Raw genomic sequence first — 115,343 nt, 5'->3', positions numbered from 1 at the left:
TTGTAATTGCTGATTTTGAGATTTCGAGATTTTGGGATTTGCCCGGATTTGAAATTTTCGATAAATCGCAAAAATCTCTAAATACCGAAATCTCTAAATATCCCGCTTTCTGCCTCTTGCCTGTCACCCCTACAACCACGAACAATACCCGGTAATTGTTTGTATTATTATTAGATGCTTTAAAATAAAAATACCTGCGTTAGAATAATTTAACGTACCGGTGAACATAATAATCCTTGTTTTTCAACGCGAATAAAGTATCTTTGCGACCACATTTGAGTGATAACGCACATGGTAAGTGAACGATATATCTCGCTACGCATTTCTGCTAATAGTTGTTAGTCTTCCTTTACTCCCTGCTTTACCTCAGATCCATTAATAATTTTTAAATTTTAGTTAGTAGTATGAACATTTATGTTTCAAATTTAAGTTTCAATGTAACTGATGATGATTTGGAAGGTTTCTTCGCTGAGTATGGTGAAGTTTCTTCTGCCCGTGTAATCACTGACAAATTCACTGGCAAAAGCCGTGGATTTGGATTTGTTGAAATGGCTGATGATGAAGCTGCCAGAAAGGCAATTGCTGAACTGGATGGTGGCAGAGTAGAAGGCAGAGAGATCAAAGTTGCTGAAGCTCGTCCTCGTGAAGAGCGTGGCAGCAATGGCGGCGGTGGTGGCGAAAAACGTTCATTTAGCCGCAACAACAGCTACAATAATCGTTATTAATCCTTCTGGATTTACAATACAAACCCTTCCTGATATTTCGGGAAGGGTTTTTTTATTAACCGGAATTGAGCTGAAAAAAATTGAATGTGTTTACGTGAAAAACTTTTAGCAAACGGTTTGAACCGGTGTTGCCATAGAAAACGTAAGCGTAGTACCCTCGTTGTGCTGATTGTAGATACTGATATTGCCGCCTAATTGCCGGGCAGCCTGCACCACGTGCGAAAATCCGTTTGATACAGTACTGTAGAAATAAGTGCCATTATTACGAACACGGATCTGCACCCCTTCCTTAGTACAAACAGCCTCAACCCTGATGCATACATTTTCAGTACCATTAATTGCACCGCTTAACAGGTTGCCCAGCACATAGGCCAGCAAATTCTCATCGGCCTGCAGGTGAAATGTTTGGTCGATGTCATTAATAACAAAACTCTTTTTACCGGTAACAAGCGGTAAAAGGCCTACCATTAATTGATCGATCAGCCGGTGGAGAGGAACAGGTTCAGTTACGGTTTGAGTAGCTATTACGGGGTGAGTGAATTGAATCAGGCTTTTCATACAACGGGATTTTCATTGAACGTAAAAATGATCCATAGGGTACAATTAAAATCTAAATAACAGTACGGATTGTAAATATTCAGAACCTTAACCAGGACTTGTATAAAAATTGCGTAGCAAATTAACGAACTTAAAATGTTAAAAAGACAATTGAGGATATCTTCTTGTTAATTTCTTAGCATAAATCAAGAGTGGCCAATACATGGTTTCATGTAATGCATGATTTTCATTATTTATAATTCATTACATAGGATACTTCAGGATCACTACATGCATATTCCGGCAATCATAAAATTTTATTACGTTATCAGTTGTTGTACAAAGCGGGCATTTTGAATGGCGGCAGTTTGTGCGGTGTTATTAAAGTAGAGAAAAGCCTGTTTGGTTTGTTTAGCATTTTTTATAGCAGTGACGACCTGTTGTAAAAAAGTTTCATCGTATGAAGAATAATATAACTGCGGTACGCCATGAAAGCGATAATAAATGGTATCGGTATTACTGATCACTTCATTTGGTAATTGCGGATGACTGATGCTGCAAAAGCAAATATGATGTTTTGACAATGTTTCATATACCTCCGGTTGCCACCAGCTGCTGTGCCTGAACTCGACCACATTGGTAAAAGCGGGGTCCAATTGCTGTACGATCTTTTGTAACAATGCCGGTGTACATGTTAACTGCGCCGGCAACTGAAATAATACACAGGCTAATTTTTCCTGCAGTCCTTTTTGAATAGTATCATAGAAATCGATCAGCAATGGTTCGCAGGCATCGAATTTTTTGTAGTGGGTAACCAGGCGGGGTGCTTTAACGGCAAATGAAAAATCGCCAGGCGTTTTTTGATACCAGTTTTGCAAAAAAGACAATTGTGGGAACCGGTAAAAGGTAACGTTCAGTTCAAGCGTATTAAAATGCCTGGTGTAATGTTGAAGCCACAGCCGTTGCGGCAATCCTTTGGGATAGAATACTTCTTTCCACTCTTTATAATGAAAACCCGAACATCCGATATGCCATTGCAGGGTGCTCATTTATAAGGGTTGTTTTAATTACATATACTTAAATAATTATACCACCTTAGTTAAAAAAAGCCTGTTACTTTGCAGCAACTTTTATGAGTATGAAAATTGGCCGTTCTGCTGCATTGAAATTTATATTCGTTACCATACTGGTAGATGTAATTGGCTGGGGATTGATCATACCTGTAATGCCAAGCCTCATCTCAGGACTCAAACATATACCTATAAACGAGACCAGCAAATATGGTGGATGGTTATTAACTGTTTATGCCATTATGCAATTTGCAATGGCACCTGTTCTGGGCGCGTTAAGCGATCAGTATGGCCGCAGGTCTGTATTATTGTTTTCCTTGTTTGGTTTTGGTATCGATTATTTGTTTATGGCCTTTGCACCAACCTACGAATGGTTATTTGTTGGCCGCATTATTTCGGGCATAACAGGCGCCAGCTTTACAACAGCCTCTGCCTATGTTGCCGATATCAGTGATAGCGAAAACAGGGCAAAGAATTTTGGGATGATAGGCGCCGCATTTGGGCTTGGTTTTATTATTGGTCCGGCCATTGGAGGTCAATTGGGCCGTTGGGGTGTACAGGCTCCATTTATTGCAGCAGCCATTTTGTGTTTGTTGAACTGGTTGTATGGATATTTTATTTTGCCTGAATCACTCGATAAAAAACACCGCCGGGTATTTGAATGGAAACGTGCGAATCCCTTTGGTTCGCTGGTGCAGTTGAAAAAATATCCGGCTATCAGTGGATTGATCCTTTCAATGGTGCTTATTTATATTGCAGCGCATGCGGTGCAAAGTAACTGGAGCTATTTTACAAAGTACCGGTTCAAATGGACTGATAACATGATCGGTTATTCGCTCAGCCTCGTGGGAGCACTGGTTGCTTTTGTACAGGCGGGGTTAATACGTAAAGTGCATCCCCTGTTAGGGAACGAAAGAAGCATATATATTGGATTGGTTTTCTATTCACTGGGTATGTTCCTGTTTGCTTTTGCCTCCGAAACCTGGATGATGTTTGTATTTCTTGTTCCTTATTGTTTGGGTGGCATTGCAGGCCCGGCATTGCAAGCCACTATATCGAGCCATGTGCCGCCCAATGCACAAGGTGAATTACAGGGTATACTTACCAGTTTGATGAGCCTGACCTCAATTATTGGACCTTTGCTAATGACCAATCTTTTTTATTATTTTACAAAAGAATCGGCTCCGGTTCATTTTCCCGGTGCGCCTTTTTTTCTGGGAGCTGTGTTGATGTTGTTGAGCGCGGTTTTCGCGTACCGCACCTTATATAAAGAAAAACATTCAATTTAAGTAGCAGCATGAATTTTCTCGGTAATATCATCTGGTTGCTTTTTGGCGGTTTTGTCGCCGCAATGGGATACATAATCGGTGGTTTTATGTTATGCATTACCATAGTTGGCATACCCTGGGGTTTGCAATGCTTTAAACTGGCCGGCGTGGTGTTATGGCCTTTTGGAAAAACAATTGTTCCCAAAGAAGGGGGAACAGGTTGTTTGTCGTTTTTGTGCAATATCATCTGGCTGTTAACCGGCGGATTATATACTTCTCTGATCCACCTGGTTTTTGGCGCCCTGTTCTTTATCACCATTATCGGTATCCCGTTTGCCCGCCAGCATTTTAAATTAATGGAACTTTCCCTGCTGCCTTTCAGCAGGAATGTGGTAGGTTAAAACAGCAACTTCAATGTTAATTCATTTCTAAAAAACGGAAATGAATAAATAAGCTACTGCCCGAGCCGTTCTTTTATTATATTGAGGTAAGAACGATATGTGCCGGAGGGGTATTACCGTATTTTTACGATTCTAATCAACAGCCTGCCAAATATAGCGGTAGGGCATATATCATGCTTAATTTGCGACTGTAACTGCCTGACTTTAAAATGAAACAAAAAAGTCATATGTCAAAACCACGCCGGGCATTGTTTTTGCGCTAACATGCCGCTTGACAAAACCGGCATTTAAACATATATGTTTACACACAGGGATTGGGGCATTGCTTTTTCACTTATGGCCATACTGATCGTGGCGGTAATTGTATTGAGTAGCCTGAACCTTTCTTTGCCGGGCGAAAAAGCACCCCAGGCAAAAAGAGATTCAGCTGTTATTGTAGTTCCGCGCCGGTTCGGGCTGGCCCTCGATTCATTTAACGTTACAGAAAGCGTTATTCAAAGAAATGAGCTGCTGAATTCCATTCTGGAATTATATAATGTCGACAGCAATACTATTTCCAAACTGCAATCAAAATCGAAATACGTTTACGATGTGCGTAAAATGAAGGCCGGTGCACAATACACCGTTTTTGCTTCAAAAGATACCACGCACAAGGTTTGTTATTTTGTTTACCAGCCTAACGCTGTTGATTATGTACTGTATGACCTGCGCGATTCGGTGACCGTGTTAACCGGCAAGCGGCAGGTTACTGCCCGGCTCGAAACGGCTTCGGGCATCATCAACGGATCGCTGTATGAAACATTTCAAAAATCAGGGATCGATCCGGCGCTGGCTATGAAGCTGGCCGATCTGTACGCATATACAGTAGATTTTTACAGCATTCACGATGGTGATTATTTCAAGATCTTATACGAACAACGGTATATAAAAGATGAACCGGTTGAAACAGGCGCCATTCAATCGGCCGTGTTTTCACATGTTGGTGAAAAATTTTATGCCTTTTATTATAAACCCGACACAACCGAAGCAGGTGACTATTATGATGAAAAAGGTAAAAGTTTGCGTAAGTCCTTTTTGAAGGCGCCGCTTAAATTCAGCCATATTACTTCGGGTTATTCATTAAGACGTTTTCATCCGGTACAAAAGAGATGGAAAACACACCTGGGCACCGATTATGCAGCGCCTGAGGGAACGCCCATTATTGCCACAGGTGATGGGGTAGTGATTGAATCGGAATTCACCAGCAACAATGGTAATTATGTTAAGATAAAACATGATGATACCTATACCACCCAATACCTGCATATGACCAAACAGGCTGTGCGGGCGGGGCAAAGCGTACGCCAGGGCCAGGTAATAGGTTATGTGGGAAGCACCGGGTTAGCTACTGGTCCGCATGTGTGCTATCGTTTCTGGAAGAATGGTAAACAGGTTAATCCGTTGCAACAAACATTTCCCCCCGAGGTACCATTACCTGATTCTGTAATGACCCGGTATGCTGAATATGTTTTGAAACAACAGCAGCAACTGAACACAGTCAATATGGGTGTTGTACAAACCCTTTCAATGAACTAATAGATCTTGAGCAGCCCCGGCAGAACATCGGGGTTGCTGCTTTTTGGCCCCTCTCATAGTACGTGCAATTCTTCAGCCACCATTTTATCTTTTTTATGGAATTGATTAACAAGCTTGTTACATATTAACCTGTAATCTGGCATAAGCTTTGAAAATTAGGAGGTCAATAAACACCTTCAAACATGAAAAAGTATGTTTTAGCCCTTTCTTTGATTTGTATAGTTGCAGTAAGTGCACGGGCACAAAAAATAACACCAGGTATAAAAGGCGGTCTTAATATTGCTGACGTTAGTGGTATAAACGGTGATAACCGGTTGAGCGGTCATGTAGGATTGTTTTTACATAGCCGCATTGATCCCCGGTGGGCCATTCAGCCCGAATTGCTGTATTCGGGCCAGGGACAGCAATACATGGTGTTAAACCATGAGTATACATTGGCGCTTAGTTATATTCAGGTGCCTGTCATGTTCCAGTTTTATCCGGTAAAACAATTTTACCTGGAGTTTGGCCCACAAATAGGCTTTTTATTATCAGCGAATGTGAAGGATGATAATGATAAAGTGGAAGTTGATGAAGATTATAAAAAAGTAGATGCAGGTATTGCCCTTGGCGCCGGCTTTCAGGTTACCCGCATGTTAGGCTTTTATGCACGTTACAATGCCGGCCTTTCTGATATTACAAAACATGATAACAGGGATTATTTTAACCGCGTTGGCCAGATAGGCGTTTCAATTAAGTTGAAATAAATTCATTAATAAAAATGCAGCATTATGACAGGTACATAATGCTGCATTTTTATTTTATAAGAGAAGGGCCTACTTATTATTGAATAAAGCCGGCACATCAACTGCCATGGTATGTTCTTCTTTTAATGCTACCTGTTTATTGAAGGCTTCCGCTTCGGCGTAATCGAACATAACTACCTCTACTTTTTTAGCGATCTCTTTATCGCGGGTTTTTTCATAAATGACCTGTTTAACGAACGGTACGGGCACCCAGTCCTTGTGGGTTAAAGGAACACCAAATTCATCGCGGTAATAATGCACATGAAATTTATCCTCGTAAAAATTCTCAGGTGGCCGCAGAAAGTAAACTTTATTAATACCCGGGGAATATTGTTTCTCCACATTCGCCCGCACCAGCTGGTATTCTTCCAAAATGGGTTTAAAGAAGTTGAAACGGAAATTATAAAAGCCCACGCCAACAAATATCAACATGGCTGCTACAGCAAAGCGATCTTTCCAGGAAGGAGCTTTGATCCATTCAAAGATCATATTCAACAGCATTAATGCCACTGCCATGTTTAATGGAAGCATGGTACGGTACGAAGAGAAATTTTCGGCAATTACCAATACCGGAATGTATATCAGCATTTGCAGTATAAACACTACTGCAAGGTATATGATCTTATTGGCAACCGGTTTATTGCGTTGCGTAGCGAACGTGTAAATAACCCATACAGCAATGGCTACAATATAAAAAGCCTGTGAAATGATGCTGTGTAAATTAAACAGGAAGTTAAAGCTGAATGCCTGTGCGGTAGGCACCCCAAAGAAAAATGAGAGCTTGCCCAGGATGTCGATGTGTAAATGCACCCGGTCCGATTCTCCTTCCCCCAGGATGTTTAAAAGTAATTTAAAGGAGCCGTAGTATACTGCTATAATTACAAAGAATGCGATAACACCGGTAATTAAAAAACGGTCGGGTTTTTCATATTTCTTACTGGTAAAATGCAGGAAGAAAGGGATCAGGAAAAAACCGATACCCATTTGGTAGGTAAATAAGGAGATGAGCCCTAATACCAGTACCAGCAATTGCATGGGTATGGGAACCGCCTGAATTTTATTGTGTTTTTTCAGCTGTGCATATAAAATATGTCCGCTTAACAACCCGGCTATAACTGTAAAAAAGATCTCAAAGCAGGTGCCGCCCCATCCGTTGGCGATGGCAACAGTAAGGTTACAGGCAAGGTATACTGCACTGATCAATACCAGCCGGTTATCGATTAAATTAAAGCGCGCCCATTGCATGGCCACTTTCACATAAATACAAATGGCCACTACCCAGCCTAACACAGAGATGATCCTGGTTAACCTTACCGCGTCAATAGTATTTATTGAAGTAAATACTTTTTCCATAAAGAGGCCGCCGATGAATCTTCCATGTATTAGCCAGATGTTCCAGGTGGCGCCTTTTTCATTATACCATAATTGGTGAAAGTCGTCGAGGTACGCAAAATTAGCCTGGAACAAAGGGTAAAAGATAACCAGTAATACCAAAACAGGTAAGCCGTAAAGTAGTAGCTTGTTATTCACTAGGTGCTGTATTTATTAAGCAATATGCATTTTATTTGATCCATCTTTCAAAAAATTCCCAGGTACGCAACATTTGGTCAATACGTTGCCGGTTATCGCCACTACGGGTAAGTTCATGGGTACCATTAGGGTGCCGTACGTATTCAACAGGGCGGCCCAGTACTTTCAGGCTGCGGTACAGCATTTCACTTTCAACAAAACCGGTGCGCCGGTCATTATCGCCATGAAAGATAATATAAGGTGTTGTAATATCCTGAACGTAGGTCATAGGCGATTCGCGTTCGAGGGTGGCTTTGGCAGCAGCTTCCCAGGGATAGCCGCCAAAATAATTGGGCACCAGCCGCCAGGCGTTGCCTTCGCCAAAAAATGTGCTTAAATCGTATACTCCCCGTTGTGAGCAGGCTGCTTTGAACCGGTGATCGTGGGCAATGATCCAGGCTACCAGGTAGCCTGCATAAGACCCGCCGGTAACCATCAGTTTCGAAGTATCGGCCCATCCTTCGGCAACGGTTTTATCGAGGGCGGTTAATACATCACTGGTTGGGCCTTTGCCCCAGTTGTTGATATTGGCCCGCAAAAAGTTTTCGCCATAACCGCCACTGCCACGGGGATTGCAGTAAACAACACCATAGCCCTTATTGCAAAAGAACTGGTATTCGTGCCACATGCTGCTTTCGCCGGGGCCCCACATCGCGGAAGGACCGCCATGAATCTCCAGCAGCAACGGATATTTTTTGCCGGGCTCATAATTGGCCGGTTTCATTACCCAGTATTCAATCGTCATTCCCTGTTCATTGGTAAAGGTCTTCTTTTCAGGGAATGATAGTTGTTTGTTCTGAACCCAATCGTAATTAAAGCTGCTGATACGTTTGGCATTCTTTGCATTGGCATCGGCCAGGTACAGTTCAAAGGGATTGGCCACTTCAGTCTTTACGTATACCAGTTTATTATTCGCAACATCAAAGCTGCCGATACCGGCATTGTAGTCAGTTAACTGTTCAACCTGTTTGGTTTTCATATTCACCTGGTAAAGTGGAATACCTCCATTGCTGGTTGAAGAGAAGTAAAGGTATTTTTCATCCCTGCTCCACACCAGGTTACCCTTCGACCGGTCGAACGGAATGAGGATCATATCTTTTACCGAACCATTTAATGGCATAATGGCCAGTTGCGGGATCTTTACGAACGACACATCGCTAAACTGAAAAGCCAGCCATTTGCCCAAAGGGGAAACGACTGGTGAGAAATATACTTTTTCTTCTTCACCCAGCACCTTATGAAACTGGCTTCCATCGGTATTGGCAATAAAGATCTCATTTTCCAGCGAGCGGTTGGGGTGCTCCAGTGAATCTACATCGCCCGAAAGAACAAGCTGTTTGCCATCGGGCGTGAAGTCGGCCGAATTAAAATTGTAAAACCCGTGGGTTACAGCTACAGGTATTTCGCCCGCTTTGGCGGTAGTTATAAAGAAATGAGTGAAGCTGAGATCGCTGTTGATGTTTTGCTCATCCTGGAAATTCAATTTAGTGATCACCCGGGCCTTTTTATCGGCAATATTGTTGTCGAGGTACGCCCTTACTTCATCGAGGGTGCCATCGGGATTGGCTTTTGCCGTAGCGGGTTTCAATTGTTCGTTCTTTTCAAAACCCGGTTTTTCAATTGGCCAGGTGGGAACTTTTTTGTCGGGGTTTAATATGGAATCTTTTATAAGGTCGGCCAGGGGAATATTGGCGGCAAACAGCAACTGTTTTCCATCGGGGCTCCATTTGGGTGTGCTGGCGCCATATTTATATTTTGTCAGCTGCATGGCTTCGCCGCCATCGAGGGAAAGCAGGAAGATCTGTGATTTTCCATCAACGCCGCGCACAAAGGCCAATTGCCGGCCGTCGGGGCTCCAGGCAGGTTGAACGGAATTTTCTTTGGTGGTCAGTTGCCGGGGAGCCGAACTGCCATCAGTTAAAACCATCCAGATCTGGGTCACATATTTATAATCCCATTTATTTTCTGCATCATTTTCAATGGCCGTTACCGTAAATGCGGCTTTGCTGCCATCGGGCGAAAGGGTAACATTGCCGATGGATCTTATTTTAAGCATATCTGTAACGGTCACAGATTGTTTGTTTTGTGCTGCAACTGAGATAGTTAGGAACAGGCAAATAGAAAATACAAACCTTTGCATGCGTCGGTTTTTTAGGCGTTGAAAATACGAATTCAGCAACATTTGGCAACCCCGCCTGCGTATTAACAGTTCGCTCCATTAATTATCCTTGTTCATTGTTGGTTATTCCGATAATTTTGCATTAATTCTATATCTATGAGTGAAAATACAGCTCCTGTCCTCACCCCAAAAGATTTTGCCACCGATCAGGAGGTGCGCTGGTGCCCCGGTTGTGGCGACTATTCCATTTTGGCGCAAGTGCAAAAGATTATGCCGGGTTTGGGAATTCCAAAAGAGAACATTGTTATTATTTCGGGTATCGGTTGCAGCAGCCGTTTCCCTTATTATATGAATACTTATGGTATGCATTCGATCCACGGCCGGGCTACCGCTATTGCCAGTGGACTGAAAGCTTCCCGCCCCGAACTGAGTGTATGGATCGTGACCGGCGATGGCGATTCGTTGAGTATTGGCGGCAACCATACCATTCATTTATTACGCCGCAATTTTGATGTGAATATTATGCTTTTTAATAACCAGATCTACGGGTTAACAAAAGGCCAGTATTCGCCAACATCAGAAGAGAACAAGGTGACAAAGTCAACCCCGTATGGCAGTATCGATCATCCCTTTAACCCGCTGGCACTGGCCATGGGCGCCGATGCTACTTTTATTGCCCGCACTATGGATCGTGATCCCAAGCACCTGCAGGAATCATTGATCAGAAGCCATAAACATAAAGGCGCTTCTTTCCTCGAGATCTATCAAAACTGCAACATCTTTAATGATGGCGCATTTGAGGTGTTTACCGAGAAGGCAAGCAAACCCGATAACACCCTTTTCCTGGAGCATGGCAAGCCGCTTGTATTTGGCGCCAAACAGGATAAAGGCATCAAACTCGATGGGTTTAAACCGGTGGTTGTTGACCTCAACAATGGCACATCAACCGACGACTTGTGGGTACATGATGAGCGGGATTTTTATAAAGCACAGATCCTTGTGCGCATGTTTGATGATCCGCGCGCGCCTGAACACCTGCCACGTCCATTTGGGGTGTTCTATGAAACCGACCGGGCCTGTTATGAAGATGTGATGCAAATGCAAATTGATGACGTAGTGGCCAAAGGCAAAGGAAACCTTGACAAACTGTTAAGGGGCAAAGAAACCTGGACCATTGCCTGATCAACAGAAGACACCTAATTACCGGCGTGAGCATTTCAAAATCGACAGCACTGCATTCTTTTACCAAAAAGAACGATTCCAATATTGAATCCATCCAGATCATGCGGGGCATTGCTGCCCTGCTGGTGGTATTGTTGCATATATCTATTAAAGGCGGGCAATATGGTAATGGCGCATTAAGCGGCTTTTCAATTGGCGGGGCGGGGGTCGACCTGTTCTTTATTATTTCAGGTTATATCATGTGTGTGTCAACCATTGGCCGCCATTTGAACTTTCGCGAGTTCATGCTTCACCGCATACGAAGGATCATTCCGCTTTACTGGATCACCACCACTGTAGGGTTGATCATCTTTTTTTTGTGGCCTGAAATTGTAAATACATCAGGCGGCGAAACCACCATCTGGGCTTCCTATACTTTATTTCCCAACGGTAAACGATATCTTAATTCAAACGGGTGGACGCTCAGCTATGAGTTCCTCTTTTATATTCTGTTTGGCATACTTATTCACAAGGGAACTTACAAAGCCATACAATTATCTTCGGTTATACTAATAGTACTGGTTGCTGCCGGTGTGTTATTCTCTTACCAGGGGATAGCCTTTAATTTTCTGACCAGTAATTTGTATATAGAATTTATATACGGAATGGCTTGCTTTTATTTGTTCGACAGAAAGATCCTGAGGTCAAATACGGCACTGGGTGTAAGCCTTTGCATATTGGGAGCAGCGTTGCTTGCAGCAGAAGCGGTTTTTAATATGCCCAACCAGGAAGAAGGCCGGGGCTGGCTATGGGGCGTTCCCATGCTATTGGTATTTGCGGGTTTTTTATGTCTCGAAGGATTTATAAAAGGAAGTACATCCCGCCTGAAAAGATTGGCGTTCGAAGCGGGTAATTCATCTTATTCGTTATACCTGTTTCACCCATTTACCCTGAGTGCAACGGCCATTTGCCTGAGATGGCTGCAAATAGATAGCAATCCCTACCTGTTCACGGCCGTACTGTTTACGGTAACTGTAGCGGCAGGATACCTGGTTTATTTGTACGTAGAAAGGCCATTGGTGACAGTGAGTAAGAAGTTCTTTGCAAAGAAGCGGAGCGTTTGAAGAAATCATTATTTTTTTTAGATACAGCAGGCTTCAGCAATGAAGCCTTTATTATTTGTGATAGTTACAGACCTGTATAAAAAAAAGATGCCAGCGATGGATATCGCCGGCCTGTGCTTACCTCTGAAACCACAAAAAGAAAGAAGTTAAGCTATATGTTTAAATAAATTATTTAATGGAAGCTGGGGTTCAATGGATGATGGACAGACTGGATATATTTGGTAGAGAAGGTGACATCAGTGCATGCTGGCTGGAATGCCTTTCGCATATACGGGACAATCCCCTTCTACGGTTAGTAAATTAAAAGTTGGCTGCCAATACAGGAGTAAGAGCAGTTAGTTTCAGTTACTGGTACAATCTTTTTTTTGCAGTTTCTAGGCACAAAGGATCACCAACACGGTAAACAGAGATAATTAAAAAGGGTGGCGGACAATTTATGGTACGAACAAATGAATATCCGTACTTAAATAAAAACGTGTTTTATGATTTAAATGGAAATTGGAGGGTTAACGGAAATTGGATGGTTGGAAATCGGGAGATTGGATTAGTGTTTTGTGCGCTGCTGGGTGAGAATGTTAATTCAGCACATAGCCCGGTAAAAATAAAGACAGTTTTCTTAAAAATCAATATTTTTTTAAAATAATTTTAATGTCTGGTCCATAACTGTAAATTCTTAAGTTGGATCAAACTGTAATTAAAAAATCCATCATTTAGTGCAGGTCGGCTGCCACCAGTTCTTTTTCGGCGGCCTTTAAAAGACTTGTTTTTTTATACTCATACCACCATTTGGGAGCTGTTTTTTTCATCAGGGTATCAATATTCCGCATACCGAAGAGGTTCCAGGCACCTCGCAGCTTACCACTGATAGATGATTGTAACGCCCTCAGGCTCATAGCAAAACCACTGTCAAGATACTCCATATGATGCCAGTAACCCGCCGGCATGAACAGGGTATCGCCAGGGTTTAGGATCATTTCGTAACCCCGGGCCAGCTTTAATGCGGGGAACTGGGTATAATCGGGCCTGTCTTTTTGGTCATAATTCGAAAAATCGGCCAGGCTCAATACCTCAAAGGGCTTCCGGTACAGCTTATGTTGTTCTGTGAAGGGAAACAATAGTACTTTTTTGCGGCCGGCAAACTGGGTATGCAGAATGTGCGACATGTCTATGTCGAAGTGCATATGGGTTATGCTGGTGGCGCCGCCCACAAACAACATGGGATATTTTTTTACAAACCCTTTCATCAGGTGATCGGGCCAGGTGAAATCCTGTGTTAACTGGGGAGCATGATCAAAAATGTTGAAGAGAAAAATGCGCCAGCCTGCGGGTCCCCGGCTGATCATATCAATATACTCACCAAAAGTTTTGTAATCATCGGCCGTGTTAATGGGGGTATAGGCGTCGCTTTTTACGTTATTGTACAGGCCAACTCTTTTATTACCTACTATTTCTTTAAAATATGCCCAGTTCCATTTGGCATAGGCAGGCCAGTTATGGGCCAGGTTCGTAATAATAACTGGTTTCAATGGCAGATAGTAACACTGCTGAAACGCTGATGCGCTGATCTTTTCAACGCGGTCAACAGGTTGTAATTGCATGAAAGTAGTTTGCACAAATTTAATATTAAAATCATGCCCACTTCATAAAGGAGTAACGAATACATAAACGGCTTTAACATTTTTATAAATAAATACATGTGTGTCCCGGGCGCACATTTTGCCGTAATGGCTATGAGGCTACCATTAAAAAGTATAATTTGCCGTTATGTTGTTACATCTTCATCCTGAAAATCCACAACCGCGGAACATTTCAACCATTGTAAATGTTTTGTCGAAAGGCGGAATTATTATTTATCCTACCGATACTATTTATGGGTTAGGGTGCGATATCTTTCAACATAAGGCCATTGAACGTATTTGCCGCATTAAGAATATTGATCCGCAAAAAGCGCAGCTTTCGTTCGTTTGTTACGATTTGAGTGACCTAAGTCGTTATACAAAAAGCATCAGCACCCCATTATACCGCATGCTGAAGCATTATTTGCCGGGTCCCTATACTTTTATCTTGCCAGCCAGTAAGGAAGTCCCAAAAATATTGCAGAGCAAAAAAAATACGATCGGATTGCGTATTCCCGATAATAATATTGCCCGCACCATTGTAAAAGAACTGGGGCATCCCATTTTAAGTACTACTTTGCCGGGTACCATGGTTGAAGAATTTACCGACCCCGAGCTCATGCACGACAATTTTGAAAAGTTGGTTGATGTAGTGGCCGACGGCGGTATTGGCGGCATGGTTCCTTCAACCGTTATCGATTGCACGGGCGATGAACCGGTGCTGGTGCGCCAGGGATTGGGCGAATGGGCCATGGTTTGAAATGCCAGATGAAACATTTTATGAAAAAAGCTAGCTTGCATAAACATGAAGACCGATTACCAAAGATTCTTCCCCGATAATTTTACGCTGGAAACGCCAAGGGTTTTGCTACGGTTAATGACCCCCCAGGATTATGAGGTGTTTTTACCGCTTACCAAAGACAGGGAAACCTGGAAGTATTTTACAAAAGACCTTAGCGACGAACAGGAGCTCAAAGACTGGATGCAGCAAATGTTGAGTGAAAGGGAGCAGGGGCTAAGAATGCCATTTACCGTTATTGATAAACATACCCATGAAGTGTGCGGCAGTACCAGTTACCTCAATTTTTCTTTTTACGACAAACGTCTTGAAATAGGCAGTACCTGGCTGGGCCCTTCATTTATTGGAACCGGCATAAACCGCCCGGCAAAATTCGCTTTGCTGTCTTTTGCCTTTGAGGTCATGAAAATGGAGCGGGTTGAAATAAAGACCGATAACCTGAACGAACGTGCCAAAGCAGCCCTGTTAAAAGTAGGAATGATCCCCGAAGGAATTTTTCGTAGTCATATGCTGATGCATGGCGGCAGACGAAGGGATTCCATTTATTACAGCATTATCAGAAGTGAATGGGAAGAAAGGAAAGAGCATTTTTTCACGGAGATGATATAGGGGCATAAAAAAATTGATCCCATCCTGGTTTAGCCGGGACGAGATCAATTATCATCACATTTTACAAAATCATCTGTTAACTGTTAGTCTGCTATATACAAAAAGCGGAAGGCTGTAATAAGTAGACAATCAGCCCGCTGAAAGGTTTAAATACCCATAAAAAATGGAAGAAAAAGTCAGGTGCAGCTATTACATATCCAGTTCCAGCTGGTTGCTGGTGCAACTGAAGGAGCGGCGATGGTAGGGAGTTAAACCAAATTCCTCAATGGCTTTGCGGTGTTCGGCGGTTCCATACCCTTTATTGGTGATCCATTTATACTGCGGAAAATCGGGGTGCAGCTTCCGCATGAAATCGTCGCGGTAGGTTTTGGCCAGTATGCTGGCGGCGGCAATGGAAGCGTACTCGCCATCACCCTGTATAATGCATTTGTGCGGAACGCGTTTGTATTTGGTGAACCGGTTCCCGTCAATGATCAGGAACTTCGCTTTTGTCGTTAATTTTTCAATGGCCAGGTGCATAGCCTTGAAAGAAGCATTCAAAATATTGATACGGTCAATTTCTTCGTGATCTACCATGGCAACCTGGTAGCAAACCGCATTTTTTTCAATAAAACCTCTTAATTCGTACCGGTCTTCTTCGGAAACCTGCTTGGAATCGTTCAGTTTTTCGTGGTAAAACCCTTCGGGTAAAATAACCGCCGCTGCAAAAACCGGTCCTGCCAAACAACCGCGGCCTGCTTCATCGCAGCCGGCTTCAACGAGTTCAGTTTGGTAGAAGAGTTTAAGCAATTGGTTTTATTTGGCCCAAAAATAATGCATGCCCGTATTTAAATATTATTTATCAACTTTGTTTTTATACACACATATATTCCCATTATGGAATTAAGCACAATACCCCAGCTGTTTCCCGCTTTTGAAAAGGAGCTGCAACGTGAAATACAGGAACAGGGCGAGATCCGGTCGTTCAAATCGGAAGAACAGCTGATGCGTACCGGCCAGTATTTCAGGTCGACCATGCTTATTTTGAACGGACTGGTAAAAATATACCGGGAAGACGAGGAGGGGAACGAATTCTTTATGTACTACCTGCAACCAGGCCAGGCATGCGCCTTATCGATGGTTTGTGCGGCAGAACATAAACGCAGCGCCATAATGGCAAAGGCGGTGAAAGACACGGAAATTATCGCCATACCATTACAGTATATGGAAGAATGGATGGGAAAATATAAGAGTTGGAATCATTTCGTAATAAGTACATACCGCTCACGCTTTGAGGAGTTATTGACCACCATCGATCATATTGCATTTCGTGGCATGGATGAGCGGCTGGAGTTCTATTTAAAAAAGCACCAGGAAACCATGGGCGCCAACCTCATTACCATCAATCACCAGGAAATTGCCAACGAACTGAATTCATCGCGCGAGGTTATTTCGCGGCTGTTGAAGAAAATGGAGCAATTCGGAAAGGTGAAACTGCACCGGAATGCCATTGAAATTATTCAATTATAACCGGAATGTATTAAAGGCTGTTGAATGATCCCACTCATTGTTTTAATACAGCCTAATTTCTAACTTTAAGTGTTAGAAATCATTTTTTTGATGCCTTGTTTACAATAAACCATTTTTGACCAATATCGTCCTTATTGTGACCTTCGTCACCTATTGAATTTTTTATTTCCCGCACCTTCACCTAATGATTGCATGATGCAGTATGCCATTACCCGGTTAACTGTTACATGATCATTAAAACCTGTCTGTGTTTGTTTTACCGAATTATTTATTTACATGGAAATAGCCGGTTACTTAGCAGCCGTATTAATTGGCGTATCGTTAGGTTTAATAGGAGGGGGAGGGTCTATACTTACCGTGCCGGTATTTGTATACCTGCTTCATGTGCAGCCGGTACTGGCCACTACCTATTCACTATTTGTAGTAGGCAGTTGCAGTTTGGTGGGCGGCGCCCGGGCCTATTCTAAACAGCTGGTCAATTTTCATGTGGTGCTGTATTTCGGCCTGCCTTCCCTGTTATCGGTTTTTGCAGTTCGCCGTTTTTTGCTGCCCGTAATTCCTGATCATATAATTACGATAGGGGATCTGGAAATTACCAAGGGTGTTTTCTTAATGATATTGTTTGCCCTGTTGATGCTGGCCGCCTCCGTGTCTATGATACGGTCGAATAGAAAAACACCCACCCCGGCTATTCAAAAAGAACGCACCGGCGCACTTGTTGTGCAGGGCATGTTGATTGGCGCCATTACCGGTTTATTGGGTGCAGGGGGCGGATTTTTGATCATCCCCGCATTGGTGCTCATAAGCAGGTTGCCCATGAAAATAGCAGTGGGATCGTCATTGACCATTATGGCCATAAGTTCCTTCTTTGGTTTTTTCAGCACCCTGTCGCATTATACCATCAACTGGTTACAACTGCTCACATTTACAACGATCGCCGTATTGGGAATTTTTGCCGGAACCACTTTATCTGAAAAAATACCCGGACAGGCTTTAAAGAAAGGGTTTGGCTGGTTTGTAATGGCAACAGGTTTGTTTATCCTGGTGCGCGAGTTGTTTTTCCCGGGGTAGTTCCGGTTTGCCGTTAGTTTGCTTTGTGATAAAAGTCATACTCTGTTAAAACCATTATATAGAAATTGCGTTGATTATTTAAACAGCATAGTTATGAAGATAGAACAAATATATACCGGTTGCCTGGCTCAGGGTGCATACTATATCGAAAGCGAAGGAGAAGCCGTGGTCATTGATCCACTGCGTGAAATAGATTCATATGTTCAAAAAGCTGCACGTCATGGCGCCACTATAAAATATGTTTTTGAAACCCATTTTCATGCTGATTTTGTATCGGGGCACCTCGACCTGGCAAAAGCCACCGGCGCTACCATTGTGTATGGCCCCACCGCCACACCTTCTTTTGCTGCACATATCGCAAAAGACGGGGAAGTATTCAAATTGGGTAAGGTAAGTTTTACCGTATTGCATACACCGGGGCATACTATGGAAAGCAGCTGTTACCTGCTGAAAGATGAACAGGGAAAAGAAGTGGGTTTGTTCAGCGGTGATACCTTATTTATTGGTGATGTTGGCCGCCCCGATCTGGCGCAAAAAGCCGCTCATTTAACGCAGGAAGATCTGGCTGGTTTATTATTTGATTCCCTGCGGAATAAGATCATGCCATTACCCGATACGCTCACTGTTTATCCGGCCCACGGCGCCGGCAGTGCCTGTGGCAAGAACATGAGTAAGGAAACAACCGATACGTTAGGTCATCAGAAAGCAACGAATTACGCCTTGCGTGCCGATATGACTAAAGAAGAATTTATAAAGGAAGTAACTACCGGGTTAACAGCGCCGCCACAATATTTTCCATTGAACGTGCAATTGAACAAACAGGGTTATGAAAGCATCAATGAAGTGCTAAAAAAAGGAACGCATCCGTTGAGTGTAGAAGCTTTTGAAGTTGCTGCCAACGAAACCAATGCGCTTATTCTTGATACCCGCGACCCGCAGGTTTTTGCAAAAGGATTTATTCCCAATTCGATCAATATAGGTATTGATGGAAATTTTGCACCCTGGGTGGGCGCGCTTATTCCGGATATCAAGCAAGCCATCTTAATTGTGGCCGAGGAAGACCGCCAGGAAGAAGTGGTTACCCGCCTGGCCCGTGTTGGTTATGATAATGCAATTGGTTTTTTACAGGGCGGGTTGGCAGCCTGGAAAAAAGCAGGGAAGGAAGTTGATACCATAACTTCCATTTCTGTTGGGGAGCTTGCGGCCGCTTATGAAGCAAACCCCGGAATAAACGTACTGGATGTACGCAAACAAAGCGAATATGATTCAGAGCATATGAAAGGCGCAGTGAATGCCAGCCTTGATTTCGTAAATGAAAGTATGCAGCAGGTTGATAAAAACAAGACCGCGTACGTGCATTGCGCCGGCGGTTACCGGTCAATGATCTTTATCTCTATTCTGAAAGCAAGGGGTTTCGATAATTTGATAGATATAAAAGGCGGGTTTAAAGCGATCAAGGACTCAGGGAAATTCCCAATAACCGATTATGTATGCCCGACTACAATGCTATAATAATAATTGTCTGCTGATTTAATAGACTACATCGAAAATATTCACTAAATTATAGCTGTGTGATTTATGTCGCACAGCTTTTTTTATGAAACCTTCATTTTTACAAAAAACTTATATAGCATGCAAATCTGGGAATGGATCAAGCAACCCTGGCCCTGGTATGTAGCCGGTCCATTGATCGGGCTAACCGTACCCCTGTTGCTGATAATGGGAAATAAATCATTCGGCGTTTCTTCTTCGTTACGGCATATTTGCGCTGCCTGTATACCGGCCAATATACCTTTTTTCAAATACAACTGGCGAAAAGAAACCTGGAACCTGTTTTTTGTAGCAGGCATTTTAGTGGGCGCTATAATCGCAACAAATTGGTTAAGCACTGGTGAGCCTGTAGCGGTTAACCCAAAACTGGTGCATGACCTGCAACAGTATAAGATCCATAATTATAGTTCCATAGTTCCGGTTGATCTTTTTAACTGGCCTTCCCTGTTCACGGTGCGGGGTTTTATATTGATGATTGGCGGCGGCTTCCTGGTTGGCTTTGGAACGCGGTATGCCGGGGGTTGTACTTCGGGGCATGCCATTATGGGCCTTTCAAACCTGCAATGGCCTTCACTGGTAGCCACCTGTTGTTTTATGATCGGCGGTTTTATTACTGCCAACCTCATCCTTCCTGTTGTATTAAACATGTAAAGCATTGACTATGGAAACAAAGAATATAATAACAAAGCCTTCCATTATAAAAGAGACCAATACCGATTTTGAAGTTCGTTCATTGGATACCATCTGCATTAATGAATCAAATATTCAGCATCCCTGGTGGTATTCGATAAAATACGGGGTAGCCGGTTTGTTGTTTGGTATACTGTTGGTTAAAGCTGAAGTGATCTCCTGGTTCCGCATTCAGGAAATGTTTCGCCTGCAAAGTTTTCACATGTACGGAGTTATTGGCACTGCAGTGGTAACGGGCATTATATCGGTATGGCTCCTCAAAAAATTCAAAGTGAAAACAATATATGGCGAACCTATTGAATTGCATCCCAAGCAATTCAACAAAGGGCAGGTTTATGGCGGACTGTTATTTGGGGCCGGCTGGGCGCTCACCGGTGCATGCCCGGGGCCGCTGTATGCATTGATTGGAACCGGCGCCACCGTAATTATTGCCACCTTATTAGCAGCTATTGCAGGAACCTGGGTGTATGGCCTGCTGCGTGAAAAATTGCCACATTAATTTGGTGGCTAATTTTAAGAATAAGTATCTTTAATCTGGATTTAATTTAATGTGAATGCTTAACCAGACCTGTGGAGCGGGAGATTTCTTTCTTTTTTAATGTTGTGTAATTAATTCCTTTAGAACCCAGCCGTGTGTGTCTCCAACCTTCTGAATAACCACTATAGAGGTTTAGTAATTATGTTTTAGGGATTTCTGTTTGTACCACCACTAAGGAATGATGCATTATGCTTACTCCATGAAAAGGAGTCCATACCCGCATGCTGGTATAAAACCAGCCATTACTCCATTTTCTAAAACTAAAATTGGCTGTATATGCAAAACAACAACTTGAATCCCTCTTCGCGCCGCGATTTTTTAGGTAAACTGGCCGCAGGCGCAACCGCGCTGGGTACCGTTTCTCTTGCTCCCTTTCAGGCACAGGCAGAATCTTTATTGTCTGACAATGGATCAGTTGATCCTGAAGCGTGGTTTAATAAAATAAAGGGGAAGCACCGTATTGTATTCGATGCAACACAACCGCATGAATTAATGCCATTTGCCTGGCCAAAGGTCTTTTTGCTAACAAATGCCGCTACCGGAACTCCTGAAAAAGATTGCAGCGTGGTGGTAGTGCTGCGTCACGACGCTATTCCGTATGCATTGAATAGCGATTTGTGGGAAAAATACAAACTGGGCGAACTGTTTAAAGCCAATGACCCTTTAACAAAGCAACCTGCCACCCGCAATCCATTCTGGAAACCCAAGGATGGCGATTTTAAAGTACCAGGTATAGGTAACGTACCCATAGGCATTAACCAATTGCAGGATAGCGGTGTTATGTTCTGCGCCTGCAATATGGCAATAACTGTTTACAGTGCCGTGGCTGCCGATATGCTGAAAATGGATGCTGAAACAGTGAAGAAAGAATGGCTGGCTGGTGTATTGCCAAACATTCAGGTGGTGCCTTCGGGTGTATGGGCATTGGGCCGGGCACAGGAAAAGGGCTGCACCTATTGCTTTGCCGGATAAGTTGAACGGTGTTGATTTGAGTATTTCTGATTTTTAACTCCTTCTAATTATACAAGTTCCATGTTGCCTGCCGGGCATGCCCGGCAGGCAACATAAACTGTACACGATTTGCTTTCTACAACATGAACCGAAAACTGATAATTGGATTATTAGTAGTAATTGCAGTGCCTTTTGCCGTTTGGCTTAATATTAAACTGCGCCAACCCCCTGTTTTAAAACAAACGGCAAGTTTGTCGTTAACCAATGAACCGGAAATGCCCTGGCAGGCGCCTGATTACAACGCCATTCCACATACAGAAGCAGGTGATCAGATACGTTATGGCCGCGATTTGATCGCCCGCACCGCTTATTACCTGGGCCCCAAAGGGAAAGTGGCACATATTTCAAACGGAATGAACTGCCAGAATTGTCACCTGGCGGCAGGTACCAAACCCTGGGGAAATAATTATAGTGCGGTAGCTTCTACCTATCCCAAATATCGCGACCGCAGCGGTTCCATTGAATCTATTGAAAAAAGAGTGAATGACTGCCTCGAAAGAAGCCTCAACGGAAAAGCACTTGACAGCAACAGCCGCGAAATGCGGGCCGTTGTAGCCTATATGCATTGGCTGGGAACCGATGTGCCAAAGGGGAAGAAGCCTGTGGGCTCAGGTATTACTACCCTTAAAAATCTTGACCGGCCAGCCGACCCTGAAAAAGGTAAAATAGTTTTTATTGAAAAATGCCAGCTTTGTCATGGCGCCAATGGCGCCGGTAAACCCGATTCGGCTACCGGTACCGGCTATTTGTATCCGCCGTTGTGGGGGCCTGCAAGTTATAATATTGGCGCCGGGTTATACCGGTTATCACGAATGGCCGGTTATGTTAAAGACAATATGCCTTTTGGCGCTTCTCACGGTAATTCGCAATTGACCGATGAACAGGCCTGGGATGTTGCTGCATATATAAATGTGCAATCACGTCCACATAAAGATCTGTCGAAAGACTGGCCGCAGAAAAACTCCAAGCCGGTTGATTATCCTTTCGGTCCGTTTACAGATACCTTTTCGGAACAGCAACATAAGTTCGGCCCATACGATCCTATTCAACAGGCAAAACCACCCGGAAAGAAATAGCTTTCATTATTTGATCTTTAAAACCAACTATATGCGTAAGAATAATATGTTGATCGTTGTGTTGGTGCTTTTACCGGTGCTAACGATGGCGCAATCTGCTGCATACAAAGTGATCTTCGATATTACCACAGCCGATACAGCTGCGCAAAAAGCGGTGATCAGGCAAATACGCGGTATTTCACAGGCGCGGCCCGAAGCTCAGCTGGAAGTGGCCATATACAGTGAAGCCCTGCCCATGGTGATGAAAGACAAATCGATCATTGCAGATGCCATTCAGGAGTTGACCGCGAGCAAAAAAGCCAGTTTTAAGGTATGCGGCATGACCATGAAACGGAACAACGTAGATAAATCACAGTTAGTGGCCGGGGTTGATGTGGTGCCAGACGCCATTTATGAAATAATTTCCAAACAGCACGAAGGCTGGGGGTATATCAAGGTGGCGCAATAGGGAGCCGTGAACCGGCATTCGGATGGCGGCAGGAACCGGAAACCGGAAACTGGTAGCTGGTAACCGGTTCCGCCTTACCTTTGCGCCGCAATGAATACCATATCTCTTGAACAACGTGCCAACCGGGCAGTATCGAACTGGATATTTTTAGGGGTGATCATGTTATTGGTGCAAGTGGTATTGGGCGGCGTCACCCGCCTCACCGGTTCGGGCCTTTCCATCACTGAATGGAACGTAGTGACCGGCGCTTTTCCGCCGCTGAACGACCAACAATGGCAGGCAGAATTCTATAAATACCAGCAAACACCGCAATACCGGTTACTGAATACCGACTTCACGCTGGCCGATTTCAAAAATATTTTTTTCTGGGAATGGTTTCACCGGCTGTGGGCGCGGCTGATCGCCGTGGCATTTTTGGTAGGTTTTGTGTACCTGGTTGCCAAAAAGTACATAAAAAAGGAAATGGTAAATCCCCTGCTGACCCTGTTCGTGCTGGGCGCGCTGCAGGGAGCCATTGGCTGGATCATGGTGGCCAGCGGGCTCACCGGCGATGCCATATACGTTCGCCCCACCAGGCTTGCCATGCACTTTGTTTTTGCCCTGGGGTTGATCTGTTATGCCTTCTGGCTGGGAATGCAAATAAAGCTCCCGCCAAAAAGCAGGATCAACCACCCTTCACTCCACCGCTGGGCATGGATACTGATCGGTATTTTGTTTGTGCAATTGATCTTCGGGGCCCTCATGGCCGGTCATAAAGCAGCCACTGCGGCGCATACCTGGCCAACCATCAATGGCAGCTGGGTGCCCGATGGTTTGTTAAAAGAAAGGCCGTTAGCGCTTAATTTTTTTGAAAACAAGATCACCATACATTTTGTACACCGGGGACTGGCATATGCGTTATTAATAATGATAATTATTTATTCGGTAAAAGTTTTTCGAATACAACCGGCCTCAAAAATATTCAGCCAGGCCCGCCGCATACCGCTCATCCTGGTAACAGTACAGGTATTATTGGGAATTCTGTCAGTATTAACCAGTACCCAAATTGTTCCCAATCGCTGGGGAACATTTGAATGGATGGCACAGCTGCACCAGATCACCGGTATGTTGCTGCTGCTGAGCCTGGTGGCCATGTTATTTCTCACCCGGTCATTATCTTTTAAGCAACCTTCATAATCTTGGCACTGTCTTTTCGTTTTAGTAGTAAATTGAGGCAGAAGCCAGGTTAGTATGAAACTTTTTTTGCAAGGATTATATCATTCATTTCCAGTTCAGCTGGTTATGCTGCACTTTAAGAAATTTCAGGTGCTGCTGATCTTCTGGTTTGTATTATTCAGCACGGTGAATGGTAGTTTTATGAAGACCTTCGGCGCCGATTCCCTGTACCTGGCGCCCGAATACCTGGGTAATGTGAGTATGCTGAGTACCCTGTTTGTGGGTATGGCCATTGGTGTGTTCATTATGAGCTGGAACATTACCACCTTTATTTTGTTCAGCCGCCATTTCCGGTTTTTGGCCACTACTTCCAACCCCTTTTTAAAATATTGCATCAACAATGTGGGAATTCCCCTGGTGTTCCTGATCTTTTATTTTATCAAGGCTGTGGCGTTCGACTGCAACAAGGAGTTGATGTCATATGGCGAAATTGCCTTGCTGGTGCTGGGTTTTTTAAGCGGCCTGATCCTGATCGTTGTATTTTCCCTCTTTTATTTTTTCAGGGCCGATAAGAATATTATCAGGCGGTTAACCCCGGTGATCAGTAATCCACAATTGTTTAAGGCACAGTTTAAAAAAGACGAAACAAGGCTCAATCAAAGCCGGTTGATACGGGTTGAATGGTATTTGAACGCCATGTTCAAGGTCAAAAAAGTGCGCGATGTGTCGCACTATAGCCGGGAATTCATTGAAACCATCTTCAGTCGCCATCACTTTGCGGCGGTGGTTTCCATTTTCATTGCATTTATTGGGCTGATACTATTGGGTTTCTGGCTCGATAATCCATTGTTCCAGCTGCCTGCGGCTGCCGGTATCACCCTGTTCTTCGCCATTTTGATCGCTGTATCCGGCGCGTTTTCCTATTTTCTTCAAAGCTGGAGCATTCCCTTCCTGATCGTATTGTTCATTATAACAAACGTGTTATACCGTTACGAGATCATTGATCCCAGCAACAAAGCATATGGGTTGAATTATAAGAACAGGGATCAGCGGCCTTTATATAATTCCGAAACACTGCTGTCGTTGTGCGCGCCCGAAAAAATTGAGAACGACAAAAAAAATATGATCTCCATTCTGGAGAACTGGAAAAAGAAACAAACCGAAGCAAAGCCGCTGATGTTTTTAATCACCACCAGCGGTGGCGGTAACCGCAGCGCAACCTTTACCATGAATGTGCTGCAACACCTCGATAGCATGACCCACGGCGAATTGATGAACAAAACCGTGCTTATTACCGGTGCTTCGGGTGGTATGCTGGGTGCTTCCTATTTCCGTGAGCTGAGCAGGGCCCGGGCGGCAGGCATGCCCATCAATGTACAGGATAAAAAGTACATGAACGATATTTCGAACGACCTGCTGAACCCGTTATTCACTTCGTTTGTAGCCCGCGATCTGGCGGCACCGGCCCAACGGTTTAAAGTAGGTGAATATGAGTATATAAAAGACCGGGGTTATGCGTTTGAACAAAAGCTGAATGCCAATACCCGTGGTATGCTGAACAAGCAGCTGAAAGACTGGTACAATGATGAAAAGAATGCGCGCATACCCCTTATGTTGTTTAATTCGGTTGTTACCCGCGATGGCCGCAAAATGATCGTGAGCACCCAGCCAATGAGCTTTTTGATGCGGCCGGCTTACGACAGCAGTCATATAATGGATGCTGCCGACCCCGATGCGGTAGATTACCAGGCATTGTTTGCCAAACAGGACCCGCTGAACCTTCGTATGCTCACAGCGCTGCGGATGAATGCGACATTTCCGTACGTATTGCCCAATGTATGGCTGCCCAGCGATCCGGTGATAGATGTTATGGATGCCGGCATCCGCGATAATTACGGCCAGGAAACGGCGCTTCGTTTTATTCAGGTATTTCAGCAATGGATACGGGAAAACACTTCGGGCGTGGTTTTGCTGCACATCCGCGACCGCAAGACCGGTGGCTGGGAACATCCATACGAATCATCCAATATTACTGAAATAGCTACCAAGCCCATGTTATTGCTCGAATACAACTGGTATAAAATGCAGGAGTACAGCCAGAATGACCTTATGGGGCTGGCGCAGTCAATGATGGGGAATTATTTTTACAATATTTGTTTCCAGTACATTCCCGAAAAGAATGATGCCCGGGCTGCATTGAACTTTCATCTTACCAAAAGCGAGAAAAAAGATATTGCCGGCGCCTTGGGCAGCAGTAGTAACCAACAGGCATTTTCCATGTTTCAGAATTTAATCAAGAACACGCATTCCCTTACGGTACGTTAGCGTGTATCAATTTAAAATAGCGCGGTAAAACTTTGATGTGCAATTGCCGCTGGCATTCCCATGGCTCCCCGTCAATATGGATGGGCGCTTCACCGGGGTTGCTGATAAATAATTCATCGGTTTGAAAATAGATGACCGGCGAATTCATGGAGTTCTCGATGCGCCTGATGCGGCCGGCCAGTACCTGGCGCATTACGGTTAACAGCAGGAGGGGTTTGGCTATTTTTTTTACGATCACCACATCGAGCAGGCCATCGCTGAGAACCGCCTGGGGTGCAATGGTGAAATTATTTCCAAACTGGTTGCTGTTGGCTATGCTGAGGAAAAACGCTTCTGTACTGAATTCCAGCTTATTGGCATTCACCCTGAAAGGGTAGGGCCGGGCACTGAAAAAATGCCGCGTGGTAAGGGAGGCATACGTGCCCAACCCTCTTTTGGGCTGATCGGCAAACTGATGGGCTACCTGCGCATCGAAACCCAATCCGCACAGCATACAGGCAAAATGGTTATTCACCATAAAGCCATCGGTTAAAATGGCCTTGCCGGTAAATACTACCTCCAGGGCCTTTGCGCTGGCCCTGGGAATACCGGCGGCCAGGGCCAGTCCATTACCCGATCCCATTGGAATAATGCCAAACTGAACCTCCGTTGACGCCAGGGCTTTTACCACCTGGTTCACCGTTCCATCGCCACCGCAGATCACCACATCTGTTATCTTATCCGTCTCTATTTTATGTTTAATAAAACCATAATCGCCGTCGGCGGAAGTAGGCAGTATTTCAAAGGGTATCTGACGTTTACGGGTTTCCCTGATGATCAACTCCTTCAGGGAAGATTTTCCTTTGGTACCGGAAATAGGGTTTATGAGATATATGATCTTTCGCTGCATGTTATCAGATTACAAACCGCAAAGATAATAGTGCAAATGTTCATGACAGGTTATCTTATGGATTCTTTTCCTGATGGCCCCATTTTCGACAAACAACCATTTTGCCAGCCAAACGCCATAATTGCCTTTTTTGATGCGGTTGCCGAAAAGCCGGTGGGTTCATCTAATTTAAAAAAACAGGTAACCTGAAATTGAGTTGCTTTGGCATTAAGAACGCGGTTCATAAACTAAAAAGTATAGCCATGAAAAATGTAATTCTAACATGTATTGCCTCATTGGTTGTGGTTGCACAGCTAAGCGCGCAACAAACCGGCAGGCCGGTGATTACCGATAATTTGCAGTCAATGCAAATGAATGCGCTGCCGGTCAGTAAAATTCACGTAAAGGCCATGCGTGATTTTTTAAAGCGCGATAAACCGGCTGCCAATGCCGAATGGATGATCGTTGAAAACGGTTTTGTGGTAAAGTATACCGATAAAAACAACAGCCATTGCCGGTCGGTATATAACAGCAGGGGGCAGTTTTCTTACACCATAAAACAGTATTACGAAAGCAATATGCCGCGCGATGTACGGGGAATGGTAAAAAGCCAGTATTACGATTTTACCATTACGCTGGTTGAAGAAATTATAACGCCATTGAGACCGCTTGTTTATGTCGTGCACCTCGAAGATGCCAATACCCTTAAGAATATCAGGATAAGCGATCGCGAGATGGAGGTAAAGGATGAGTATAAAAGGAACTGGCCTAAATAATTTTCAGAAAGGGTAGTACCATCAGACAGCCACAGGCTGCAAGCCTAAAATTTCAGGCTTGCAGCCTGTGGCTTTTTATTTTTCCATTCTTACAAAATTTTTACTCCCTGGCAAATCCTACGGCTAAAAGCGGCCACAACTCCCGGGCCGGGCGCCAGGTGGTGCTTTTACCGTTAAATTGTAAGGCTGAAAGTGCGCGTCCCTGGGGCAATTGCCGGGAGGAATAAACGAGGTTTAAACCGTTTTGCGAATAATTCTTCTCCAGCTGTAACAATTCACTCACAGGTATCGTCATACCCCTGTCAGCACCAGTAGCGTCAGCAAATTTCCATTCTTTAATGGTATTGCCTTTGTCATCTTTAATGGCAATCATTCTGCTTTTGCCGATAGCCCCGCAATGGTTGTAAAAAATGACCAGCTGATCGTTTTTGTTTGCTTTGTTAAGTTGAAGGCTTTGCAAAGTGAATCCCTGGGTTACTGCTTGCCGTAATATCAGTTTATTGTTAAGGTAGATCTCAAAGACATCTGTTCCTGCCTTTGCAGTAAATGCCTGTACACATATAAGAGCAACTATAAGAACAACTGCCCATGTGAAATTCAAAGTTCTTTGAATCATACAATGAAGTTTTACGTTAAAAAATAATTGTGTAATGCCGGTACAAATGAAAACAATGTGAACCGGCAGGCAGAATTTGTTTGACGAGGCGGGTGAAATCCTTGATATAGTGTATGTTTTGGCGCTTGCTTAAGGCGATTGGGGTACGAACCCGGCCCGAAAAATAAAACCGGAGCTTACCTCAATATAATTTTTCAGTATGCGTTTGTGACCGGGGTTTAAAATAAGCGTTAGTGGTACATATTATAATCAGTGTTGTATGTTTTCCATAACTCCTAATTAACATAACCTTAACCGCGAATACGTAACCCGGTGAAACATTTTGCAAATACTGTACAGGAGCGGAGTAGCCGTTTAAAAATGAAGAATAATAATAGTCAACTATTCAAGGGCTTAACCAATGCTTATCATGACACGGGCAGCAATACCATTTTAAAATAAATACATCTGTAAGCAAATAAATTGCGACGGATTGTTTAACCCAAATAAGTATAGCAATGAAAAAATTAATTATCGCCACCGGTATATCTTTCGTGGTATTATCGGGTTGTGCTTACTCTCAACAAAGTGGAAGTTCGCTGGCTACAGCTAACGTTAAAATAGCAAGGCCGAAAAACCAGTATCTGAATGATGTAAATGTGCGGGCCATGCGTGATTTTGTAGGTCGCTATGGCGATGTGGCAGATGCCGTATGGCATCAAACCAATACCAACTATGTGGCGGTGTTTACACGTGATAGTGTACAGTACCGCGTTATATACACCAATCGTGGTGATCTAAGTTATACAATGAAGTATTATGAGGAGAAAAAAATGGCCCGTAATATACGTGCCCAGGTAAAAAGTACTTACTACGATTACAAGATCTTTATAGTACAGGAAATAGAAATGCCCGATCGTCCTACTATATATATCATCAATTTACAGGGTGATACAGACTGGAAAAAAGTAAGGTTGTGTCAGGGTGAAATGGAGGTGATGGAAGAATTTAAGAAAGGAAAATAAACGCGTGGATCTGCTAAAGTGTTGTTAACGCCTGATAGTATAAAGGTGGGTAGCTCTTTAACATACCGTTTGTAAACGGCATAAGCTGTTTCCAATCTATTACTGTATAAAAACAATGGAGGAAACAGTTTATGAAAAAGATTTTTACACTCGCAGCCATATTTTTCAGCATTACAACTTTTGCCGCCGAACATCCCCGCCCCGATAGTAAAGTAGCCATTCGCAGTAACAGCGATGCTTTTATACAGGTGTTTATCGATGGTAGACAATACAACGTGAACTGCAATGGTTTTGTAATGGATGACATCAGATCGGGCCGCCACCGCATTGAAGTGTACAGGGTAGATAATGGCGGATGGAGGAGAAGGTCACAAATGGTTTATTGCAGCGATATGGTAGTTAGACCGTGGGAATCATTGAACATTAACATCAACCGGTTTGAAAGAGTATTTGTAGACACCCGTTTTGACCGCGATGAACACCGGGGTGGATATGACAGGGATTATGGCCGTGACAGGAACTATAGCAATGGCCCGGATTACAACAACCGCCCCGATTACAACAATCGCGATTACAGCAACCGTCCCGATTATAACAATGATCGCGATGATCGTTACAACAGACACTAAACGCTATAACCACTTAAAGATGGCCCTTCCACCAGTTGGCGGAGGGGCTTTTTCTTTTGGTTCCACCCAAATAAATAACAGTAAACCCCTTTAACACGCCCTTAGTAAACGACCTGTTTTAAAAAGCATCTATTACTTTATAAAAACAATGGAGGAAACAGTTTATGAAAAAGATCTTTACACTTATCGCTATAATGTTCAGTATTACCGCTTTTGCGGCTCCTGGTCCCAAAACATCCAGGATCGCTATCTCAAATAATGACCGGTCAATGATGCAGGTGAAAATTGATGGTGCTATGTATAATCTTGGCAGCTCATTGGTATTGGAAAATATCCGTTCAGGAAACCACTCCATCACTATTTTTAAAACCGAAAGTTTTGGTTTTAGAAAAAGAACACAGATGATCTATAACAGCAGTATGTTTATTTCACCTGCCCAGCTCATCAATATCGATATCAACCGTACTGGTAAAATTGTGGTGAGAACATCATCGGATAAATTCAACGGTTACGACCGGAATAATGGTTACGGAAGAGATAACAACGACCGGTATAACAATGGACGCGACGACCGGAACAGGGATTATGACAATCGTTACGAAAGACACTAGTAGTTTTGATAGGAAGTATAAGAGAAAGGGCTGTCCACCGCGGACAGCCCTTACCTATTTTGATACAAACTATTAGCACATTTTATAACGGCTTAATGCCTAACACATCTGTCATAAACCGCTCCGTTTCCCTTTCAACACCCGGTAAATCGTTCGACCGCACCCACGAACCAATTACATGGTCCCCTGCCTTGGGCATGGCTACTTCCCGTTTTTTATCGGCCGGTGTTCCCAGTTGGGCAAACATTTCTTTAATGGCGCTTACTTTCACCGTGCTATCCTGGTGAACATTATCTCTGTAATAATACATGGTGAGGGTAGGCTGTTTAACTTTTGCAAAGGTTTCTTTGTTCATGCTTGTTTCAAGCAATTCTTCGAGGTTAACCGCCGCTTCAATACGGTAATGGTACGTCCAGTATTTGCGATAAGCTTCGCGCTTATCCTTTGAATCGAGGTATTTTGAACCGGTTACCATACGGGCTACCTGTAACCCCCAGGGATTGTTAAGTATCCAGGCGGTAGGATCATTGATTTCAATATTGGGCGACATTAATACCAACGCATATACATCGGGGTATTCAGCAGCCAGTTTCAGGGCCAGGGTACCGCCGGTTGAAGTGCCAACCAGAATTACCTTGTTGCCGATCTGTTTGCCAATGGCCAGGGCCTGCTTGGCAGTTTCCCATAAATTATCGGGTGTTAAGTTGACCATGGGCTCGGTAGTATCGATGCCATGTTCGGCCAGCCGCGATAAATATAAATTACAACCGAATTTTTTGGCCATGTCGCGATGAACGGGATCGCCTTCTCCCTGCGAAGCGGTAAAGCCATGCAGGTACACCAGGGCATATTCGGTTTTGTTTTTCAGTGAATCGTTGGCCCAAACGATCCGCGCCTCGTTATCGGGCTTAACTTTATGGGCAGCTTCCTGCTGATTGATATAACTTACAAGAGCGGTTGGTTCGGCCGGAACTGCCGGCATGGCGGTAGAATATACCGGGGTAGAAGGGTTTGGCCCCATCAGGTAAACAAGAAATATGATTGCCAGGATGATAAGGATCCATTTTATTTTTCCCATACCGTAAATTTGGTGCTGAAATTAACAGCTTTTTATTATTCGCAAAAGGATGGAGTGACAATTAAAATGATTTTTTTATGAATTCCGATACCGGCAAATACATTATGCTCATCGGGGGGGCTGTGGTGATAATAGGGCTTCTCATCTATTTCTTTCATGATAAACTCCACTGGATCGGTCACCTGCCCGGTGATATCCGCATCGAAAAAGAGAACTTCCGCTTTTATTTTCCCATCACCACCATGGTGCTGTTTAGTGTTCTGGTAACAGTGATCATAAACATTATTCGCCGGTTTCTGTAAGCCGATCGGCTAATCTTTTTTTACCAGGCCAATGCGTTTACCGTCAACCGGTATAGTGTTACGCGTTTGTTAAGGAGTTAGCCGTTCCAACTAAATCTGGCGAAACTACGTATATATTCAACAAATATTTAATTTCTTTGCAATCCCTTAATGCCGTTAAAGGGAAAACAAACCGAATTGGTGACCAATTTTTAACTGTGCGTATGAACCTGAACCCCAGCTACCGGTACGTTGCATTAGATGTGTTTCGTGGCCTCACTATTTGTTTAATGATCCTTGTAAATGCACAGGGTGATCACCAGTATACCTATGCTTTACTCAGGCATGCCGACTGGAACGGTTTTACACCTGCCGATTGGGTATTCCCTTCTTTTTTATTTGCTGTAGGTAATGCCTTATGTTTTGCTGTAAAAAAATGGGAAACCATGCCCCAGCCCCAGGTGCTGGCAAAGATCTTTAAACGGTCGGGCTTGCTTTTTTTGCTGGGCTTTCTGTTGTATTGGTTTCCATTTGTTACTTTCTGGTCCGGTGGGCATATTGCTTTAAAACCATTCAGTGAAACAAGGGTAATGGGCGTGTTGCAGCGGATCGCTTTATGTTATTGCCTGGCTGCATTGCTGGTTTATTATCTCAAAGACAAAGGCGCTTTCATCGTTTCTGCCATAATACTGATTGCCTATCATTTTATACTGCTATGGTTTGGTGAACCAGGCAATGAACTGAGTATGACGGGGAATGCAGGCACCCGGCTCGACCTTTGGCTACTTGGCGCTAACCATATGAGCCATGGAGAAGTGGTTCCGTTTGAACCCGAAGGATTGTTGAGTACCTTACCCGCCATTGCCAATGTGGTGGCGGGATACCTGGTGGGCCGGTATATTCAGCAGGCAGGAAAAACGGTTAAAATGCTGGTACGCCTGCTTATGACAGGCGGCGGGCTAATAGTGCTGGCGCTTTGCTGGAATATCAGCTTTCCCATAAACAGGAACCTTTGGAGCAGCTCATTTGTGTTGCTGACCGTAGGGCTCGATCTTATTATTCTGGCTGCGATCATTTATGTGATTGACTTCCGGCGCATAACCCGCTTCTCTTACTTCTTCGAAGTGTTTGGGAAGAATGCGCTGTTTATATACCTATTGTCGGAAATGGCGGCCATTTTAATGCGTGGCGTGCATATATATGGCTTTATCTACGATCATATATTCAAATTTACCGGTATGTATTTCGGCTCCCTGCTTTTCTCCGGTTGGTTTATGTTCATGTGCTGGCTGGCCGGCTGGTGGCTCAATAAAAGAAAAATTTATATCCGGGTTTAGCCCGCCAGGCGTATATTACAGTAGCTTTCGATTCTTGCCCCAAAAGGTTGCGCCGGCTGTTACATGTTGTAATCGCGTGACTGCTATTTGTTTAGCTTGCTGCTACCATAATTTTCTTCATTTTATCAGGGTTTACTGATGTTAAACGGCCATAAAAACCCGTATAAATGGGGATTAATAATCTATAAAGTTTCTGCTTTTGCTTGCCCCGCCCATTGATTTAGCGTACCTTTGCGCCTCGTTTGCCATTGCTGCAAATAACGCATTCAAAGGCATTCATTATTAAGAATTTAAAAAACAATTACCGTCAGGAAAAAGGAATTTATGGATATTAGAAATATCGCCATTATTGCCCACGTAGACCACGGAAAAACTACCCTGGTAGACAAAATTTTACACGCTACCAAAGTGTTTCGTGATAACCAGGAAACTGGTGAGTTGATCATGGACAGTAATGACCTGGAAAGAGAGCGGGGGATCACCATATTCAGTAAGAACGCTGCGGTAACATACAAAGATGTAAAAATTAATGTGATCGATACCCCTGGCCACGCCGACTTTGGTGGTGAAGTAGAACGCGTGTTGAAAATGGCCGATGGCGTTTGTTTGCTGGTTGATGCCTTTGAAGGCCCCATGCCGCAAACCCGCTTCGTATTACAAAAGGCGCTGCAATTAAACCTGCGCCCGATTGTGATCATCAACAAGGTTGATAAACCCAACTGCCGTCCCGATGAAGTGCACGATGCAGTATTTGAATTATTCTTCAACCTCGACGCTACTGAAGAGCAGCTCAATTTCCCTACCTACTATGGTAGCGGTAAGAACGGCTGGTTCAACGATTCATTGACTCCCTGCGAAGATATTACCCCGTTGCTCGATGGTATCATTAAACATGTACCACCGCCAGCAGTAAGTGAAGGTACTCTTCAAATGCAGATCACTTCCCTGGATTATTCATCTTTCCTGGGTCGTATTGCCATTGGTAGAGTATCACGTGGCACTATAAAAGAAAACCAGCCCATTACATTGGTACAGGGCGATGGAAGCATAAAAAAGACCCGTGTAAAGGAACTGTATGTATTTGAAGGCATGGGTAAGAAAAAGGTAGCAGAAGTAGTGGCCGGTGACCTGTGTGCTGTTGTAGGGATCGACGGATTTAACATTGGCGATACCATTGCCGATTTTGAAAATCCCGAAGCATTACCAGTTATCAGTGTTGATGAACCTACCATGAACATGACGTTCTCCATCAACAACTCACCTTTCTATGGTAAAGATGGAAAATTCGTTACCAGCCGTCACCTGCGCGACCGCTTAATGAAAGAAACTGAAAAGAACCTGGCATTAAGAGTGGTAGATAGCGAGGGTGGTGATGCCTTCCTGGTATATGGCCGTGGTATCCTGCACCTGGGTGTATTGATCGAGACCATGCGTCGTGAAGGCTACGAGTTAACAGTAGGTCAGCCCCAGGTTATCGTAAAAGAGATCGATGGTAAAAAATGTGAACCATATGAGGTGCTGGTGGTAGACGTGCCCCAGGAATTTGCTTCAAAAGTAATTGACCTGGTAACCCGCCGTAAAGGAGAAATGCATGTGATGGAAACCAAAGGTGACATGCAACACCTGGAGTTTGAAATTCCTTCACGTGGGTTGATCGGTTTGCGTACACAAATGCTGACCAACACGCAAGGTGAAGCAGTAATGGCCCACCGCTTCAGTGAATATAAACCCTGGAAAGGCCCAATCCCCGGCCGTAACAACGGTGTGTTGCTGGCCAAAGAGAATGGCTCTTCAACCGGTTACTCACTCGATAAACTGCAGGATAGAGGTTCATTCTTTATTGACCCGGGTGAAGAAATATATGCCGGTCAAATAATTGGTGAGCATATTAAACCAGGCGACCTGGTGGTGCAGATCACTGAAGGAAAAAAACTCACCAACATGCGCGCCAGTGGTAGCGATGCTGCAACCAACATTGCACCTAAAATTCTGCTTACCCTTGAAGAGTGTATGGAATATATTCAACATGACGAGTGTATTGAGGTAACGCCTAACTTCATTCGCATGCGTAAGACCATACTCAATGAAGAAGAAAGAAAGAAACAGGCAAAGTCAATGAAGGCTGAAGCCTAATCATACTTTTCAATTTATAACAAAAGGAATTATCCGCCAGCCGGGTAGTTCCTTTTTTGTTTGATGAAGAGGCGCCCGTTGATGAATAAGAGCCCTCACTGCATATTTTCCTATATTGCAACAAAAGCGTATTTCTTTTGAAGATCAATCGCATAACTATTGATTGTATGCCGGCCACTACGCCGGTCTCGGGTTTATACCAGGTTTGTTTGAACCTGGGAAATGCCTTATTAAAGCAGGCCGATGCTGCCCGGGAGCAGTTTACATTTTATGTTCCTCATGAGCAGCCAACGCTTTTTGGAAATGATCAACGGTATATTCTGCAAAAAGCATCGCATCGTTTTTTTCAGGGGTCCCTGCAAGCCTGTGATCTATGGCACAGCACAATACAGGATGCGCCTATTAAGCCGCGTAACCGCCGTATAAAACTGGTGCTTACCATTCACGATCTCAATTTTCTTATACAACGTAAAGGACAACCGGGAAAAATAAAGAAATACCTTGGCCGCGTGCAGGCAGGTATTAACCGGGCAGATCACATAGTTTGTATTTCAGATTTCACGCGGAAAACTGTGTTGGAACATTTGCAAACACACGGTAAACCGGTTGACCGTATTTACAACGGGTGTACTATAAATGAGTTTCCTGCTTTTGATACGCCTGTTTACCGTCCGGCTAAACGATTCATTTTTGCGCTTGGCGCCCTGGTGTCAAAAAAGAATTTTCATGTGCTTCCCTGTTTGCTGCAGCATAACGATTACGAGCTGGTGATTGCCGGTACCCGCCACAGCGATTATGAGCGGCTCATCATGGATCAGGCTGCTTTATTTGGGGCAACCAACAGGGTACATCTTACCGGTGAAATAAGCGAGGAAGACAAATCCTGGTACTATAAACATTGTTCAGCCTTTGCATTTCCCTCGCTTGCCGAAGGGTTTGGACTCCCCCTTGTAGAGGCCATGTATTATGGCAAACCTGCCTTTATTGCCGCTACCACCAGCTTGCCCGAAATTGGCGGCGACCTGGCGTATTGTTTCAACCATTTTGAACCGCAATACATGCAGCAGGTTTTTACTAAAGGTATGCAGGAGTATGAAACAACAAAACCGGCCCAGGCCATCCGCGCAAGGGCCTTGCAATTCAGTTGGGACCAGGCAGCCAGGGAGTATTTGGCTGTTTACCGAAAATTAGTTCAGTAAGCAATTATTGCCGGTTCGTTTACCGGTTTTTGGCTGGAACGCCCGCCTTAAAGCGAAATCAAAATTTCTGTGTAATTTGCAGTGTAATTGAATAATTATGGGACGAGGAAGTTTGATCCTGATCGCATTATTACTCCTGTTTTTTATGGCGCCGGCCGATCTGCTGGCGCAATGCTCTATCTGCACAAAAACGGCCGCCCAATTAGGCGAGAAGCCCGCCAAAGCCCTGAATACGGGCATTATTTACCTGGGCCTCACCCCCTTTATGATTATGGGTTATATAGGTTATCGCTGGTGGAAGAATAATAAGATAGAAGAATAGCCAGCCGCCTGATATTATAATTAAATCTGATTACTTATTCCGCTTCAGGTATTGTTCATTTCTCGGCGGGAACATTTTGTCAACACGCCGGTGCAGTTTTTCAGCCGTACTTCTTCTTTTGATGTAAACGGGTATCTGCCCCAGATCTAATTGAGCAATGCCGGCGATCATTTCATCTATACTTTTACCCCTGAACTGTTGCTCGGCCACCCATGATAAAATGAACTGGTTCCAATCGGGTTTGTTGCTCCAGTAATGGGCGATCCAGGGTGTTGAATCACCAATGGCATTATAAACATGTGGCAATGTGGCTGCAAAGGAAAACTGTTCGCACAGGTAAAGGGGGCTGCTGTTTGCACAGATGGCATCGCATATTTGCAGCACCATCTCAATATCTTTTCCGTTTTGCAAATTAGGAGTGGCAATCACCCCTGCATTGCGCATATGATCGGTAGCCTTGAATTGAAGCCCGGCATATGTTTTCCCTTGTACTGCCTTCCAAACCCGTTGGCTGTTTTTGGCAGGGCGCGTTGCTATTTCCCCTTCATCTTCGTGCATGTAAGGTTTGCCTTTCAGCAGATCGGCTTTTAATTCAGTGATATTGCTGTATAAGAAAGTATCTGTGTCACAATACATGACCGGGCTGCCCGCATACATTTCAGCTACATGTTGAATGGCTTTTATTTTAACCCGGAAGAAATAATCGTGCGGGCCTTTCCATTCTTTTATTTTTTCGGGATTTACTGTAATAAGATTTACATGACCCTTTAAATGATTATAAAACGCGGGCGTATCGGTAATTATGTTTATAGAATCAATTTCATTACGTTGCTGCAGGAACGACATGGCCGAGAATGCAGCCTGCAAATGATGATGAAAATGGTTCCCAAAAGTGCAATACAGTAAATGCATAACTATTAAAGGGTTTTAATAGAACCGGGTTATAAACGAATACACGTTGGTTATATTCTCTTTTTGAATGGCTGCCAGCAGGTCGTCTTTTCTAATATCTTTCATGCGATGTTTTTGCAACAGATGCCAGGCTTTTTCGGCCAGCAGCCTGTATTTCTTTTCTGTTGTTTGGGCCTCACTGAACCTGCCGTTGATGGCATCGAATAATTCAACGATGCCCTTTTTTTGTGAAGCCACCGTTTTTATTACCGGGATCTCAAGGGCTGTTTTATGAAAGGCCGGCTGTAACATACTTTTCAGGTTCCGGTAAAAAGTATCGGCATCGGGCCGGTCGGCTTTATTCACCACGAAGATATCGGCTATTTCCATTAGTCCGGCCTTCATGGTTTGCACTTCATCACCCGCTTCGGGTACCAGCACCACCACGGTTACATCGGCCAGCGCAACAATTTCCACTTCGCTTTGTCCAACCCCCACCGTTTCAACCAGGATATAATCGAACGGCGCTGTTTTCAGCAATTCGGTTATTTCAATGATTTGCGGGTGCAGTCCCCCCAGCGAGCCCCTGGTAGCCAGGGAACGGATGTACACATCGGGATGGTTATACCATTCGCTCATGCGTATACGATCGCCCAAAAGGGCGCCCAGGTTAAATGGGGAAGAGGGGTCAACACATAATACTGCCACTTTTTTATGGTTCTTAACCAGCTCACCGATAAGCGCATCCGTTAATGTGCTTTTACCTGCTCCGGGAGGCCCGGTTATACCAATCACGGGTGTTGCGGATGCCGGTAATGCCTGTAGCAATGCTTCATACCCCGGCACTTCATTTTCAACATAAGAAATGCCTCTGGCAATGCTTTTGGTATTGCCTTGTTGAATGGTGGTTAGTAATTGCTGCCAGTTCATGTAAACGGGTTTTATACAAAATATGCAGGCTACGGTTTATTGTTGTTTGGCTTTTTTTAGCTCATACTTTTTGATCAGCGTTTCCTGCAGCCAGGCTGCGGGAATATCATTAATGCATTGACAGGCACTCTTATTGTCTCTGCATGCTTCGCATTGTTTATTCAGTACAAATACGGTGGCATTAGGCCCCAGCGGCGCCCAACGGCCCGGGTGAACAGGTCGCATGGGCGGGTAAATGCCCAATGCATCTTTACCCAATGCGGCTGCAATATGCAATGGCCCGGTGCTATTGGCCACCAGCCCATCGCATTGTTGTATAAATGCCATAAACTCGGTGAGCGACATTTTACCGGTTATATCGGAAACCAGGGGGCCTGCTTTGTCGAACAACCATTGCAGCAGTTCCCTTTCTTTTGCCGTACCGGAAATAAAAATGTTGAATGAGGAAGCAGGCAGCAATTGAATAAGCTCATAAAATTTTTCCAATGGCCACTCGCGCGCGCTGCCCTGCGATTTCGGATGTATGATCAGGTTGTATTTGTTCTTTTGTATTAAGGCTGCCAGGTGCGGGGGAAGTGGTTGCGTTTTGGTAAGCCCAATAAGGTCCCCAATTTGTTGCAGCGAATAGCTTTCTTCAATACCCAATGCTTTTAATAACACCAGGTTTAGCTGCGCCTCATGCAGATCCGATTTTTTGCGGCTCAGTTTCACCAGCTTATTACAGGTGAACCAGTGATACAGTCGGTTGGTAGTTCCAATGCGCAGTGGAATGCCCAGCGCCCGCGCTCTTTTTGCAATGCGCGAAACCGGGAATACATGCAGAATACATTCGGCCGGTTGCCCCCCCACCAATATTTTGTTTTGCAAAAAATTATCTACATCAATAAACTCATCCACATGGCTGCAGGCTTCAATAACGGATCTGGTGTAAGATTTTCCCATGAACCCGATAGTTATACCGGGAAAATGTTTTTTTAATACGCCTGCCACGGGCAATGTTAAAATCACATCGCCAATGCTGTCTGTGCGGCTGATAATTATATTGCGGGGAATTTTTTTCAATATGTTCTTATTAATCGTTTAAATAAAGTGTGGTGAAATTATTTGAGCGGCTTTTTATCGGCGACTGATAATTCCCACAATTTTACATACCGCGCAAAAGCAGCGTAGGCATGCATGATCGCTAATATAAAACCATGCAGGCCATCCAGAAACCCTCTTTTTATAATATAGGATTGTATAAAGGTGCTTAACGGACTAAAAACGATCTTGAAGATAGATGCTTTTTTCCCTCTTTTTATATAATCCTGTGCAGCCAGGTTTGTGTAGTAGTTTATTTTTAATATGTGTTCTTCAACCCGGTAATAGGTGTAATGCAACAGGTGGCCTTTTAAAGCGGTCGTTTTTTGATTGGGTCCTATGACCAGCGTTTCATGCACATCTTTTTCATCCCAATGGGTATTGATTTTGTTGAACAGCCTGATCTTTTTATCGGGGTAATCAGCGCCATGTTTTATGAATTTTCCATAGTAATAATTGAACCGCGATATTTGGTAGATACCCTGCAGGCCCTTTCTTTTTTCTTCGAGAAGGGCTTGTGTTAACTGCTCGTCAAGGGCTTCATCGGCGTCTATTGATAAAATGTAATCATGACTTGCTGCATTGTTGCCAAGGTTCTTCTGTGGGCCATAACCCAGCCAGTTTTGTACAATGACTTTGGCCCCGGCCTGTTGGCACAGGGCTACAGTATTATCGGTTGAATTACTGTCAACCACAATAATTTCTTCTGCTACCGGCTTTAATGAATCAAGGCACCGCTGTATATTTTTTTCTTCATTTTTTGTAATAATAACGGCTGTAATGGCATTCATTGAATTGGTATTTGTTGTGACGGAGGTTCGGCTGGTTAAATTAATACAGAATGTATAGCTTCAATTACGGGATTATCATTAATTACACCTTTTAACGCGGTAAAAAATCCCGGAATTTTCATAACTTTTATTTAAATACGGTGTTAAAGAATATTATAATATGCCCTGCAAATGTAGCAGAATGTGGAATATATTTTACAGGTTTAAAAACATTGTGTTAGATTGCAAAACGTGTATTTTCTATGACTAATTTTATTCCGATTTTCCCCTTGAGCATTGTAGTTTTTCCGGGCGAAAAAGTACACCTGCATATATTCGAGCCCCGCTATAAGCAATTGATCAATGAATGTTTCGAAGCAAAAAAAACCTTTGGTATTCCTTCTGTGGTAAATAACCGGTTGCAGGAAATGGGCACCCTTGTTGAGGTGACCGAAATTGTGCAAACGTACGAAAATGGGGAAATGGATATTAAAACCCGGGGGTTACGCATTTTCCGCATTCTGGAAGTGATAAAGCAGGTTCCGGATAAATTATACAATGGCGCTATTGTAAATTATCCTGAAAATGATGATGCCGGCAATCGGGAGCTGATGCAGAAAGTAGTGAACGGGGTAAAACAATTGCATCGATTGCTTAATATAACCAAGGATTTTAAAAAACCCGAAACGGAATTGCACTCGTATGATGTAGGCCACCATGCCGGTTTATCGCTTGAAGAAGAGTATGAGCTGCTGGGGCTAATGAAAGAATTGCAACGCCAGGAATATATAAAGCGGCATTTACAAAAGGTATTGCCCATGCTGCTTGAAATGGAGCAATTGAAAGAAAAAGTAAAGCTGAACGGGCATTTCCGTAATCTGTCGGCTTTTGATTTTGATCTTGACCTGTAGCGTATCCTGGTATTCCTCCCATTACCTGAGTCTTTTGCTGCCGGTATAACCCTCTCAAATAGTTTCGGGGTAGCCGGGGAATCTTTTTTGGCAAAAACAAAAAAATCGCATTTCTTCATCCGGTATTTGATCCAGGAAACCGTTTAAATCTATTGAGATTGGTTCAAACAACATTATGCTTTGATTTCGGCAATACCCGGTTGAAATGCGCCGTTTTTAATAACAGGGAGTTAGAGAAAGTGCTGGTGCTGGAAAATGATAGTAATGACACCATTCAACACCTGATTGAAACCTACAAACCGGCCAAATCAATTCTTTCTTCCGTTGTAAATCACAATCCAGTATTGGAGCCGCTGTTGGCTTCCGCTTCGCGGTTCCATAAATTGAGCCATCAGTCAAAGATCCCGATCACCACACCGGTGGGTAAACCTTCTGATATTGGGGCCGACCGCCTTGCTCTTATGTCGGCTGCGGTTGATCTTTTTCCAACATTTAATAATCTCGTAATAGGCCTTGGCAGCGCCATCACCTATAACTTCGTTAATAAATACCATGAATTTTTAGGGGGCGGTATTTCACCGGGTATGGAAATGCGGTTCAAATCGCTTCAACTATTCACCGCCAAACTGCCCCTGGTTGAAAAAGACTGGAACCTGCCCCTGATCGGGTACGATACCCGTACCAATATACTCAGCGGCGTGATCCTGGGTATGGCCAAAGAAATTGATGGTATGATCGATGCCTATAAGGAAAGGTATGAGAACTTTAACGTGGTATTAACCGGGGGTGATGCACCCTATTTTGTGTATCATTTGAAAAACAGGATATTTGCAGACCCTGACCTTATTTTCAAGGGGCTTTATGCTATCAGCGAGCACAATAATGTGTAATGGAATCAGTTGTTAGCAATTGATATATGCGAAGTACCAGAATCAGATATTACTTTTTTGCCGTAGCCTTATTGATGGGTAGCTTTTTGGTATTTTCTTCCTGTGAGAACGACCCGAAAGTGGTTGACGCGTTATTCAAAAAGAGAATTTCTGCTGAAGAAGCCAAGAATATAGAAAGTTATCTGAGCCAGTCGGGTAAAGTAAAAGCCAAGCTCACCTCGCCGTATATGCTCCGTTATCAGGCCGATTCTCCTTATATTGAATTTCCACGCACCCTGCATGTTGATTTTTATGACGACAGTACTGTTATAGAAAGTACCGTTGATGCCAAATACGCCAAATATGTAGAGTTTGATCATAAAGTACTGTTGCGCGACAGTGTGTTGGTGCAAAGCATCAAAAATGGCGATACCCTGCGCACCCAGGAATTGTGGTGGGACCAGGACAAAAAGGAGTTTTACACCGATAAGCCAGCCCATGTTTACCAGCGCGATAAAATAATATTTGCAAAGGACGGTTTGCGGGCAGCACAGGACCTCACTTCCTATACTTTCTTTAGCAGCTCGGGCCCAATGTTGGTGCCCAACAGCGGTGTGCCGCAATAATAGTACAGCTTTGCCCCCGGCCATGAGGCTATTATTAAAAATGCAGTTTAGCGATCCCAGTTCCACTCCCCGGTCTTACATTTGACACCTAAACACATTTTTATGGAATATAGAAGACTTGGACGATCAGGATTACAATTGAGTGTTCTGTCTTTTGGCAGCTGGGTAACTTTTCACAAACAGATTGACGATAGTATTGCAGATTCATTGATGGGTTTATCCTACGATGCGGGTATTAATTTTTTTGATAATGCAGAAGGGTATGCGCTTGGCGAAAGTGAAAAGATGATGGGACGCGTGCTGAAGAAAAAGAACTGGGATCGCACGTCGATCGTTGTTTCGTCGAAAGTGTTTTTTGGCTGGCGCGGAAATCAAAGCAAGCCAAACCAAACAGGGTTAAGCAGAAAGCATATTGTGGAGGCCTGTCATGAAGCGCTGGAACGCCTGCAGCTCGACTATCTCGACCTTTATTTCTGTCACCGGCCCGATCCTTCGGTGCCTATTGAAGAAGTGGTTTGGACGATGCACAATCTTATTCAGCAGGGTAAAGTGTTGTATTGGGGAACCAGTATGTGGAGCGGCGCAGAAATAATGGAAGCTCACCGGGTGGCGCAACAGTATTGTTTGATAGGCCCCACCATGGAACAGCCGCAATACAATATGTTCGAGCGTTACAAAATGGAAATGGATTACCTGCCCGTGTTTCAAAACGCCGGTTTGGGCACTACCATCTGGAGCCCGCTGGCGGCCGGTTTTTTGACCGGAAAGTATAATGATGGTATTCCTGAAGAAAGCCGGCTGGCTATTTCAGGTTTTGGCTGGCTGAAGGACAGGTGGCTGCAGGATGAGAAATTAAAGAAAGTAAAACAGCTGACTGAACTGGCTAAACAATTAGGTGTTTCTTTGGCAGCTCTGGCTATTGCCTGGACAATAAAGAACCCGAACGTTACCAGTGCTATATTGGGCGCTACCAAAACGCAACAACTGGAAGAAAACCTGAAAGCGTTGGATGCACTTCCTTTATTAACGCCTGCTGTGATAGAAGCCATCGAAAACATTTTGCAGAACAAGCCATATATGGACCTGATGTAATTGCCTGCTTAAATATTTGTATGAATAACAATTAAACCCGCTGTTGAACCGGCGGGTTTTTTTATTGCGAACTGATTGAACGGTTCAACATTGATTGGCTTTTTCAATTGTCGTAATGACAATATAAGATGCCATCGCAGCGAATTATTCTTTAATACAATTTTTAAATGTAACGTTAACGGCTGTTTTGATTGTACTTACAGGTTTACGAATTGGATTATTTAAATGAATGCATAAAGGCGGCATACCTTTGCTATTTTATAAGCGTGTTTGTACACGCTGGTAATTTCATCAACTAACGGTGACATGTACGTATGGATGTTCCTTGGTAATAATGCTATTGTATGGAATGTGTTGGATAGATATCTTTGGCACACCAAGGAAGCAAACAGATCATCGCAACCTGGCAAAGAAATCCGTTAACTATGAGAACTGATAAAAACCTGTTCCTGTACTTTTTTAATTGTTACATCCTGGCCATCGTCCCTTTGCGCTCTGCACTTAGTACTATTACAGCACTGCCCCATTTATTTCAAACAGATCAACAGGCCACCTCATTGAAGGCACAGATAATACCGGTGAAAGAAATTCGAATATAACAGGTGTGAATAGTTGTTTACAGTTTTCAAGCGGAGCTATTGACAGGTATTTAAATAAAGATATTTTCTGATAAATAACAGGTGTGTCAAATAAGCCTGAAATTTTTCTTAAGGTTTCACCCGAAAAAAGCATTTATATATCAGAGGAAAAAAATTAAACGGCTTTACGTTTTTCTAATAGGGGTTAAATAGTGCATAGGGCAAAAAGGCCGCCTTTTTTCAAGGGCGGCAATTTTATGCTAAAAAATGTTAGCAGGGTAGATCTGATCCAATTGCCGGGAGATTGAAAGATTATTGCCTGTGCGCATGATGAAGTTAACTACCCCTTTCCCAAAGGTTTTCCAGAGTTAAGATCTTTTATAAACAGAGCTGCCGCAAAAGACTATAAAATAGAAAACCGGCTTAGAGAAGCCGGTTCATACCCTGATATTATTAAATGAGAACTAAGTGACAAAATTATAACCCGGGCTCAGCTTCTTACATCCTTTCTTCAATATAGCCTGTAACCAGGTTATAGAAAATTGCATGCAAACCGCACAGAACCGGTATAAAACACCAATGAAACGATAATATGTATCGTTTAGTATGTGTTTACAATTAAAATTTCAGGATAATATAAAATCAACGCCAACAATGTTGATGCGCTGATTGGGCCTGCGTTTGCGCTGATCTTACATTAAAAAAAATAGCTGTGAAAGGTGAAAGGCTGGCTGAAAATGGCAGCGGTCTAAAAAATCCTGTCCATAAAACAGGAAGATCCCTGAACATGCAGGAAAGACCATTTTTGAAGAAAACCGGAGTAATAAAGAGCGCTATTAACCTGGCCGGAAAGTACTGAACGGCTCGCAAACCTTCGGGTGGAATTGTGATAAGTGAACCCTGGCTGTGCCGATTAACCGGCCATAAACAGTATGCATGAGCAGGGGCGAAGAAGTGATAGGGCGCAAACGCTTTAAAAAATATATTCATTAGCAGCAAATTACCTTATAGCGTCTTTTAAAAAATGGTCGCGCTGCCATGCCATGGAATTTGCTTTTATTATATCCGGCTCTTCCTCCAGGTTGCTCATTTTCCTACCTGCCATTGGGCGCCTTTTGTTATTTAATTGTTACCAGAACCGTTCTTCCCATTTATTTTTTGCCTTTCCCTCTTACCCCATGCTAAACAAGCAAAACAGCTTTACAATCAATATTATAATACCTGTTAATTCACTTTACGCAAACGGTTGCGTATTCGTATAAATGCAACGGCGTGTAAAATTTAGCCGCCAAAAAAATTACTTAAACGTTTGTTTAATTTAAACGTTTGTTTAATTTTGGGGAATCAAAAGAAAGAGCAATTATGTCACTCACGGAAAAAGTTGATAAGCGGGCACACATACTGGCAGTTGCAGAGCAACTGTTTGCCGTAAATGGATTTGATGGGACTTCTGTGCGGGATATAGCGCAACTCGCTAACGTTAATCTTGCCATGATCTCTTATTACTTCGGGTCAAAAGAGAAGTTACTGGAAGCATTGATCGAAGACCGGGCCGGGTATTCATTGGGGATACTGGAAGAATTAAATAAGAATCAAACGCTTACCCCCTGGGATAAAATCGACCGTTTGGTTGAGTTCTATGTTGAAAAGATCATGAACAATTACAATTTTCATTGTGTTATGTCGCAACAATACAACCAAACAAGGTCAACCGAAATAAAAGAACTTATTATATCTATAAAATCGCGGAACCTGGAGGAGATAAAAAAAGTGATTGCCGACGGGCAAAAGAAAAAATTGTTCCGTAAGGTAGATATGGAGATGACTATGGCGAGCGTATTTGGCACTTTAACGCAGGTAGTGAATTCGAGGGTGTTGTACAGCCGCCTCATGAAAATAGATGAAACAGATGAAGTTACCTATCGAAAAAAAATGACAACCCGGTTAAAGGTGCATTTAAAGCAAATGCTTCGGGCGCACCTGGATATTAAAAACGAAGAATAACATTTAATATATAGATCGCATGAACTTGAAAAAGAAAATAGTATCGGGACTAGCCTTATTACTAACCATTTTTTCTGCGGAAGCGCAAACCAGAACAATAAGCCTGGATGAAGCCGTTCGCCTGGGCGTGCAAAACAGCAAGCAATTGAAGCTGTCGCAAAATAAGATCGACCAGGCTGTTTCACAACTGGAACAGGCAAAAGATGAAACGCTGCCTACAGCCAAAGTGAGCGCAGGCTACAGCCATGCACTGATGCTGTCGAGGAGTTTCGCCCTGCCGTCTTCGGATGGTTCAGATCCCAAGAGCATGAAATTCCCTTTCGACAACACACTTTATCAAAGTACGCTTAGCATTAATCAACCCATTATTAACGGTCACCGTTTCCGTTATGCAAAGGAATCGGCCAACCTGTTGATCCAAAGCAGCAAGCTGGATGCTGAAAAAGACAAAGATGAAATTGTATACAATGTCATCAATGCCTATATCAACTTCTATAAAATTCAGCAGAATGAAAAAATAGTTGCGCAGAACCTGGAAGATGTGGATCAAAAGCTCACAGAGATAAAAAAGTATGAAAGCCAGGGTTTGGCGACAAAGAATGATGTATTGCGTTTTCAATTGCAGAAATCAAACATACAGCTGCAACAAATTGAACTGGATAATAACCGAAAGGTGGTGAATTACAACCTGAATATCTTGCTGGGTCTGCCAGAGAATACAACCGTACAGGTACAGGACGTGGCTTACAAACTGGATATGAATGACAGACCGGAAGTTTATATGAAGCAGGCCCTGCAAGATAGGAAGGAGTTCAGCTCCCTGAAATACCAGGAGAAGATAGCCGATGTTAACATTAAGAAAGTGCACGATGAAAAAATGCCCACTGTTGGCGTTGGTGGCAACCTGTATTACATCAATCCATCAAAAAAATTGATCCCCTCAAACGCCACTTACCTGGCTCCCTTTGTAGTAGGGGTTAATGCCAGCTGGGATATTACCGGTTTCTTCAAGAACAAGAACAAGTTAACAGAAGCCAATTTGCAAAAGCAGGAAGTTGCTGCAAGCCGCGACCTGCTTACCGACCAGGTGAAAATGGATGTGAACAGATCTTATACCCAATATCAACAGACGTTGGAAAAAATTAAAGTATTGAACGATGCCGTGGTACAGGCTACAGAAAACGAACGGATAACCGAATCAAAGTATAAGAACAACCTGGTAACTACTACCGACCGTATCGATGCTCAAACCCTGTTGTATGAATCGCGTTTGAATCTTGAGCTGGCAAAAGCAGATGCTACAGCCGCTTATTATACCCTTTTGAAAACAACCGGACATATTCAACCCTAACCATTTAAAAACGCACTAAAGAGATATTGTATGAGCGAAGTAAAAAAGAGTAAAGGAAAAAAGATCATTTTCCCGATTATCCTGGGCCTTGTATTAGTAGGCGCCCTGGCCTTCACAGCCAAAGAATATTTTTATGGACAAAGCCATGAGGAAACCGACAACGCCCAAATTGATGCCGATATTAGTCCAGTTGTGACTCGTGTAAGCGGCTATATTAAAGAAATTCGTTTTACCGATAACCAGTTTGTAAAAGCAGGCGATACCCTGGTCATTCTCGACGACCGCGATTTCCAGATCAAACTGCAACAGGCTGAAGCTGCCCTGGCAGTTGCCAAACAATCGGTGAATGTGCAGCAGTTTGCAGTAAATGAAGCAAAGACTGGTATTGCTACTGCACAGGCCAATGTAGAAACCGCTAAAGTACGGGTTTGGAAAGCGGGTGAGGACTTCAAGCGTTATGAAGCTTTGTATGAAGATCATGCCATCACCAAGGCGCAATATGATGCTGCCAAGGCTGAGAAAGATGCGGCAGAAGCCTCTTTGCATGCTGCAGAAACCCAGGTGCCGGTAGTGACTGAAAAAATAAGCACTAACCGACAACAGGTGAATGCTACCGCTTCGAACATCGGTTTGCGCCAAACAGATATTGATTATGCCAAATTGCAGATATCCTATACTGTTATCACGGCTCCTACAGATGGTATAGTTTCAAAGAAGACCATTCAACCCGGTCAACTGGTGCAGGCCGGCCAGTCCCTGTTCTCGATCGTAAATGATAATGGATTGTTTTTAACAGCCAATTTCAAGGAAACACAGATTGAGAATATCCGGGTAGGTCAACCAGTGCATATTCATGTAGATGCTTTTGGTGATCATACCGTGAACGGTACTGTAGAATCTTTTGCTGGTGCAACCGGCGCTAAATTCTCTTTACTGCCGCCCGATAACGCAACCGGTAACTTCGTAAAAGTGGTACAACGTATCCCTGTGCGGGTTAAACTCGATAAATCAGATTCAGAATTCCTGAATCGTTTACGCCCCGGTATGAGCGCCAAGGTGGTGATTGACACCAAGAAATCGTAAATGCAGAACGACTTTAGTTTAATTAAAATAATTAGTCATGGCAGAACAAGGATTTAGGAAATGGATCATCACCATTACGGTGATCATGGCCTCCTTGCTGGAGTTGATCGATACGACGATCGTGAACGTGGCCCTGCCCGAAATTATGGGTAACCTCGGCGCAACGCTGGAAGATGCCGGCTGGCTGGTAACCGGATATGCGGTGGCCAACGTAATTATATTACCGATGTCGGGCTGGTTGGGTGATCGTTTTGGAAGAAAGAATTATTTTCTCGCCTCCATCTTATTATTCACGCTGGCCTCTTATTTATGCGGCCAGGCAGGCTCTCTCACTACGCTGGTCCTGTTCCGTATATTGCAAGGTTTGGCAGGTGGGGGTTTATTGTCAACCGCGCAGGCCATCTTAATGGAAACCTGGCCGCGTGAAGAAATTGGTATGGCAACCGCTTTGTTTGGTTTGGGTGCGGTGGTAGGCCCTACTATTGGCCCCACAATTGGTGGTTACATCGTTGACAATACAAACTGGCGTTATATATTCTATGTAAATATTCCGGTGGGCGCCATTGCCGCCTTCCTGGTATCGATGTTCGTGCGGGAGTCGCCTATGTTTGCAAAAGGAAAGCCGATCGACTGGTGGGGTATCCTGTTACTGGCAACCGGTGTAGGCAGCTTGCAGGTAGTGTTGGAAAAAGGGGAGTCGGAAGACTGGTTTTCTACGCCTTACATTGCGGTTCTAACCCTCACTACGATCCTGTCAGTTATTGGATTTATTTGGCGGGAGCTGAGCACCGATCACCCGGTGGTAGATTTTCGGATCCTGAAGGACAGGAGTTTCGCAATAGGTATTGTTACCTCCTTTGCGCTTGGTTTCGCTTTATATGGCTCTGTATTTATATTCCCGGTGTTCTGTCAGAACCTGTTACATTTTACAGCGTTGCAAACAGGTTTGATCATGTTACCCAGCGGTGTGGCAACCATTTTATGTATGCCCTTTGTAGGTACCATGTTGAAGAAAGGCGTACCGGCCCAGTTTATGGCAACGGGTGGCTTCATTCTATTCTTCATATTCTGCTGGTTGTTGTCGAACAGCACGCTGGAATCGGGTACCGGTGATTTCTTCTGGCCGCTTATTATCCGTGGTATTGGGATGGCCATTCTGTTCGTTCCGTTGACCACCCTGGCAGTTCAGGGGTTGCAGGGAAAACAAATTGGTCAGGGTACGGGCTTAAATAACATGATGCGTCAGTTAGGTGGTTCATTTGGGGTGGCTATTCTTACAACCCTCATTCACCTGAAATCGGCCGCAGTTAGAAATATACTCATAGGAAATATTAATCAGTATAACCCGGCTTATACACAAGCGCGGGATGGGCAGGTACACATGGCGCAAAGCCAGGGGCATTCCTTGTTAGAGGCCCAGCAAATGAGCAACCAGATGATGGAAGGAAATGTGATAAAACAAACCATGCTGGTGACCTATGATAATATGTACCTGCTGATCGGCGTATTTGTACTGGCCGCTATACCGGTGATCTATTTACAGAAGTTCAAGAAGAAACCGGTGATTGTTACAGATGCGCACTAGTCCTTCGACTTCGCTCAGGGCTCAACAGGTAAAAGACAAATTTTAAAGAGATAATTGAAAAACCCATAGACTGGATTACCGAGTTACCACAAATTGAAGGGTTGGTAAGTTGAAGGATCTGAGGTTGATGATGACAAAGTCCGGAAGAAGAAAACCGCAAAAGCGGCCAGCTTCTTTCGGACTTTTTTTATTGTTCCCATTTAGAGAATACTTTCAGGAAAGATAGGGTCTAGCTTCGGTCAAGCTTCGGTTAAGCTTCGGTTATCCCGAATTGGGAAATGTGAGCAAAAAGTGGCCGGAGGGGCAGGGTGGAGGCCTTACCGGTATAAAAAGAAATAGTCCCGGGATATACCGCGGGACTATTAAAAAGTTTGTACTAAACCTTACCAAGAAGGAACAGGGTTCATCAGGAGGTACAAATTTTAGTTCATTTTCAAAGGATGCCTGGATTTGCGGATCTGGATTTTTGTTTGTCTCAATTGAATGATTCAGGAACAGTGTACGGTTTTCAGGAACATTGGTTTTTTACATTCGGTCTTTCTTTGGATCTTGGATTGTATCCCAATAATTATCGGGATTGGTTTTTCTGGATTTTTGTTTTTGGTTTTTCCTTGGATTGTTGGATCTGGTTTTTGTTTGGATATTGGCGTTCTTGTGAATCGATCAATCTGACGTATACAAACATATTGTTAAAATATTTGAATTGCAAGCGAAGAAACGCTCGATTTATAATATTCAGAAATTACATGGGAAATAGTAAAACTACGTATTGTTTTCAGGGCTTATACTTTAGGTTTTTGTTTGCCGCTGAATTAGAATAAATTGTAAGAAGCTTTACAAATTTGATTCACCTTATTAAATCAAATACTATGCCTTTTAATGGAAAAAAAGTACTTATTACAGGAGGTTCGCGGGGAATTGGAAAGGCCATTGCTATGCGTTTAGCGGCAGCTGGCGCCGATATTGCCATTGTTGGAAAGACTGCTGAGCCGCATCCTAAACTCGAAGGGACCATATTTACCGCAGCGGAAGAGATCGCGAAAGCCGGCGCGGGAAATGTGCTTCCCATACAGGGAGATATTCGTTTTGAAGACAGTATTGAGCAGATCGTAAAAACTACCGTTGAAAAGTTCGGTGGCATCGATATTCTGATCAATAATGCGAGTGCCATTAGTTTATCTTCAACAGAGCAAACGGAGCCAAAACGTTGGGACCTCATGCATGATATAAATGTTCGTGGGACCTTTTTCATGAGCAAAGCGTGTTTGCCCGCATTAAAAAAGAGTAGTAATGCGCATATTTTGAATTTATCGCCGCCCCTGCAGTTAAATCCAGAATGGTTTGGCCGCTTTCTGGCATATTCCATCAGCAAGTTTGGGATGAGTATGGTAGTGTTGGGACTGGCTGAAGAATTGAAGTCGCACCGGATAGGGGTAAATGCCCTTTGGCCCAAAACCACCATTGCAACCGCTGCCATTCAGAATATCGTAGGAGGTGATTTGATGGTCCAACGCAGCCGGAAGCCTGAAATAGTGGCTGACGCCGCTTATTATATCCTTCAACGCCCGGCCGCGGAGTGTACCGGTAATTTCTTTATAGATGAAGATATTTTAATTCAACAGGGTATTAGCGATTTTAGCCACTATGCTGTGAATCCATCGCAAAAACTGATGCCTGATCTGTTCTTATAAAGTAAAAGCCCTCCCGATGCATCGGGAGACCCTGAGGTACAAGTCACGGCTATGAGTTTGGCAGAGGGAATTGATGTTGTTTGCGACTATAATGAGATCATGATAAAACGAAATAACCAAAATAGCCGAAGCCACTTTGGTTATTTCGTTTAACCTATATAGAGAGCGTTATTTATTCGGCTGTCTTTTCGGGCCGCATTTGCGGGAACAGCAGTACATCCTGAATGCTGGGCTGATTGGTCATCAGCATTACCAGGCGGTCGATACCAATACCAATACCCGAGGTGGGTGGCATACCGTATTCAAGCGAACGCAGAAAATCATTGTCGATATACATGGCTTCATCATCGCCGCGTTTCAACAGCTCTGCCTGCTCTTCAAAACGTTCGCGCTGATCAATGGGGTCGTTCAATTCGCTGTAAGCGTTGGCGATCTCCTTTCCATTTACCATCAGCTCAAAACGCTCTACCAATCCTTCCTTGCTGCGGTGCTTTTTGGTAAGCGGGCTCATTTCAACCGGATAATCGATGATGAAGGTAGGTTGCACGTAATGTGATTCACATTTTGAACCGAACAGCTCATCGATCAATTTTCCTTTACCCATGCTGGCCTCGGTGTGAATGTTCAACTTTTTACACACCTGCCGAAGCTCCTCTTCATTCATATTGCTTACGTCGATGCCTGTATGTTCTTTAATGGCATCGTATATGCTGATACGCCTGAACGGCGCCTTGAAATCAATTTCTTTATCACCTACCTGAACCGTGGTTGTGTTATGCAGGGTGAGGGCTATTTTTTCGAACAGTTGTTCGGTGATCTCCATCATCCAGAAATAATCCTTGTAGGCGGTATACCACTCCAGAACGGTAAACTCCGGATTATGGGTACGGTCCATACCCTCGTTGCGGAAGTTGCGGCTGAACTCATACACCCAATCGAACCCGCCCACGATAAGGCGTTTCAGGTACAGTTCATTGGCAATACGCAAATAAAAAGGTACGTCCAACGCATTGTGATGGGTAATGAAGGGACGGGCAGCGGCGCCACCGGGAATGGCCTGCAATACCGGTGTGTCAACTTCCAAAGCACCCTGTGCATTTAAGAAATCACGGATGGTGTTTATCAGTTGGCTACGCTTTGTGAACACATCTTTTACCTGTGGATTAATGATGAGATCAACATAGCGCTGGCGGTAACGGAATTCCGGATCTGTTACGGCATCAAAAGTCTCCCCTTCTTTTTCCTTTACTATCGGTAATGGTTTCAACGATTTGGTAAGGAAAGTGAACTCGGTTACGTGAACAGAGGTTTCACCGGTTTTGGTGGTGAAAACATAACCTTTCACTCCTATAATGTCACCAATATCGGTGAGGTGTTTCCACACTTTAGCATACAGCGTTTTGTCTTCACCGGGGCAAATTTCGTCGCGCTTAAGATATATTTGAATTCTACCTGTACTATCCTGCAGTTTGGCAAAAGATGCCTTACCCATATCATTGATGCTCATGATGCGGCCGGCCAAACATACATCGGTAAAATCTGCTTTGTTTTCTTCGCCCTTATATTTTTCTATAATCTGGGCGGCAGTAATATTAACCGGGTACAAAGGCGCCGGATAGGGATCGATGCCCAGCTTTTGTAATTCCTGTAATTTCTCGCGTCGAATAATTTCCTGTTCTGACAAATGTTGTGTGCTCATATAATTGCAAATGCGGCTGCAAAGGTACTCTTTACAGGGCACACAACCAACCGATCAGGTTGCCCGTTACCGGGCTCCCTTTGCAGGCAACCGAACCGGCCTTGCCGTAAATAACTAATTCAGCGCCAGTAACACCTGCCAGGCTTCCTGCACTTTGCCTTCGTTCAACAGCTTTTGGGCATACGTATGTAATTCGGTTTCCATATCGGCCGGGTTTACCGAATAATATTGAAAAATGCTTTTCAGCCGGGCATCGTCAAAAGCAGGGTCAATAACCGGCATTTCGTGCACATTACCTAACTGGGCCAGGCTATTGCCGGTAAGTATTTTGCTGTTTTTGATGGGCGCCGGCAGGGCATCAATGCCAATTCCCAGTTGCGTATTGGGCTTTTCAACCTGAAAAAGGTTGGTCTCATTCACCCTGCAATACCAGTCGCCGCCCAGGCGGGCTACATGGTGCAATTTGCGCTGGTCGATCATGTTCTTTTCATTCAGTATTTCATCGGCAATATGCATGCGCAGCACTTCGCAAATGACCAGGTTGCCTGCACCGCCTTCGGTACCCAATGGCTTTATTTCATGCACCCGGCATTCCATTTTTACCTTGCTTTCTTTTACCATCGGGGGTTTAACCAGCGTAGCAGGTTCGGGGGTAAAACCTGCCTTAATGAATTCGTTCACTTCTTTAGGGAATTCGCAACTGGCCAAACTGGTTTGTTGTACCATGTCGTAATCAACAATATTGATCACTACTTCGGGCACTTCCAGCACATTTTGTAAAGTGTGCTTGGTGGTATTATCGCGAACCCGGCGGCTGGGCGAAAAAATAACGATGGGCGGGTTGCTTGAGAACAGGTTAAAAAAGCTAAAGGGGCTCAGGTTCACGGTTCCTGCTTTATCGACCGTACTGGCAAAGCAAATAGGCCGCGGCGCTATGGCGTGCTGCAGGTAATTTTGCCGTTGAACCGTTGTGAGGTCTTTTAAGTCTACAATCATATGTTAATATGCTACTGGATAATCAGGTTATCCGTTATACTGATTTTTTACGGGCCAAAATCGAATAATCATCATCTTCCTTAACAATGGTATTGCTGAGAATGCCCAAACCATCCACTTCCATTTCAACCACATCACCGGGTTGCAGCCATTGTTCCTGGTAATTGGGATCGTTCAGTTTGCCAGTGCCATTCAGCTCCAGAAAGCAACCGGTGCCTACGGTACCGCTGCCAATAACATCACCGGCATACAGATCAACACCGTAAGAAGCCCTTTCAATGATCTCGGCAAAGGTCCAGTCCATATCTTTCATATTGCCATCGCTTACCTGTTGGCCGTTCACCCGGCATTGCATGCGCAGGTTGAAGTTTTTGCCGGTATGCCCGTTCCGGGCCGGTACTTCATATTGTTCCAGTTCATCCAGGGTTACCAGCCAGGGGCCTATCACGGTAGCAAAATCCTTTCCTTTGGCAGGTCCCAGGTTCAGCAGCATTTCTTCCATTTGCAGGCGGCGGGCGCTCATATCGTTCATGATCATTAAACCGCCAATGTACTCGTCGGCATCTTCAGCCCTGATGTTGCGGCCATGTTTGCAAACCACAATGGCCACTTCCAACTCAAAATCGAGTTTTTCAAAATGATCGGGCATACATTGTATGTCGCCGGGGCCCTGTATGCTGTGGTGATTGGTAAAATAAAAAATGGGATATTGATCAAATTCGGGGATCATGGGCGCTTTGCGGTTACGCCGGGCCGCTTCCACATGCTGCCTGAAAGCATAGCCGTCGCGGCAGCTGGTGGGAAAAGGAACCGGGGCCAGAATAGGGTTGCTATTGTACGCAAAGCCCTTGCTCCTGGGAATTTTTCCTTCGCGGATCATCATTTCTCCACCCAGCGCCATAGGATAGGCATCTTCCCAATAATTGAGGAACATACTCATGTTTTGTGGAAGATCGGGGTGTAAAACTTCGGCATCGTATAAAAGTCCGTCTACGAGTATAGCTACACGGTCATGGCCTTCGCTGAGATAAGAAACGAGTTTCATGTATGGCAGTATTTTTAGCAGTATTTAATGGCTGCAATATAGGAAGAAGTCCGGAAGCCTGCGGTGAGGTGCTGCCGGTTTATGCGTTGTAAAAAATTACCCGGGGGCTTTATTTGTTTGTAACTTTTCGGCCATGAAACCAACTTTGCTAATAACGGCTTTGTTAGCAACAACCTGCGCAGCAACAGCACAAACCAGAACGGATGCGTGGTTGGAACAACTGATCAGGCAGCAGGCTACGCCCTTTTTGAAAGATATCCTGAACCAGCCTGATACATTTCATTACCAGTTCATCTATACAAAGATCGACCGCGATAAAAATAATCAACCGCATTTTACCAATTACTATTTCCGGGTAAACCGTAATGAATACTTTAACCCGGCATCAATGGTTAAACTGCCTACTGCCTTACTGGCCCTGGAAAAGATCAACAGCCTGCGCCCATACGGGGTTAACCGGTGCACTACCATGCTTACCGACAGTGCGTATTACCGGCAAACAACAGTGAGCCGCGATAGCAGCGCCGCTGATCTTTTGCCGTCTGTAGCGCAATATGTAAAAAAGATCTTTCTGATAAGTGATAATGATGCCTATAACCGGTTATATGAATTTGTTGGGCAGCAGCAACTGAATGAACGCTTGTGGCAAATGGGGTACCACGATACCCGCATTACCCGCCGCTTTGTGACCATGAATGAAGAGGAGAACCGCCATACCAACCCGGTAAGGTTTATGCAGGGTGACAGCCTGCTGTATGCGCAACCGCCCGCCTATAGTGTAGTACCTTTTGACTTTCATAAAAAAATATTGATCGGCCGGGCGCATTACAACCGGGAAGACAGCCTCATAAATGCGCCCATGGATTTCACTACCCATAATAATTTTCCACTGGAAGATATGCAGCAGATATTGCAGGCTGCGCTGTTCCCTAATTCGGTTCCAGCCAAAAAACGATTTCAACTGCAGCCCGATGATTATGCTTTCCTGTACCGGTATATGAGTGAGCTGCCTTCCGAAAGCCAATTTCCGCACTACGATACAACAGTATATTTCGACAGCTATACCAAATTCTTTATGTTCAAAGCATGGCGAAGCAAAATTCCTTCCTACATGCGGGTGTTCAATAAAACCGGCTGGTCGTACGGGTTTTTAACCGATGTGGCTTATATCGTTGATTTCAGGAACAAGATAGAATTTATGGTAAGCGGTAATATTTATGTGAACAGCGATGGGGTAATAAATGACGATAAATACGAGTATGTTGAAACGGGGTATCCCTTTTTTAAAGAGATGGGCAATATTATTTATCAATATGAGCTGAAAAGAAAAAGGAAATATTCACCTGATCTCAGCGCCTTTCAATTAGATTATCGCAATTAATAGCCGTCACAGATCTAATGCAGCAGAACATGAACAAGTATATTATTCCCCTTTATATCAGTTTACTGTTAAGTATAACCGGTTTTCAGGCAATGGCACAAACCAATAGCTGGGTGCGGATCAATTTATTAGGTTACCAGACATTTAATTCCAAGGTGGCGGTGTGGTGCAGTAAGGAACAAACGGCGATCACTGGTTTTACGATCATTGAGGTAGCCAGCAACAAAACAGTTTTTACCGGAAAGGCCGGCAAGCCCTTCGGCGCTTATGGCCCTTTCACGCAAACCTATAGACTGAATTTTTCTGCTTTTAAAAAGCCGGGCCGCTATGTAATTAAGGCCGGGACGGCCACTTCGCCTGAATTTAACATCGGGGCCGATGTGTATAAAGGCGCTGCTGATTTTTGTTTGCGTTATATGCGGCAGCAACGCAGTGGGTTTAATCCTTTTTTAAAAGACAGTTGCCATACGCACGACGGGTATACGTTGTATGGCCCCATGCCCGATAGCACCCATATTGACGTAAGCGGGGGCTGGCACGATGCCTCAGATTACCTGCAATATGTAACCACTTCAGCCAATGCCACCTGGCATTTGCTGGCGGCATATCGTGATTTTCCCCATGCATTTACCGATGAGCATCAGGAAAACGGGTTACCCGGAAAAAATGGCCGGGCCGATGTATTGGATGAGGCGCGCTGGGGATTGAACTGGTTATTAAAAATGCATCCACGAAAAGATTGGCTATTTAACCAGATCGCCGATGACCGCGATCACCATGGAATGCGTTTACCCAAAGAAGATAGTTTCTATGGGCGCGGATTTGAGCGGCCGGTATATTTTTGCACCAGTACCCCCCAGGGTTTTGGAAAAAATAAGAACCGGTCGACCGGGCTGGCCTCTACCGCCGGCAAATTTGCCAGTGCTTTTGCATTGGGCGCTACGTTATTTAAGGATACCCTGCTGAAAAGCCGGGCCCTCTCGGCCTGGGCCTTAGGGGTTGAAAAACCTGGTGTTTGCCAAACCGCACCGGGGCGTTCGCCCTATTTTTATGAAGAAGATAATTATACCGATGATATGGAACTGGCCGGCGCTTCCATCTACAATATGGACCCTGCGCACGAGGAATATTTAAACGCTGCCTACAAATATGCAAAAGGTGAAACCATTACACCCTGGCTGGGGGCCGATACAGCAAGGCATTATCAATGGTACCCGTTCATAAACCTGGGACATAATGAACTGGCTTTACAATTACAGGGAAGGGAGCGATATGAAATAACTGGTTATTACAAACAAGGTATTGACCGGGTTTGGCAAAAAGCCAAACAGAACGCATTTTACCGGGGCATCCCTTTTATCTGGTGCAGTAACAATTTGACCACCTCTTTTGCTACACAATGTTTCTTCTACCGCGTGGGATTAACTAATGATTATACGTATTACGAATTGGAGCAGGCCTGTTTTGACTGGCTATTGGGCTGCAATCCCTGGGGCACCAGTATGGTGTATGGTTTACCAGCCTGGGGCGATACGCCCACCGACCCGCATTCGGCATTTACCCACATAGGCCATTACCCTATTGATGGGGGATTGGTTGATGGTCCGGTTTATGGGAATATTTACAAAAACCTCATCGGTATTACCCTGAATGAACCCGATGAATATGCCGCTTTTCAAAGCGACCTGGTGGTGTATCATGATGATTATGGCGACTATTCAACCAATGAGCCCACCATGGATGGAACCGCCACGTTGATCTATTTGCTGGCGGCCAAAGACAATGACCGGCAAGAGGTAATGACTCAACCAACCAGGCGGCTTGTTTCAGCATCCGCCTTAAAAAACACCCTTTCCCATGGTGCTATAACGAGGGGTGCTGAGGTCAGCCAGAAACTGGCCCTGGTGTTCACCGGCGATGAATATGGTGATGGGGCTGCTTATATTGCCCGGTTATTACAACAGCAAAAAGTAAAGGCTTCTTTTTTCTTTACCGGCCGTTTTTATCGCAATGCCGCCAATAAAGCAGTGATACAACAATTGAAACAACAAGGCCAATATTTGGGTCCGCATTCCGATCAGCACCTGTTATATTGCGACTGGACCAAACGTGACAGTTTATTGGTCACAAAAAAACAGTTCAGTCAGGACCTTGACAATAACTATGCGGCTATGCAGGCTTATGGAATCAGTAAGAAACAGGCCCCGTATTTTCTTCCCCCTTTTGAATGGTATAATGATACCATAGCGGCCTGGACTAAACAGAAGGGTCTTCAACTCGTGAACTTTACGCCGGGCACTTACAGTAATGCCGATTATACCACACCTGATATGAAGAACTACCGGAACAGTGCATCCATATTAGATTCAATCATAAATTATGAGCAGCAAAATATATCGGGTTTGAATGGGTTTATATTGCTCGTGCACGTTGGCACCCAGGCTGAACGTACCGATAAATTTTATTATCAGCTTCCCCGGCTTATTAATTATCTGCGGCAGCAGAAATACACATTAACCACCATCAATGAATTATTAAAATAGGGCAATTGTGGAAATATTTGCCCCTTTGAGCTGCATTTTGGTTATTAGGAAAATCAATATTCATTCAATTTGTTCTTTTCCGCGAACCTTTTTTTTGTAACAGGGTTATAAAAGTTAGCACCTACTTTTCCAACTAACACGGTACCCTGACAAGCATTTAACTAAGAAAGGATTTGATCTAAAAGCGATTTCCAGATGGAAAAGCTAACCAAACCACGCTTTTCGAAAAATGGCGGCGAAGCCGTTTTTTATCAATTGCGGCAGGATGTGGCTATTCTTGTGCAGCAATTGGAACCAAAACGACGGGGAAATATTTTGCTTAAAGCTATTCTGTTTCCCGCCCTTTACATACTTACTTACATGGCCATTCTGGTTGCTGGTAACCAGCCTGGTATCCTTTTCACCGGCTATTTCTTTTTGGGTGTTTTCCTGGTTATGATCTTCCTGAATATTATTCATGATGCGGTACATGGCACCGTTTTCAATAGTAAAAAATTAAATCAATGGTATGTTTACCTCTTCGATCTTATGGGAGCGAATAGCTATGTGTGGCGGCAACGCCATATCAGGTTCCACCACAACTATCCCAATGTGAACGGGTGGGATACCGATATTGAGCAAAGTGACCTCGCGCGCATTTTCCCTAACGCTAATACCTTATATTTTCACCGGTACCAGCATATCTATTTACCATTATTATATCCGTTATACCTGTTCAACTGGTTGCTGGTACGCGATTTTAAAGACTATTTTAATAAGAGAAAGACCATCTGGAAACTCGTTACCATACCGCCAATTGAATACATTAAGCTGTTTGTATTCAAAGCGTTTTTTCTTTTTTACCTTATCATATTACCTAAACTGGTACTATCTGTTTCCTGGTTGCAGCTAATAACCGGGTTTATCATTATGATATTTACGGCCAGTGTATTTTCGCTGATGGTGTTGTTAAGTCCGCACGCTAATAACAGTTCAAAGTTTCCATTGCCCGATGAGGGGAATATCCTGCCGCATAACTGGATGATGCATATGTTGTACACCACCAATGACATTACCAATGATAACTGGTTTATCAGGTTTTTTATGGGTTGCTTTAACTATCATGTGGCCCATCACCTGTTTCCTAATATCAATCATATATATTATCCGGAAGTTACCGGTTTGTTAAAACAGTATGCCGAAAGGTATGACCTGCCTTACCGGCAATACTCCCTGGGCGCTTCACTGGTAAAACATTACCGTTTATTGAAAGAGAATGGGGTTACGGAGGATATATTTGAGGAAACTATGTAGGTGAAATGCGCATTTGTAAGTAAATGATTTTTGTATTTTTGCCTCAATTACACGGTTATGAAATTTGAGAAGATACATAATAAAGGACAGGCACGCTTGTTTCAGAACCAATACCTTGAGATGCTCACCAAAACACATCCCCTGGTTATATGGGGCATGTATATTCCGGTGATCATTTACATGTTATATTACAGCGGTGATCATTTCGGCTTTTCGGCCATGCGGATCGCGCTTACATTTATTGGGGCCCTATTGTTCTGGACCTTCTTTGAGTATATAGCCCACCGTTTCCTGTACCACCTGGTGAGCGAGAACCCACGGGTGCAAAAGTTTGTGTACACCATGCATGGAAACCACCATCATTATCCACGGGATAAACAACGGTTATTTTTGCCCCCGGTACCCAGTATTATTATGGCTTCGGCTATTTTTTTCCTGATGTACCTCATGATAAGGGAAAATGTGTTTATGTTCTTCCCCGGGTTCATTCTCGGGTATTTACTATACGGCAGTATGCATTATGCCATTCACGCCTGGAATCCGCCCTTTAAATGGATGAAACCTCTTTGGCGGAACCACCACCTGCACCATTATAAAGATGAGAACAAGGGCTATGGTGTTAGTACTACTATCTGGGACCGGGTTTTTGGAACCATGTTCGATCTGAAAAAGGAAAAGGAAGATAAAGAGAAGGTGAAAGACCTGATGTTTAAAGGATAGTTGATAAGAATACCCCTTTACTTATCGGGTTTAACAGGTTAACCCCTTTAACTAAATAAATACCGGTAGGTGCGGTGTATTTTATCCTGTTTAGCGCCGGTGGCTTCGTGCAGGGCGAGCATTTTGTCGTTAAAGTCTCCCACCCAGGCCAGTTCAACACCTGTTATGGTATTGCGCGGCAAAACTTCCAGTTGCAAACAACGAATGAGGGCTGATTCAATACCATGGTTCTGGAACTTTTTCTTGCACCCCATAATAATGATCCGCAGCCGGTCGACCGTCATGGTTTTTGAGTACCAGAAGAATTTTAGCTTACCCCACAGGTTTAGTTTGCCATGTACATGTTTCAATACCTGGTTTACATCGGGCAAACAAAGCACTACGGCAATTGGTTCATTTTTATAATAGGCAAACCAGATTATTTTTTCATCCATGATAGCCTTCATTTGCCGGAACGATTCTTTAATAGTGCCCATTTCAATGGGTGTGAAATTCTCAAAATCGCTCCATGCATCGTTATAGATCTCCCGGAAGTCGGCGGCAAACTGGTCGAACTGCGCCTTGCTAAAATGCCGGAAACTATAATCAGGCTTTTTCATTACCCAGTCGGCAATGCGAGTGAACCGTTCGGGCAGCGGGTTAGTGGCATCCAGAAAATTAGTGAACTGATCATAGAGTTTTGTAAAACCGTATGATTCAAAAAAATCTTTATAGTAGGGGAGGTTATAATTCATACCCAGGCTTGGTGGTTTGAACCCATGTATCAGCAAGCCCCAGTATTTATCATTTTCGCCAAAATTGATGGGGCCATCCATGGCTTCCATACCATTGTTTTTCAACCATGCTTTGGCTGTATCGAGCAATAAAAATGCGGCTTTTTCATCCTGAATACATTCAAAAAAGCCCACTCCGCCTGTTGGTTGTGGGTTCTTAAATGCTTTTTCGTGATTGATAAAGGCTGCTATACGGCCTATATACTCACCCTGTTTGTTGGTTAGTAGCCAGCGTTTACAAATGCCATGAGAAAAAAATACGTTGCGGGAAGGGTCAAATATTGCTTCCACATCACTGTCCAATGGGCATATCCAGTTCGGATCGTTTTTATATAATCTTTTTGGCAGGTCTATAAAATCACGCGCCTGCCGCCAGGTGGCTACCTCAGTCAGGTTCATGTAGCGAACTTAGGAATTATTCACCATTTATCGTCATCCGGAATATTCTCCTGCGATTTGAACCGGGCCCGCATTTTTTGTTTTTGCAATTGTCTTTCTATGATCAGTTCAGCGATCAAAATGCCGGCATCTTTATCGGCCTGGTTCTCCAGCGTTTCCCTGAGCGTTTTTTCTGAAATATCAATTCGGTATAAGAAATTAACAAGGCGGGTAAAATTAGCCTGTATCAAATGGTTTATGCCTTCTGCCAGGGCATCAATTAACTGTTGTTTATTATTTGTGACAGGAAGGTTAAAATCATTGCTCAGTTCCTGCTGCAACAAAGGGATATTTTCTTCAGGCAATTGCATGTGTTGGAAATAAATTCATTTTACATAAAAAAAATAAATCACACAATTGGCGCCCAGCAAAATGTGCCAAATATTTTTTACAACCGGTTTCCTGCATGTGGCATCAATTGACTATTTTTACAATGAGATGCGCCAGGAGCGAATGGCGTATTTCAAAAGATAGCATTCAAAGACCCTCACTTCTTGTAACATTTTAACCTTATTCTCCGGACATGCGTTGGAGTGCTGGGATAATTGTTTGCTTACTTTTTTTAAGTACCTGCGTGCAGGCACAACGTAACCGCTATGGCAGTATCAAAGGTACGGTTACAGATTCATTAAGCCGCCATTCGCTCGAATCTACTTCAATAGCCGTATATCTTACATCAGATTCCTCGCTTGTTAATTATGCGTTAAGCAATCACAAAGGCGAATTTACCATTACTGATATTCCGCTGAACATCAATTGTACCCTGGTCATAACGAACCGTGGATATGAAGTATTTACTAAATTCATAAAGCTGACCCCCGATAAAAAAGACCTGCTGCTTGATACCATTCTGTTGGTTAAATCATTTAACGAACTGAAGGCGGTGACTGTAACCGCATTGCGACCGCCCGTATCGGTAAAACCAGATACCCTTGAATTCAATGTTACTGCATTTAAGACGCTGCCTAATGCGATGGTGGAAGATCTGTTAAAACAATTGCCCGGTGTAGAGGTTGATAAAGATGGAAACATTACCATCAATGGGAAAAAGGTGTCGAAAATTATGGTCGATGGCCGGGAGTTCTTTGGCGGCGATCCCAAAATCGCCATTAAAAATCTGCCCAAGGATATTATTGATAAACTGCAGGTGGTAGATAATAAAAGCCGTGAAGCACGCTTTAATAAAACCACTAATGGCAATGAAGACCTGGCAATAAACCTTACCCTGCGAAAGGATGTGCAAAAGGGATGGTTTGGAAGGGTTAGCGCGGGTTATGGCACCAATGAACGTTATGAAGGTGGTGGCATGATCAATTTTTTCAATGGCTCAAAACAGTTCAGCCTTATTGGTAATGCCAACAATACAAACCGCGGTAATTCGGGCGGAGATTTCGATATTAACAACAGTCGCAGTACCCTCGATGGCGGTGGCGGGGGATTAACCCGCTCCGCATCGGGCGGATTGAATTTCAGTGAGAACGTTGGCAGCCAGTTAAAATTAACAGGCAGCTATTTCTATAATAAAAGCCACACCGATAACTTATCGAAAGTGCACCGGGAAAACAGATTACCCGATACTACTTTCCTGTACGATGCCGATAATGACAATGTGAATGAATACCTCAACCACCGGTTCTCGCTTAATGCCAGTTATACTATTGATACCCTCACCGAAGTGAATGTGAATTCATATGTGAACACTAATAAGAGCGATATGGTGAGTACAAAACAGGCTGCCTCAACACAAATGAGTGGGCAGCTGATCAATACGAGTGAGAACACTTATAGCACAACAGGAAATGGTTCAAATATCAGCACCGAGATCTTCTTTAGCCATCGTTTCAGAAAACAGGGCCGGGGAGTAACGTTTGGGTTTAATTATAACTATAACAATCAAAGATCTGTTAGCGACAATATTGGGCAGAATGATTTTTATAAGAATGCGGTGCCTGACAGTACCGACCTGGTAAACCAGCGAAGTGATGCAAGGAATACGGGAAAGGTGCTCACTTTTACTGCCACCTACTCTGAGCCAGTGACCAAATATATCAATGCCATATTCAGGTATAATTATAACCAGAATAACAATATTTCAGATAAACTCACCAACCGGCTTAACCCCGTTACCGGTAAATATGATGTGGAAGATACCGCATTTACCAACGCTTTTCGAAATACCAACGAAGCACATACACCTGATGTAAGCCTTAATTTTAATAAGGACCAGTACCGGGCTTCCATTGGTTCAGGGATACAAATATTGAAGCAGGACAATCTTTCAGTGACTACAGGAACCCTGTTGCATCAAAGCTATGTGAATATTACGCCTTCAGCCAACCTGGGTTATAATTTCAGCAAAACCGGTAATGTTTCCGTTTATTATAATGGCCGCAGCCAGCAGCCCAGCATTCAACAATTACAACCGGTTCCCGATAACAGCAATCCGTTGTATGTGCAATTGGGTAATCCCGATCTGAAACCCTCTTTTTTTCATAACCTCAATTTGCAGGTACGTGAGTCAAAAGGGAACAGTTACTGGTTCACGGGCCTCACCTTTAATACAACGCAAAACCAGATCATTTATCAAACCTGGTACGATGACGTGGGAAAGCAATACAGTCAGCCCGTTAATGTAAATGGTAATTACGGAATGTCGGGTAACCTGCAGTTCAGCCAATCCTGGAAAAGAAGGGACATATTGTTGCGGATGAACCTGGGCAGCAACGGCTATTATAACCGCAATAATACCTTTTCGAATAAAGTGAACATAACTTCCAACGCCTATAGTTTTTCTCAATCAATTGGGCTCAACTTTACTTATAAGCAACAATTGAGCATTATGCCCACTTTTAACATCCGGTATAACAAAACGAAATATTCTTCTGAGTCGGTGGCCGGTGCGGCATTCAATACAAAAACGCTTTCGCTGAGCGCTTTCTGGAACCAGCCGAAATGGTTAATACTGGAAAATAACCTGCAGTATAGTTATAACAGCCAGATAGCGCCGGGATTCAATAAAAGTGTTACCATGTGGAGTGCTGCCGTGAATTGTTTGCTGTTTAAAAAACAACAGGGTATGTTAAGATTGGCTGTATACGATATTTTAAAACAGAATGCCGGTGTATACCGTAGCATTACCCAAACTTATATTGAAGACCGCCAAACACAGGTACTGCAGCAATACTTTCTGCTGAGCTTTACTTATAATTTAAGAAAGTTCAATCCGAAGCAGGCAAGGTGATCAGAATTTTTCCACCACGCCCAGTCCAAACAAAGCAAAATCATATTTTACCGGGTCAGCAGCATCAAGTTGGCGCAAACAGGTTGTAAGCTCAAGCGCGGCCTGCCAGTCGATCTGTTTGCGCGGTAACAGATTAAACCGTTTGGCAACCCGGGCAACGTGCAGGTCGATAGGGCAAATAAGCTGGGCGGGTGAAATGGTTTTCCAGATGCCAAAATCAACACCACCATTATCCTGGCGCACCATCCAGCGCAGGAACATGTTCAACCGTTTACAGGTAGAATTTTTTTCAGGCGTTGCAATGTGTTTGCGGGTGCGGGCCGGCACATGTTCCAACGAAAAAAAATAATGGTGAAAACCCGCCAGGCCGTTTTCAACCGTAGCATCGTTCTTTTCCATGCAGCGGGTAAAAGCTGTTTCAAGGCTTTTATGTTTTGAATAATGGGATCTTAAAAACTCAATGAAGTACAGCAGATCGGTGGTGTTGAAAGTGCGGTGTTTGAACGCCAGCAGTTTTTTCAATGCATTATCATCATGTTGCAGAATGAACTGATGCGGCGCCATATCCATCGCCTGCATCAGTTCAAGTGATTTTTTGATGATTGTGGTGCGGTTCCCCCAGGCAAAAACAGCTGCAAAAAAGCCGGCTATTTCAATATCGGGTTGCCGCCTGAATAAATGCGGTATTGAAACAGGATCATCTTTTATGAACGAAGGTTGATTGTATTCCTCCGTTTTCCGGTTCAGAAAATCTTTTAAAGATGGCTGTTTCATTGTTTATGTCTGGTTTAACCGTGTTTCCACTTTCCGGCGGTAGGCAAACACGCGCTTAACGCTTTTTGTTGCGACCCTTTGATCCTTCGACTTCGCTCAGGACGCTCAGGATGCTGGTTAGCCTATAGCAGATTTCAGGTCTTCAATAAGATCTTCGGCATCTTCAATACCTACGCTAAGCCTGATGAGGGAATCGCTCAAGCCGTTCTTTATGCGTTCTTCACGCGGAATGGAAGCATGCGTCATGGTGGCCGGGTGGTTGATCAGCGACTCAACGCCACCCAGGCTTTCGGCCAGCGAAAATACTTTGGTTGATGATAATAATTTCATGGCTGTTTCAACACTATCGTCTTTCAACGTAAAACTGATCATGCCACCAAAGCCGCGCATTTGCTTTTTTGCGATGGCATAACCCGGGTGGTCAGTAAACCCGCACCAGTATACATGCCCAACTTTGGGATGATTACGCAGGAACTGCGCTATTTTCTCGCCATTCTCACAATGTCTTTCCATACGTACATGCAGGGTTTTGATACCGCGCAACACCAAAAAGCAATCCATGGGGCCCGGTACGGCGCCACAGCTTTTTTGAATGAAGTACAGCTGGTCGCGCAGGGCCTGATCGTTCATGACCAAAGCGCCCTGAATAACATCGCTGTGCCCCCCGAGGTATTTGGTAGCGGAGTGCATTACAATATCTGCTCCCAGATCGAGTGGGTTTTGCAAATAAGGGGAAGCGAAAGTGTTGTCAACACACAGCAGCAGGTTATTGGCTTTTGCAATGGCGGCCACTGCTGCAATGTCAACAATATTGATGAGCGGGTTGGTGGGTGTTTCCGTCCATATAAGCTTTGTGTTCTTGTTGATATAAGTTTTTATATTATCAGCTTCCTGCATGTTCACATAATGGAAGTGGATACCAAACCTTTCAAATATTTTGGTGAACAGGCGATAGGTTCCGCCATACATATCGTTGGCTGCAATGACCTCGTCGCCAGGTTGTAACAATTTTATTACGGCATCAGTAGCGGCCACTCCACTGCTAAAGGCCAGCCCAAATTTTCCGTTCTCGAGCACGGCCAGCGCTTCTTCCAGGGCAAACCGCGTTGGGTTCTGTGAACGGGCATATTCAAACCCTTTATGTTTGCCGGGTGCGGCCTGTACAAAGGTGGATGTTTGGTAAATAGGGGTCATAATAGCCCCGGTTGATGGATCGGGTTCTGCTCCTGCATGTATGCATTTTGTTCCAGGTTTCATATCTTCTTCTGTATAAATGATTTATTGAATGGTAATTGAACTGCTGCAAAGATGCGGAATTAATACCAGCTACACTTCGCCCACCCCCTTTATAATGCCTGTTAATAATCCGGATTTCCAGTTTAACAGAAGCTTAACCCGGCAGCTGAAATTAACTGAAACATTTTGCAAACCGTTTGTCAGCCTGCATTTGCCGCAATCAGTAGAACGCTTATCAGGGCAAAATGTGCGAAAGAGTTCGTAGATCTTGTCATGACCCGCCCGCCGGTACTAATTATCTTGACTTCGGCTTTTATACATTATACATTTGGTGCATCAATCACGCATAAATAGTATAAGCCATGAAAAAAGTGATCACCATCTTGTTTGCCGCGCTGGTTACAGCGGGTAGTACTTACGCATTCGATCCATTTGATCCCAACGAAAAAGTTTTAAAAGCATTCAACGAAACCTTTACCAGCGCCCAGGAAGTTCGCTGGGAAGAATTCCCCTCTTACTTTGCGGTGAGTTTTGTAAGCGGCGGCATCAGGGCAAAAGTGAACTACGACAAAGAGGGCAATATGATGAGCTCTATTCGTTATTATGCTCCGCAGTTATTGCCATTCTTCATCATGAACAAGGTTAATAAAGAATACCCAAGGAAAAAATTGTTCGGCGTAACAGAAGTTACTCATAACAACCTGATAGCCTATTACATTAAGCTGGAAGATAGCACCCATTGGTACACAATAAAAGTTGATGCCGACGGCAACTGTGAACAAACAGAAAAATATAAAAAAGTATAAAAGCTGCAGCGTTGGTTTAAATACACCTTGAGCATTGGGCTATGTGTAACCAGGCAAAGCGCTCAAGGTGTTTTATAAATTTTAGCGCAATAGCTGCGCGGCTACCAGGTAGCGCCAGTCATAATTATCAGCCGCATGGGCCTCTTGCGGCTGAATTTTTTTTTGTAAAACCCGGGCTTTCAACATACCCTGTTTAACAAGTATCTTCTTCGATTCGTGTATATATTCCTGTAACCGTTTATCATTCATCCATTGTTGCTGGGGCGGTTCAAACCCTATTTTATCGGTTCGCCAGGACAGCCCTTTCGGTAACTTCGCTTCCATACTCTTGCGCAACAACCATTTGGTATAGCCATCCCTGATCTTGAAGCGGGCGGGAAGGGAGAATAACAGCTTTACCAGTTCATGATTTAAAAAGGGTAAGCGCACTTCTGTTCCATGCGCCATGGAGTTCCTGTCGGCATAGCGCAACAATTCTTCCAATCCGTTCACAAACGTGTTGTAATAAAGCACGTTGTTCAATTCATCAAAATGGGCAATATCGTAATAAGATTCTCCGTATGTTTTTATAAATGTTGCAGAAAGATCGTGCGCCTTCAGCTGCTGGCGGGTCCGCTGGCGCCGCAAATACCAACCGGCATAGGAGGGCATAGCTGCCGCCAGTTTATTTTTAATGCCCCAGGATTCTTTTATGCCTAAAGAATGGGCTGTGTTTAATTCATGATGCAGGGTCCCTTTGTTCTCCCTGAACAGTTGTTGCCAGTACCAGTGGTAATATTTATGATAGCCGGCGAGTATTTCATCGGCGCCCTGCCCATCGAGCAATACAGTTACCTGGTGTTGGCGGGCCAGTTCATATACATAATACTGGGCAATAACGCTGGCCGATTGAAAAGGCTCTTCCTGATGATAACATATTTTTTCAAGATCGCCAATCAGCTGACCGGCGTTCGGTTGTACCGTATAGTTTTGAACAGCAAAATGAGCCGTGGTGCAATTGATAGCGCCTGATTCATCATTTTTAAATCCGGGGAATATGGCAGAAAATGTTTTGTACTTCCCTGCACCTATGTCCTTGATAGCGGCCAGCACGCACGAACTATCGAGCCCACCGCTTAAGGAGGTGCCTACCGGTACATCGCTTCGCAATCTTCTTTGTACCGACTGGTTAAACAATTCAGTGAACTGTGCAATGGCCTTTTGATCGGTGATGGCTTCATCAACAAAATCTACATCAATGTTCCAGTATAGCGAGCGGGTGATGCGGCGTTCGGGTAAATGATAACGGATAAAAGAGCGGGCCGGCAGTTTGTTGATGCCGGTATAAAAGGTTTCTTCGGCATTGGCGGGGTTTTGGGTATAGCCCAGCGTGAAGTAATTGAAAAACATTTTTTCATTGATCTGTTTTTCAATGCCAATTGCCCATAAGGCCTTCATTTCGCTGGCAAATACGAACTGGTCGCCATCGAAATAATAATAGAATGGCTTTTCACCAAACCGGTCGCGGGCGGCAAACAGGGTTTGCTCCTGTTGGTCCCAAATGGCAAACGCAAACATGCCGTCGAAGTATTGCAGGCAATCGCTTTTGTAATGATCATAAGCGGCCATTATTACTTCAGTATCGGATTGGCTGAAGAATTGATACCCTTTTTGCTGTAATAGTTCCCTTATTTCAAGGTAGTTATAAATTTCTCCGTTGTGGATGATGGTATACCGGTTCCCATAATGCATGGGTTGGGCGCCGGTTGGTGCCAGGTCAATGATGGCTAACCGGCGATGGCCAAAGCCGGTGGTATTGTTTGCATTGATCCAGTGTCCGTCGCCATCGGGGCCGCGGTGCGCCAATGCCCCGGTCATTTTTTTAAGGCGGGTAACGGATAACAGATCCGCATTATGGGTTATAATACCTGCAATACCACACATAACAACAAGATAGAAAAAAATGGGAGTACTTACCAGGTAATTGGCAAACTCGCCTTCACGCTATCCCATTCCATGATCAGTTGCATACCCTTGTTGGCTTTTTCAAACTCCATGGTAAACAGTTCGTAGGGGAAACGTGTTTTTGCAATGGGAATGGTGAATTTATATTCGTCTTTCGTTGAGTCGATCTTTAACCCCCAGGTATACAGGTCATCATTGAGCACCAGCGTCCAGTTATTTTCATGGGGAATGCAGTAAATAACGTAGCGGCCCTTCTGTACTTTTTTGTCGGTAATGGCAACGTCCTTAAAAAACTCGATCTCAGTGGCTTCATTGGCCCCCAGCCGCCATACTGAACCATATTTTATGAGCTCACCAAAAATGGTACGCCCGTTCTTTTGCGGCCGGCTGTAAATGACCCGGGCAACGAGGGGTTCTTTCACATTACCCGCCATTTTCAATTTGGGATAATCAACCGGATAATAGCTCATATCCATGGGCGACTTATCCAATCCAGGCTGCAGATCTTTTTCCGAAGGTTGTTTGGTGGTTGTTGAGGGGTTAATAGTTACAGTATTACTATTATCTGAACTGGTATTCCCGTCACAACCTGCTAAAAGGGCCAATATCCATACTAAAGAACAAAGCTTGATCAATTGCCTGGTCTGCATGATTTTATTTTATAAAGGTGATCGGACAAGTGGCTTTCACATTATCCCAGGCCATAATCATATTGGCGCCGGAATCGGTTTTATCGAAAAGCAGGGTAAAAGCCTCAACTGGTTCCTGTTGTTTTTCGAGTTTTATTTCTGTGCGCAGCACATCTTTTTTGTCGTCGTATTGAAAAGCCCCCCAAATATCGGTTTCTCTGTTAAAGATCAGCGTCCATTTATCCTGGTAGGGAATGGCATACATGCTGTACCGGCCTTTTTTCAGTCGGGTATTATCAATTTTTACATCTTTATACAGTTCAATTTCAGTGGCTTCATTAGCGCCCAGCCGCCATACCTTGCCATATTCAATGAGGTCGCCGAATACATTACGTCCATTTTTTTGCGGCCTGCTATACAATACGCGGGCTACCAGGGGGTCGGTGGCTTTATTCTGGATCTTTAAAATGGGAAAATTGGCCGGAAAATAGCTTGCATCCATAGGCGATTTATCCAGGGCAAGGGGTTTAAACTGGGCTTCAACGGTTGCGCACGATATGGTTAATCCAAAAATCAAGACCACCAACTGCTTCATCTTCTTAGTTTTTAGGTGTTAAGACGTTTTAAATGGGGCGATGCGTTGTATGCGAACGGCATTCTTTGGAATGGTGTGGCATCCCCCTTGGTTTGCAATTAATCGGCAAAAATAAAAGTTACACAGATTCCCTGCTAACACTTTATAACCATTAAACGTTCGGGAGATAAAAATTCCTTCGGCGTGAATAACTTTTAAAAGGATTTTAATTGCTTACATATTTTGCAATCTATGGTAGGCGAACTGATGCAGGGCCGGAAAGAAGTCGGCATAGTATTGCTGCAGCTTGTGGTAATTGTCCTCAAACAGTTTGAAGGCCGTTTGGCTATCGGTTAAATAGGCCGCCCGGTGCACCACACCGGCAAAGCTTTTTTCAATGCCCGACCGGTTGCGGTAATTATACAGCCAGTTCTGCTGTTTCATGTAAGGGAACATTCGTTTGAAGGGTTCAGGGCAAAGGTCGAGGTATTTATCGAGCGAATCATAAACCTGTTGCGAGAATTCAGATAAAGAGTCGTCGGTGAACTGTTGCCAGTCGTTTGCCAGAAAATGGTCGTACGATACATCAATAAAAGCCGCGCTGTATAACCGGTAATGTGGTTTAAAGATGTTTTTGGCCTCTCTGGTAGCGGCATGCTCATCGGTGAAAGAATCGATGGCCCGGTGCAATAAAATACCTTTCTGCACCTCTTCAGGATACTGGTTAACCTGCTTTCCCTTCACAAAATCGCTGAAAAGATTGCCGGCCAGTATAGGTGGCTGATTAAATGATAAATATGCGTGCGCCAGGTAATTCAATAGATATGATTGTTGTAATGACAATATAACGTTTTACGCCGGGTTTTAGGTAGAAAAAAGGAAAAAAGAATTAATAATATTGAACTTTTTTAATCCTGCTTATTTCCACAATTCCATTTTAACGATAGGTTAACCCTGATTTAGGAAATATTTAAACAATTGGCTGCAACCCTTTACCAGCCTGCATTACACCGGTTTCTATAACAATCGGGGCCACAAATTGTTTAAACTGGCTTAACATACGGCACCATTAGTCATAATTTTCGTGATACCAGTGTAACCTCGGCTATTTTTGTGTCGACTAATCGATAAAGAACCTGATTAGTTCACGTTTAAAAAAAGTATAGCCATGAAACAGATTCCCGCTTCGCGTATAGTATTGGGTGACGCTGACAGTTGATCCCATTTATAATAGTGGTGATGTAGCCAAAAAAAGTATTGACGTTCCCTGTAACAATTTTCAATAAACTGCTACATATATTTCATACCGCTTCAAAACAATAATTAGTAATTAAAAAACAAACCGGGCAGTGGCATCCAAATAGCCAGGATGCAATACTATGCCCAATCATTAGAACAAAGTAAAAATAGCATCATGAAAAACAAGATCCTCATTGGCGTATTTGTATTAGTAACAGGCATCAGCAGTGCTTTTGCTAATGGTAACGAAGAAGTGAATCAACGTATCATCAACGCTTTCCAGAAAGAATTTGCCGGTGCGCAAAATGTACAATGGGCAAATGCCAAAGAATTTGTAAAAGCCACCTTTACATTGAATGAACAGGTTGTGTATGCGTATTATGGCCAGGATGGCCGCCTGTTAGGTGTTACCCGCAACATTGTATCGGGCCAGCTGCCTATTAACCTGTTGACCGATCTTAAAAAGAATTACAATAATTACTGGATAACCGATCTGTTTGAAATGGCCGCCAATAATGAGAGTGGGTATTATGTAACGCTGGTGAACAGTGATTACAAGATTGTACTAAAATCAATCGGAACCAATGGCTGGGATGTATTTAGTAAGGAAAAGAAATAAACTGTGTAATTAAAGGTTTTTCTTATAGTTGGTTTTAGTTGGAAAGAAAAGGCTCCTGATTTTTCGGGGGCCTTTGTTTTATGTGAAGTAAGAAATAAGAAGTAAGAGGTATTAAGTTTTTCTTACTTCTTACCTCTTACTTCGGCCGCTCGCTTAGGACCAGAACCAGCATTCAACAATTGCCTGTTGGCCTCTGCCAATTGCCCATTGCTAATTGCCCCCCGATTCCCTACCTTTGCCGCCACAAAAAAACTGATCATGAGCAAAGGACCCATTTCGCAATTTATACAACATCATTACCGGCATTTTAATGCTGCTGCCCTCGTTGATGCAGCTCAGGGATATGAAACCCATTTACTGGAAGGTGGAAAAATGATGGTTACACTGGCGGGCGCCATGAGCACCGCCGAACTGGGTGTTTCGCTGGCTGAAATGATACGCCAGGATAAAGTGCATATCATCAGCTGCACCGGTGCTAACCTCGAAGAGGATATTATGAACCTGGTAGCACATGATCATTATAAACGCATTCCCAACTACCGCGACCTTACACCACAACAGGAGTGGGAATTACTGGAGCAGGGACTGAACCGTGTTACCGATACCTGTATCCCCGAAGAAGAAGCTTTCCGGAGCATTCAACATAACATCGTAAAACTGTGGAAAGATGCTGATGCCAAAGGCGAACGCTATTTTCCGCATGAATTCATGTATAAATTGCTGTTGAGTAAGGTAATGGAAAAAAATTACCAGATCAATACGAAAGACAGCTGGATGATCGCAGCCGCTGAAAAGAACCTGCCCATAGTAGTGGGTGGCTGGGAAGATAGTACCCTGGGTAACATCTTCGCTTCTTATATTATCAAAAACGAAATGAAAGCTACCACTATGAAGAGTGGTATTGAATACATGGTATGGCTGGCCGACTGGTACCGGAAGAACAGTGAAGGCAAGGGCGTTGGATTTTTCCAAATTGGCGGTGGTATTGCCGGTGACTTTCCCATTTGCGTGGTGCCTATGATGTACCAGGACCTGGAATGGCATGATGTGCCTTTCTGGAACTATTTCTGCCAGATCTCTGATTCAACTACTTCATACGGGTCTTATTCCGGAGCTGTGCCTAATGAAAAGATCACCTGGGGTAAGCTGGATATTAATACGCCTAAATATATTGTTGAAAGTGATGCTACCATTGTGGCGCCACTCATATTTGCCTATGTTTTAGGCTGGTAGAAACTCTTAATCGCTTGTTAACGGGCCCCCCGATGCAAATCGGGGGGCCTTTTCATTGTAATTTTGCCATGGCCTGTTGCCTGACCCATAAAAATTTTCCTGATCCTGTTCCTGCCGATAGGGGGAAATAGCAAAAGGCTGGTTTTACTAACTATTGGGGCATTGAAACAGAGCACTTTATAATTTAGTTTAATACAAATTCGGTTTACATTAAGAAACATGCAACGATTGCGATCCTTCATTCAGAAAGGCCTGGGTCATCGTTTTGGGATTATCCTGTTATTGGTATTCATTATTCTGGGCATTTCGTGTGCAACACGAATAGGCTTATTATTGTATACCGGTAAAGGATTCGACTTAACGATCACCAATCTGCTGGGCGTATTTGGAATTGGGCTGGTTTATGACCTGGCTGTGAGTTCCTATATTATCATTCCCTTTGTATTGCACCTATGGTTAACCAGCGAAACTATTTACCTGCCTAAATGGCGAAAATGGATGCTGTTGCTGTATGCGGGCCTCCTGTTGTTTTTTGCTTTTTCCCAGCTTGTTCCTGCTGAATATAATGCGGCTTTGCATTGGGGTATTGTAGCTGTTATTGGTATACGGCTTGGTATTTTTATTTTAATGGCTCAAAAAGGGCCTGTCTTCCGCACACATTGGCGTAAATATGTACTGTATGCCGATTTTTTCCTGATAACCTTTCTGCTGCTATTTAATGCCATTAGCGAATATTTTTTCTGGAATGAATTTTCGACCCGGTACAATTTTATTGCTGTAGATTATCTGATATATACAACCGAAGTACTGGGGAATATTCAGGAATCATATCCTGTTGTATGGATCATTGCCGGAGTGTTGGTATCGGCTTTTGCGGTTGTATGGTATTTAAGAAGACCCATTGCCAGGTCGTTGAAACAGGAAGTTCCTTTTGCCCGGCGTACAGTTATTTCCCTGGCTTTGCTGGTTTTTCCGGTGATCACATTTTTATTTGCAACCAATAAATGGAAGAAGTTCAGCAATAATGCATATGCCAATGAGCTGGCCGCCAATGGCCTGTTTGAATTTGGAACAGCCTTCAATAATAATGAGCTTGATTTCTACAAGTTTTATAAAGTACTGCCCGATGCAGAAGCCTTCAGCATTGTGCGTAAGGAACTGGCTACGCCCAATACCCGGTTTATAAATGATGATCCCTACAGTATTGAGCGCATGGTCTCTTATGCCGAACCGGAAAAGCCCATGAACGTGGTGCTGATAAGTGTGGAAAGCTTTAGCGCCGATTTTATGAATGCATTTGGCAATGATCAGCATATTACGCCCTTTCTGGACAGCCTGGCCACAAAAAGCCTGTTGTTCACCAATTTGTATGCCAGCGGAACCAGAACCGTGCGAGGCCTTGAGGCGTTGTCGCTGTCAATACCGCCAACACCAGGGCAAAGCATCGTTAAGCGCCCCGATAATGAAAATATGTTTTCATTAGGCGCCGTGTTTAAATCGAAAGGCTACATAACACAATACCTGTATGGCGGTTATGGATACTTCGATAACATGAATGCCTTTTTCTCGGGCAATCATTATGAGGTCATCGACCGCAAAGCATTGCGCCCCGAACAAATTCATTATGCCAATATATGGGGTGTGGCCGATGAGGACCTTTTCACCCTCACCCTTCAAAACCTTGATGCCAATTACAAAACAGGAAAACCGTTTTTTGCGCATGTGATGACGGTATCGAACCATCGCCCGTTCACCTATCCAGAAGGAAGAATAGATATTCCGCCTTCACGGCAGGCGAGGGAAGGGGCGGTAAAATATACCGATTATGCTATCGGAAAATTTATTCAGGAAGCCAGCGCAAAACCCTGGTTTAAGAATACGGTGTTTGTAATAGTGGCCGATCATTGCGCGGGTAGTGCAGGTAGTGTAGAGTTACCCGTTACAGGCTATCATATTCCTTTGCTGATGTACAGTCCCGGCACTATTCAGCCACAAAAATGTGATCGACTGATGGCCCAGATCGATATTGCGCCTTCTATTCTTGGTTTATTAAAATTTAACTACCGCTCAAAGTTTTTTGGACAGGATATTTTCACGCTGCCGGCCGGTCATGAAAGGGCGTTCATCAGCACCTACCAGGGACTAGGGTATCTTAGAAATGGGGCATTGGTGATTCAGTCGCCTGTACAGCAAATAGAACAATACAAACCTGATTTTACTACCGGAAAAGCGCAGAAGGAACCGTTGAAAGACAGCCTGGTTAAACAAGCCATTGCTTATTATCAAAGCGCCAGCTGGCTGCTGAAAAATAATAAATACCGTAATTAGGGAAAGAAGCTGAACTTCAGCATTAGATTTAGGAAAAAGGGCCCCGTTTTTTTGCGGGGCCTTGTTGTGAATACATTATACGTGATGGGTGGAATCTTTTTTCGGATGCTCTCTTCTGTCTTCTCTTAAGTCGCGGCGGTCTTCGTGTTTATCCTTGCGGTCTTCTTTTTTGTCGAGTTTGTCTTCGCGCCTGTCTTTGCGGTCTTCGGCTTTATCTTCTTTCTTATCGCGGCGGTCTTCACGTACATCCTTGCGATCTTCTTTTTTATCTTTTAGTTCTGCTTTTCTTTCTTTTGCACCAACAGAATCTTTTCTGTCGTGTTTAAAGTCGCGGCGGTCCCTGTGTTCTGCGCGATTGTCGCTGTGCGATTCTTTCTTTTCAGTTGCTGCAGCGTTGGCATTGGCGTCCTGTGCGTTAACAGTTTGAGAAATTACCATAGCCAAAGTAAAAGCAGCGCTTAAAAGGGTCTTTTTCAATAAACGGTCATTCTTCATAAAAACGGATTATTTTGTACGAGTACTAACGCTTGCAAAGGAAAAATCTTGTGTAATTGCTTAACATCTAAGTGTTTATTTGATGTGTACCTGTTTCGTCGATTCAATTGTAGAACCCGCCGATCCATTTTTTTCGATCTTCCATTAATTTAATAAAGGAGCCCCTTCATTGATCTTTTTTGGGGCAGCCAATAAATTAAAAAGCCGGAAAGGAAGGCTGTTAAGCTGTTCCTTTCCGGCTTTATGTTGCCCTTAGATAGTTTTAAACACAAGCTATTTTATTCACCCTTGTTTGGTGACGGCCACCTTCAAACGGGGTGGCAATAAAGATCTCGATCATTTCTTTGGCAATTTCCAGCGAAACAAAACGGGCCGGAATACAGATCACGTTGGCATCATTATGCTGACGTATTAACCGGGCCACTTCTGTTTCAAATGAAAGGCCGGCGCGTATACCCTGGTGTTTGTTGGCGGTAATGCAAACGCCATTGGCGCTGCCGCAAAGTAATATTCCAAATGCTACTTCCCCTTTTTCTACCGAATCAGCCACCGGATGCGCGTAATCAGGATAATCTACTGATTTGTTTTCATCAACGCCTTTGTCGGCTACGGTGTATCCTTTTTCGGTTAACCATTTTACAAGTGCCACTTTATAATCATAACCTGCATGATCGCTGCCAATGGCAATGGGTTTTGAGAATTCGAACATATTTTGATTGAGTTGACTAATTATAATTTTTATCAGCTAATATTATTGCCAGTTGTCTTCCTCTTCCTGGGTTCTCTTATACACGCGTTTTGACACAATAACGCTTAATTCATATAAGAACACCAGCGGTAAAAACACGATCATCTGGCTGGTCCAGTCGGGTGAGGGCGTAATAATGGCCGCCACCACCAGAATGGCCACGTAGGCATATTTACGATAGGTTGAAAGGAACCGCGGCGTAATTAACCCGATCTTGGTAAGTACGTACGATAATATTGGTAATTCGAAGGCAATACCACACCCTAATATAATATCAACCAGGTTGTCGATGTAATCACTCAACGAAGGTTTATACTCGTACATACCGGCCTGGCCCAGCGTAAAATTGGCCAGAAAATTATAAGTAAATGGCGCCAGTAAAAAGTATCCAAAGGCTGCGCCTAAAAAGAAGAACAGCGAAACAAAGAATATAGCATTGCGGCTGTATTTTAATTCCTTGGGCGATAAGGCCGGTTTTACAAATTTCCAGAATTCCCAGAAAATGAAAGGGAATGCTGCAATAAAACCGCCAATGACGCCAATTTGAATGGCCGACATGAACGGGCCGCTTACCGTAGTGCCCAGTAATTTATAACCGGGTGGAATGGGCGGCATGCAGAGCGCATCGCCAATTCTCAGGAAATGACTGAAGTTGCACAATGCCCGGTACGAGACAAAATTGTTGCGCACCGGCCCCATTACGACGTTGTCGAATACCCAATCGATATTTATAAAAATAACAATTGCCGCAACTAAAATAGCCACAGCAGAGCGCATAATGTGCCAGCGTAATTCTTCAAGATGATCAATAAAGGTCATCTCCGTATCATTGCTCCTTCTTTCAAAAAAGGTTATCGCCATAGGATCGCCATAAAGTCTGAATAATAATAATAAAAGCGGGGCAAATTTAAGGCTTATCGGGTAGGTATCAACATAAAGCTTGTTAAGGGCAGGAAATAAGCGGGGATACTCGATGGTTGGGAAACCTGTACCGGGGAAAAGTTAGTTTTTAAGTGGTTGCTGGTTACCAGTTACGGGATACCGGGCAAAAAATTTGGAGAACCCGATTATTTGCAGAGGTATCGAAATTCAAGCCTGGTAACTGGAAACCGGGAACTGGAAACTGGTTTATCGCAGGATCTTCAGGCGCACCATCTCAATTCTGGTATCGCTAACATTCAGCACCTCAAATTCGTAATTGCCAATGATTATGCGCTCTTTCAGGCGGGGAATGGTTTCGTGCTGGTGAATAATAAAGCCCGACAGGGTCTCGGAATCATTTTCCGGGAATTCGAGTTTGTACTTTTCTACCAGGTAATCCAGCTCGAGCCGGCCCGATAAAATATACTCGTCTTCAGAGATCATTTTCTCCTCAAATTCTTCCACGTCGTACTCATCCTTTATTTCGCCAAATATCTCTTCAAGCAGGTCTTCCATGGTAACTATACCCGCGGTTCCGCCAAATTCATCCACTACCCAGGCAATGCTTTTACGTTCTTTGGTGAATTTATTAATGAGGTCGGTGGCGCTCATGCTTTCGGGTATGGCGGGAATGGGCAGCAAAATTTCCTTTACGTGGTCTGGTTGTTTGAAAAGGTCAAGCTGGTGAATATAGCCCAGAATATGATCAATATTGCCTGCATACACGATAAGCTTGCTCAGCCGGGTTGAAATAAATTTTTTACGGGCTTCCTCCACAGTGGTATTCAACTCAATAGCCTCAATTTCTTTACGGGGTACCAGGCATTCGCGCACTTTTATTTTGGGTAACGACAGGGCATTCTCGAACAGCTCGGTGTTCATGTCGCTCCCCTCACTGTTATATTCACTGGTTTGCTGGAAGAAGTGATCGAGATCGCTGCGTGAAAAGGGTTCCTTGCGCTTGTCGATGCGCATATCGAAGATCACATTCAGGATGAAGATCGAAAGTTTTACGAAGGCGGCGGCTATCCAGTAAAATAACTGGTCGAACAGGCCCAGCAGGCCAACCCTGGCCGAAAATGACAGCAGGGAGTCACTTTTTGCCTTGAAAATGGCCTTTGGAATGCATTCGCCAAACAAAATGATCAGCAGCCACGACACCAGGATCTCAAAAAGCAGGCGAAAAACTGTTATGAATGATTTGGCCGAAAAATCCATGGTTTCCCAGTGGAATAATTCATTCCAGAAGATTGACCCCAACAAAACCACGATCGTGAGGAAAAAGCTGAAACCTACTACATTAGTACCTATAAAACGGGAGGGGTTATCGAACAGATTTGATAACAAAATACCACTGCTGGCGCCCTGTTTCTTTTTCAGTTCAATATTCAGCCGGTTCGCCGAGGTAAATGAGATCTCAATACCGGCAAAATAGGCGACCAACAAAAAGGCGATGCCAATGCAAATGCCTATAATGGTGATAAAACTCATAGTTTGGGTTACGAAAATATAAAAAAACCGCAAGAATCAAGGCCTCTGTTCACAGTTCAGGGTTTCCGGCGCCCTGATCTCAGGCCCCAAACAGGAACTGTTGTATCACTTCTTTAGCCTGTTTACAGGCCTTTTCGAGGTTATCGTTCAGGATTATTTTATGAAAATGATGTTTAAAGGAGATCTCGTAGGAGGCTTTGTTCACCCTTGCCTGCAGGGTTTCTTCGGTTTCGGTTCCCCTTGAGCTCAGTCGCCGCTTTAACTCATCAACCGAAGGTGGCTCAACAAATATTGACAGGGTAGTATCGGGGAATTGTTGTTGTACGTGTATGGCGCCTTTTACATCTATATCAAGCACGGGCACCTGCCCGTTGTTCCAGATGCGTTCCAGTTCCGATTTCAGGGTGCCGTAATATTTTCCTTCATACACCATTTCCCATTCCACAAACTCATTATGCTGAACCTTGCGGGTAAAATCTTCTTCAGTAATAAAATAATAATCTTTTCCTTCTACTTCGTTTTCGCGTCTATTACGGGTAGCCACAGATATCGAAAAAGCCAGCTGGGGAAATTCTTTTAATAAGAAATGTGTAATAGATGTTTTGCCGGCGCCGGAAGGGGCGGTGATAATTATTATTTTATTATTGGGTTGAAACATGAACAGGTCTTGTGGTTTGAGTTATATGGGGTTCTGAATTTTAATTTCCTGCGTAAGCGCTGTTACCGGTTTGCCACGTTTATATTCTTTTGATATCTGCGCCCAGTGCCTGCAGGCGTTTATCGATGTACTGATAGCCGCGGTCGATCTGTTCAATATTCTGGATCACACTTTTACCGTCGGCGCTCAGTGCTGCGATCAGGAGCGATACCCCGGCCCTGATATCGGGGCTGCTCATTTGAATACCCCGCAGGTTTTGTTCGCGGCCTAAACCGATCACGGCAGCACGATGGGGGTCGCATAAAATGATCTGGGCGCCCATATCAATAAGCTTGTCAACAAAGAACAGGCGGCTTTCGAACATCTTTTGATGAATGAGCACGCTGCCGCGGGCCTGGGTGGCCACTACGAGCACAATGCTCAGCAGGTCGGGGGTAAAACCCGGCCAGGGATGATCGTAAATGGTAAGCACCGACCCATCGAGGAAGGTTTGAATTTCATACACCTCCTGTGCGGGCACATGAATATCATCGCCTTCAAATTGCAGCTGAATACCCAGCTGCCTGAATTTATCGGGAATAATGCCCAGGTGTTCTATCCCGGCGTTTTTTATGGTGATATCACTTTGCGTCATGGCTGCCAGTCCTATAAACGAACCGATCTCGATCATATCGGGCAGCATGCGGTGTTCGGTACCATTGAGCGATTGTACGCCTTCAATGGTAAGCAGGTTGCTTCCGATACCGCTTATTTTTGCGCCCATGCGGTTAAGCATTTTACAGAGCTGCTGAAGATACGGTTCGCATGCGGCGTTATAAATGGTGGTAATGCCCTCGGCCATTACTGCTGCCATAACGATATTGGCGGTGCCGGTAACAGAGGGTTCATCAAGCATGAGGTAGTTGCCCCTGAGGTCGGGCGCCTGCAGTTCAAAAAAGCCATCTTCGGGTAAATAATTGAAGGTAGCGCCCAGTTTTTCGAAACCAATTATATGGGTATCGAGCCTGCGGCGGCCTATTTTGTCGCCACCGGGTTTGGGAATATAGGCTTTTCTAAAACGGGCCAGCATAGGGCCGGCCAGCATAACGGAGCCCCGCAGGCGACCGCTTTTTTGCTTATAGCCATCGCTGCGCAGGTAATCTACGTTTACGTCATCGGCCTGAAATATGCAGGTATCTCGTTGCGGGCGTTCGATCTTTACGTTCATTTCGCCCAGCAATTCGATCAACAGGTTTACATCTAAAATGTCGGGAATATTGGTAATGGTTACTTTTTGAGACGTAAGCAATACGGCACTGATGATTTGCAGTGCTTCGTTCTTTGCGCCTTGCGGAACGATTTCTCCTTTTAATTTTTTACCGCCGATGACTTCAAAAGAATTCATAGTTACTTTTTCCTGGTTTTTAACCTTGGGTGGTACCCATAATAAGCTGCAAATATAAAACCCCGACAATAGCTTTTACTGTCGGGGTTTTATTTATTAATAATTCTTTTATCCACCTGTTTGATGGCTGGAAGTGCGAAATTCCTACTTCCCTATTAATATCTTTTCTTGAACTTCCCGCCCCGGTCATTGCGGTCTTTGCGGTCGTTTCGGCCACCGCCATCGCGGTCCCTGTTATCGCGGCCGCCACGGCCCTGGAACTTCTGACCGCGTTTATTACGGTAATCGCCATAACCGCCACGATCGCGGTCGCGGTTGTCGCTGGGGCGATGCTGACGAACGTAAGGGGTGTTGGTAAATGTTAGCTGGCCTTCGGTAATATTGGTCAATTCGCCCTGAATGGCGTCATCGTGTACTGTTTCTTTATGCCAGTTATTATAAGCCAGTTTCATATAATAGGCAATGGCATTGGCAAAGCCCTGGCGTTTGTCGCCCGATTCTTCTTTCAATGCCTTATTGATAACCAACTCCAGGTTTTTGCCCAGGTGTGAGAATTTGGGATAGCGCTTGGGATAGGGCAGCGGTCCTGGTCTTGATTTTAAAGTTTCCCGTGTGGGAATGGGATAGGGCGATTCAACCGCCAGTTTAAAATCGGAGATCAGGAACAGGTGATCCCATAATTTATGTCTGAAATCTTCAACGTTCTTTAAATGAGGGTTCAAAAATCCCATCAGTTCAATCACTGCATAAGCATTGCGTTGGCGGGTCTCCTGATCTTCGAGCGTCAGCAGATATTCAATCATTTTTTGAATATGCCTTCCGTATTCACGCATTACCAGGTGGTTCCTGGTAGTGTTATATTCCATTTTGTCAATACTGTTCATTCTATAAATATAAGGTTAACAAAAGTAACAACTTAAGTTTACAAAAAGAAAAGGCCTTTGTTAAAGGCCTTTTTCTATAAAAGGATTGGTTTTTCCACAGGTTAATGAGGTAAATCGCAAACCGCCCAGCCCGGTTCCGCGGTTGGGAAGGTGCGGAATATGTATGATTGAGCATTAAATCTCTTATTTTACAGAAATGGCCGTGTAAAATGATAAAAAAAGCTCACCACAAACCCTTCGAATGTTTTATTGCTGCAAATAACACCTTAACAGATAGATTAGCTTTCTCAGAAAGAATTTCATGGATACCGATTGGTTGCCATCGGCAAGAGATCAGGAGTTTTTTAAGCGTATTCCCCAAATTATCAAATAAACTTGTATTTACCAACGGGTTAGTACCCTATTTTTTGAGCCGTATTTTGTGCAGTTGTTGTATTGTTGAAAGCGATTATATGAGTGCTGGCCTGTTAATCTCAATATTGGGTTAATTTACATTTACTGAAGGCAATAGGACTCCGGTTTCAAAAAGCTATTAAAAATCGGTGTACTTTTGCGGTTCAAAATGTAAAAATCTGATAATCAAACAAAATGAGGCAATCGACTATTACCATTGATGTAGCGCTTGACGAAAAAAATATTCCAGAGTCAATTGTGTGGAAGGCAACCGACAGTACGGCCGACCAGGGGCAAAAAGCAAGGGCCATGTTGCTGGCTTTTTGGGATGCGGCCGATAAATCGGCTTTACGGATGGACCTTTGGACGAAAGAGATGATGGTAGATGAAATGGCCGATTTTTATTATCAAACTATAATGACCATGGCCGATAGTTTTGACCGGGCAACCCACCAAACCGAGCTGGTTGACCTCATGAAGACCTTTGCCAAGGATTTTTATGGCCGTTTTAGGGAAATTCAACTGAAAGAAAATAAATTATAATCCAAAAAGCCGCTGTATGAACTTAGAACAAAAGATAATGGCCGAGCTGAAAACCGCAATGCTGGCCAAGGATGAAAAAGCCCTTCGCAGTTTGCGTGCCATTAAAGCCGCTATTTTACTGGCTAAAACATCAGAAGGGGCAGGCGGCGAGCTGAAGGAGGAAGACGAGATCAAAATGTTGCAGAAACTGGTAAAGCAGCGTAAAGATTCGCTGGAGATCTTTCAGCAACAGAACCGGACCGATCTGGCACAAAAAGAGCAGGAAGAAATTGAGGTCATCGAAAAATTCCTGCCCAAACAATTAAGCGGCGAAGAGCTGAAAGCAATTATTGCTACTATCATTACCGAAACCGGCGCTTCTTCACCGGCCGATATGGGAAAAGTGATGGGCGCAGCTACGAAACAGTTAGCCGGTAAAGCCGATGGCAAGGCCATCAGTGCAGTTGTTAAAGAATTGTTAGCAAAGTAGCAGTTGGCGCAGGTTGTACCTCAGGAACTATGATCATAGACATATTAGTTCTAATATTGCTGGTTATGGCCGTCATCAAAGGATTACGGCGAGGCCTTATTGTTGCAGTATTCTCCATTTTTGCGTTTATTGCAGGCATAGCCGCGGCCATGAAGTTATCGGTGGTGGTGGCAGCATATTTGAAAGATTCCGTTAATATATCTGCGAAATGGCTGCCGTTCCTTTCATTTGCCGTGGTGTTTATAGGTGTGGTGTTGGTGGTGCGCTGGGTGGCCAGTTTAATTGAATCAACAGTTGAGCTGGCTATGATGGGTTGGGCCAACAAAATAGGAGGGGTCATTTTATATACAATTTTGTATATGTTTACCCTCAGTGTACTCCTGTTCTTTGTACAAAAGGTTAAGCTGATCAGCGATGAAGCAATCGCTAAATCAATGACCTGGCCATTTTTACAGCCGTTAGGCCCCTGGGTTATAGATGGTTTTGGAAAACTGATCCCGGCATTCAAGAATATGTTTACTGAACTCAGTAACTTTTTTGACGGGTTAGCCCAACAAGCTGGGCATAAGGCGTGATATACCAAAAACGTAAAAAAATCAGTAGCTTACATTAAAATTGCAATGTGGAAAACTGCAAGGGTGGATTATTTGCAGTAAAACGTTTATTTTAGCGATTAATTGACTGACTTGAACAGACATAGCTGATGAATTATACGATCAAACAAGTGGATAAATTCAAGTATATTGAAGAAGGCGAAGGCGAACCGCTAATACTTCTGCATGGATTATTCGGTGCCCTCAGCAACTTTGGTGATTTGATCAATTACTTCAAGAACCACAATAAAGTAGTGGTTCCCCTACTCCCTTTGCTTGATATGGACCTCTTGCATACTTCCGTAGGTGGTTTGCAGAAGTTTGTACATAAATTTATTGAGTATCAAAATTATCAGAATGTGCACCTGCTGGGGAATTCCCTCGGCGGCCATGTAGCTATTTTACATGTGTTGAAACAGCCCGAACGCATTAAATCGCTCATTTTAACCGGCAGTTCCGGCTTATTTGAGAATGGTATGGGTGACACTTATCCCAAACGCGGCGATTACGATTATATAAAGAAGAAAACGGAACTCACTTTTTACGATCCCAAGGTTTCAACCAAAGAACTGGTTGATGAGGTTTACGAGATCGTGAACAACCGGCTGAAAGCCATTAAAATAATTGCACTGGCAAAAAGTGCCATCCGGAATAATCTGGGCGAAGATATCAATCAGATCAAACAACCCACATTATTGATCTGGGGTAATAATGATGCCATTACCCCACCGTTTGTAGGCCGGGAATTTCACCGGTTGATCCCCAACAGTGAACTGCATTTTATTGACAAATGTGGTCATGCGCCTATGATGGAAGTGCCAGACGAGTTCAATCGCATCCTCCATAAATTTTTGACAAAATTAAATGAGCCTGCAGCGGTAGCCTGAATGCTATCGTCATAATTGATTATATTTGGTTAAGGTAATTTCCTAACTGTTCGCTAAGGTTAATACCTATTAAATATTTTATTTGGTTTTGAGCGGGATACAAACCGGTTACAGGTTTTTATCGTATAACACTTTATAGGTAGTAAACTCTGATCAGTGCTTAATAAAGAATTAATATCAGCCACGATTCCCACACTCAATTTGAGTGACACGGTTATTCAGGCGCTGGACCTGATGTCGGAGTTCCATGTTATGCAATTACCTGTAGTGGCTGAAGATAAATACCTTGGTTTGGTATTTGAAGAGGACCTCATGAACACTGACGAACGCGCAACACTCCAATCAATTGATAATCACTTCTCAAAAGTGGCCGTACACGCCAATACTCACTTTATTGAGGCGGTACAAATGTTGAATGATTATAATCTTTCCCTGGTTCCGGTTGTAGATAAGGAAAATGAATTTGTGGGTTCCATTGCAGCTATTGACCTGTTAAAAGAATTAGGAAAAACCACAGGGGCCAGCGAACCCGGCGGGTTGATCGTACTTGAAATGGAACAACGTAATTTTTCGTTTTCCGAACTCAGCAAACTGGTAGAAACCAACGATGCCCAAATTACGCAGTTAAATAGTTATTGGGATAATAACACCAGTTCCTTTTTTGTAGCAATAAAAATCAATAAATTCGAGATTTCTGATATTGTTGCTACTTTTCAACGATACGAGTACAATGTTAAATATTATTTTGGCGAGGAATTATACGAAAACGAACTGCGGAACAATTACGACCACTTGATGAACTATCTGAACATTTAGCACAACATTAGGATCGGCCAGCTTTTTTTTATAAAACTTGAAAACACAAGCGACTGCTTGCCGGGGCATGTGAATGGGAAAGAAATTCTATTGTATACTTGCAAAATTGTTGTGTTGCGTGGGAATTGTATGTGCACAACCCTCCCCTGTGGATACTTCACTATATGTGTCCACAGCTATCCCTGGTTATATCAGTAATAACAGCAATAGTAACAACTACTCTACGCCTTTTGTTGTGGGCGATATAATAATTGAAGGAAATAAAAGGACCAAACCTTACATTATCGAAAGGGAGCTGCCCTTTAAAACAGGCGATTCCATTTACCTGCCCGAACTGGTAAAAGCTTTTGAGATTTCGCGCCAGCAGCTCATCAATACCACCCTGTTCAACGAAGTGATCATTTCCCTGAAATCGTTCCGGGGCTATGTAGTTGATATTTCTATACAGGTAAAAGAACGCTGGTATATTTTCCCCATTCCTTACCTGAAACCGGTTGATCGCAATTTGAACGAATGGGCCAAACAGGGGTATGGCGTTGACCGGGTGAATTATGGATTTAAATTTACCTACAACAACTTTACGGGCCGTAATGATAAGCTGAAGCTATGGCTTATTACCGGTTACACCCAGCAGATCCAATTCCAGTACGATCAGCCTTATGCCGACAAATCGCTGAAACATGGTTACCGCCTCGGCTTTGCCTACTCATTCAACCGCGAAATAAATTATGCTACCATCGATAACCAGCAACGGTTTGTTGATTCGCTGCGCGATGGCATAAAACAATGGTCGGCCCACGTTGATTATACCTATCGCCCGGGATTAAGAACCGTACATACATTTTCGTTATCGTATACCCGCCAGGAAGTAGACCCACGTATAAACGAACTGAACCCCAAATACTACAACTACGAGCATAACAAGATCAGCTTTCCCGAATTATTTTATAACATCAGTTATGTGAACGTTGATTACAAACCGTTCCCCCTCACCGGCTGGCTGGCAGAAGGAACCATTTCAAAAAGAGGATTCAACAAGGAAATGAACATGTGGCAGATCAGCGGAAAGGCAAGTAAAAGCTGGCCGCTGACCAGGAAAGATTTCTTTATGTGGCAGGGAGTGGGCACATTGCGTTTCCCGTTCAGTCAGCCCTATATAAACCAGCGTATGTTTGGGTATGGCGATATGTACCTGCGCGGTCTTGAAAACTATGTAATAGATGGTTCAGCAGGTTTTTTAACCAGGCAAAGTTACCGGCATCAGTTGTTCAAATTCAGCGTACCAACCTATATAAAATCAAGATCACACGACCATATACCATTTCGCATTTATGCCCGCCTGTTTGGCGATGCGGGATATTCCTATAATAAGAGTTTTACCATGAATTCCCTCACGAACCGCATGTTGTACACCGGTGGCTTTGGAGTTGATATTGTTACTTTCTATGACTTCATATTGCGGCTCGACTACAGCTTCAACCAAATAGGACAAAAGGGATTATTTTTACACATCAAGAGTGATTTTTAACCTACAGGAAAATTTATTAACCGTATAGTATGAAGGTAGCCATTTATAGCCGGGTTATTGATGATGACCAGTATAACAAAGTGCAACAACTGCTCGATGAACTGGCCAAAGAAAATATTCAGCCGGTTATATACAAGCCTTTTTATGAAATGATACAGTCTTCGGTGCGATTCTCTGACCGCACCACCGTTTTCTCTGACTCAGGCGACCTCACCGACGCAATCGATTTTTTGATAAGTCTGGGTGGCGATGGCACTTTACTGGATACCGTTACACTGGTTCGTGATAAGAATATCCCGGTACTGGGTATTAATTTCGGCCGGCTGGGCTTTTTGGCCAGCATTGGCAGTAAAGAATTGCACATTGCGGTACAATCCCTGGTGAAGCGCACAATACTAATAGACAAGCGATCGTTAATTCATCTGGATGCCAGCAAACCATTATTTGGCGATGTACCATACGGATTAAATGAATTTGCTATTCATAAAACGGATACATCACCCATGATAAAAATTCACACTTACCTGAATGGTGAATTTTTAAATACATACTGGGCTGATGGCGTGATTGTAGCAACACCTACCGGTTCAACCGGTTATTCATTAAGCTGTAATGGTCCTGTGGTTTTTCCTGAATCCTCCAGTTTTGTAATTACCCCCGTAGCCCCACATAATTTGAATGTTCGGCCTATTATAGTGCCTGATGATAATATAATTTCATTTGAAATTGAAGGACGAACCGATCATTTCATATGCGCCCTTGATTCACGTAAAGAACTCGTAGATAAAAAAGTGCAACTGGCTGTACGCCGGGAATCCTTTACCCTGAGCCTCGTTAGGTTAAATGAAAACAATTTCCTGCAAACCCTGCGTAATAAATTATCATGGGGTTTGGATACCAGGAATTAACTTTTAATACTGAAAAATTACCGGTGAATCCGGTTCTTAATGTTAAATTGCGAATTATGAAGAAATTGGTTGTAACAGCACTACTGTTTATCTCCGTACTTTGTGTGCAAAAGGTTACTGCCCAATATGAAAGTATTGTTCAGCAAGGTGAGTTTGGTATATCGGCAGGTGCAGCACATTATTTTGGTGACCTGAATACAAGAGCGAAACTCAACAGGCCCAAACCCGCCCTTGGTGTTTTCTTCCGGAAACAATTTGGTAATTATACAGCTTTACGCGTTGCCGCACATTATGCCCGTCTTGGTTATTCGGATGTTTACAATACCCAAAACGAATATCAACGCAGACGTAACCTGAGCTTTAACTCCAATGTATTTGAACTTACCCTGCAAGGTGATTTTAATTTCTATAAATTCGTTCCGGCCGATCCTTATTACAGCTTCACTCCGTATGTAACTTTCGGTGTGGGCGTTTTCAGCTACGATCCATATGCTTATCTCAATGGGAAGAAATATTTTCTGCGCCCGCTGGGAACCGAAGGCCAGGGAACCGCAGCTTATCCCGACCGGAAACCTTACAGTACTATGGCCGTTTGTGTACCAATTGGGGTAGGGATTAAATATGCCGTCAACGATCGCATGAACCTGGGTTTTGAGGTCGTATACCGGTACACTACTACCGATTACCTCGATGACGTAAGCAAAACTTATGTAGGGAGCGATAAATTTCCGCTGTTACCTGATGGAAGTACCTCACCAGCGGGGTTATTACAGGACCGCTCCTACGAAACCGGCGAACCTATTGGCATAGAAGGCCGCCAGCGCGGTTACTCAAAGCAAAAGGATGCCTATGTGCTGGCCGAGCTCACTATATCCTGGAACCTGACTTCATATCGTTGTCCTTCAGCGAATTAAATAATTATCCCGGCTTTAGCCAGGAAGGTAAGGTACCCCTCAGCGGGTACCTTTCTTATTAATACCAGTACCTAATGTTAAAGGTTGGCCCCAGCCCGCAGAAACAGGAAACTGGAAACCCGGAACAGGTAACTTTTTCCTACCTTTGTGCCCTTCAAAAAAAGGGTATGCAAAGCCTACGGGAGCAAATTAACCTTCAACGACTTCCTCGCCATATAGCCATTATTATGGACGGCAATGGCAGGTGGGCAAAAGAACAGGGGCAAGACCGCCTCTACGGCCATTTTCATGGCGTGGAAAGCGTGCGCAATATTGTAGAAGGATGCGCCGAACTGGGCGTTGAATATCTTACACTCTATGCATTTTCTACTGAGAACTGGGACCGCCCGCAATACGAGGTTACGGGGCTTATTGAACTGTTGGTAGAAACTATACGCAAGGAAACTGAAACCCTCAATAAGAATAACATTAAGCTGCACGTGATCGGCGACGTAAAAATGTTGCCCGAATATGCGCAAAAGGAGCTGAACGAATCGCTGCAGATCACCAGTCAGAACACCGGTTTGAACCTGGTAATGGCCCTGAGTTATAGTAGCCGGTGGGAACTGGTACAGGCCGTACAGCATATTGCCGAGGATGTAAAAGCCGGAAAAATTGACCCTGCAGCCATCACGCAAAACACCCTGCAACAATACCTGGCCACCAGTAATTTTCCCGACCCGGAATTAATGATTCGAACCAGCGGCGAATACCGCATCAGTAATTTCTTATTATATCAATTAGCTTATGCAGAATTGTATTTCACCAATGTTCGCTGGCCCGAATTCCGGAAAGAGAATCTGTATGAGGCTATCCTGGATTATCAGGGGCGGGAAAGGCGCTTCGGTAAAACCGGCGATCAGATTAAAAAAGAACATATAAACGGATAATTACGAATTGGTCATGAATATTTTATGATTCCGTCGATTATGTTTCTTTTTAACAAACCCTTTTAATAAATCCCCCTTAATTTGCTCCACTTTAAACTCCCCGGAATGCAGCGTTCGCGTACTTTTAGTATTTTTTTACTGGTATTTGCATGTTTTTCAGTCGGCTCACTGCGTGCCCAGGTCGCTACCGACACCGTTCCTACGTCAATTGATCCTGAATTAGAAAATATAATTAACTCAAAAAGTCCCAAAGAATATTTCATTGGCGGCATTACGGTTACCGGTACCAAGCGGTACGATCAGCAACTGCTTATATCCATTGCAGGTATAAATGTTGGGGATAAAGTAATGATACCGGGGGGCGATAATTTCAGCAAGGCGATCACCAACCTGTGGAACCAGCACCTTTTTTCGAACGTAGAGATCTACTTCACCAAACTCGAAGGCAATAAATTATTTTTAGAGATCCATGTTTTTGAACGGCCTGCCCTGTCCGACTTCCACCTTATTGGTATTCGCAAGGCCGATCAGGATGAGCTGAAAGGTAAAATAGGTTTTGTAAAAGGCCGGGTGGTAACCGAAAACACCAAACGAACTGCTGAAGAGGTTATTAAAAAATTCTATACCGAAAAAGGTTTTCAAAGTGCCACTATTCGAATTGAAGAATCGACCGATCCCAATTTGCCAAACTCTGTAGTCGTTAATTTATATATTACAAAAGGTCATAAAGTACGCATCGATAACGTGAGCTTTTTCGGCAATGAACAGGTGAGCGAACAACGGCTGAAAAAGCAATTGAAGGGCACAAAGGAAATGACCAAGATCACCCTTTTTGCCGATACTACTAAAAGTCCGTTTGGTGAAACCAAGCGACCTTCCTTTAAAGAATACCTGAGCCAGGCCGGCTTTTTATCAGTTAGCAGAACCAAAGAATTCCTCGATCCTTATTTCCGCTTTAAATTATTCAGCTCGGCCAAGTTCAGTGAAAAGAAATATGAGGAAGATAAGGAAAAAGTACTGGAGTATTACAACTCCCTCGGTTACCGTGATGCTGCCATTGTAGATGAAAAGAAATATTATAACCAGAGAGGGAACCTGAGAGTGGATGTGAAAGTAGACGAAGGCCGCCGCTATTATTTTGGTAATGTTGCCTGGAAAGGGAATACCAAATATTCAGATTCGATCCTTAATATATTATTAGGTATTACTAAAGGTGATACTTACAACCTCGATATCCTGAATAAGAAGCTGGGTAAACAAATGTCACAGGAAGGTGGCGACATCAGCAGTTTGTACATGGACGATGGTTATCTTTTCTTCCGTGTTGAACCGGTTGAAACTGCCGTGTACAACGATACCATCGATTTCGAGATCCGTATACAGGAGGGGCCCCAGGCTACCATCAAGAACGTTACCATTTCGGGTAACGAAAAAACAAAAGAGCACGTTATTCGCCGTGAGCTGCGTACGCTGCCCGGTGAAAAATTCAGCCGCCAGGACCTCATTCGTTCACAGCGTGAAATTGCGCAGCTGAACTTCTTCAACCAGGAAAAGATCGGCATCAACCCCGTACCCAATCCTGAAGACGGTACTGTGGATATCCATTATTCGGTGGAAGAAAAATCTTCTGACCAGCTGGAGCTGAGTGCCGGTTGGGGTGGCGGTATCGGTTTAACCGGTACGCTGGGTGTTTCGTTCAACAACTTCTCAATTAAAAATATTTTCAATAAGAAGGCCTGGGATCCTTTGCCTACCGGCGATGGACAAAAGCTGAGCATGCGTGTGCAGTCGAACGGCCGTGCATACCAGTCGTACAACTTCTCATTTACCGAGCCCTGGTTAGGTGGAAAGAAGAGGAATTCATTAACCTTCAGCATGTATAAGAGCGTATTCCGCACCGGCGGTATTGACGCCAGCGGAAGATATTTCTTCAGCGATACCAACAGGCTGAAAAACTTCGGCGCCAGCATTTCATTGGGTAAACAATTAAAATGGCCCGATGACTTCTTTACCCTGGTATATTCATTAAGCTATACACAGTACAAGCTGACGAATTATCGTTTGTTCACCGCTGATTTCAGGAACGGTACTTCAAACAACCTGAGCGTTAAAATTGCGCTTAACCGCAATTCGGCTGGTCCCAATCCTATATTCCCAACCAGCGGTTCTAACTTTATGCTGAGTGGTCAGTTTACGCCACCTTATTCATTATTTAAAGAGAATACCACCAGCCAGGATAGTTATAAACTGCCCGAATTCCATAAATGGCGTGTCAATGCCGAATGGTTTATTCCTATTGGCCGGGCCATGGGGGCCGACAAAACCCGCCAGTTTGTATTGCGTGCAGCCGCCAAATACGGGTTTATGGGCCGGTATAACAAGAGCCTGCCTTATTCACCATTTGAACGTTTTCAGGTGGGTGATGCCGGTTTGGCAAACGGTAGCTATATCCTGGGTTACGATATCATTGCGCATCGTGGTTATCCTGTGTATGAGTATAGTGATCCCAAGATCAACCCCGATCAGCAGAACGCCAGCCAGTTCTTTACTATCTTTAATAAGTATACGATGGAATTGCGGTACCCCTTCACCACCAATCCCAGCAGTACCATCTTTGGTATGGTTTGGTTTGAAGCCGCCAACGGATGGTATGATTACAAAACGTACGATCCCTTCCGCCTGCGTAGAAGTGCCGGTGTGGGTATGCGTTTCTTCCTGCCTATGTTCGGGTTGCTTGGATTTGATTATGGTGTAGGCTTTGACCGTCTTCAGCAGGGCGGCCGTTTACGCGATGCAACCCGCTTTACATTTATGTTAGGTTACGAGCCTGAATAGTGGAAATGAGCCTGGTAATTCATCATTCGCCATTCACGAACCTTAAATAGAAACACCATGAAAAAAGTATTATTTATTGCCTGCCTGATGGTGCTTGCCTTAGCCTCGCAGGCCCAGTATGGCCGGTATGCCATTGTAGATACCAAATACATTCTGGATAAATTACCTGAATATAAAGATGCCCAGAAAAAGCTCGATCAGTTCAGCGAAATGTGGCAAAAAGAAGTCGACAGCAAACAGGCTGCACTCGATAAAATGTACAAGGATTTTGAAGCAGAACAGGTGATGCTGAGCCCCGAATTAAAGAAAAAGCGGGAAGACGAGCTGTTTGTACGGGAGAAAGAAGTACGCGACCTGCAGCGCAAACGCTTTGGTTTTGAAGGTGATCTGTTTAAAAAACGGCAGGAGCTGGTGAAACCCATACAGGACAAGGTATACAACGCAATCCAGAAGCTGGCAGTTAACCGTCAACTGGATTTTATTTTGGATAAAAGTGAAGGAATTACCGTTATCTTTGCCGACCCCAAACTGGATCGTAGTGAGGATATTTTAAAAGAGCTGGGCGTTAAATAAAACTTAAGACGAAAAGGGGAAAGCAACCACCAATAGGTTTTTTTCAACTTAAAACAACAAATAACCGTCCACCCACAGGCAACAGAAAACTGACCAGGGGGTGTAATCAAAATTGAAATTCAATGAAAAAGTTTTTTACTGTAACGTTGTTCGCCCTGGGCCTGGTAGTGGCTGGTGAAGTAAAGGCCCAATCAAAGATCGGGTATATCAGTTCACAGGAATTGGTAAGCGTAATGCCTGAAACCAAAAAAGCCGATTCTACATTGCAGGATCTGCGCCAGGTATTGATCCAAAGCTATACTGAAAAGCAGAATGCATTCTACGCAGCTATTGATAAATTCAACAAGGACTCTGTTAATTATACAGCTGCTGTGAAGTCAGTTAAGAAGAATGACCTTTCCAAAATGGGTCAGGACTTAAGCGGCGAAGAAGAGCGCATTCAACAACAATTACAACAAAAACAGCAGGAACTGCTGGCCCCAATCAATAAAAAAGCATACGAAGCTGTACAGGCTGTAGCCAAAGAAAATGGATATGGCTACGTGTTTGAAAAAGAAGCTTTGCTGGTAGCTCCTCCCGGTGATGATATTATACCGCTGGTTGCCAAAAAGCTTAATATCAAATTGCCAACCGGTAATGCACCTGCTGGCCCTGCGCCTGCCCCTAAAACCGGCGTTAAACCATAACAACTCATAAGTTGAAAATACTAAAGGCCGCTTCTTTATGGAGCGGCTTTTTTATTTTTTATGCTTAACCTTCAATGGGTAAATTTGTGTTATGCAACCAATTGGAATATTCGACTCGGGCTATGGCGGCCTTACCGTAATGAAGGAGATTGTAAAGAAACTGCCGCAGTACGATTATATATACCTGGGCGATAATGCCCGGGCACCATATGGTAACCGTTCTTTTGATACTGTGTACCGGTATACGTTGCAATGTGTAGAATGGTTTTTTGAACAGGGTTGCCCCCTGGTGATACTGGCCTGCAACACCGCATCGGCAAAAGCCCTGCGCACCATACAACAGCATGATCTGGAAAAATTATGTCCGCAGAACCGGGTATTGGGTGTAATACGGCCCACAACCGAGATCATCGGGAATTTCACCAGATCAAGAAAGATAGGCATCCTTGCCACCAATGGAACGGTTCAGTCGGGTTCTTACCTCATTGAGATCGAAAAGTTCTTTCCCGATATTACTGTGTACCAGGAAGCCTGCCCTATGTGGGTGCCCATTGTAGAGAACAATGAGCATCAACAACCCGGCGCCGATTATTTTGTAAAGAAACATATACAGCAAATTATGGCCGCCGGTCAGGGTATTGATACCTTGTTGCTGGCCTGTACGCATTACCCTTTATTGCGCGATAAAATATTGCAGTTTTTGCCGGCGGGTATAACCCTGGTATCGCAGGGCGAAATAGTGGCTGAAAGCCTGGGCGATTACCTGAACCGTCATACTGAGCTGGAAACCCGGTGCAGTAAAAGCGGACGGCGGGTGTTTTATACCACCGATTCAACTGAAGACTTTGATAACCATGCAAGTATATTTTTTGGCGAACCGGTGCGCTCTCATCACGTTGACCTGGATAGTAGTATTCCAGTAGTGGATCACATTTATTAAAACATTTTTACGCTTACCGTTTCATTCTTCAGCTCACATTCCCTACCTTTGCGGTCCTTTCATCCGCTTATGGCGGGGCGGGTATGGTGACCCGTCTGCGAAAACTGGAACCTGATCCGCTTCTCCCGGATCATATTTCAAAATAAGTGTAAAAAGAAAATAATTATGAAACGTACATTTCAGCCGCACCGCCGTCGTCGTAAAACCGTTCATGGTTTCCGTAAGCGTATGCAGGATGCCAATGGCCGTAAGGTACTGGCCAGTCGTCGCAAAAAAGGTCGTAAGAAACTGACTGTTTCCGACGAAAGAAAATTAAAATAAGCAGCGAACCCCAACCGAAAGGATAGGGAATGCAGTTTTAAATATCTTTAGTCCCGTCTTGGCCGAACCGAGACGGGACTTTTTATTTTGGTTACCGTAATGGTGAAAAAGTTTACCTTAAATAAAACAGAACGGCTGAAGCGCCGCAAGATCATTGAACAATTGTTCAGTGAAGGCCGGGCAGTGACTGCATTTCCCATCAGGGTGCAGTACAAACTGATCGACCAGCCCGGGACGGGCCCGTTGCAGGCCGGCTTTAGTGCAAGCAGCCGTAATTTTAAAAAAGCTGTTGACCGTAACCGCATAAAACGATTGATGCGCGAAGCATATCGCCTGCAAAAAGCGCCGCTGGAACAGGCTTTGCAAACAAAAAAGCGACAGTTGGCGTTATTCTTAATTTATACCGGCAGGGAATTGCCGCCATATGCCCTGGTGAAGGAAAAGGTGGAATTGGTATTGAAGAAATTGTTGCAGACAATACAGGATGCCTGAACCAGACAGCGCCCGAAATGTTGTAATAAAACACACCGAATGAAGTTTTTGCTGCGCATATTAAGTCTCCCCTTTATCGCATTGATCAAGCTGTATCAATGGATCATTTCCCCATTACTGGGCCCCAAATGCCGGTTTACGCCTACCTGTTCGCAATATGCGTTGGAAGCGTTTAAAAAGCATGGGGTATTCAGGGGATTATGGCTTACCGTACGGCGGTTAAGCCGTTGCCATCCCTGGGGTGGGCATGGCTATGACCCCGTACCGTAAATCCGAAGGAAGTGAGAAGTATGAAGTAAGAAAAACAAAAAAGCAGCACGCATAATAAATCAAAATGCCGCCCAGGCTCAGCCAGGACGGCATCTTTATTTCATACTTCTTACATCTTATCTCTTACTTCGGACGCTTACTTTTTCATACGCTCCACCAACTCATTCAGCGATTCTCTCTTCTGTTTTGCGGTGAAGAATTTATAGATCTCAGGCGCTTTGCCGTCTTTATCAGCGTCTACTTTATAAGGAATATTGTTATACGGGTTTATCAACTGGGCGTTGGTGTTAGTAGTAAGCTTTTTGATAGTTTTGGGCACTATAAAATAGGTCTTGTTGGCATCACTGGCGTTTTGACCATTGATCAGTTGCTGGGTGCTGTCGATGATATGCTCCAGTTGCTCTGTGGTGATAGATTTTGTTGGGCCATCATTGCCAAAATTCACTATGTTGCCGATGAGTGTATCAGTTTTCAGGTTCAACAGGTAAACGCCGGCATCGGGTACTTCGTACGACTGGTCGCCTGCTTCACTTTTAACAGTAATTGCTTTATCCTTGTCGGTAAGCGTTAAATCAGCTTCGTTGTGTTGGGTTCCGGAGGTAAGGGTGACTGTTTTGGTAGCCTCATCAACCTGGATCTTTCCACTCGAAAATATCTTTACTTTTTTTTGAACGCCAGGCGAGCAGGCCGCGAAACATATCACGGCAAACATCGTACTAAACAAGGTACATTTCATTGGGCTATTAGTTTGAAAGGTTAAAAAAAAGAATCCCGGTAAAACCGGGATTAAATATAAAAAGTAAGCTTGTTATTTGGCTGCTTTTGCAAAATTCTCAGCTACTTTATTCCAGTTGATCACGTTCCAGATATTGGTTAAATATTCGGGACGGCGGTTCTGGTATTTCAGGTAGTAGGCGTGTTCCCAAACGTCGATGCCCAAAATGGGGGTACCTTTTACTTCGGCTACATCCATCAGGGGATTATCCTGGTTAGGGGTAGAAGTGATCTGGAGGGTACCATTGTTAATGATCAGCCATGCCCAGCCACTGCCAAAACGGGTAGCGCCGGCAGTATTAAACTTTTCCTTAAAGCTATCGAAAGAACCAAAAACATCATTGATAGCATCGGCCAGGGCGCCTGTAGGCTGACCGCCAGCGTTGGGGGCTAATAATTCCCAGAAGAAAGAGTGGTTCCAGTGGCCACCACCATTATTACGAACAGCCGGGCTAATAGTGCCAGCTGCCTTTACCAGTTCTTCCAGCGATTTATTTTCATTGGGCGTACCCGCAATAGCTTTGTTCAGGTTGTCGACATAAGCCTGGTGATGTTTGCCATGATGAATTTGCATCGTCAGTGCGTCAATATGCGGTTCCAGAGCATCGTGTGCATAAGGAAGCGCCGGTAGTGTAAATGCCATAACACTATAAATTTTAATTGTTGAAGATTTATGGTTGTTCTTTCAAATGGTAACAAAAGTACAGGTCAATGGTTTATTAACCAATTCATTCTCTTTACGAAACTGAAAATTTTGGCGCCAGCTCTGGCAATTTTATAGTATTTTAGATAGCAAATGTGGCCTGCAAATCCTTATCAAATCAATCAATATGTTGAATACCATTACAACAAATAAATTGATGCTGTTTTCTGCAACCATATTATCCAGCGCTTTTTCCGGGGCATTTCAACCCCAACAGGGGAAAGACAACGTTCTTACGGAAGAAGAGCAAAAAAACGGCTGGGTATTGCTATTTAACGGAAAAAATACCGATGGCTGGCGCAGCTACAACAACAAGCCATTCGATAGCTGGGAAGTCACGAACGGGCAGCTATACTGTAAATCCTCAAAAGACGTAAAACAACGCGCCGACCTCATCACCGTTGATCAATATGACAATTTTGAACTTTCATTAGACTGGAAGGTTGACAAAGGGGCCAACAGCGGTGTCATTTACCGGGTAAAAGAAACCAGCGGGCCCAGTTATGAAACCGGTCCTGAATACCAGCTGATCGATGATGAAGGCTATCCCCAAAAACTGGAAGCCTGGCAAAAAAGCGGCGCCGATTACGCCATGTATCCACCCCTGGAGATCGCTGCAAAACCAGCCGGAGAATACAACCACACCACCATTCTTGTAAAAGGAGCCCACGTTGAACACTGGCTCAATGGAAAAAAAGTAGTGGAGTATCAATTGTGGACACCTGCCTGGCGCGAATTGAAAGAAAAAAGCAAATGGAAAGAGGCCCTTTCATATGGCCTGGCACCTAAAGGGTATATTGCCCTGCAGGACCATGGCGGCGGCATCTGGTTCAAGAATGTCAAAATCCGGAAGATAAGCAGTATATAATGACTGACCCCGTGTCACATAAAAATAATTATGGTGAAGAGCAGTCATTAGAGCTTCTCTTCGTCGATATTTTTAAAAAACACGAATACCGGTTACATACGCTCGTATTAAAACTTACCCGAAGTAACCAGTATGCGCGGGATATTATTCAGGAAGTGTTCCTGAAACTATGGGAACACCGGTTTCAGCTACATACCATCCAGAATATGGAAGCCTGGTTATACCGCCTTACCGAAAATAAAGTAATTGATTTTTTGCGCAAGGCGGCGGCAGATAACCGCTTGAAAGAAGCCATCTGGAAAAGCCAGCCAGGTGGCCTGAACGACACCGAAGACAATGTGGTGGCCCGCGAATACAACCAGATCATTCAAAAAGCTGTAGACCAGTTGCCACCCCAACGCAAGCTCATTTATTACCTGAACCGTGAAAAAGGCCTTAACTACCAGGAAATTGCCGATCACCTGGCTATTTCAAAACACACGGTGAAAAACCAATTGTCCACCGCCCTGCAATCTATCCGGCTTTACCTGCTCAAAAGCGCCCGGCTTTTCTTTTTACTTTTCTGAAAAAAATCTTTTCCCCCAATAGGAACCCCGTTTGGCTGCTTCGTCTATCAGATATAGGCACAACCATTTTTCGATGGAAGAAAGGATCAAATATTTATTCAGGCAATACCTGAACAATACCTGTACGAAAAAAGAATTTGAGGAATTCTTCTCGTATATCAACGAGGCTACCCATAATGAATTGATACGGGAGCTTATCAAAAAGGCATATGAAGAAACCGGGCAAATAAACCCCTCGCTTACGTATGTTGATGAACGTGGCCACCTGGTTTTAACGGAATCCGCAATGAATGAGCAGTCCGTTACCGCTAAACAGCGGCGAAAAAAGAACCAGGTGCGATTTGCCATGGCAGCTGTTGTGGTGGGTTTGCTGGCAGGTTTTGTTTGGCTGATAAACCAGCGGGCCCATCAGTCAAATACTGCCCCCAAACCGGTCCTTGCCAAAAAAAATACCGGCCGCTCAGAATATAAATACCTGTTGCTGCCCGATAGTACCCAGGTGTGGTTGAATGCCGCCAGTACCCTGGAGTACCCCAATCGGTTTGCACCCGGTAAAAGGGAAGTGTACCTCACCGGAGAAGCCTATTTTGATGTAAAGCATGCCAATAAACAACCCTTTCTTATACATACAGGCAAAGTGACCACCCTGGTGCTTGGCACTGCGTTTAATATAAAAGCTTACCCGGGCCGGGAGAACATAATAGTATCAGTAAGCAGAGGCAAAGTACGGGTGAATTATGAAGAAAAAGAAGTGGCCACGCTTACACCGGGGCAGCAGGTAAAAGTAAGCAACAACAATAATACGGCTGTACAAAAAAATATCGCAGTTACAGAAACAGCACCCTGGCAGCAGGGCAACCTGGTGTACGATGATGAAACCATCAACGATATTATTGCCGACCTCGAACGCATTTATGACGTAACCATCCGTTTGCAAAATACCACGCTGGGGAAGGAAAGAGTATCCACTTCTTTCAGGCGCGAAACAGGTATCGAAAATGCGTTACAGTTGCTTTGTAATTTAACCGATACCCGTTTAAAGCAGGTGAACAACATGTATGTGATTGAATAAAATAACAATAAAACCAAAACTTAAACAGCTATGAATACAAGAACATTTTCACCGCCATAATGCTTTAAAAAAGGAACCGCCCCAGTTGCGACCTGGAAGCGGTTCTGCATGTTGAAAATAATCCCGTTCAAAGAATTACTTAAAACAATTCAAAGCTATGAATTTGTATGTAAAAACGTACAGACATAGTACGTCATGTATTACTGCCAGATACCAGCCAGGGTATTTGCTTTTGAGAAACAAAGTCCTGATCATGAGAATTTCTATCCTGACCATTTTACTCACGTGTAGCGGATTGCTGATGGCAAGGTCCGGAAGCGGCCAGGATTTGAATAAGATCATGATCACCATTGACCTGAAAGACGTTTCGCTGAAACAGGCTTTCAAAAAAATTGAATCCCTTACACAACTGGCGTTCACATACCGCACGGTAGATGTAGCCGGTTTTGAGCATATCAATTATCAGGCTACCAATGCATCGGTAACCCATGTGCTCGAAGACCTGCTGCAACCCGCAGGGTTACGATTCGACCAGGTGAACAGCCACATTGTTATTAAAAAGATCAAAAAGAGCGATCAAACAGCTGAGGCAGCCATTATAGAAGCCCTGCCATTTGATGGCGGTATACGCGGCCGGGTAACTGATGAAACCGGCGCTCCGCTTTCCAATGCATCGGTATTGGTGCTGGGCACCGATAAGGGTACCGCCGCAAATACAGATGGGGTTTTTGCAATAAGCGGCATCAAAGCCGGCCGGTATAAATTGCAGATCTCTGCGGTAGGCTTCACCACGCAGATCAGGGAAATTGCGGTAAAAGACAATGAATCGCTCGAAGTATCAGTTGTGCTTAAAGGTAGTAGCGGCAAGCTGGAAGAAGTTATTGTTACCGCCCTGGGCATTACCCGCAAAGAACGGTCGGTAGGCTATTCGACCCAGGAAATAAAGGGCGACAACCTCACCATTGCCAAAGAGCAGAATGTGTTAGGTAGTTTGGGCGGAAAGATAGCAGGCGTACAGCTCACCGGTTCTTCAGGCGCCAGTATGGGTGGAACCCAAAAGATACAGATCCGCGGTACAAATTTTTTAACAGGCGGCGGGGAACCCCTGGTAGTAGTGGACAATACACCCGTCTCCAATACAAATTATGCGGGCCGGAATGGCCGTGACTATGGCAATTTAGCACAGGATATAAACCCCGATGACATTGAATCAATCAATATATTGAAAGGACCGGCAGCCTCCGCATTGTATGGTTTACGGGGGCAGTTCGGCGTTATAATGATCACTACCCGCAAAGGAAAGAATGCACAAAAACCGGTGGTGAATTTCAGCTCTGCTTTTTCGATTGAAAAAGCCGGCAATTTTCTGCCATTGCAAAACACCTATGGCGCAGGCTACAATTTAAACTTTCCAACTATAAATATAAACGGTGTTTCTACGAAATATGTCGACGGCGAATGGGACGAAAGCTGGGGACCCAAAATGGACGGAACACCCGTAAGGCATACCTATAGCTTTTACCCGGGCGATCCCGATTTTGGGAAGGAAACGCCATTTGTGCCACACCCCGATAATATAAAAGATTATTTCGAAACCGGCCACACCTGGAATAACAGCGTTTCATTTGCTGGAGGCGGTCAAAATACTTCTTTCCGCTTATCATACAACAATACCGATATAAAGGGCATTGAACCCAACACCTATTTAAAGCGAAATAACCTTTCTTTTAGCGGATCACTGAACGTTACTCCGAAACTTTTAATAACTACCACTTTAAACTATGCCAATAACAAGGGGCAACGGCCATCGCAGGGTTATCAAAGCCTGGGCTCGCGTAATATGTACCAATGGTTCCAGCGCAACCTTGATATGAAAAAATTAAAGCAGTATAAATACGCCGACGGTACTTTTTATCAATGGAACGTAAGCGCGCCCAATGACCAGGGTGTATATACGAGCAGAACAAGCCCCATAGACTGGAACAATCCTTATTTTGATGCGTATGAAAATCCTTCACACGATTCGCGCGACCGGTTCTTTGGTAATGTAGGGGTAACGTATACCATACTGCCTGGGTTGAAAGTGAACGGTTTTGTACGCCAGGATGGTTTTACTCAAAACCTCGATGGCCGGAATGCGGAAGGTGGGCGCGGCGTACCCGCTTTCTGGACCGGCAAATACGAGTCAAAGGAAATGAACTATGAATTCCTGGCCCAGTACAATAAGGAATTTGGCCTCTTTTCACTGGGCGCTAACCTTGGTGGCAATTTAATGACACAGCGGTATACTTACCTCGAAGAAGAAACCAAGGGCGGGTTTGTATCACCAGGTTTTTATAATATCCGCAATTCGCTCGACCGGCCGTTGGTAAGTAATGTAATAAGAAGAAAAGAAGTAAGAAGCGCCTATGGCGCCGTTACGCTGGGATATAACAACACCTACTTTATTGATGCCAGTTTAAGAAGGGATATTTCATCGGCATTGCCGCAAAAGAATAACGCGTATTTATATCCGTCGGTTTCGGCAAGTATGGTATTCAGCGAGCTGTTAAAAATAGCCCCGGTTTCTTATGGAAAGATCAGGGCCAGTTTTGCCCAGGCAGGTTCCGACATACCTGTTTATCAAACTTCCAACTCGTTTGCTTTACGGGAACCATATGGTACCAGTTTCCCCATGTATGTTCCCGATACTTTAAAAAATCCTGATCTTAAACCCTCATTGGGTACAGCATATGAAGCTGGTCTCGACATGCGCTTTTTGCAGGACCGCGTAGGCTTCAGCTTTACCTGGTACTTCCAGCAAAATGAAAATGCGGTGATGAACCTCGATGTATCGGGCACCAGCGGCTATTCAAAATATGTGATCAATGCAGGCAATATTCAAAATAAAGGCATTGAATTAACAGTTAGCGGCACACCCGTTAAAACGCGAAACCTTATCTGGACGAGCAGCTTTAATATTGCCCGAAATAAGAACAAGATCAAAGAACTGTATCCCGGCATCAATTCATTGATACTTGATCAAAACCGGTATTCAAGTGTGGATATGTTCCTGCTGGCAAATGTGAACGAATCATTTGGCTCCCTGGTAGGTAATGCCTATATGCGCGATTCGGCAACCGGTAAAATATTACTCGATGCCAGTAATATGCCCATGTATGTTACCAATCATAATTTTGGAACTGTATTGCCCAAATTCACCGGCGGCTGGCAAAACACTGTTACCTGGAAAAACTTTGACCTGAGCGCCGTTATAGATTTTCAGAAGGGTGGACAGTTTTTCAGCTGGACAAAAATGCTGGCAGTTAAAAGCGGACAGGCAGCAGAAACAGCCGCTATGAATGAGAATGGAAAAAACATTCGCGATGCGCTGACAGATGGGGGTGGTATAAAAGTGACCGGTATCTCCAATTCTTCGAAGCAGGAAGTGAGCGTTTTTGTGAATGCCAGAAGTTATTACCGCAATGTAGTGGGCACCAGGATCTATGAAGAATGGTTGTTTGATGCCTCTTATATCAGAATGCGTGAAATACGGGTTGGCTATACATTCACCAAAGAAAGTATTGCGAAGCTGCCGGTGAAAAGTATTAACCTGGCCTTTATTACCAGGAACCCGTTTATGATCTGGCAAAAAGCCCCGAAAGGATTGAACCCTGCAGAGCTGGCCACCGGCGCCTCTTCCCTGAACTGGTTAGAGACCGGTCAACTGGCTACTACCCGTTCATTTGGTGTTAACCTGAATGTTTCCTTCTAAAAAAACGATCATGAAAAAACTACTCTATATAAAGTTGATTGTTGCATTGTTGGTGATGGGGGCTGGTTGTACCAAATTCAGCGATGATATAAACGTTGATCCCAGCGTTCCTACAAAATCATCGAATGCGCAGCTGTTAACCTATGCACTTAACCAGCTGCCTGCTGTAATTGAGGCGCCTGCCGGATTGTTGTATGTTCAACACTGGTCAGAAAAACCGTATACCGATGTTTCGCGGTATGCAGTAGTGAATTACGATTTTTACTCTATTTACACCGAAGCGCTGGAGAATTTACAAGCCATTTTAAATGCCGGTAAATACGATATCAATGAAGGTTCAGCCAATAATCAAAAAGCGGTAGCCCGGATATTGAAAGCCTGGTTTTTCTGGCATATGACCGATCGCTGGGGTGATGTTCCTTATTTTAATGCCCTGAAGGGTAAAGAGAACTTTGCAGCTGCATATGACCGACAGAAGGATATTTATTACGATCTTCTGAAAGAGCTGAAGGAAGCTGTTGCCCAGATCGATAATGGAAATGCGATCACCGGCGATATTTTATATGGCGGAAAAATGGACAACTGGAAGCTTTTTGCCAACTCCATGCGGTTGCTGATGGCACTGCGTTTATCAAAAGCCGATGCGGCAAAAGGTAAACAGGAATTTGTTGATGCCCTGAACGCAGGCGTGTTCACTGATAACAGACAGAATGCAGTGTATGTGCACCTGGCCGATGCGGCCAACCAGAGTTACTGGTATTATGTAGTGAATGTGCAAAACCGGCCCTGGTATTGGGCCAGCAAAACCATTATTGATTATATGAAGCCTTTGAACGACCCCCGGTTGAAAATATTTGCCGATAAAAATGGCAGTGGCGTGTATAATGGGGTGCCGTATGGGCTCGATGGCAATGCCGTGGGCGCTATTCCCAGTTCAAGCGTATCCTTTGTTGGAGTGCATGTGCGTACACAAAATTCACCAACTTATGTTACCACTTATGCCCAGGTGTTACTGGCAATTGCCGAAGCCAATAAATTAAACTGGTTAACCGGTGGTGATGCAGAAGCCAAATCAAAATATGAAGCTGCCATACAAGCCTCCATACGGCAATGGAACCGGCTCAGTTTTAAAACGTATGATGACACACGGGATAAACAGGTGGAAAAAGTGCTATACGATGCCGCTGATTCAGGCGATACCACCGGGCTGGCTGCCTACCTCACTCAACCAGAAGTGGCGTATAACGGAGCAGAGGCGTTGAAAAAAATTGCTAACCAGCGCTGGCTGCATTTATTCATGAACGGTTATGAAGCCTGGGCCGAATGGAGAAGGACCGGATTTCCTGTATTAACACCGGCGCCTGATAATGGCGGTACCCCTATTCCAAGAAGACAGGCATACCCGGTAAAAGAGCAAAATATCAATGGCAATAATTATCGCACCGCTATAGCTGCACAACCAGGCCTGGGTGGTAAAGACGATCTCAATGGCCGGGTTTGGTGGGACCAGTAAAAACTACAGGGTTACATGAGATAATTTGGATCCGGAAGCGGGAAGGCTTCCGGATTTTTGATTTTGGGATTTTTAGATTTCGAGATTTTGGGATTTATTTTGAGGCGGGCTTCCAGGCAATCTCAAAATCTCTAAATCACAAAATCAGCAATCACCGTTTGCTTCTGAAAAAACTTTTCATTAATTCGGCGCATTCTTCTTTCAGGATGCCTTTGGTGACCTCAGTTTTAGGATGAAAGGGCCAGTTAGGATCGGTAATGTGTTTATGACCGTTCTTTTCATCATCGGCGCCCCAGATGATCTTTCCTATCTTGCTCCAGTACAGCGCGCCCGCGCACATGAGGCAGGGTTCTACCGTAACGTATATGGATGCATCGGGCAAATATTTACTGCCAAGAAAATTGAATGCAGAAGTGAGGGCAATAATTTCGGCATGCGCAGTGGGGTCGTTCAGGCGTTCAACCTGGTTATGTCCGCGGGCAATTATCCTGTTATTGATGACCACAACAGCGCCCACCGGTACTTCACCATCGTTAAACGCCCGCCGGGCCTCTTTGAGGGCCTGTTGCATAAAATATTCGTCGTTCATAGAAAATGTATGCTGATTTTCTGTAGGTTCCTGCATTTAAATCAGCAAGGTACAGAAATAGTGAGCAATATGAAGTATTATCAACAACCATTGCCGGTAACAATCAGTTTGTTATCTTAGTTAATAATCATACTAACGATTGAACTATGACGGCAACCTTTGCGCAGGTCATGATCTTTTTAGTTGCAGGCATTGGCATTATCGTTTTGCTTACTGCCTTCTTTCGTATGCATGCATTCTTTGCCTTGCTGATCGCCTGTTTTGTTGTGGGGTTGGGTGTGCAAATGCCGGTGGCAACTATCATTAGTGTTACCAAACAGGGTTTTGGCAACATTATGCAGTCGCTTGGTTTTATAATCGTGTTAGGCACAACATTAGGTGTGGTACTTGAACATACGGGCAGCACCAAGGTAATGGCTACCTGGATATTAAAACGAATAGGAGAGAAGCAGGCCCCGCTTGCCATGAGCATAACAGGGTTTATAGTAGGACTACCCATTTTTTGCGATTCAGGATATATTGTATTGAGCGGATTGAACAAGTCGTTGTGCAGGCGAACAGGCATTTCAATTATCATTATGTCGGTTTCACTGGCAACCGGTCTGTATTCGGTGCATTGTTTAATTCCGCCCCATCCCGGCGCTGCTGCGGCAGCCGGAACAATCGGCGTTGATTTTGGCAGGCTTATAATAACTGGTTTGCTGGTGGCCATTCCGGCCATGTTGGTAGGCTATGCCTGGGCCCGTTATGCCGGTAAAAAAATAACTAATGAAGAACCGCTTGAAGCGCCGGTGATCGATCTCACTACACAAGCGCCTTCTGCGCTGCTTTCCTTTCTTCCGGTTATAGTTCCCATTCTTTTAATTGGCGCCAGATCTTTTCTCGCTATTGAAACCGGGAAATCAATTCCCGCCTGGATGCAGCTTTTTTTGGTGACTGGTGATCCCGTTATTGCACTCACTATCGGTATTGTGCTGGCTTTTTTGGCCGTGCGGTCCTGGAAAAAAGTGGTGATAGGAAAGTTGTTACAGGAAGCTGCAGAAAAAGCAGGCGGTATACTGGTTATAATTGGTGCAGGCGGCGCCTTTGGCGCCATACTGGCTGCAACACAGGTGGGCGAGCATGTTAGCAAGGCGGTTAATCTGCAAACCCTCGGTATCTTTTTCCCATTTATGTTAACTGCTGTACTTAAAACTGCACAAGGTTCTTCAACCGTTGCGATCATTACGGCTGCATCGATCATTCAACCTTTGTTACCTGCATTAGGCCTCCACAGCGAAACGGGAAAATTGCTTGCTGTGCTGTCGATGGGTGCTGGCTCCATGACCCTGTCGCATGCCAATGATGCTTATTTCTGGGTGATAGCCAAATTTTCAGGATTGGATATGCGATCCATGCTGCAGGTATATACCGTTGCAACGCTGCTTATGGGACTGGTAACCTTGCTGGTGGTATATTGTTTGTCGCTGATCATGCTATGAGATGCTGCCTTAAAATTTTCCAACATTTCAAAGAACTGATGTACTACACGATACAAATGTAAGGTCAAAAAAAGCTGAAAAAATCAAAGGGTGCGTATGTGAGTGGTCGAAAGAGGTGTATTGTGGTCAGGATAGTTCTTAAAGGGTCAACAAAGTTCTAAAATTGGCTAATGCTGGCTAAAGTGGGCAACAACGGTATAGCTTGAAAGCAAAATATTCGGGTGTTGCCCGGGTTCGAGCCGGTATGGAGGCGGGTTGGCTTCGGATCTTCTTTGGGGCTTGTTCGGAGTTGTTCGGACCTGCTCCGAACAACTCCGAACAACGTCCGAACAAAGTCAAAAGTAAAACAAAAGAAAACCCGGCGTAATACCAGACATTATCCGAACAAAGCATATGGCAAGCATTGTGAACCAATACCCTGGCTCGAACCTACCTGTTTTGGTTCATTAACCAACCAATTTGGTTTTTCCCGCGTAAATAAAAACATGTAATAAATTCAGGACAAACCCGCCGACTTTTTAAAAACCTGGAAAATTTTCTATTTTGTGACAGATCATAACCCCGCACATGAAGTACCTGGTAAGACTGATTTTATTTAGCGGCCTGTTTTGGCCCTTATTTGGAAATGCGCAAAGTAAACCGTTGATACAGCCCGAACCTGCCTGGGTTACCCATCCGCCATTTGATTACAATAACACCCGCATGGATGAGGAGGCAGAGAACGGTTACATAAACCTGGAGTTGGAAAAACAGGTTTCCATACAACAACAATCAATTTATACAAAAACCGCTTTCAGGATCCTTTCCGAATCGGGCGTTCAAAATGGGTCACAAATAAGCGTCAATTTCGATCCTACTTACAATCAGCTGATCTTTCATTCCATAAAAATTATTCGGGGTAAAGAAACCATCAACAAACTGCAGCCTGCTAAAATAAAAGTGATTCAACAGGAAGAAGAGTTGAATATGCATTTATACGATGGTTCACTGACGGCCGTGCTTTTCCTGGAAGATGTTCGCAAGGGCGATATCATTGAATACAGTTATACCATAAAAGGCTCGAACCCGGTGTTCAAAGGAAAATTTGCAGGTGTGTTTGAAACCGGGTTTTCAGTACCTGTTTACAATTTGTATTATAAGCTATTGGTGCCCGATGGAAGGACCGTTCAAATAAGGAACAGCCTTACCAACGTAACTTATGAAACGAAAAAGCTGGCCAGTGAAACCTGTTACGAATGGAAACTCGATCAGGTGCCGGCTATGCACGAGCAGGACCATACGCCCACCTGGTACGATCCTTACCCCATGATCATGGTGAGCGAATACAAGAACTGGAAAGAGGTAAATGACTGGGCGTTGAAATTGTTTCCATTCGATGGAAAACTATCCCGTGGGTTACAAAAAAAGATAAAAGAAATTACTGTCACTAATACTTCAACAGAGCAACGGATACTGGCTGCCCTTCATTTTGTACAGGATGATGTTCGCTATATGGGTATTGAAATGGGACAAAATTCGCACCGCCCCAATACGCCTGAAAAAATATTTACCCAGCGTTTTGGCGATTGCAAGGACAAATCGTACCTGCTTTGCACCATGCTGCGGGCCATGGGCGTTGAGGCCAATCCGGTAATGATCAATACCGGCTTTAAAAAAACCATCATGCAATGGTTGCCGGGGCCGGCTTCGTTCGATCATGTTACCGTGCGGGTTTTGTATAATGGCCGGTATTACTGGTTCGACCCCACCATTTCGTATCAACGCGGCAATATTGATGCCATCTCGTATCCCAATTATCATTGCGGACTGGTTATCAGCGATACTACAACAGCCCTCACCAACATTCCGTTACAAAACAAGGGCATGGTAAGTGTGCACGAGCAGTTTGATATACCCGATATGAGCGGCAATGCCCGGTTGATCGTAAAGACCGAATACACAGGATCACATGCCGATGATATGCGCGAGCAATTCAACAGCAGCAGTAAATCGGAATTGAAAAAAACTTTCCGCGAATATTATTCGCATTATTATGAAAAAATAGAAACCGACAGTTTAAGGTATGTCGATAATGATACTACTGGAAAGTTTATAACTTATGAATACTATTCCATTCAGAATTTGTGGGAACTGGAACAAGGGGTAAATAAATCTTTCTTTTCACCGTATGTGATCAATGGCATTTTAAAAAAGCCAAAAGATATAAAGCGAACCATGCCTTTTGCCATTGACTATCCGGCGAAATACCAGGAAGAGATCACTATCAATGTGCCTGAAGAATGGACATCGCATGAATCAATGGAAAACATTTCGTGTTCAGCGTTTAAGATGCGGGTGCAATTCGCATCTTCCTATAAGAAATTCAAACTGAAATACGAGTACGAAAGCCTGAAAGACCATGTGGAGCCCAGCGAGGCCGATGCCTTTTTTACCAGTTATAAAAAGGCCGATGAAAACCTGGGATATACATTAAGCAAAGCAAATGATAAAGCTTCTATTGAATCATTATCGGATAGTGGGAAAAGAGGTGAGCCCGTTAATTATGGTTATGTAATTGCTATAGCAGTTGTTCTGTTTGGCGCTGCCGTATGGTTCACAAGAAGACGCCGATAATGCAAAATCATTTTTGTAAAACTTTCTAATTATATAGGGCAGAACAGTAAATTCTGGAAAATAGTACAAAAAAATTTGCTAAAAAATTTGTCATCCCAAAAGAAATGAATACCTTAGTGTGGTAATGGGATAGTGATCACCGTTACACCAGGAGGGTCTTACACACAACTACAATATTCCACACAACTCACTATGCTTCGTTTTGCTGGCACTAAAGTATCAGGGGGTAATTTGCCAGGTTATTACAAATAAATGCTGATTTAAGTAGCGGGCGCCATTCCACTGGCTTTTTGTTAATGTATTCCTTTGCATGCTTTGGCATGCTAAGCCATGCTATGCTATGTTTATGCTGGTTATGCATTGCAATGCAATCCTATGCCTGTTTTGTCATGCTATTACATTATTTATTTTGGGTATTACCCAAAGTTTAATCCGTACCCTTTTAATTGTTCCTGAAATATAAAACCCATTTTATGCGAACCTGTAATAATCACCCGCTGTGGCATAATCAACCACTGCGATTAACTGAAGAAGAATGTAAAAACCCAATGCTGGTCATTGAAGAATTTTTTCAATGTTATCATTTAAATGATGTGCGTAGTATATGGTGGAATTGGATGGTAGAAGTAGTCTCGAGCCCGGGCAGTATTTCAAGTGAGGCTACTGAACGCAACAATCATTTCTATTTTTATGAAAAAATGGAAATGCTCATAGAAGCCTGTTTTATTTTGAAAAATCAAATGCATTTAACTTTGCAGGTTGTACCCGATGAACCCCAAAATATAGCCTAGTGCGCCTCAACAGAAGCAGAAGAAATAAAGCAAAATATGCTGCCGGGCATTGCCGCTTGTATTTGTTTCTTCTGCTTCTTTTAACTTCCTGTACTTGCTGTTGGCGGGTAATGATATAGCGGGCTTTACAAAATGACGTAACTTACCCTGTAATATTAATTTCCCCGCCAAATAGCATGCATATGAATTCTGATGTTACTCAGCAAAAGCTGCAACGGTTGCGGGCTTTTTACGAAACCGGAGCCACCCGGGCACTGGCGTTTCGTAAACAACAGCTGCAGTTGCTGAAAGAAACTTTATTAAAATATGAACAATCATTATATGATGCTTTGTATAGTGATCTAAAAAAAAGTGCAGAGGAAAACTGGGTAACAGAAATGGGTGTGGTGGTCACCGAAATAAATGTGGCATTGCGCAGGCTGCATAGCTGGATGAAACCACAAAAAGTAAAAACCAACCTGGTAAATCTTCCTTCCCGCAGCTATATTATGCATGAACCGTTGGGCGTTGTATTAATTATCAGCCCATGGAATTATCCTTTGCAACTGCTCTTTACACCGTTGGTTGGTGCTATTGCTGCCGGCAATTGTGTGGTGTTGAAGCCTTCAGAACTGGCCCCGGCAACGGCTAAAGTGATGGGCGAAATAATAAAAGCAATTTTTCCGGAAGATTATATTTTCTATGTGGAAGGCGATGGCGCCCAGGTAGTGCCTGCGCTTATGCATGATTTTCGTTTTAATCATGTGTTTTATACTGGTAGTACAGTTGTTGGTAAAAGCATATATCAATTAGCGGCCGCTCAGTTAACACCGGTAACGTTGGAGTTGGGTGGTAAAAGTCCGTGTGTGGTTGAAAGCGATGCCAATATACCGGTGGCCGCGCGGCGAATAGCAGTTACCAAATTTTCCAATGCCGGTCAAATGTGTATTGCACCTGATTATGTGCTGGTTCATGCATCGAGAAAAAATGAATTGATCGCCGCTTTAAAAAACGTGCTGGTATCATTCTATACCGATGACCCCGCGGCAAGCTACAATTACGGTAAGATCATCAATGAAAAACAGTTCCGGCGCCTTACGGCCTATTTAACGCAGGGTACTATTGTACATGGCGGCCGCCACGATAGCAACCGCCTGTATATAGAACCTACCCTCATTGAAAATGTATCGCCCGATGCACCGCTGATGAAAGAAGAAATATTTGGTCCGGTATTGCCGGTGCTTACTTTTAACACCATGGAAGAAGCAAAGGCAATTATTCAAAACAATCCCGATCCTTTGGCGTTTTATATTTATACGGCCGATGCCAACAGGGAAAAGGAATGGTTGCAGGCTGTTTCGTTTGGTGGGGGATGTGTAAATAATTCAAGCTGGCATTTTACCA

Annotated in this window: 108 protein-coding genes (1 of these 108 running past the window's edge); 73 read left to right on the top strand and 35 right to left on the bottom strand. The window is 43.9% G+C overall.

The window, feature by feature from the left end:
* Positions 1-404: 404 nt before the first annotated feature.
* Entirely contained in the window at positions 405-725 is a 321-nt protein-coding gene (locus A3860_RS01855) for an RNA recognition motif domain-containing protein (RefSeq protein WP_081144824.1), read from the top strand.
* 105 nt (positions 726-830) lie between these two features.
* Here the strand turns inward: A3860_RS01855 and A3860_RS01850 are convergent, their stop codons facing one another.
* The gene (locus tag A3860_RS01850) at positions 831-1,283 is read right to left on the bottom strand and encodes a sensor histidine kinase (RefSeq protein WP_081144823.1); all 453 of its coding nucleotides are present in this window, start codon (positions 1,281-1,283) and stop codon (positions 831-833) included.
* A 299-nt stretch (positions 1,284-1,582) separates the two neighbouring features.
* Positions 1,583-2,311, bottom strand: coding sequence for a DUF72 domain-containing protein (locus A3860_RS01845; RefSeq protein WP_081144822.1), 729 nt, complete (start codon positions 2,309-2,311; stop codon positions 1,583-1,585).
* 89 nt (positions 2,312-2,400) lie between these two features.
* On the opposite strand from A3860_RS01845, the gene A3860_RS01840 reads away from it, so the two are divergent.
* From A3860_RS01840 to A3860_RS01825, 4 genes are all read left to right on the top strand, one after another.
* Positions 2,401-3,621, top strand: a complete 1,221-nt coding sequence (locus A3860_RS01840) for a TCR/Tet family MFS transporter (RefSeq protein WP_143773898.1) — start codon at positions 2,401-2,403, stop codon at positions 3,619-3,621.
* 8 nt (positions 3,622-3,629) lie between these two features.
* Positions 3,630-4,001: a YccF domain-containing protein gene (locus tag A3860_RS01835; protein ID WP_081144820.1), complete on the top strand. Its 372-nt coding sequence runs from the start codon at positions 3,630-3,632 to the stop codon at positions 3,999-4,001.
* Positions 4,002-4,298: 297 nt separating this feature from the next.
* Positions 4,299-5,576: a M23 family metallopeptidase gene (locus A3860_RS01830; protein WP_081144819.1), complete on the top strand. Its 1,278-nt coding sequence runs from the start codon at positions 4,299-4,301 to the stop codon at positions 5,574-5,576.
* A gap of 182 nt (positions 5,577-5,758) precedes the next feature.
* Positions 5,759-6,322 (top strand): porin family protein, encoded by a 564-nt coding sequence (locus A3860_RS01825; protein WP_081144818.1) that lies wholly within the window; start codon positions 5,759-5,761, stop codon positions 6,320-6,322.
* Between the two features lie 69 nt (positions 6,323-6,391).
* Here A3860_RS01825 and A3860_RS01820 read toward each other — a convergent pair whose 3' ends face one another.
* Together A3860_RS01820 and A3860_RS01815 are read right to left on the bottom strand one after the other, a co-directional pair.
* Entirely contained in the window at positions 6,392-7,891 is a 1,500-nt protein-coding gene (locus tag A3860_RS01820) for a hypothetical protein (RefSeq protein ID WP_143773896.1), read from the bottom strand.
* A gap of 31 nt (positions 7,892-7,922) precedes the next feature.
* Positions 7,923-10,070 (bottom strand): S9 family peptidase, encoded by a 2,148-nt coding sequence (locus A3860_RS01815; protein ID WP_081144816.1) that lies wholly within the window; start codon positions 10,068-10,070, stop codon positions 7,923-7,925.
* 135 nt (positions 10,071-10,205) lie between these two features.
* Here A3860_RS01815 and A3860_RS01810 point away from each other — a divergent pair, with 135 nt between their 5' ends.
* The gene (locus A3860_RS01810) at positions 10,206-11,231 is read left to right on the top strand and encodes a 2-oxoacid:ferredoxin oxidoreductase subunit beta (protein WP_081144815.1); all 1,026 of its coding nucleotides are present in this window, start codon (positions 10,206-10,208) and stop codon (positions 11,229-11,231) included.
* 26 nt (positions 11,232-11,257) lie between these two features.
* Complete coding sequence (locus A3860_RS01805; RefSeq protein WP_081144814.1) at positions 11,258-12,334, top strand: acyltransferase family protein; 1,077 nt, start codon at positions 11,258-11,260, stop codon at positions 12,332-12,334.
* 710 nt (positions 12,335-13,044) lie between these two features.
* Here A3860_RS01805 and A3860_RS01795 read toward each other — a convergent pair.
* On the bottom strand, positions 13,045-13,932 hold the full coding sequence (locus A3860_RS01795; protein ID WP_081144812.1) for a cupin-like domain-containing protein: 888 nt from the start codon (positions 13,930-13,932) through the stop codon (positions 13,045-13,047).
* 166 nt (positions 13,933-14,098) lie between these two features.
* Here A3860_RS01795 and A3860_RS01790 point away from each other — a divergent pair, with 166 nt between their 5' ends.
* Entirely contained in the window at positions 14,099-14,710 is a 612-nt protein-coding gene (locus A3860_RS01790; protein ID WP_081144811.1) for an L-threonylcarbamoyladenylate synthase, read from the top strand.
* 45 nt (positions 14,711-14,755) lie between these two features.
* The gene (locus A3860_RS01785; RefSeq protein ID WP_081144810.1) at positions 14,756-15,358 is read left to right on the top strand and encodes a GNAT family N-acetyltransferase; all 603 of its coding nucleotides are present in this window, start codon (positions 14,756-14,758) and stop codon (positions 15,356-15,358) included.
* A 189-nt stretch (positions 15,359-15,547) separates the two neighbouring features.
* Here A3860_RS01785 and A3860_RS01780 read toward each other — a convergent pair whose 3' ends face one another.
* Positions 15,548-16,147 carry a ribonuclease HII gene (locus A3860_RS01780; protein WP_081144809.1) on the bottom strand — a complete coding sequence of 200 codons (600 nt, stop codon included), beginning with the start codon at positions 16,145-16,147 and terminating at the stop codon, positions 15,548-15,550.
* Positions 16,148-16,234: 87 nt separating this feature from the next.
* On the opposite strand from A3860_RS01780, the gene A3860_RS01775 reads away from it, so the two are divergent.
* From A3860_RS01775 to A3860_RS01730, 10 genes are all read left to right on the top strand, one after another.
* Positions 16,235-16,867: a Crp/Fnr family transcriptional regulator gene (locus A3860_RS01775; RefSeq protein WP_081144808.1), complete on the top strand. Its 633-nt coding sequence runs from the start codon at positions 16,235-16,237 to the stop codon at positions 16,865-16,867.
* Between the two features lie 276 nt (positions 16,868-17,143).
* On the top strand, positions 17,144-17,938 hold the full coding sequence (locus A3860_RS01770) for a sulfite exporter TauE/SafE family protein (RefSeq protein WP_081144807.1): 795 nt from the start codon (positions 17,144-17,146) through the stop codon (positions 17,936-17,938).
* Between the two features lie 93 nt (positions 17,939-18,031).
* On the top strand, positions 18,032-19,450 hold the full coding sequence (locus A3860_RS01765; protein ID WP_081144806.1) for an MBL fold metallo-hydrolase: 1,419 nt from the start codon (positions 18,032-18,034) through the stop codon (positions 19,448-19,450).
* A gap of 120 nt (positions 19,451-19,570) precedes the next feature.
* Complete coding sequence (locus A3860_RS01760) at positions 19,571-20,140, top strand: YeeE/YedE family protein (RefSeq protein ID WP_216823356.1); 570 nt, start codon at positions 19,571-19,573, stop codon at positions 20,138-20,140.
* 10 nt (positions 20,141-20,150) lie between these two features.
* Positions 20,151-20,678 (top strand): DUF6691 family protein, encoded by a 528-nt coding sequence (locus tag A3860_RS01755; RefSeq protein ID WP_081144805.1) that lies wholly within the window; start codon positions 20,151-20,153, stop codon positions 20,676-20,678.
* 315 nt (positions 20,679-20,993) lie between these two features.
* Positions 20,994-21,689: a twin-arginine translocation signal domain-containing protein gene (locus A3860_RS01750; protein ID WP_081144804.1), complete on the top strand. Its 696-nt coding sequence runs from the start codon at positions 20,994-20,996 to the stop codon at positions 21,687-21,689.
* A 230-nt stretch (positions 21,690-21,919) separates the two neighbouring features.
* On the top strand, positions 21,920-22,804 hold the full coding sequence (locus tag A3860_RS01745) for a c-type cytochrome (protein WP_245843452.1): 885 nt from the start codon (positions 21,920-21,922) through the stop codon (positions 22,802-22,804).
* A gap of 31 nt (positions 22,805-22,835) precedes the next feature.
* Positions 22,836-23,252 carry a DsrE family protein gene (locus tag A3860_RS01740; protein WP_081144802.1) on the top strand — a complete coding sequence of 139 codons (417 nt, stop codon included), beginning with the start codon at positions 22,836-22,838 and terminating at the stop codon, positions 23,250-23,252.
* Positions 23,253-23,342: 90 nt separating this feature from the next.
* Complete coding sequence (locus A3860_RS01735; protein ID WP_081144801.1) at positions 23,343-24,428, top strand: COX15/CtaA family protein; 1,086 nt, start codon at positions 23,343-23,345, stop codon at positions 24,426-24,428.
* A 54-nt stretch (positions 24,429-24,482) separates the two neighbouring features.
* Complete coding sequence (locus A3860_RS01730) at positions 24,483-26,732, top strand: patatin-like phospholipase family protein (protein WP_081144800.1); 2,250 nt, start codon at positions 24,483-24,485, stop codon at positions 26,730-26,732.
* On the opposite strand, the gene A3860_RS01725 is transcribed toward A3860_RS01730, so the two are convergent.
* A complete protein-coding gene (locus A3860_RS01725) occupies positions 26,719-27,621 on the bottom strand; it encodes a diacylglycerol/lipid kinase family protein (protein ID WP_081144799.1) in 903 nt (300 codons plus the stop codon). The two genes, A3860_RS01730 and A3860_RS01725, sit on opposite strands and share 14 nt — an antisense overlap.
* A 50-nt stretch (positions 27,622-27,671) precedes the next feature.
* A complete protein-coding gene (locus tag A3860_RS40880) occupies positions 27,672-27,845 on the bottom strand; it encodes a hypothetical protein (RefSeq protein ID WP_158085117.1) in 174 nt (57 codons plus the stop codon).
* 18 nt (positions 27,846-27,863) lie between these two features.
* Here A3860_RS40880 and A3860_RS01720 point away from each other — a divergent pair, with 18 nt between their 5' ends.
* Complete coding sequence (locus A3860_RS01720; RefSeq protein WP_081144798.1) at positions 27,864-28,376, top strand: hypothetical protein; 513 nt, start codon at positions 27,864-27,866, stop codon at positions 28,374-28,376.
* A gap of 100 nt (positions 28,377-28,476) precedes the next feature.
* Here the strand turns inward: A3860_RS01720 and A3860_RS01715 are convergent, their stop codons facing one another.
* On the bottom strand, positions 28,477-28,992 hold the full coding sequence (locus A3860_RS01715; protein ID WP_081144797.1) for a hypothetical protein: 516 nt from the start codon (positions 28,990-28,992) through the stop codon (positions 28,477-28,479).
* A gap of 497 nt (positions 28,993-29,489) precedes the next feature.
* On the opposite strand from A3860_RS01715, the gene A3860_RS01710 reads away from it, so the two are divergent.
* From A3860_RS01710 to A3860_RS01700, 3 genes are all read left to right on the top strand, one after another.
* Positions 29,490-29,996, top strand: a complete 507-nt coding sequence (locus A3860_RS01710; RefSeq protein WP_081144796.1) for a hypothetical protein — start codon at positions 29,490-29,492, stop codon at positions 29,994-29,996.
* A 131-nt stretch (positions 29,997-30,127) separates the two neighbouring features.
* The gene (locus A3860_RS01705) at positions 30,128-30,625 is read left to right on the top strand and encodes a hypothetical protein (RefSeq protein ID WP_081144795.1); all 498 of its coding nucleotides are present in this window, start codon (positions 30,128-30,130) and stop codon (positions 30,623-30,625) included.
* A 164-nt stretch (positions 30,626-30,789) separates the two neighbouring features.
* Positions 30,790-31,236, top strand: coding sequence for a hypothetical protein (locus A3860_RS01700; RefSeq protein WP_081144794.1), 447 nt, complete (start codon positions 30,790-30,792; stop codon positions 31,234-31,236).
* Positions 31,237-31,318: 82 nt separating this feature from the next.
* Here A3860_RS01700 and A3860_RS01695 read toward each other — a convergent pair whose 3' ends face one another.
* On the bottom strand, positions 31,319-32,314 hold the full coding sequence (locus A3860_RS01695) for an alpha/beta hydrolase (protein WP_081144793.1): 996 nt from the start codon (positions 32,312-32,314) through the stop codon (positions 31,319-31,321).
* Between the two features lie 77 nt (positions 32,315-32,391).
* Between A3860_RS01695 and A3860_RS01690 the strand changes: the two genes are divergently transcribed.
* From A3860_RS01690 to A3860_RS01670, 5 genes are all read left to right on the top strand, one after another.
* Positions 32,392-32,616: a DUF2905 domain-containing protein gene (locus tag A3860_RS01690; protein WP_081144792.1), complete on the top strand. Its 225-nt coding sequence runs from the start codon at positions 32,392-32,394 to the stop codon at positions 32,614-32,616.
* Positions 32,617-32,819: 203 nt separating this feature from the next.
* Complete coding sequence (locus A3860_RS01685; RefSeq protein WP_081145150.1) at positions 32,820-33,932, top strand: acyltransferase family protein; 1,113 nt, start codon at positions 32,820-32,822, stop codon at positions 33,930-33,932.
* A 324-nt stretch (positions 33,933-34,256) separates the two neighbouring features.
* The gene (typA, locus tag A3860_RS01680; RefSeq protein ID WP_081144791.1) at positions 34,257-36,065 is read left to right on the top strand and encodes a translational GTPase TypA; all 1,809 of its coding nucleotides are present in this window, start codon (positions 34,257-34,259) and stop codon (positions 36,063-36,065) included.
* A gap of 137 nt (positions 36,066-36,202) precedes the next feature.
* A complete protein-coding gene (locus A3860_RS01675) occupies positions 36,203-37,264 on the top strand; it encodes a glycosyltransferase family 4 protein (RefSeq protein WP_143773894.1) in 1,062 nt (353 codons plus the stop codon).
* A gap of 97 nt (positions 37,265-37,361) precedes the next feature.
* Entirely contained in the window at positions 37,362-37,586 is a 225-nt protein-coding gene (locus tag A3860_RS01670; RefSeq protein ID WP_081144789.1) for a hypothetical protein, read from the top strand.
* Positions 37,587-37,616: 30 nt separating this feature from the next.
* Here A3860_RS01670 and A3860_RS01665 read toward each other — a convergent pair whose 3' ends face one another.
* From A3860_RS01665 to A3860_RS01650, 4 genes are read right to left on the bottom strand one after another with little or no spacing between them, the layout of a single operon-like run.
* Positions 37,617-38,498 carry a hypothetical protein gene (locus tag A3860_RS01665; protein WP_081144788.1) on the bottom strand — a complete coding sequence of 294 codons (882 nt, stop codon included), beginning with the start codon at positions 38,496-38,498 and terminating at the stop codon, positions 37,617-37,619.
* Positions 38,499-38,513: 15 nt separating this feature from the next.
* The gene (gene meaB / locus A3860_RS01660; RefSeq protein WP_081144787.1) at positions 38,514-39,407 is read right to left on the bottom strand and encodes a methylmalonyl Co-A mutase-associated GTPase MeaB; all 894 of its coding nucleotides are present in this window, start codon (positions 39,405-39,407) and stop codon (positions 38,514-38,516) included.
* A gap of 36 nt (positions 39,408-39,443) precedes the next feature.
* On the bottom strand, positions 39,444-40,469 hold the full coding sequence (locus A3860_RS01655; protein ID WP_081144786.1) for a glycosyltransferase family 9 protein: 1,026 nt from the start codon (positions 40,467-40,469) through the stop codon (positions 39,444-39,446).
* A gap of 38 nt (positions 40,470-40,507) precedes the next feature.
* Complete coding sequence (locus A3860_RS01650) at positions 40,508-41,278, bottom strand: glycosyltransferase family 2 protein (RefSeq protein WP_081144785.1); 771 nt, start codon at positions 41,276-41,278, stop codon at positions 40,508-40,510.
* 242 nt (positions 41,279-41,520) lie between these two features.
* Between A3860_RS01650 and A3860_RS01645 the strand changes: the two genes are divergently transcribed.
* From A3860_RS01645 to A3860_RS01600, 11 genes are all read left to right on the top strand, one after another.
* Positions 41,521-42,168 carry an LON peptidase substrate-binding domain-containing protein gene (locus tag A3860_RS01645; RefSeq protein WP_081144784.1) on the top strand — a complete coding sequence of 216 codons (648 nt, stop codon included), beginning with the start codon at positions 41,521-41,523 and terminating at the stop codon, positions 42,166-42,168.
* A 158-nt stretch (positions 42,169-42,326) separates the two neighbouring features.
* On the top strand, positions 42,327-43,058 hold the full coding sequence (locus tag A3860_RS01640; protein WP_081144783.1) for a type III pantothenate kinase: 732 nt from the start codon (positions 42,327-42,329) through the stop codon (positions 43,056-43,058).
* 26 nt (positions 43,059-43,084) lie between these two features.
* A complete protein-coding gene (gene lptC / locus A3860_RS01635; RefSeq protein ID WP_081144782.1) occupies positions 43,085-43,663 on the top strand; it encodes an LPS export ABC transporter periplasmic protein LptC in 579 nt (192 codons plus the stop codon).
* Between the two features lie 102 nt (positions 43,664-43,765).
* A complete protein-coding gene (locus A3860_RS01630; protein ID WP_081144781.1) occupies positions 43,766-44,755 on the top strand; it encodes a potassium channel beta subunit family protein in 990 nt (329 codons plus the stop codon).
* A gap of 425 nt (positions 44,756-45,180) precedes the next feature.
* Positions 45,181-45,354 carry a hypothetical protein gene (locus A3860_RS40875; protein WP_158085116.1) on the top strand — a complete coding sequence of 58 codons (174 nt, stop codon included), beginning with the start codon at positions 45,181-45,183 and terminating at the stop codon, positions 45,352-45,354.
* 691 nt (positions 45,355-46,045) lie between these two features.
* A complete protein-coding gene (locus A3860_RS40870; RefSeq protein WP_158085115.1) occupies positions 46,046-46,192 on the top strand; it encodes a hypothetical protein in 147 nt (48 codons plus the stop codon).
* Positions 46,193-46,695: 503 nt separating this feature from the next.
* Complete coding sequence (locus A3860_RS01620; protein WP_081144779.1) at positions 46,696-47,337, top strand: TetR/AcrR family transcriptional regulator; 642 nt, start codon at positions 46,696-46,698, stop codon at positions 47,335-47,337.
* Between the two features lie 19 nt (positions 47,338-47,356).
* Positions 47,357-48,688 carry a TolC family protein gene (locus A3860_RS01615; RefSeq protein ID WP_081144778.1) on the top strand — a complete coding sequence of 444 codons (1,332 nt, stop codon included), beginning with the start codon at positions 47,357-47,359 and terminating at the stop codon, positions 48,686-48,688.
* A 30-nt stretch (positions 48,689-48,718) separates the two neighbouring features.
* Complete coding sequence (locus tag A3860_RS01610; RefSeq protein WP_081144777.1) at positions 48,719-49,771, top strand: HlyD family secretion protein; 1,053 nt, start codon at positions 48,719-48,721, stop codon at positions 49,769-49,771.
* 37 nt (positions 49,772-49,808) lie between these two features.
* Positions 49,809-51,356 (top strand): DHA2 family efflux MFS transporter permease subunit, encoded by a 1,548-nt coding sequence (locus A3860_RS01605; protein ID WP_081144776.1) that lies wholly within the window; start codon positions 49,809-49,811, stop codon positions 51,354-51,356.
* A gap of 869 nt (positions 51,357-52,225) precedes the next feature.
* Positions 52,226-53,047 (top strand): SDR family oxidoreductase, encoded by an 822-nt coding sequence (locus tag A3860_RS01600; RefSeq protein ID WP_081144775.1) that lies wholly within the window; start codon positions 52,226-52,228, stop codon positions 53,045-53,047.
* Between the two features lie 172 nt (positions 53,048-53,219).
* On the opposite strand, the gene lysS is transcribed toward A3860_RS01600, so the two are convergent.
* From lysS to A3860_RS01585, 3 genes are all read right to left on the bottom strand, one after another.
* Positions 53,220-54,746, bottom strand: a complete 1,527-nt coding sequence (gene lysS / locus A3860_RS01595) for a lysine--tRNA ligase (protein WP_081144774.1) — start codon at positions 54,744-54,746, stop codon at positions 53,220-53,222.
* Positions 54,747-54,860: 114 nt separating this feature from the next.
* Positions 54,861-55,742 (bottom strand): flavin reductase family protein, encoded by an 882-nt coding sequence (locus A3860_RS01590; RefSeq protein WP_081144773.1) that lies wholly within the window; start codon positions 55,740-55,742, stop codon positions 54,861-54,863.
* 34 nt (positions 55,743-55,776) lie between these two features.
* Positions 55,777-56,787, bottom strand: coding sequence for a fumarylacetoacetate hydrolase family protein (locus A3860_RS01585; protein WP_081144772.1), 1,011 nt, complete (start codon positions 56,785-56,787; stop codon positions 55,777-55,779).
* 133 nt (positions 56,788-56,920) lie between these two features.
* On the opposite strand from A3860_RS01585, the gene A3860_RS01580 reads away from it, so the two are divergent.
* The 4 genes from A3860_RS01580 (at position 56,921) to A3860_RS01565 (ending at position 62,724) form a co-directional block, all read left to right on the top strand.
* The gene (locus A3860_RS01580; RefSeq protein WP_081144771.1) at positions 56,921-58,168 is read left to right on the top strand and encodes a serine hydrolase; all 1,248 of its coding nucleotides are present in this window, start codon (positions 56,921-56,923) and stop codon (positions 58,166-58,168) included.
* A gap of 29 nt (positions 58,169-58,197) precedes the next feature.
* Positions 58,198-60,711: a glycoside hydrolase family 9 protein gene (locus tag A3860_RS01575; protein WP_081145149.1), complete on the top strand. Its 2,514-nt coding sequence runs from the start codon at positions 58,198-58,200 to the stop codon at positions 60,709-60,711.
* 195 nt (positions 60,712-60,906) lie between these two features.
* Complete coding sequence (locus A3860_RS01570; protein ID WP_081144770.1) at positions 60,907-62,004, top strand: fatty acid desaturase family protein; 1,098 nt, start codon at positions 60,907-60,909, stop codon at positions 62,002-62,004.
* Positions 62,005-62,061: 57 nt separating this feature from the next.
* Positions 62,062-62,724: a sterol desaturase family protein gene (locus A3860_RS01565; protein ID WP_081144769.1), complete on the top strand. Its 663-nt coding sequence runs from the start codon at positions 62,062-62,064 to the stop codon at positions 62,722-62,724.
* Positions 62,725-62,771: 47 nt separating this feature from the next.
* Here A3860_RS01565 and A3860_RS01560 read toward each other — a convergent pair whose 3' ends face one another.
* Entirely contained in the window at positions 62,772-63,896 is a 1,125-nt protein-coding gene (locus A3860_RS01560; RefSeq protein ID WP_081144768.1) for an N-acetyltransferase, read from the bottom strand.
* Between the two features lie 20 nt (positions 63,897-63,916).
* Positions 63,917-64,246 (bottom strand): hypothetical protein, encoded by a 330-nt coding sequence (locus tag A3860_RS01555; RefSeq protein ID WP_081144767.1) that lies wholly within the window; start codon positions 64,244-64,246, stop codon positions 63,917-63,919.
* Positions 64,247-64,458: 212 nt separating this feature from the next.
* On the opposite strand from A3860_RS01555, the gene A3860_RS01550 reads away from it, so the two are divergent.
* Complete coding sequence (locus A3860_RS01550) at positions 64,459-67,176, top strand: outer membrane beta-barrel protein (RefSeq protein WP_081144766.1); 2,718 nt, start codon at positions 64,459-64,461, stop codon at positions 67,174-67,176.
* Here A3860_RS01550 and A3860_RS01545 read toward each other — a convergent pair whose 3' ends face one another.
* The gene (locus A3860_RS01545) at positions 67,177-67,950 is read right to left on the bottom strand and encodes a TIGR02757 family protein (RefSeq protein ID WP_081144765.1); all 774 of its coding nucleotides are present in this window, start codon (positions 67,948-67,950) and stop codon (positions 67,177-67,179) included.
* A 117-nt stretch (positions 67,951-68,067) separates the two neighbouring features.
* Complete coding sequence (locus A3860_RS01540) at positions 68,068-69,207, bottom strand: cystathionine gamma-synthase (RefSeq protein WP_081144764.1); 1,140 nt, start codon at positions 69,205-69,207, stop codon at positions 68,068-68,070.
* A 341-nt stretch (positions 69,208-69,548) separates the two neighbouring features.
* Between A3860_RS01540 and A3860_RS01530 the strand changes: the two genes are divergently transcribed.
* Entirely contained in the window at positions 69,549-69,992 is a 444-nt protein-coding gene (locus A3860_RS01530; RefSeq protein ID WP_081144762.1) for a hypothetical protein, read from the top strand.
* A gap of 81 nt (positions 69,993-70,073) precedes the next feature.
* On the opposite strand, the gene asnB is transcribed toward A3860_RS01530, so the two are convergent.
* The 4 genes from asnB to A3860_RS01510 all read right to left on the bottom strand — a co-directional run bounded on the left by asnB (position 70,074) and on the right by A3860_RS01510 (position 73,982).
* Positions 70,074-71,915, bottom strand: a complete 1,842-nt coding sequence (gene asnB / locus A3860_RS01525) for an asparagine synthase (glutamine-hydrolyzing) (RefSeq protein WP_081144761.1) — start codon at positions 71,913-71,915, stop codon at positions 70,074-70,076.
* A gap of 29 nt (positions 71,916-71,944) precedes the next feature.
* Positions 71,945-72,586, bottom strand: a complete 642-nt coding sequence (locus A3860_RS01520; RefSeq protein ID WP_245843451.1) for a DUF2911 domain-containing protein — start codon at positions 72,584-72,586, stop codon at positions 71,945-71,947.
* Between the two features lie 4 nt (positions 72,587-72,590).
* Positions 72,591-73,160, bottom strand: a complete 570-nt coding sequence (locus A3860_RS01515; protein ID WP_081144759.1) for a DUF2911 domain-containing protein — start codon at positions 73,158-73,160, stop codon at positions 72,591-72,593.
* A gap of 213 nt (positions 73,161-73,373) precedes the next feature.
* Complete coding sequence (locus tag A3860_RS01510) at positions 73,374-73,982, bottom strand: acyl carrier protein phosphodiesterase (RefSeq protein WP_245843450.1); 609 nt, start codon at positions 73,980-73,982, stop codon at positions 73,374-73,376.
* Between the two features lie 571 nt (positions 73,983-74,553).
* Here A3860_RS01510 and A3860_RS01505 point away from each other — a divergent pair.
* The 3 genes from A3860_RS01505 to A3860_RS01495 all read left to right on the top strand — a co-directional run bounded on the left by A3860_RS01505 (position 74,554) and on the right by A3860_RS01495 (position 78,558).
* Positions 74,554-74,997, top strand: a complete 444-nt coding sequence (locus tag A3860_RS01505) for a hypothetical protein (protein ID WP_143773893.1) — start codon at positions 74,554-74,556, stop codon at positions 74,995-74,997.
* 258 nt (positions 74,998-75,255) lie between these two features.
* Positions 75,256-76,230 (top strand): deoxyhypusine synthase family protein, encoded by a 975-nt coding sequence (locus tag A3860_RS01500; RefSeq protein ID WP_081144756.1) that lies wholly within the window; start codon positions 75,256-75,258, stop codon positions 76,228-76,230.
* Between the two features lie 219 nt (positions 76,231-76,449).
* Positions 76,450-78,558 (top strand): LTA synthase family protein, encoded by a 2,109-nt coding sequence (locus A3860_RS01495; RefSeq protein WP_081144755.1) that lies wholly within the window; start codon positions 76,450-76,452, stop codon positions 78,556-78,558.
* Positions 78,559-78,633: 75 nt separating this feature from the next.
* Here A3860_RS01495 and A3860_RS01490 read toward each other — a convergent pair whose 3' ends face one another.
* The 7 genes from A3860_RS01490 to A3860_RS01460 all read right to left on the bottom strand — a co-directional run bounded on the left by A3860_RS01490 (position 78,634) and on the right by A3860_RS01460 (position 85,139).
* A complete protein-coding gene (locus A3860_RS01490) occupies positions 78,634-79,053 on the bottom strand; it encodes a hypothetical protein (protein ID WP_081144754.1) in 420 nt (139 codons plus the stop codon).
* Positions 79,054-79,315: 262 nt separating this feature from the next.
* Positions 79,316-79,762, bottom strand: a complete 447-nt coding sequence (gene rpiB / locus A3860_RS01485; RefSeq protein ID WP_081144753.1) for a ribose 5-phosphate isomerase B — start codon at positions 79,760-79,762, stop codon at positions 79,316-79,318.
* A 42-nt stretch (positions 79,763-79,804) separates the two neighbouring features.
* Positions 79,805-80,662 (bottom strand): twin-arginine translocase subunit TatC, encoded by an 858-nt coding sequence (tatC, locus tag A3860_RS01480; protein ID WP_081144752.1) that lies wholly within the window; start codon positions 80,660-80,662, stop codon positions 79,805-79,807.
* A gap of 267 nt (positions 80,663-80,929) precedes the next feature.
* The gene (locus A3860_RS01475) at positions 80,930-82,213 is read right to left on the bottom strand and encodes a hemolysin family protein (RefSeq protein ID WP_081144751.1); all 1,284 of its coding nucleotides are present in this window, start codon (positions 82,211-82,213) and stop codon (positions 80,930-80,932) included.
* A gap of 79 nt (positions 82,214-82,292) precedes the next feature.
* Positions 82,293-82,871 carry a guanylate kinase gene (gene gmk / locus A3860_RS01470; RefSeq protein ID WP_081144750.1) on the bottom strand — a complete coding sequence of 193 codons (579 nt, stop codon included), beginning with the start codon at positions 82,869-82,871 and terminating at the stop codon, positions 82,293-82,295.
* 79 nt (positions 82,872-82,950) lie between these two features.
* Positions 82,951-84,255, bottom strand: coding sequence for a UDP-N-acetylglucosamine 1-carboxyvinyltransferase (murA, locus tag A3860_RS01465; RefSeq protein ID WP_081145148.1), 1,305 nt, complete (start codon positions 84,253-84,255; stop codon positions 82,951-82,953).
* Between the two features lie 155 nt (positions 84,256-84,410).
* Positions 84,411-85,139, bottom strand: a complete 729-nt coding sequence (locus tag A3860_RS01460) for a DUF4290 domain-containing protein (protein WP_245843449.1) — start codon at positions 85,137-85,139, stop codon at positions 84,411-84,413.
* A gap of 588 nt (positions 85,140-85,727) precedes the next feature.
* Here A3860_RS01460 and gldC point away from each other — a divergent pair.
* From gldC to yidD, 16 genes are all read left to right on the top strand, one after another.
* Positions 85,728-86,075 (top strand): gliding motility protein GldC, encoded by a 348-nt coding sequence (gene gldC / locus A3860_RS01455; RefSeq protein WP_081144749.1) that lies wholly within the window; start codon positions 85,728-85,730, stop codon positions 86,073-86,075.
* 16 nt (positions 86,076-86,091) lie between these two features.
* Positions 86,092-86,544: a GatB/YqeY domain-containing protein gene (locus A3860_RS01450; protein ID WP_081144748.1), complete on the top strand. Its 453-nt coding sequence runs from the start codon at positions 86,092-86,094 to the stop codon at positions 86,542-86,544.
* A gap of 29 nt (positions 86,545-86,573) precedes the next feature.
* Positions 86,574-87,119, top strand: coding sequence for a CvpA family protein (locus A3860_RS01445; RefSeq protein WP_081144747.1), 546 nt, complete (start codon positions 86,574-86,576; stop codon positions 87,117-87,119).
* A 128-nt stretch (positions 87,120-87,247) separates the two neighbouring features.
* Positions 87,248-88,024 (top strand): alpha/beta fold hydrolase, encoded by a 777-nt coding sequence (locus tag A3860_RS01440; RefSeq protein ID WP_081144746.1) that lies wholly within the window; start codon positions 87,248-87,250, stop codon positions 88,022-88,024.
* 156 nt (positions 88,025-88,180) lie between these two features.
* The gene (locus A3860_RS01435; protein WP_081144745.1) at positions 88,181-88,840 is read left to right on the top strand and encodes a CBS domain-containing protein; all 660 of its coding nucleotides are present in this window, start codon (positions 88,181-88,183) and stop codon (positions 88,838-88,840) included.
* Between the two features lie 148 nt (positions 88,841-88,988).
* A complete protein-coding gene (locus A3860_RS01430; RefSeq protein WP_158085114.1) occupies positions 88,989-90,368 on the top strand; it encodes a POTRA domain-containing protein in 1,380 nt (459 codons plus the stop codon).
* Between the two features lie 29 nt (positions 90,369-90,397).
* Positions 90,398-91,276, top strand: coding sequence for an NAD kinase (locus A3860_RS01425; RefSeq protein ID WP_081144743.1), 879 nt, complete (start codon positions 90,398-90,400; stop codon positions 91,274-91,276).
* 56 nt (positions 91,277-91,332) lie between these two features.
* Entirely contained in the window at positions 91,333-92,190 is an 858-nt protein-coding gene (gene porG / locus A3860_RS01420) for a type IX secretion system protein PorG (protein WP_081145146.1), read from the top strand.
* Between the two features lie 167 nt (positions 92,191-92,357).
* Positions 92,358-93,119 carry an isoprenyl transferase gene (locus tag A3860_RS01415; RefSeq protein WP_081145145.1) on the top strand — a complete coding sequence of 254 codons (762 nt, stop codon included), beginning with the start codon at positions 92,358-92,360 and terminating at the stop codon, positions 93,117-93,119.
* Positions 93,120-93,224: 105 nt separating this feature from the next.
* Positions 93,225-95,954 (top strand): BamA/OMP85 family outer membrane protein, encoded by a 2,730-nt coding sequence (locus A3860_RS01410; RefSeq protein WP_081144742.1) that lies wholly within the window; start codon positions 93,225-93,227, stop codon positions 95,952-95,954.
* A 57-nt stretch (positions 95,955-96,011) separates the two neighbouring features.
* A complete protein-coding gene (locus A3860_RS01405) occupies positions 96,012-96,527 on the top strand; it encodes an OmpH family outer membrane protein (protein WP_081144741.1) in 516 nt (171 codons plus the stop codon).
* Positions 96,528-96,649: 122 nt separating this feature from the next.
* Positions 96,650-97,213 (top strand): OmpH family outer membrane protein, encoded by a 564-nt coding sequence (locus tag A3860_RS01400; protein ID WP_081144740.1) that lies wholly within the window; start codon positions 96,650-96,652, stop codon positions 97,211-97,213.
* Between the two features lie 91 nt (positions 97,214-97,304).
* Positions 97,305-98,153, top strand: coding sequence for a glutamate racemase (murI, locus tag A3860_RS01395; protein WP_081144739.1), 849 nt, complete (start codon positions 97,305-97,307; stop codon positions 98,151-98,153).
* 165 nt (positions 98,154-98,318) lie between these two features.
* Complete coding sequence (gene rpmH / locus A3860_RS01390; protein WP_014222732.1) at positions 98,319-98,474, top strand: 50S ribosomal protein L34; 156 nt, start codon at positions 98,319-98,321, stop codon at positions 98,472-98,474.
* Positions 98,475-98,573: 99 nt separating this feature from the next.
* Positions 98,574-98,966: a ribonuclease P protein component gene (locus tag A3860_RS01385; RefSeq protein ID WP_081144738.1), complete on the top strand. Its 393-nt coding sequence runs from the start codon at positions 98,574-98,576 to the stop codon at positions 98,964-98,966.
* 39 nt (positions 98,967-99,005) lie between these two features.
* Complete coding sequence (yidD, locus tag A3860_RS01380) at positions 99,006-99,236, top strand: membrane protein insertion efficiency factor YidD (RefSeq protein WP_081144737.1); 231 nt, start codon at positions 99,006-99,008, stop codon at positions 99,234-99,236.
* Positions 99,237-99,372: 136 nt separating this feature from the next.
* Here the strand turns inward: yidD and A3860_RS01375 are convergent, their stop codons facing one another.
* Entirely contained in the window at positions 99,373-99,972 is a 600-nt protein-coding gene (locus A3860_RS01375) for a hypothetical protein (RefSeq protein ID WP_143773891.1), read from the bottom strand.
* A 72-nt stretch (positions 99,973-100,044) separates the two neighbouring features.
* Entirely contained in the window at positions 100,045-100,653 is a 609-nt protein-coding gene (locus A3860_RS01370) for a superoxide dismutase (protein ID WP_081144735.1), read from the bottom strand.
* 187 nt (positions 100,654-100,840) lie between these two features.
* Here A3860_RS01370 and A3860_RS01365 point away from each other — a divergent pair, with 187 nt between their 5' ends.
* The 5 genes from A3860_RS01365 to A3860_RS01345 all read left to right on the top strand — a co-directional run bounded on the left by A3860_RS01365 (position 100,841) and on the right by A3860_RS01345 (position 108,486).
* The gene (locus A3860_RS01365) at positions 100,841-101,581 is read left to right on the top strand and encodes a 3-keto-disaccharide hydrolase (protein WP_245843447.1); all 741 of its coding nucleotides are present in this window, start codon (positions 100,841-100,843) and stop codon (positions 101,579-101,581) included.
* Positions 101,581-102,147, top strand: a complete 567-nt coding sequence (locus A3860_RS01360; RefSeq protein WP_081144734.1) for an RNA polymerase sigma factor — start codon at positions 101,581-101,583, stop codon at positions 102,145-102,147. The genes A3860_RS01365 and A3860_RS01360 overlap by 1 nt, the downstream gene beginning before the upstream one ends.
* Positions 102,148-102,220: 73 nt before the next feature.
* Positions 102,221-103,219: a FecR family protein gene (locus A3860_RS01355; RefSeq protein ID WP_081144733.1), complete on the top strand. Its 999-nt coding sequence runs from the start codon at positions 102,221-102,223 to the stop codon at positions 103,217-103,219.
* A 253-nt stretch (positions 103,220-103,472) separates the two neighbouring features.
* The gene (locus tag A3860_RS01350; RefSeq protein WP_245843446.1) at positions 103,473-106,973 is read left to right on the top strand and encodes a SusC/RagA family TonB-linked outer membrane protein; all 3,501 of its coding nucleotides are present in this window, start codon (positions 103,473-103,475) and stop codon (positions 106,971-106,973) included.
* A gap of 10 nt (positions 106,974-106,983) precedes the next feature.
* Positions 106,984-108,486, top strand: coding sequence for a SusD/RagB family nutrient-binding outer membrane lipoprotein (locus A3860_RS01345; RefSeq protein ID WP_081145143.1), 1,503 nt, complete (start codon positions 106,984-106,986; stop codon positions 108,484-108,486).
* 151 nt (positions 108,487-108,637) lie between these two features.
* On the opposite strand, the gene A3860_RS01340 is transcribed toward A3860_RS01345, so the two are convergent.
* The gene (locus tag A3860_RS01340; protein ID WP_081144731.1) at positions 108,638-109,075 is read right to left on the bottom strand and encodes a nucleoside deaminase; all 438 of its coding nucleotides are present in this window, start codon (positions 109,073-109,075) and stop codon (positions 108,638-108,640) included.
* A gap of 146 nt (positions 109,076-109,221) precedes the next feature.
* Between A3860_RS01340 and A3860_RS01335 the strand changes: the two genes are divergently transcribed.
* The 4 genes from A3860_RS01335 to A3860_RS01320 all read left to right on the top strand — a co-directional run.
* Positions 109,222-110,556 (top strand): GntP family permease, encoded by a 1,335-nt coding sequence (locus tag A3860_RS01335; protein ID WP_081144730.1) that lies wholly within the window; start codon positions 109,222-109,224, stop codon positions 110,554-110,556.
* A gap of 567 nt (positions 110,557-111,123) precedes the next feature.
* Complete coding sequence (locus A3860_RS01330; RefSeq protein ID WP_081144729.1) at positions 111,124-113,169, top strand: DUF3857 domain-containing transglutaminase family protein; 2,046 nt, start codon at positions 111,124-111,126, stop codon at positions 113,167-113,169.
* Between the two features lie 473 nt (positions 113,170-113,642).
* Positions 113,643-113,960, top strand: a complete 318-nt coding sequence (locus A3860_RS01325) for a hypothetical protein (RefSeq protein ID WP_081144728.1) — start codon at positions 113,643-113,645, stop codon at positions 113,958-113,960.
* A gap of 182 nt (positions 113,961-114,142) precedes the next feature.
* Positions 114,143-115,343, top strand: partial view of an aldehyde dehydrogenase gene (locus tag A3860_RS01320; protein WP_143773889.1) — the 5' portion only. The gene runs 182 nt beyond the window's last position; only the first 1,201 of its 1,383 coding nucleotides appear in the window; it begins with the start codon at positions 114,143-114,145; the stop codon falls past the right edge of the window.

Source organism: Niastella vici, assembly GCF_002077945.1.
GTDB classification, from domain to species: Bacteria; Bacteroidota; Bacteroidia; order Chitinophagales; family Chitinophagaceae; genus Niastella; species Niastella vici.
The sequence above is the reverse complement of the archived record's forward strand: the minus strand, read 5'-3'. Positions and strand labels throughout refer to the sequence as shown.

Excerpts from the sequence above, each read along its gene's own strand:
- A3860_RS01855 (WP_081144824.1), top strand. The coding sequence starts at position 405 with ATGAACATTTATGTTTCAAATTTAAGTTTCAATGTAACTGATGATGAT.
- A3860_RS01850 (WP_081144823.1), bottom strand. The coding sequence starts at position 1,283 with ATGAAAAGCCTGATTCAATTCACTCACCCCGTAATAGCTACTCAAACC.
- A3860_RS01845 (WP_081144822.1), bottom strand. The coding sequence starts at position 2,311 with ATGAGCACCCTGCAATGGCATATCGGATGTTCGGGTTTTCATTATAAA.
- A3860_RS01840 (WP_143773898.1), top strand. The coding sequence starts at position 2,401 with ATGAAAATTGGCCGTTCTGCTGCATTGAAATTTATATTCGTTACCATA.
- A3860_RS01835 (WP_081144820.1), top strand. The coding sequence starts at position 3,630 with ATGAATTTTCTCGGTAATATCATCTGGTTGCTTTTTGGCGGTTTTGTC.
- A3860_RS01830 (WP_081144819.1), top strand. The coding sequence starts at position 4,299 with ATGTTTACACACAGGGATTGGGGCATTGCTTTTTCACTTATGGCCATA.
- A3860_RS01825 (WP_081144818.1), top strand. The coding sequence starts at position 5,759 with ATGAAAAAGTATGTTTTAGCCCTTTCTTTGATTTGTATAGTTGCAGTA.
- A3860_RS01815 (WP_081144816.1), bottom strand. The coding sequence starts at position 10,070 with ATGCAAAGGTTTGTATTTTCTATTTGCCTGTTCCTAACTATCTCAGTT.
- A3860_RS01810 (WP_081144815.1), top strand. The coding sequence starts at position 10,206 with ATGAGTGAAAATACAGCTCCTGTCCTCACCCCAAAAGATTTTGCCACC.
- A3860_RS01795 (WP_081144812.1), bottom strand. The coding sequence starts at position 13,932 with ATGCAATTACAACCTGTTGACCGCGTTGAAAAGATCAGCGCATCAGCG.
- A3860_RS01790 (WP_081144811.1), top strand. The coding sequence starts at position 14,099 with ATGTTGTTACATCTTCATCCTGAAAATCCACAACCGCGGAACATTTCA.
- A3860_RS01785 (WP_081144810.1), top strand. The coding sequence starts at position 14,756 with ATGAAGACCGATTACCAAAGATTCTTCCCCGATAATTTTACGCTGGAA.
- A3860_RS01775 (WP_081144808.1), top strand. The coding sequence starts at position 16,235 with ATGGAATTAAGCACAATACCCCAGCTGTTTCCCGCTTTTGAAAAGGAG.
- A3860_RS01770 (WP_081144807.1), top strand. The coding sequence starts at position 17,144 with ATGGAAATAGCCGGTTACTTAGCAGCCGTATTAATTGGCGTATCGTTA.
- A3860_RS01765 (WP_081144806.1), top strand. The coding sequence starts at position 18,032 with ATGAAGATAGAACAAATATATACCGGTTGCCTGGCTCAGGGTGCATAC.
- A3860_RS01760 (WP_216823356.1), top strand. The coding sequence starts at position 19,571 with ATGCAAATCTGGGAATGGATCAAGCAACCCTGGCCCTGGTATGTAGCC.
- A3860_RS01755 (WP_081144805.1), top strand. The coding sequence starts at position 20,151 with ATGGAAACAAAGAATATAATAACAAAGCCTTCCATTATAAAAGAGACC.
- A3860_RS01750 (WP_081144804.1), top strand. The coding sequence starts at position 20,994 with ATGCAAAACAACAACTTGAATCCCTCTTCGCGCCGCGATTTTTTAGGT.
- A3860_RS01740 (WP_081144802.1), top strand. The coding sequence starts at position 22,836 with ATGCGTAAGAATAATATGTTGATCGTTGTGTTGGTGCTTTTACCGGTG.
- A3860_RS01735 (WP_081144801.1), top strand. The coding sequence starts at position 23,343 with ATGAATACCATATCTCTTGAACAACGTGCCAACCGGGCAGTATCGAAC.
- A3860_RS01730 (WP_081144800.1), top strand. The coding sequence starts at position 24,483 with ATGAAACTTTTTTTGCAAGGATTATATCATTCATTTCCAGTTCAGCTG.
- A3860_RS01725 (WP_081144799.1), bottom strand. The coding sequence starts at position 27,621 with ATGCAGCGAAAGATCATATATCTCATAAACCCTATTTCCGGTACCAAA.
- A3860_RS40880 (WP_158085117.1), bottom strand. The coding sequence starts at position 27,845 with ATGAACCGCGTTCTTAATGCCAAAGCAACTCAATTTCAGGTTACCTGT.
- A3860_RS01720 (WP_081144798.1), top strand. The coding sequence starts at position 27,864 with ATGAAAAATGTAATTCTAACATGTATTGCCTCATTGGTTGTGGTTGCA.
- A3860_RS01715 (WP_081144797.1), bottom strand. The coding sequence starts at position 28,992 with ATGATTCAAAGAACTTTGAATTTCACATGGGCAGTTGTTCTTATAGTT.
- A3860_RS01710 (WP_081144796.1), top strand. The coding sequence starts at position 29,490 with ATGAAAAAATTAATTATCGCCACCGGTATATCTTTCGTGGTATTATCG.
- A3860_RS01705 (WP_081144795.1), top strand. The coding sequence starts at position 30,128 with ATGAAAAAGATTTTTACACTCGCAGCCATATTTTTCAGCATTACAACT.
- A3860_RS01700 (WP_081144794.1), top strand. The coding sequence starts at position 30,790 with ATGAAAAAGATCTTTACACTTATCGCTATAATGTTCAGTATTACCGCT.
- A3860_RS01695 (WP_081144793.1), bottom strand. The coding sequence starts at position 32,314 with ATGGGAAAAATAAAATGGATCCTTATCATCCTGGCAATCATATTTCTT.
- A3860_RS01690 (WP_081144792.1), top strand. The coding sequence starts at position 32,392 with ATGAATTCCGATACCGGCAAATACATTATGCTCATCGGGGGGGCTGTG.
- A3860_RS01685 (WP_081145150.1), top strand. The coding sequence starts at position 32,820 with ATGAACCTGAACCCCAGCTACCGGTACGTTGCATTAGATGTGTTTCGT.
- typA (WP_081144791.1), top strand. The coding sequence starts at position 34,257 with ATGGATATTAGAAATATCGCCATTATTGCCCACGTAGACCACGGAAAA.
- A3860_RS01670 (WP_081144789.1), top strand. The coding sequence starts at position 37,362 with ATGGGACGAGGAAGTTTGATCCTGATCGCATTATTACTCCTGTTTTTT.
- A3860_RS01665 (WP_081144788.1), bottom strand. The coding sequence starts at position 38,498 with ATGCATTTACTGTATTGCACTTTTGGGAACCATTTTCATCATCATTTG.
- meaB (WP_081144787.1), bottom strand. The coding sequence starts at position 39,407 with ATGAACTGGCAGCAATTACTAACCACCATTCAACAAGGCAATACCAAA.
- A3860_RS01650 (WP_081144785.1), bottom strand. The coding sequence starts at position 41,278 with ATGAATGCCATTACAGCCGTTATTATTACAAAAAATGAAGAAAAAAAT.
- A3860_RS01645 (WP_081144784.1), top strand. The coding sequence starts at position 41,521 with ATGACTAATTTTATTCCGATTTTCCCCTTGAGCATTGTAGTTTTTCCG.
- lptC (WP_081144782.1), top strand. The coding sequence starts at position 43,085 with ATGCGAAGTACCAGAATCAGATATTACTTTTTTGCCGTAGCCTTATTG.
- A3860_RS01630 (WP_081144781.1), top strand. The coding sequence starts at position 43,766 with ATGGAATATAGAAGACTTGGACGATCAGGATTACAATTGAGTGTTCTG.
- A3860_RS40875 (WP_158085116.1), top strand. The coding sequence starts at position 45,181 with ATGAGAACTGATAAAAACCTGTTCCTGTACTTTTTTAATTGTTACATC.
- A3860_RS01620 (WP_081144779.1), top strand. The coding sequence starts at position 46,696 with ATGTCACTCACGGAAAAAGTTGATAAGCGGGCACACATACTGGCAGTT.
- A3860_RS01615 (WP_081144778.1), top strand. The coding sequence starts at position 47,357 with ATGAACTTGAAAAAGAAAATAGTATCGGGACTAGCCTTATTACTAACC.
- A3860_RS01610 (WP_081144777.1), top strand. The coding sequence starts at position 48,719 with ATGAGCGAAGTAAAAAAGAGTAAAGGAAAAAAGATCATTTTCCCGATT.
- A3860_RS01605 (WP_081144776.1), top strand. The coding sequence starts at position 49,809 with ATGGCAGAACAAGGATTTAGGAAATGGATCATCACCATTACGGTGATC.
- A3860_RS01600 (WP_081144775.1), top strand. The coding sequence starts at position 52,226 with ATGCCTTTTAATGGAAAAAAAGTACTTATTACAGGAGGTTCGCGGGGA.
- lysS (WP_081144774.1), bottom strand. The coding sequence starts at position 54,746 with ATGAGCACACAACATTTGTCAGAACAGGAAATTATTCGACGCGAGAAA.
- A3860_RS01590 (WP_081144773.1), bottom strand. The coding sequence starts at position 55,742 with ATGATTGTAGACTTAAAAGACCTCACAACGGTTCAACGGCAAAATTAC.
- A3860_RS01585 (WP_081144772.1), bottom strand. The coding sequence starts at position 56,787 with ATGAAACTCGTTTCTTATCTCAGCGAAGGCCATGACCGTGTAGCTATA.
- A3860_RS01580 (WP_081144771.1), top strand. The coding sequence starts at position 56,921 with ATGAAACCAACTTTGCTAATAACGGCTTTGTTAGCAACAACCTGCGCA.
- A3860_RS01575 (WP_081145149.1), top strand. The coding sequence starts at position 58,198 with ATGAACAAGTATATTATTCCCCTTTATATCAGTTTACTGTTAAGTATA.
- A3860_RS01570 (WP_081144770.1), top strand. The coding sequence starts at position 60,907 with ATGGAAAAGCTAACCAAACCACGCTTTTCGAAAAATGGCGGCGAAGCC.
- A3860_RS01565 (WP_081144769.1), top strand. The coding sequence starts at position 62,062 with ATGAAATTTGAGAAGATACATAATAAAGGACAGGCACGCTTGTTTCAG.
- A3860_RS01560 (WP_081144768.1), bottom strand. The coding sequence starts at position 63,896 with ATGAACCTGACTGAGGTAGCCACCTGGCGGCAGGCGCGTGATTTTATA.
- A3860_RS01555 (WP_081144767.1), bottom strand. The coding sequence starts at position 64,246 with ATGCAATTGCCTGAAGAAAATATCCCTTTGTTGCAGCAGGAACTGAGC.
- A3860_RS01550 (WP_081144766.1), top strand. The coding sequence starts at position 64,459 with ATGCGTTGGAGTGCTGGGATAATTGTTTGCTTACTTTTTTTAAGTACC.
- A3860_RS01545 (WP_081144765.1), bottom strand. The coding sequence starts at position 67,950 with ATGAAACAGCCATCTTTAAAAGATTTTCTGAACCGGAAAACGGAGGAA.
- A3860_RS01540 (WP_081144764.1), bottom strand. The coding sequence starts at position 69,207 with ATGAAACCTGGAACAAAATGCATACATGCAGGAGCAGAACCCGATCCA.
- A3860_RS01530 (WP_081144762.1), top strand. The coding sequence starts at position 69,549 with ATGAAAAAAGTGATCACCATCTTGTTTGCCGCGCTGGTTACAGCGGGT.
- asnB (WP_081144761.1), bottom strand. The coding sequence starts at position 71,915 with ATGTGTGGTATTGCAGGTATTATAACCCATAATGCGGATCTGTTATCC.
- A3860_RS01520 (WP_245843451.1), bottom strand. The coding sequence starts at position 72,586 with ATGCAGACCAGGCAATTGATCAAGCTTTGTTCTTTAGTATGGATATTG.
- A3860_RS01515 (WP_081144759.1), bottom strand. The coding sequence starts at position 73,160 with ATGAAGCAGTTGGTGGTCTTGATTTTTGGATTAACCATATCGTGCGCA.
- A3860_RS01505 (WP_143773893.1), top strand. The coding sequence starts at position 74,554 with ATGAAAAACAAGATCCTCATTGGCGTATTTGTATTAGTAACAGGCATC.
- A3860_RS01500 (WP_081144756.1), top strand. The coding sequence starts at position 75,256 with ATGAGCAAAGGACCCATTTCGCAATTTATACAACATCATTACCGGCAT.
- A3860_RS01495 (WP_081144755.1), top strand. The coding sequence starts at position 76,450 with ATGCAACGATTGCGATCCTTCATTCAGAAAGGCCTGGGTCATCGTTTT.
- A3860_RS01490 (WP_081144754.1), bottom strand. The coding sequence starts at position 79,053 with ATGAAGAATGACCGTTTATTGAAAAAGACCCTTTTAAGCGCTGCTTTT.
- rpiB (WP_081144753.1), bottom strand. The coding sequence starts at position 79,762 with ATGTTCGAATTCTCAAAACCCATTGCCATTGGCAGCGATCATGCAGGT.
- tatC (WP_081144752.1), bottom strand. The coding sequence starts at position 80,662 with ATGGCGATAACCTTTTTTGAAAGAAGGAGCAATGATACGGAGATGACC.
- A3860_RS01475 (WP_081144751.1), bottom strand. The coding sequence starts at position 82,213 with ATGAGTTTTATCACCATTATAGGCATTTGCATTGGCATCGCCTTTTTG.
- gmk (WP_081144750.1), bottom strand. The coding sequence starts at position 82,871 with ATGTTTCAACCCAATAATAAAATAATAATTATCACCGCCCCTTCCGGC.
- murA (WP_081145148.1), bottom strand. The coding sequence starts at position 84,255 with ATGAATTCTTTTGAAGTCATCGGCGGTAAAAAATTAAAAGGAGAAATC.
- A3860_RS01460 (WP_245843449.1), bottom strand. The coding sequence starts at position 85,139 with ATGAACAGTATTGACAAAATGGAATATAACACTACCAGGAACCACCTG.
- gldC (WP_081144749.1), top strand. The coding sequence starts at position 85,728 with ATGAGGCAATCGACTATTACCATTGATGTAGCGCTTGACGAAAAAAAT.
- A3860_RS01450 (WP_081144748.1), top strand. The coding sequence starts at position 86,092 with ATGAACTTAGAACAAAAGATAATGGCCGAGCTGAAAACCGCAATGCTG.
- A3860_RS01445 (WP_081144747.1), top strand. The coding sequence starts at position 86,574 with ATGATCATAGACATATTAGTTCTAATATTGCTGGTTATGGCCGTCATC.
- A3860_RS01440 (WP_081144746.1), top strand. The coding sequence starts at position 87,248 with ATGAATTATACGATCAAACAAGTGGATAAATTCAAGTATATTGAAGAA.
- A3860_RS01425 (WP_081144743.1), top strand. The coding sequence starts at position 90,398 with ATGAAGGTAGCCATTTATAGCCGGGTTATTGATGATGACCAGTATAAC.
- porG (WP_081145146.1), top strand. The coding sequence starts at position 91,333 with ATGAAGAAATTGGTTGTAACAGCACTACTGTTTATCTCCGTACTTTGT.
- A3860_RS01415 (WP_081145145.1), top strand. The coding sequence starts at position 92,358 with ATGCAAAGCCTACGGGAGCAAATTAACCTTCAACGACTTCCTCGCCAT.
- A3860_RS01410 (WP_081144742.1), top strand. The coding sequence starts at position 93,225 with ATGCAGCGTTCGCGTACTTTTAGTATTTTTTTACTGGTATTTGCATGT.
- A3860_RS01405 (WP_081144741.1), top strand. The coding sequence starts at position 96,012 with ATGAAAAAAGTATTATTTATTGCCTGCCTGATGGTGCTTGCCTTAGCC.
- A3860_RS01400 (WP_081144740.1), top strand. The coding sequence starts at position 96,650 with ATGAAAAAGTTTTTTACTGTAACGTTGTTCGCCCTGGGCCTGGTAGTG.
- murI (WP_081144739.1), top strand. The coding sequence starts at position 97,305 with ATGCAACCAATTGGAATATTCGACTCGGGCTATGGCGGCCTTACCGTA.
- rpmH (WP_014222732.1), top strand. The coding sequence starts at position 98,319 with ATGAAACGTACATTTCAGCCGCACCGCCGTCGTCGTAAAACCGTTCAT.
- A3860_RS01385 (WP_081144738.1), top strand. The coding sequence starts at position 98,574 with ATGGTGAAAAAGTTTACCTTAAATAAAACAGAACGGCTGAAGCGCCGC.
- yidD (WP_081144737.1), top strand. The coding sequence starts at position 99,006 with ATGAAGTTTTTGCTGCGCATATTAAGTCTCCCCTTTATCGCATTGATC.
- A3860_RS01375 (WP_143773891.1), bottom strand. The coding sequence starts at position 99,972 with ATGAAATGTACCTTGTTTAGTACGATGTTTGCCGTGATATGTTTCGCG.
- A3860_RS01370 (WP_081144735.1), bottom strand. The coding sequence starts at position 100,653 with ATGGCATTTACACTACCGGCGCTTCCTTATGCACACGATGCTCTGGAA.
- A3860_RS01365 (WP_245843447.1), top strand. The coding sequence starts at position 100,841 with ATGTTGAATACCATTACAACAAATAAATTGATGCTGTTTTCTGCAACC.
- A3860_RS01360 (WP_081144734.1), top strand. The coding sequence starts at position 101,581 with ATGACTGACCCCGTGTCACATAAAAATAATTATGGTGAAGAGCAGTCA.
- A3860_RS01355 (WP_081144733.1), top strand. The coding sequence starts at position 102,221 with ATGGAAGAAAGGATCAAATATTTATTCAGGCAATACCTGAACAATACC.
- A3860_RS01350 (WP_245843446.1), top strand. The coding sequence starts at position 103,473 with ATGAGAATTTCTATCCTGACCATTTTACTCACGTGTAGCGGATTGCTG.
- A3860_RS01345 (WP_081145143.1), top strand. The coding sequence starts at position 106,984 with ATGAAAAAACTACTCTATATAAAGTTGATTGTTGCATTGTTGGTGATG.
- A3860_RS01340 (WP_081144731.1), bottom strand. The coding sequence starts at position 109,075 with ATGAACGACGAATATTTTATGCAACAGGCCCTCAAAGAGGCCCGGCGG.
- A3860_RS01335 (WP_081144730.1), top strand. The coding sequence starts at position 109,222 with ATGACGGCAACCTTTGCGCAGGTCATGATCTTTTTAGTTGCAGGCATT.
- A3860_RS01330 (WP_081144729.1), top strand. The coding sequence starts at position 111,124 with ATGAAGTACCTGGTAAGACTGATTTTATTTAGCGGCCTGTTTTGGCCC.
- A3860_RS01325 (WP_081144728.1), top strand. The coding sequence starts at position 113,643 with ATGCGAACCTGTAATAATCACCCGCTGTGGCATAATCAACCACTGCGA.